The sequence below is a fragment of the Bacteroides faecichinchillae JCM 17102 genome (genome assembly GCF_000614145.1).
GTDB lineage: Bacteria > Bacteroidota > Bacteroidia > Bacteroidales > Bacteroidaceae > Bacteroides > Bacteroides faecichinchillae.
The window spans coordinates 1-115,343 of record NZ_BAKK01000007.1; the positions used below are offsets into that span (position 1 = coordinate 1).

At 38.3% G+C, this 115,343-nt stretch carries 90 protein-coding genes, 2 tRNA genes and 15 pseudogenes (1 of these 107 running past the window's edge); 31 read left to right on the forward strand and 76 right to left on the reverse strand.

From position 1 onward, the window contains the following. Positions 1-496 precede the first annotated feature (496 nt). Positions 497-1,108: an HU family DNA-binding protein gene (locus JCM17102_RS05085; RefSeq protein ID WP_025074251.1), complete on the reverse strand. Its 612-nt coding sequence runs from the start codon at positions 1,106-1,108 to the stop codon at positions 497-499. A 409-nt stretch (positions 1,109-1,517) separates the two neighbouring features. On the opposite strand from JCM17102_RS05085, the gene JCM17102_RS05090 reads away from it, so the two are divergent. Further along, positions 1,518-3,596: a BT4734/BF3469 family protein gene (locus JCM17102_RS05090; protein ID WP_025074252.1), complete on the forward strand. Its 2,079-nt coding sequence runs from the start codon at positions 1,518-1,520 to the stop codon at positions 3,594-3,596. 271 nt (positions 3,597-3,867) lie between these two features. Here JCM17102_RS05090 and JCM17102_RS05095 read toward each other — a convergent pair whose 3' ends face one another. Both JCM17102_RS05095 and JCM17102_RS05100 read right to left on the reverse strand, forming a co-directional pair. Further along, entirely contained in the window at positions 3,868-4,515 is a 648-nt protein-coding gene (locus tag JCM17102_RS05095; protein WP_025074253.1) for an HAD family hydrolase, read from the reverse strand. A 40-nt stretch (positions 4,516-4,555) separates the two neighbouring features. Further along, positions 4,556-5,776 (reverse strand): DUF4861 domain-containing protein, encoded by a 1,221-nt coding sequence (locus JCM17102_RS05100; RefSeq protein WP_025074254.1) that lies wholly within the window; start codon positions 5,774-5,776, stop codon positions 4,556-4,558. Positions 5,777-5,921: 145 nt separating this feature from the next. Here JCM17102_RS05100 and JCM17102_RS05105 point away from each other — a divergent pair, with 145 nt between their 5' ends. From JCM17102_RS05105 to JCM17102_RS05115, 3 genes are read left to right on the forward strand one after another with little or no spacing between them, the layout of a single operon-like run. Continuing rightward, on the forward strand, positions 5,922-6,779 hold the full coding sequence (locus JCM17102_RS05105) for an enoyl-ACP reductase FabI (protein ID WP_025074255.1): 858 nt from the start codon (positions 5,922-5,924) through the stop codon (positions 6,777-6,779). A 4-nt stretch (positions 6,780-6,783) separates the two neighbouring features. Next, positions 6,784-7,788, forward strand: a complete 1,005-nt coding sequence (locus tag JCM17102_RS05110) for a gliding motility protein GldB-related protein (RefSeq protein WP_025074256.1) — start codon at positions 6,784-6,786, stop codon at positions 7,786-7,788. Positions 7,789-7,831: 43 nt separating this feature from the next. Next, positions 7,832-8,536: an SAM-dependent methyltransferase gene (locus JCM17102_RS05115; RefSeq protein ID WP_025074257.1), complete on the forward strand. Its 705-nt coding sequence runs from the start codon at positions 7,832-7,834 to the stop codon at positions 8,534-8,536. Here JCM17102_RS05115 and JCM17102_RS05120 read toward each other — a convergent pair. From JCM17102_RS05120 to JCM17102_RS05130, 3 genes are all read right to left on the reverse strand, one after another. Beyond that, entirely contained in the window at positions 8,502-9,623 is a 1,122-nt protein-coding gene (locus JCM17102_RS05120) for a hypothetical protein (protein WP_025074258.1), read from the reverse strand. The two genes, JCM17102_RS05115 and JCM17102_RS05120, sit on opposite strands and share 35 nt — an antisense overlap. 64 nt (positions 9,624-9,687) lie before the next feature. Further along, a complete protein-coding gene (lipA, locus tag JCM17102_RS05125) occupies positions 9,688-10,536 on the reverse strand; it encodes a lipoyl synthase (RefSeq protein WP_025074259.1) in 849 nt (282 codons plus the stop codon). After that, on the reverse strand, positions 10,536-12,746 hold the full coding sequence (locus tag JCM17102_RS05130) for a S9 family peptidase (RefSeq protein ID WP_025074260.1): 2,211 nt from the start codon (positions 12,744-12,746) through the stop codon (positions 10,536-10,538). The genes lipA and JCM17102_RS05130 overlap by 1 nt, the downstream gene beginning before the upstream one ends. A 291-nt stretch (positions 12,747-13,037) precedes the next feature. On the opposite strand from JCM17102_RS05130, the gene JCM17102_RS05135 reads away from it, so the two are divergent. The 3 genes from JCM17102_RS05135 to JCM17102_RS05145 all read left to right on the forward strand — a co-directional run bounded on the left by JCM17102_RS05135 (position 13,038) and on the right by JCM17102_RS05145 (position 15,606). Next, on the forward strand, positions 13,038-13,343 hold the full coding sequence (locus JCM17102_RS05135) for a G protein-coupled receptor family protein (RefSeq protein WP_025074261.1): 306 nt from the start codon (positions 13,038-13,040) through the stop codon (positions 13,341-13,343). A 249-nt stretch (positions 13,344-13,592) separates the two neighbouring features. Further along, the gene (locus JCM17102_RS05140) at positions 13,593-13,961 is read left to right on the forward strand and encodes a BlaI/MecI/CopY family transcriptional regulator (protein WP_025074262.1); all 369 of its coding nucleotides are present in this window, start codon (positions 13,593-13,595) and stop codon (positions 13,959-13,961) included. Between the two features lie 28 nt (positions 13,962-13,989). Beyond that, positions 13,990-15,606, forward strand: coding sequence for a M56 family metallopeptidase (locus JCM17102_RS05145; protein WP_025074263.1), 1,617 nt, complete (start codon positions 13,990-13,992; stop codon positions 15,604-15,606). 56 nt (positions 15,607-15,662) lie between these two features. Here JCM17102_RS05145 and miaA (JCM17102_RS05150) read toward each other — a convergent pair whose 3' ends face one another. The 34 genes and pseudogenes from miaA (JCM17102_RS05150) to JCM17102_RS05315 all read right to left on the reverse strand — a co-directional run bounded on the left by miaA (JCM17102_RS05150) (position 15,663) and on the right by JCM17102_RS05315 (position 48,898). Then, complete coding sequence (gene miaA / locus JCM17102_RS05150; RefSeq protein WP_025074264.1) at positions 15,663-16,565, reverse strand: tRNA (adenosine(37)-N6)-dimethylallyltransferase MiaA; 903 nt, start codon at positions 16,563-16,565, stop codon at positions 15,663-15,665. Between the two features lie 157 nt (positions 16,566-16,722). Beyond that, a complete protein-coding gene (locus JCM17102_RS05155; protein ID WP_025074265.1) occupies positions 16,723-17,277 on the reverse strand; it encodes an IS1096 element passenger TnpR family protein in 555 nt (184 codons plus the stop codon). A 22-nt stretch (positions 17,278-17,299) separates the two neighbouring features. Next, on the reverse strand, positions 17,300-18,067 hold the full coding sequence (gene lpxA / locus JCM17102_RS05160) for an acyl-ACP--UDP-N-acetylglucosamine O-acyltransferase (RefSeq protein WP_025074266.1): 768 nt from the start codon (positions 18,065-18,067) through the stop codon (positions 17,300-17,302). Between the two features lie 20 nt (positions 18,068-18,087). Continuing rightward, positions 18,088-19,473: a bifunctional UDP-3-O-[3-hydroxymyristoyl] N-acetylglucosamine deacetylase/3-hydroxyacyl-ACP dehydratase gene (locus JCM17102_RS05165; RefSeq protein WP_025074267.1), complete on the reverse strand. Its 1,386-nt coding sequence runs from the start codon at positions 19,471-19,473 to the stop codon at positions 18,088-18,090. 3 nt (positions 19,474-19,476) lie between these two features. Continuing rightward, a complete protein-coding gene (gene lpxD / locus JCM17102_RS05170; RefSeq protein WP_025074268.1) occupies positions 19,477-20,517 on the reverse strand; it encodes a UDP-3-O-(3-hydroxymyristoyl)glucosamine N-acyltransferase in 1,041 nt (346 codons plus the stop codon). An 82-nt stretch (positions 20,518-20,599) separates the two neighbouring features. Further along, positions 20,600-21,829, reverse strand: a complete 1,230-nt coding sequence (locus JCM17102_RS05175; RefSeq protein ID WP_025074269.1) for an HD domain-containing protein — start codon at positions 21,827-21,829, stop codon at positions 20,600-20,602. Between the two features lie 7 nt (positions 21,830-21,836). Then, positions 21,837-22,661, reverse strand: a complete 825-nt coding sequence (pyrF, locus tag JCM17102_RS05180; protein WP_025074270.1) for an orotidine-5'-phosphate decarboxylase — start codon at positions 22,659-22,661, stop codon at positions 21,837-21,839. Between the two features lie 26 nt (positions 22,662-22,687). Beyond that, a complete protein-coding gene (prfA, locus tag JCM17102_RS05185) occupies positions 22,688-23,800 on the reverse strand; it encodes a peptide chain release factor 1 (protein WP_025074271.1) in 1,113 nt (370 codons plus the stop codon). A gap of 3 nt (positions 23,801-23,803) precedes the next feature. Continuing rightward, the gene (locus tag JCM17102_RS05190) at positions 23,804-24,970 is read right to left on the reverse strand and encodes an AIR synthase-related protein (RefSeq protein ID WP_025074272.1); all 1,167 of its coding nucleotides are present in this window, start codon (positions 24,968-24,970) and stop codon (positions 23,804-23,806) included. Between the two features lie 154 nt (positions 24,971-25,124). Beyond that, a pseudogene (locus JCM17102_RS26290) lies at positions 25,125-25,705 on the reverse strand (LemA family protein). A gap of 81 nt (positions 25,706-25,786) precedes the next feature. Then, positions 25,787-26,712: pseudogene (locus JCM17102_RS26295) on the reverse strand (TPM domain-containing protein). A gap of 72 nt (positions 26,713-26,784) precedes the next feature. Further along, positions 26,785-27,732, reverse strand: coding sequence for an alpha/beta hydrolase (locus JCM17102_RS05205; protein ID WP_025074273.1), 948 nt, complete (start codon positions 27,730-27,732; stop codon positions 26,785-26,787). 61 nt (positions 27,733-27,793) lie between these two features. Beyond that, positions 27,794-28,540: a shikimate dehydrogenase family protein gene (locus JCM17102_RS05210; RefSeq protein WP_025074274.1), complete on the reverse strand. Its 747-nt coding sequence runs from the start codon at positions 28,538-28,540 to the stop codon at positions 27,794-27,796. 38 nt (positions 28,541-28,578) lie between these two features. Beyond that, entirely contained in the window at positions 28,579-29,316 is a 738-nt protein-coding gene (gene ubiE / locus JCM17102_RS05215; protein ID WP_025074275.1) for a bifunctional demethylmenaquinone methyltransferase/2-methoxy-6-polyprenyl-1,4-benzoquinol methylase UbiE, read from the reverse strand. Positions 29,317-29,318: 2 nt separating this feature from the next. Beyond that, positions 29,319-30,263: a phosphoribosylaminoimidazolesuccinocarboxamide synthase gene (locus tag JCM17102_RS05220; protein ID WP_025074276.1), complete on the reverse strand. Its 945-nt coding sequence runs from the start codon at positions 30,261-30,263 to the stop codon at positions 29,319-29,321. 48 nt (positions 30,264-30,311) lie between these two features. After that, positions 30,312-31,328: a PhoH family protein gene (locus JCM17102_RS05225; protein WP_025074277.1), complete on the reverse strand. Its 1,017-nt coding sequence runs from the start codon at positions 31,326-31,328 to the stop codon at positions 30,312-30,314. Positions 31,329-31,426: 98 nt separating this feature from the next. Continuing rightward, positions 31,427-31,651: pseudogene (locus tag JCM17102_RS22180) on the reverse strand (PD-(D/E)XK nuclease domain-containing protein); the annotation flags it as partial. 85 nt (positions 31,652-31,736) lie between these two features. Further along, positions 31,737-32,327: a DUF5715 family protein gene (locus JCM17102_RS05235; protein WP_369898398.1), complete on the reverse strand. Its 591-nt coding sequence runs from the start codon at positions 32,325-32,327 to the stop codon at positions 31,737-31,739. Between the two features lie 241 nt (positions 32,328-32,568). Further along, positions 32,569-32,772, reverse strand: coding sequence for a hypothetical protein (locus JCM17102_RS05240; RefSeq protein WP_025074279.1), 204 nt, complete (start codon positions 32,770-32,772; stop codon positions 32,569-32,571). A 164-nt stretch (positions 32,773-32,936) separates the two neighbouring features. Then, entirely contained in the window at positions 32,937-34,583 is a 1,647-nt protein-coding gene (locus JCM17102_RS05245) for a flotillin family protein (RefSeq protein ID WP_025074280.1), read from the reverse strand. 26 nt (positions 34,584-34,609) lie between these two features. Beyond that, entirely contained in the window at positions 34,610-35,107 is a 498-nt protein-coding gene (locus JCM17102_RS05250) for a hypothetical protein (RefSeq protein ID WP_025074281.1), read from the reverse strand. A 270-nt stretch (positions 35,108-35,377) separates the two neighbouring features. After that, complete coding sequence (locus JCM17102_RS05255; RefSeq protein WP_025074282.1) at positions 35,378-35,650, reverse strand: hypothetical protein; 273 nt, start codon at positions 35,648-35,650, stop codon at positions 35,378-35,380. A 17-nt stretch (positions 35,651-35,667) separates the two neighbouring features. Further along, positions 35,668-36,630: a DUF4906 domain-containing protein gene (locus JCM17102_RS05260; RefSeq protein ID WP_025074283.1), complete on the reverse strand. Its 963-nt coding sequence runs from the start codon at positions 36,628-36,630 to the stop codon at positions 35,668-35,670. A 27-nt stretch (positions 36,631-36,657) separates the two neighbouring features. Further along, a complete protein-coding gene (locus tag JCM17102_RS05265) occupies positions 36,658-37,656 on the reverse strand; it encodes a BF2992 family fimbrillin-A clan protein (protein ID WP_159106307.1) in 999 nt (332 codons plus the stop codon). A gap of 23 nt (positions 37,657-37,679) precedes the next feature. Beyond that, positions 37,680-38,102, reverse strand: coding sequence for a hypothetical protein (locus tag JCM17102_RS05270; protein WP_025074285.1), 423 nt, complete (start codon positions 38,100-38,102; stop codon positions 37,680-37,682). Continuing rightward, positions 38,099-39,802, reverse strand: coding sequence for an FISUMP domain-containing protein (locus JCM17102_RS05275; RefSeq protein ID WP_025074286.1), 1,704 nt, complete (start codon positions 39,800-39,802; stop codon positions 38,099-38,101). The genes JCM17102_RS05270 and JCM17102_RS05275 overlap by 4 nt, the downstream gene beginning before the upstream one ends. Positions 39,803-39,842: 40 nt before the next feature. Further along, complete coding sequence (locus JCM17102_RS05280) at positions 39,843-40,856, reverse strand: hypothetical protein (RefSeq protein WP_025074287.1); 1,014 nt, start codon at positions 40,854-40,856, stop codon at positions 39,843-39,845. Further along, positions 40,831-42,171 carry an Mfa1 family fimbria major subunit gene (locus tag JCM17102_RS05285; RefSeq protein ID WP_033886560.1) on the reverse strand — a complete coding sequence of 447 codons (1,341 nt, stop codon included), beginning with the start codon at positions 42,169-42,171 and terminating at the stop codon, positions 40,831-40,833. Before JCM17102_RS05285 ends, JCM17102_RS05280 begins: the two co-directional genes overlap by 26 nt. An 11-nt stretch (positions 42,172-42,182) precedes the next feature. Next, the gene (locus JCM17102_RS05290) at positions 42,183-43,295 is read right to left on the reverse strand and encodes a FimB/Mfa2 family fimbrial subunit (RefSeq protein WP_025074289.1); all 1,113 of its coding nucleotides are present in this window, start codon (positions 43,293-43,295) and stop codon (positions 42,183-42,185) included. A 120-nt stretch (positions 43,296-43,415) separates the two neighbouring features. Next, positions 43,416-44,684 (reverse strand): Mfa1 family fimbria major subunit, encoded by a 1,269-nt coding sequence (locus JCM17102_RS05300; RefSeq protein ID WP_025074290.1) that lies wholly within the window; start codon positions 44,682-44,684, stop codon positions 43,416-43,418. Between the two features lie 1,147 nt (positions 44,685-45,831). Further along, positions 45,832-46,676 (reverse strand): annotated as a pseudogene (locus tag JCM17102_RS26300) (Rpn family recombination-promoting nuclease/putative transposase). A 191-nt stretch (positions 46,677-46,867) separates the two neighbouring features. Then, positions 46,868-47,938, reverse strand: a complete 1,071-nt coding sequence (locus JCM17102_RS26305) for a tetratricopeptide repeat protein (RefSeq protein WP_275564330.1) — start codon at positions 47,936-47,938, stop codon at positions 46,868-46,870. Next, positions 47,920-48,315, reverse strand: a complete 396-nt coding sequence (locus tag JCM17102_RS31310) for a DUF3868 domain-containing protein (RefSeq protein WP_275564331.1) — start codon at positions 48,313-48,315, stop codon at positions 47,920-47,922. The genes JCM17102_RS26305 and JCM17102_RS31310 overlap by 19 nt, the downstream gene beginning before the upstream one ends. Before the next feature lie 13 nt (positions 48,316-48,328). Then, positions 48,329-48,898 (reverse strand): DUF3575 domain-containing protein, encoded by a 570-nt coding sequence (locus tag JCM17102_RS05315; RefSeq protein WP_025074291.1) that lies wholly within the window; start codon positions 48,896-48,898, stop codon positions 48,329-48,331. A 602-nt stretch (positions 48,899-49,500) separates the two neighbouring features. Between JCM17102_RS05315 and JCM17102_RS26310 the strand changes: the two are divergent. The 5 genes and pseudogenes from JCM17102_RS26310 to JCM17102_RS05340 all read left to right on the forward strand — a co-directional run bounded on the left by JCM17102_RS26310 (position 49,501) and on the right by JCM17102_RS05340 (position 56,959). Continuing rightward, positions 49,501-50,027, forward strand: a pseudogene (locus tag JCM17102_RS26310) (DUF5033 domain-containing protein). A 334-nt stretch (positions 50,028-50,361) separates the two neighbouring features. Further along, complete coding sequence (locus JCM17102_RS05325) at positions 50,362-54,513, forward strand: hybrid sensor histidine kinase/response regulator transcription factor (RefSeq protein WP_025074292.1); 4,152 nt, start codon at positions 50,362-50,364, stop codon at positions 54,511-54,513. A gap of 48 nt (positions 54,514-54,561) precedes the next feature. Next, complete coding sequence (gene truA / locus JCM17102_RS05330; protein WP_025074293.1) at positions 54,562-55,317, forward strand: tRNA pseudouridine(38-40) synthase TruA; 756 nt, start codon at positions 54,562-54,564, stop codon at positions 55,315-55,317. 10 nt (positions 55,318-55,327) lie between these two features. Beyond that, entirely contained in the window at positions 55,328-56,230 is a 903-nt protein-coding gene (locus JCM17102_RS05335) for a DMT family transporter (protein WP_025074294.1), read from the forward strand. A 78-nt stretch (positions 56,231-56,308) separates the two neighbouring features. Then, entirely contained in the window at positions 56,309-56,959 is a 651-nt protein-coding gene (locus JCM17102_RS05340) for a DUF3256 family protein (protein ID WP_025074295.1), read from the forward strand. A gap of 34 nt (positions 56,960-56,993) precedes the next feature. Here JCM17102_RS05340 and JCM17102_RS05345 read toward each other — a convergent pair whose 3' ends face one another. The 7 genes and pseudogenes from JCM17102_RS05345 to JCM17102_RS05375 all read right to left on the reverse strand — a co-directional run bounded on the left by JCM17102_RS05345 (position 56,994) and on the right by JCM17102_RS05375 (position 62,304). After that, on the reverse strand, positions 56,994-58,082 hold the full coding sequence (locus tag JCM17102_RS05345) for a phosphotransferase enzyme family protein (protein ID WP_025074296.1): 1,089 nt from the start codon (positions 58,080-58,082) through the stop codon (positions 56,994-56,996). Between the two features lie 51 nt (positions 58,083-58,133). Then, the gene (locus JCM17102_RS05350) at positions 58,134-59,024 is read right to left on the reverse strand and encodes a YitT family protein (protein ID WP_025074297.1); all 891 of its coding nucleotides are present in this window, start codon (positions 59,022-59,024) and stop codon (positions 58,134-58,136) included. A gap of 187 nt (positions 59,025-59,211) precedes the next feature. After that, positions 59,212-60,620 (reverse strand): annotated as a pseudogene (locus JCM17102_RS26315) (Gfo/Idh/MocA family protein). 161 nt (positions 60,621-60,781) lie between these two features. Then, positions 60,782-60,854: transfer RNA gene (locus JCM17102_RS05360), tRNA-Gly, on the reverse strand. A gap of 8 nt (positions 60,855-60,862) precedes the next feature. Next, positions 60,863-60,945, reverse strand: a tRNA-Tyr gene (locus JCM17102_RS05365). A 50-nt stretch (positions 60,946-60,995) separates the two neighbouring features. Beyond that, positions 60,996-61,490 carry a 6,7-dimethyl-8-ribityllumazine synthase gene (gene ribH / locus JCM17102_RS05370; RefSeq protein ID WP_025074298.1) on the reverse strand — a complete coding sequence of 165 codons (495 nt, stop codon included), beginning with the start codon at positions 61,488-61,490 and terminating at the stop codon, positions 60,996-60,998. A 130-nt stretch (positions 61,491-61,620) separates the two neighbouring features. Beyond that, positions 61,621-62,304, reverse strand: a complete 684-nt coding sequence (locus JCM17102_RS05375) for a tetratricopeptide repeat protein (RefSeq protein WP_025074299.1) — start codon at positions 62,302-62,304, stop codon at positions 61,621-61,623. Positions 62,305-62,465: 161 nt separating this feature from the next. Between JCM17102_RS05375 and recF the strand changes: the two genes are divergently transcribed. Both recF and JCM17102_RS26320 read left to right on the forward strand, forming a co-directional pair. Then, positions 62,466-63,575 (forward strand): DNA replication/repair protein RecF, encoded by a 1,110-nt coding sequence (gene recF / locus JCM17102_RS05385; protein WP_025074301.1) that lies wholly within the window; start codon positions 62,466-62,468, stop codon positions 63,573-63,575. Continuing rightward, a pseudogene (locus tag JCM17102_RS26320) lies at positions 63,572-63,858 on the forward strand (DciA family protein). The gene recF and the pseudogene JCM17102_RS26320 overlap by 4 nt, the downstream one beginning before the upstream one ends. On the opposite strand, the pseudogene JCM17102_RS26325 reads toward JCM17102_RS26320, so the two are convergent. The 7 genes and pseudogenes from JCM17102_RS26325 to gap all read right to left on the reverse strand — a co-directional run bounded on the left by JCM17102_RS26325 (position 63,845) and on the right by gap (position 71,072). Next, a pseudogene (locus tag JCM17102_RS26325) lies at positions 63,845-64,635 on the reverse strand (histidinol-phosphatase). The pseudogenes JCM17102_RS26320 and JCM17102_RS26325 sit on opposite strands and share 14 nt — an antisense overlap. Continuing rightward, positions 64,580-65,131, reverse strand: a complete 552-nt coding sequence (locus tag JCM17102_RS05400; protein ID WP_025074302.1) for a 5-formyltetrahydrofolate cyclo-ligase — start codon at positions 65,129-65,131, stop codon at positions 64,580-64,582. Before JCM17102_RS05400 ends, JCM17102_RS26325 begins: the two are co-directional and overlap by 56 nt. Continuing rightward, positions 65,082-66,830 carry a S41 family peptidase gene (locus JCM17102_RS05405; protein WP_025074303.1) on the reverse strand — a complete coding sequence of 583 codons (1,749 nt, stop codon included), beginning with the start codon at positions 66,828-66,830 and terminating at the stop codon, positions 65,082-65,084. The genes JCM17102_RS05400 and JCM17102_RS05405 overlap by 50 nt, the downstream gene beginning before the upstream one ends. A gap of 30 nt (positions 66,831-66,860) precedes the next feature. Next, complete coding sequence (locus JCM17102_RS05410; protein WP_025074304.1) at positions 66,861-67,310, reverse strand: dCMP deaminase family protein; 450 nt, start codon at positions 67,308-67,310, stop codon at positions 66,861-66,863. 19 nt (positions 67,311-67,329) lie between these two features. Further along, positions 67,330-67,818, reverse strand: a complete 489-nt coding sequence (locus tag JCM17102_RS05415; protein WP_025074305.1) for a DUF4847 family protein — start codon at positions 67,816-67,818, stop codon at positions 67,330-67,332. Between the two features lie 15 nt (positions 67,819-67,833). Next, positions 67,834-69,891: a M3 family metallopeptidase gene (locus JCM17102_RS05420; RefSeq protein WP_025074306.1), complete on the reverse strand. Its 2,058-nt coding sequence runs from the start codon at positions 69,889-69,891 to the stop codon at positions 67,834-67,836. 171 nt (positions 69,892-70,062) lie between these two features. Beyond that, positions 70,063-71,072, reverse strand: a pseudogene (gene gap / locus JCM17102_RS26330) (type I glyceraldehyde-3-phosphate dehydrogenase). Positions 71,073-71,213: 141 nt separating this feature from the next. On the opposite strand from gap, the gene mscL reads away from it, so the two are divergent. Then, on the forward strand, positions 71,214-71,657 hold the full coding sequence (gene mscL, locus JCM17102_RS05430; protein WP_025074307.1) for a large-conductance mechanosensitive channel protein MscL: 444 nt from the start codon (positions 71,214-71,216) through the stop codon (positions 71,655-71,657). Positions 71,658-71,767: 110 nt separating this feature from the next. On the opposite strand, the gene JCM17102_RS05435 is transcribed toward mscL, so the two are convergent. Next, entirely contained in the window at positions 71,768-72,187 is a 420-nt protein-coding gene (locus JCM17102_RS05435; protein WP_025074308.1) for a hypothetical protein, read from the reverse strand. Positions 72,188-72,646: 459 nt separating this feature from the next. Between JCM17102_RS05435 and guaA the strand changes: the two are divergent. The 9 genes and pseudogenes from guaA (at position 72,647) to JCM17102_RS05475 (ending at position 81,498) form a co-directional block, all read left to right on the forward strand. After that, positions 72,647-74,167, forward strand: a pseudogene (guaA, locus tag JCM17102_RS26335) (glutamine-hydrolyzing GMP synthase). 198 nt (positions 74,168-74,365) lie between these two features. Next, positions 74,366-75,406, forward strand: coding sequence for a Gfo/Idh/MocA family protein (locus JCM17102_RS05445; RefSeq protein ID WP_025074309.1), 1,041 nt, complete (start codon positions 74,366-74,368; stop codon positions 75,404-75,406). Positions 75,407-75,682: 276 nt separating this feature from the next. Beyond that, positions 75,683-76,000, forward strand: a complete 318-nt coding sequence (locus tag JCM17102_RS05450) for a hypothetical protein (protein ID WP_025074310.1) — start codon at positions 75,683-75,685, stop codon at positions 75,998-76,000. Further along, positions 75,997-76,692 carry a hypothetical protein gene (locus JCM17102_RS05455; protein ID WP_025074311.1) on the forward strand — a complete coding sequence of 232 codons (696 nt, stop codon included), beginning with the start codon at positions 75,997-75,999 and terminating at the stop codon, positions 76,690-76,692. The genes JCM17102_RS05450 and JCM17102_RS05455 overlap by 4 nt, the downstream gene beginning before the upstream one ends. Positions 76,693-76,704: 12 nt before the next feature. Continuing rightward, positions 76,705-76,887 (forward strand): hypothetical protein, encoded by a 183-nt coding sequence (locus JCM17102_RS31315; RefSeq protein WP_245798472.1) that lies wholly within the window; start codon positions 76,705-76,707, stop codon positions 76,885-76,887. Beyond that, entirely contained in the window at positions 76,856-77,110 is a 255-nt protein-coding gene (locus JCM17102_RS31320) for a hypothetical protein (protein ID WP_245798471.1), read from the forward strand. Before JCM17102_RS31315 ends, JCM17102_RS31320 begins: the two co-directional genes overlap by 32 nt. 264 nt (positions 77,111-77,374) lie before the next feature. Then, positions 77,375-78,271, forward strand: a complete 897-nt coding sequence (locus JCM17102_RS30255; RefSeq protein ID WP_073349456.1) for a hypothetical protein — start codon at positions 77,375-77,377, stop codon at positions 78,269-78,271. Beyond that, complete coding sequence (locus JCM17102_RS05465; protein ID WP_033886563.1) at positions 78,225-78,650, forward strand: Ig-like domain-containing protein; 426 nt, start codon at positions 78,225-78,227, stop codon at positions 78,648-78,650. Before JCM17102_RS30255 ends, JCM17102_RS05465 begins: the two co-directional genes overlap by 47 nt. A gap of 754 nt (positions 78,651-79,404) precedes the next feature. Continuing rightward, the gene (locus tag JCM17102_RS05475; RefSeq protein ID WP_025074313.1) at positions 79,405-81,498 is read left to right on the forward strand and encodes a BT4734/BF3469 family protein; all 2,094 of its coding nucleotides are present in this window, start codon (positions 79,405-79,407) and stop codon (positions 81,496-81,498) included. A gap of 128 nt (positions 81,499-81,626) precedes the next feature. On the opposite strand, the gene JCM17102_RS05480 is transcribed toward JCM17102_RS05475, so the two are convergent. Next, on the reverse strand, positions 81,627-82,307 hold the full coding sequence (locus JCM17102_RS05480; protein ID WP_025074314.1) for a Crp/Fnr family transcriptional regulator: 681 nt from the start codon (positions 82,305-82,307) through the stop codon (positions 81,627-81,629). Between the two features lie 137 nt (positions 82,308-82,444). Between JCM17102_RS05480 and JCM17102_RS26345 the strand changes: the two are divergent. Beyond that, positions 82,445-83,042: pseudogene (locus JCM17102_RS26345) on the forward strand (MarC family protein). A gap of 50 nt (positions 83,043-83,092) precedes the next feature. On the opposite strand, the gene JCM17102_RS05490 reads toward JCM17102_RS26345, so the two are convergent. Beyond that, complete coding sequence (locus tag JCM17102_RS05490) at positions 83,093-83,770, reverse strand: rhomboid family intramembrane serine protease (RefSeq protein ID WP_025074315.1); 678 nt, start codon at positions 83,768-83,770, stop codon at positions 83,093-83,095. A 189-nt stretch (positions 83,771-83,959) separates the two neighbouring features. Between JCM17102_RS05490 and JCM17102_RS26350 the strand changes: the two are divergent. The 3 genes and pseudogenes from JCM17102_RS26350 (at position 83,960) to JCM17102_RS05505 (ending at position 88,602) form a co-directional block, all read left to right on the forward strand. Further along, positions 83,960-85,896 (forward strand): annotated as a pseudogene (locus tag JCM17102_RS26350) (glycogen debranching enzyme N-terminal domain-containing protein). A gap of 17 nt (positions 85,897-85,913) precedes the next feature. Next, positions 85,914-87,188 carry a glycosyltransferase family 4 protein gene (locus JCM17102_RS05500; RefSeq protein WP_025074316.1) on the forward strand — a complete coding sequence of 425 codons (1,275 nt, stop codon included), beginning with the start codon at positions 85,914-85,916 and terminating at the stop codon, positions 87,186-87,188. A 13-nt stretch (positions 87,189-87,201) separates the two neighbouring features. After that, positions 87,202-88,602 carry a glycoside hydrolase family 57 protein gene (locus JCM17102_RS05505; RefSeq protein WP_025074317.1) on the forward strand — a complete coding sequence of 467 codons (1,401 nt, stop codon included), beginning with the start codon at positions 87,202-87,204 and terminating at the stop codon, positions 88,600-88,602. Positions 88,603-88,843: 241 nt separating this feature from the next. Here JCM17102_RS05505 and bamH read toward each other — a convergent pair whose 3' ends face one another. Further along, positions 88,844-90,499, reverse strand: coding sequence for a BamH family beta-barrel-assembly machinery protein (gene bamH / locus JCM17102_RS05510; protein ID WP_025074318.1), 1,656 nt, complete (start codon positions 90,497-90,499; stop codon positions 88,844-88,846). Positions 90,500-90,519: 20 nt separating this feature from the next. Further along, positions 90,520-91,356, reverse strand: coding sequence for a glycogen/starch synthase (locus JCM17102_RS05515; protein ID WP_025074319.1), 837 nt, complete (start codon positions 91,354-91,356; stop codon positions 90,520-90,522). 142 nt (positions 91,357-91,498) lie between these two features. On the opposite strand from JCM17102_RS05515, the gene panC reads away from it, so the two are divergent. Next, positions 91,499-92,347, forward strand: a complete 849-nt coding sequence (gene panC, locus JCM17102_RS05520; RefSeq protein WP_025074320.1) for a pantoate--beta-alanine ligase — start codon at positions 91,499-91,501, stop codon at positions 92,345-92,347. 19 nt (positions 92,348-92,366) lie between these two features. Next, a complete protein-coding gene (panD, locus tag JCM17102_RS05525) occupies positions 92,367-92,720 on the forward strand; it encodes an aspartate 1-decarboxylase (RefSeq protein ID WP_025074321.1) in 354 nt (117 codons plus the stop codon). Positions 92,721-92,886: 166 nt separating this feature from the next. Here the strand turns inward: panD and JCM17102_RS26355 are convergent. Continuing rightward, positions 92,887-95,174, reverse strand: a pseudogene (locus tag JCM17102_RS26355) (bifunctional dihydroorotate dehydrogenase B NAD binding subunit/NADPH-dependent glutamate synthase). 144 nt (positions 95,175-95,318) lie between these two features. Next, positions 95,319-96,593 (reverse strand): serine--tRNA ligase, encoded by a 1,275-nt coding sequence (serS, locus tag JCM17102_RS05535; RefSeq protein WP_025074322.1) that lies wholly within the window; start codon positions 96,591-96,593, stop codon positions 95,319-95,321. Positions 96,594-96,896: 303 nt separating this feature from the next. On the opposite strand from serS, the gene JCM17102_RS05540 reads away from it, so the two are divergent. After that, positions 96,897-98,732: a glycoside hydrolase family 2 protein gene (locus tag JCM17102_RS05540; protein ID WP_025074323.1), complete on the forward strand. Its 1,836-nt coding sequence runs from the start codon at positions 96,897-96,899 to the stop codon at positions 98,730-98,732. A gap of 157 nt (positions 98,733-98,889) precedes the next feature. Here the strand turns inward: JCM17102_RS05540 and JCM17102_RS05545 are convergent, their stop codons facing one another. The 15 genes and pseudogenes from JCM17102_RS05545 to JCM17102_RS05625 all read right to left on the reverse strand — a co-directional run. Continuing rightward, positions 98,890-99,951 (reverse strand): BF3164 family lipoprotein, encoded by a 1,062-nt coding sequence (locus tag JCM17102_RS05545; protein WP_025074324.1) that lies wholly within the window; start codon positions 99,949-99,951, stop codon positions 98,890-98,892. Then, positions 99,945-100,199 carry an NVEALA domain-containing protein gene (locus JCM17102_RS05550; RefSeq protein ID WP_033886565.1) on the reverse strand — a complete coding sequence of 85 codons (255 nt, stop codon included), beginning with the start codon at positions 100,197-100,199 and terminating at the stop codon, positions 99,945-99,947. Before JCM17102_RS05550 ends, JCM17102_RS05545 begins: the two co-directional genes overlap by 7 nt. A gap of 433 nt (positions 100,200-100,632) precedes the next feature. Then, positions 100,633-100,896: a 50S ribosomal protein L27 gene (gene rpmA / locus JCM17102_RS05565; protein WP_025074326.1), complete on the reverse strand. Its 264-nt coding sequence runs from the start codon at positions 100,894-100,896 to the stop codon at positions 100,633-100,635. A gap of 21 nt (positions 100,897-100,917) precedes the next feature. Continuing rightward, positions 100,918-101,235 carry a 50S ribosomal protein L21 gene (gene rplU, locus JCM17102_RS05570; RefSeq protein ID WP_025074327.1) on the reverse strand — a complete coding sequence of 106 codons (318 nt, stop codon included), beginning with the start codon at positions 101,233-101,235 and terminating at the stop codon, positions 100,918-100,920. Positions 101,236-101,493: 258 nt separating this feature from the next. After that, entirely contained in the window at positions 101,494-102,132 is a 639-nt protein-coding gene (locus tag JCM17102_RS05575) for an HAD-IA family hydrolase (protein WP_025074328.1), read from the reverse strand. A gap of 37 nt (positions 102,133-102,169) precedes the next feature. Continuing rightward, positions 102,170-103,054, reverse strand: coding sequence for a TraB/GumN family protein (locus JCM17102_RS05580; RefSeq protein WP_025074329.1), 885 nt, complete (start codon positions 103,052-103,054; stop codon positions 102,170-102,172). A gap of 26 nt (positions 103,055-103,080) precedes the next feature. Then, positions 103,081-103,593, reverse strand: a complete 513-nt coding sequence (locus JCM17102_RS05585) for a C40 family peptidase (protein ID WP_025074330.1) — start codon at positions 103,591-103,593, stop codon at positions 103,081-103,083. A gap of 21 nt (positions 103,594-103,614) precedes the next feature. Then, the gene (locus JCM17102_RS05590) at positions 103,615-104,319 is read right to left on the reverse strand and encodes an ABC transporter ATP-binding protein (RefSeq protein WP_025074331.1); all 705 of its coding nucleotides are present in this window, start codon (positions 104,317-104,319) and stop codon (positions 103,615-103,617) included. Positions 104,320-104,357: 38 nt separating this feature from the next. Next, a pseudogene (locus JCM17102_RS26360) lies at positions 104,358-105,847 on the reverse strand (DUF5687 family protein). 21 nt (positions 105,848-105,868) lie between these two features. Then, positions 105,869-108,726, reverse strand: a pseudogene (locus tag JCM17102_RS26365) (M16 family metallopeptidase). A 258-nt stretch (positions 108,727-108,984) separates the two neighbouring features. Beyond that, complete coding sequence (gene kdsA, locus JCM17102_RS05605; RefSeq protein WP_025074332.1) at positions 108,985-109,785, reverse strand: 3-deoxy-8-phosphooctulonate synthase; 801 nt, start codon at positions 109,783-109,785, stop codon at positions 108,985-108,987. Between the two features lie 89 nt (positions 109,786-109,874). Further along, complete coding sequence (locus JCM17102_RS05610) at positions 109,875-110,801, reverse strand: diacylglycerol/lipid kinase family protein (RefSeq protein ID WP_025074333.1); 927 nt, start codon at positions 110,799-110,801, stop codon at positions 109,875-109,877. 29 nt (positions 110,802-110,830) lie between these two features. Then, a complete protein-coding gene (gene miaA / locus JCM17102_RS05615) occupies positions 110,831-111,751 on the reverse strand; it encodes a tRNA (adenosine(37)-N6)-dimethylallyltransferase MiaA (RefSeq protein WP_025074334.1) in 921 nt (306 codons plus the stop codon). A gap of 77 nt (positions 111,752-111,828) precedes the next feature. Continuing rightward, positions 111,829-114,477 carry a TonB-dependent receptor plug domain-containing protein gene (locus tag JCM17102_RS05620; RefSeq protein WP_025074335.1) on the reverse strand — a complete coding sequence of 883 codons (2,649 nt, stop codon included), beginning with the start codon at positions 114,475-114,477 and terminating at the stop codon, positions 111,829-111,831. 14 nt (positions 114,478-114,491) lie between these two features. Then, on the reverse strand, positions 114,492-115,343 hold the 3' portion of the coding sequence (locus JCM17102_RS05625; protein WP_025074336.1) for a transporter. 354 nt of this gene lie beyond the right edge of the window; the window shows 852 of its 1,206 coding nt (coding positions 355-1,206); its start codon lies beyond the right edge, outside the window — the gene reads right to left on this strand; its stop codon occupies positions 114,492-114,494.

Genomic DNA, 115,343 nt, shown 5'->3' on the forward strand with positions numbered 1-115,343 from the left:
GTATGTTTGCGTCTAGCAAACACCCCTTTCTTTTATTTATACTAAAAAAGTATTGAATGGTACAAATATACTAACTATATTCCGCGAAATAACAGGCGGGTTAGTATATTGACATCATTTAACTAATATGTGTATAACTGTTGATGTTTACTAGTAAGTGATAATAGATAAGAAAGGATAAGGGAGGTTGTTGCCATAGGAAGGGTAGGGGATATGTAAAAAGGTGAAAATGAGGATGGAACTAAACTTTGGGTGCTTGTGCTAAGTAAAAAGAAACTAATGCTAACATATTACTTTTGCGTAGCAGTTAGGTGTGGCTAGATTCATGTATGATCTAAGTTCTAGGGAATATAAAGCCACTATTTATTGTCATTTGTCACTTTTCGGAATTAAGTATCAGATAATCAATAGTAAATTGGTGATAATAGACAAGTGACAATAGAGTGACAATAGAGATTCATAACATTTCTATTGTCACTACTATTTAGCAAATTTGTTATTTAAATATTTGATTGTCAGCCATTAAATAGACAATTCTATTACCGCTTCCCCGAGTGGTAAGAATCCCTTTATCCACTAGATTATTGAGTTCCCGCAGTGCTTTCCCCTTCAATAAACCTGTTATTTGAGTATATTCTCTGCGGGTGATAAAATGATTCTTGGTTAAAAACGCTTTAAGTCGGGAATGTCTTGTTTCTTCCGGTATATCCGATGATTGTTGAAAACCGGACTTAGCACGGGATACCGTTCCCGAACTACGTCTGCGAAACCATCTTGTAGCTCTGAAATTCACATTATCGAAAGAAATCGATACTGAGCGAATCTCTTTTTTATCCATCACCGGACGTGCTTTCAGGCTTGCGGAGAAATATCCGAATTCCCCCAGTTTGACATGATAACCTTCACTTAAATAATAAGAAACTTTCTCTTGGAGAGATACCATGATACCAGCTAAATCCCCCTCCGTAAAAGAAGAAGCTTCTGCTATCTCACGAAACAGTTGTTTGCTATCTATCGTTCCTTTCGATACAATTCGGGGATATAAAGGTTGGATTTCCCCGTCTCCATTCTCATTTGGTTTTCTTCGAAAATCATAATCTGCTGCCATTGCATTACTTGTTTTTTGTTAGTTAATAGAATTGTTATTCAACTGATACTGCGTGTAGTAGAACAAATACTAGTAACCTTAATGTGCTGACAAGGCTCGACTAATGTTTTTTGTAAGGTGCACGTTCTCGTTTCATGTACGTGAACCATTCGGATGATGTACGTGAACTCAAAGGATCACGTACGTGGGCCGATGGGACTATGTACGTAAAACGATTTTTATCATTGCAAAGATACATTAATTGAAGCTTTAAAACAACTAAATAAATGGTTTATTTTCTTTTAAATAAAGGGAATTTCGCAATTTTATATGCTGAATTTATTCAACTAAAATAAAGAGGTGAAAAGATTGGTTTTGTGCTATTAATTTATCTATCTTTGAAGGATATATAAATATTCAATAAGAAAAAATGAAGATAACACAAATCAGGGAGAAAGAAGGCGTAGAAGCGTTGAGTATAATAGAGTTTGATTTGTTGAAGGAGAAAATAAAAACAGAGATAAAGACATGTCCGGTCACCGGATTACGCCAGGCCCTGCATTATGTTTTACCCGGAGATACTTGTATGTTAGCTCAAAAGCTTCCTAAAGTAATGCCTGCTGCCGTCTTCGGACGTATTAATGGCGTAAGGCGTATGAAAACATACAATGGAGTTGTTGAACTAAGTGTCGGTCCGTTGGCTGGAAAGGCAGAAGTCGAGTTGGTGAAGAGAAAAGCGGCGGAACTGCCGCAAACCATGTTTTCCTTCATGGGGTCGAGTGGAAAATCGGTTAAGATATGGACATGTTTCACTCGTCCGGATGGAACATTACCTCAGACTTTGGAGGAAGCGGAAATCTTTCAGGCTCATGCTTATCGGTTGGCTGTGAAGTGTTACCAACCCCAAATTCCTTTCGACATTCAGTTGAAAGAACCTACCTTGGAACAATATTCGCGATTGAGTTATGATCCCGAACCTTTTTATCGGGCGAATTCCGTCGCTTTCTATCTATCTCAACCTTTGGGGATGCCTAAGGAAACAACTTACCGCGAAAAAGCAGTTGCAGAGAAATCTCCTTGGCAACGTATTGTACCCGGGTATGATGCAAAAGACGCATTAGCATTACTTTACGAAGCAGCTTTGCGGAAAACGTTGGAAGAAATGAAGGATGGGTGGACACCGGAGACAGATTTACAATCTTTGGTGATACAGCTGGCTAGGAATTGTTTTCTTTCCGGTATTCCTGAAGAAGAGGTGACTCGAAGGACTATTCATCGGTATTATGTTGCCGCACAAGCAATGCTGGTCCGCGCGATGATAGGAAATGTATATAAGGAGTGCAAAGGTTTCGGTAAGAAGGATGGACTGACAAAAGAACAATACCTTGCTTTGCAAACGGAAGAATTTATGAATCGACGTTATGAATTCCGGTACAACACACAGATAGGAGAGGTTGAATATCGGGATCGTTGTTCGTTCTATTTTCGTTTCCGGCCGTTGGATAAGCGGATGCAGAATAGTATCCTATTGGATGCACAAAGTGAAGGTATTGCGGTATGGGATCGTGATGTGGATCGTTATTTGTATTCAAATCGTGTACCTGTTTATAATCCGTTAGAAGAATTTATCTTTCATCTTCCCAATTGGGATCGGAAAGATCGGATAACGGAATTGGCAGCCCGTGTTCCTTGTGATAATCCACATTGGAACATGCTTTTTCATCGTTGGTTTCTGAATATGGTGTTGCATTGGCGAGGGCTTGATAAACAGTATGCAAACAGTACTTCTCCCTTATTGGTGGGGGCACAGGGAACTCATAAATCTACCTTTTGCCGAGATTTGATACCACCCGAACTTCGTGGTTATTATACCGATAGCATTGATTTCAGCCGAAAGCGGGATGCGGAAATGTATCTGAATCGCTTTGCGTTGATTAATATTGATGAATTTGATCAGATAACTCTTACGCAACAAGGTTTCTTGAAACATATTTTGCAAAAGCCGGTAGTTAATCTTCGCAAACCTTACGGAAATTCGGTACAGGAACTGCAACGTTATGCTTCATTTATTGCCACTAGCAATCAAAAGGATTTGCTGACTGATCCTTCGGGTAGTCGTCGTTTTATCTGTATTGAGGTAAAAGATGCTATTGATACGACTCGCCCGATTGACTATCAGCAGTTGTATGCACAGGCGATGTATGAGATTTATCATGGGGAACGGTATTGGTTTGATGAGAAAGATGAGGATATTTTGAAGCAAAGTAACCGGGAGTTTGAGCAGACGCCTCCTGCTATTCAGTTGTTTTATCATTATTTCAAGGCTGCAGGAGATGATCGGGAAGGAGAGTTCCTTTCTCCGATGGAAATTCTGGATTATTTGCAAAAAAGGACGACTATTTCTTTGTCTTCCGGCAAAGCAAATCACTTTGGAAGATTGCTTCAAAAAGCCGGAATACCTTCAAGACACACCAACAAAGGGACTGTATATCGGGTAGTTAAGTTGTAAAATGAGTGAATGATAATATAAAAATTAGTGGCAATAAAGTGACAATAGAAACTGATATTTTTCTATTATCACTTTATTGTCACTGCCTGTTGTCACTAATTTTCTGTTGATTATTAGTGACTTAACTATAAAAAGTGACAAGTGACAATAAAAAGGACTTATAAATCATAGAGTGCCTTGAGTTCAAGTTGTAACTGTTGGTTTATAATCTAGTATAGAAAATTAATATTAGAGAGAAGCCATTGAAAAAGTGTATTTCCTTATTGAGTTATCAGATATATTCCTTAATCTTCTCGGCGGAATCTACAATATAAGAGGGATTGAACTTTTCCAGTTCAGTTCGTGGACGAAATCCCCATGTAACTCCACAGGCAGTAATTCCGGCATTAGCGGCTGTTTGCATATCTACTCCTGAATCTCCCACATAGAGCACTTCTTTTTTGTCTACGCTGGCTATTTTTAGTATGTCAAAAACGATGGTCGGATCAGGTTTCACATTCCTTCCTTCGCGTTGACCAAACACTGCTGTAAAATGGATTTCGGGGAAATAATGTTCAATCAGCTTTTGTGTTGCCGAATGATATTTATTAGAAGCAACGGCTAACTGAATACCGGCAGTTTGCAAATTGGATAATAATTCGGGAATACCGGGATAAGGGCAACTATCATCTGCATTATGTTGATCGTAGTAAGGGATAAATTGCTTGCGGACACGAAGTACATTCTCTTCACTTTTCTCTCCTTCGGGAAGTGCCCGTTCAAAGAGTTTATTGATTCCATTTCCTACCATGAAGTGATATTGGTCAATTTCATGAGTAGGATATCCTAATTTATTTAAAGCATAATTAGTACTATGTGCCAAGTCGGCAATTGTATTGAGTAAAGTACCGTCTAAGTCGAATATAACTAGTTTTTTCATTGTGATTTTGAATGTCAATTATGTGTAACTAAAGATTCATTTACTTAACTTTGATTTTTATCGGATGATCTAATTCTTCTTTCCATTGGAGAAGATAGGCGAACCACGCTTCAGGTGTTTTATATCCGAAAGTCTCTTTCATAGAGGTGAAAGTAGTGTAATAATCGAAATAATTGGCCTGCGGTGCACCAACCGTATACAGATAGTTATCTTTGTCTTTCTCTTCCGATTGAACGTAACGTTGAGGAATACATGTTCCCAGCCCAACCGTTTCTTTGGCATATTTGACAGTATCATTTACGGGCCAGTCCGTTCCCCAACTGCCCACTAATCCTTTGTGGTCTGAGTATGAAACAGATCCGATAATATCTTGTACGCCTGTACAGAAAGTTTCATTTTTTAATGGCTCGTCAAAAAAGGCTTCAATATGCAGGTCACGATGTCCGGCATAAAGGGGGTAACGTGTCATCATGTTCAGTTCAGCACCTTGATATTTCCATCCTGTAACTTCAATCTCTGCAATTACACGAACAGGTCCGTAAGATATAATACGTTCGGTACGGGTATCCACGGGAGTGATATGTGTTGCTTTCTTTCCATTCCAACCTTTGAAAGCTCCTGGTCCGCAACTATCAAATACGCGGAGTACGTCGTCACCGAATCCTTTTGCTAATTGCGCGTCTGTAGGATAGAACTGAGACTCTTTGATTTCAAGACCTTTGTTGAACTTACCGTAAATATCCGGTGTCTGTTTCTCGTTAAAGTAAAGACGATATCCCACCAATTCGGATTCCAGAACCGGACCATGCGGACGTATCATATTATAGATCTCACTTGAACCGGGCACTGTGATAGATTGTACCGATTGGTGTCTGTTTTTTCGTGGCTCTGCAATAAACATTTCCGAGTAAACACGTGCCGGATAAGTCTTGGAACTTTTTTCCGAAGAGAGCATAACTTTAAAAGTCTTTTTTCCTTGAGCCGGAAGATCGGTAACGAACACGAGCTCGTCCATCTTGTGATCTCTGTCCATGTCATCAAGTTGAGAAGGTATTTCTATATTCTCTTCCGTTACAACGGCTGATTTTATTTTAAATCCTACTTTTAGTTTCTGTAGATTGATAACAACGGCTGCATCTGTCTTTGCATGTTCCCAGTTATTGCTGACTTCTATGGTCAGTGACTTTTCTTGTTTTTGTGCATTCAGTGGCAGTGAACAACAGCCTATTAAAAGTGTGGTGATGATGAAATTATTTATCATGATTCGGAAGATGATTATAATACTTTTATGTTTTTATGATGCAAAAATAATTGAAAAACCGGCAGGGTGTTCACTTATTTACACACTTTGCGTGTTTTTATGCAGAAAGTTTCTATCTTTGCACAAAATTTAACTGTTATAAGATATGAGTTACAACTTGTTGAAAGGAAAAAGAGGTATAATCTTCGGTGCTCTTAACGACCAGTCAATTGCTTGGAAAGTAGCAGAGCGTGCTGTAGAAGAAGGTGCAACTATTACATTATCAAATACTCCAATGGCTATCCGTATGGGTGAAGTTAATGCATTGGCAGAGAAATTGAATTGTCAGGTCATTCCTGCAGATGCGACTAACGTGGAGGATTTGTCGAATGTATTCAAAACCTCTATGGACATATTGAATGGGCAAATAGACTTTGTTCTTCACTCTATCGGTATGTCTCCCAATGTGCGCAAGAAACGTACTTACGATGACCTTGATTATGGAATGTTGGATAAAACATTGGATATTTCAGCTGTTTCATTTCATAAAATGATTCAGGCTGCTAAGAAGTTGAATGCTATTGCTGATTATGGATCTATCGTGGCATTGAGTTATGTGGCTGCACAGCGTACATTCTATGGATACAATGATATGGCAGATGCAAAAGCATTGCTGGAGTCTATTGCACGTAGTTTTGGTTACATTTACGGACGTGAACATAGCGTACGTGTGAATACAATATCTCAGTCGCCTACTTTCACTACAGCCGGTTCGGGTGTAAAAGGTATGGATAAGTTGTATGACTTTGCAAATCGTATGTCTCCATTGGGAAATGCAACTGCTGACGAATGTGCTGATTATTGCATCGTTATGTTTTCTGATCTTACCCGTAAGGTTACAATGCAGAATCTTTTCCATGATGGCGGGTTCTCTAGTGTAGGTATGAGTCTTCGTGCAATGGCCACTTATGAGAAAGGTCTGGATGAATATATGGACGAAAACGGTAATATTATTTACGGATAAAAAGATGAAACTACGGATCTCTCTTCTGGTTGTATTAATATGTATCCTTTTTACCTCCTGTGGAATAAGCACATGGACGAACGGGCAGAAGGAAGAAGAGATTTCTGTTCTAAGATATGATAAGCTGTTGAGCGAATATGTTCGCTCTAACAGCTTTTCTGCTAAACAAAAATTGATAATGAACTATCAGCAACCTACCAAAATCTTGATAGAAGATGTGTTGTCGATAGGTCAAGTAAGAGATGATGCTATTTCTCAACGCTTACAGAGTTATTATTCGGATACTATTTTGATTCGTTTGCTGAACGATGTAGATAAGAAGTTTCCTAATCTGGATGCAGTGGAGAAAGATTTGAATAAAGGCTTTCGGAAACTAAAAAAGGAAGTTCCTGAGATGAAAGTGCCGTTTATTTATTCACAAGTGTCGGCATTTAACGAGTCCATCGTTGTAGTGGATACCTTGTTGGGAATCAGCCTTGATAAATATATGGGGGAAGATTATCCTCTTTATAAGCGTTTTTATTACGATTATCAGTGTCGTTCCATGCGTCCGGAACGAATTGCTCCGGATTGTTTTGTGTTTTATCTCTTGAGTCGTTATGGTTTGGATTATCATGAGGGCATATGTTTGATCGACAGGATGCTGCATTATGGAAAGATTCATTTTGTGATGCAGAGTCTGTTGGAGTATAATAATATCGGCCAGGCAATAGGATATTCTGAAGAAGAGCATAAATGGTGTAAGGAACATGAAAAGGATATTTGGAATTACATTCTGACAAATGATCACCTATATGCACGCGACCCGATGATTATCCGGTATTATATGCAACCGGCGGCAGCTATCGATATGTTGGGGGAACAAGCTCCGGCATCAATTGGCACTTGGATGGGAGCGCAGATTATTGCTTCTTATATGAAGAAACATAAAGAACTTAAACTGAAAGACTTGCTGGAAATAACCGATTATCATAAATTGTTCAAAGAATCCGGTTATCTGGCTTCTTAACTATATCCAGTTTCATTCTTCATTCTTAACTCTTTATTAAAAAATGGAAACTGCTCTTTATCTGTTACCTGTTACGTTGGGTGATACATCTATTGAGAAGGTGTTGCCTTCTTATAATGCAGAAATAATTCGTGGTATCCGGCATTTTATAGTCGAAGATATCCGTTCGGCTCGTCGTTTTCTGAAAAAGGTTGATCATGATATCGATATTGACTCATTGACATTCTATCCATTAAACAAACATACATCTCCTGAAGATATTTCCAGCTATTTGAAACCATTGATTGATGGCGCTTCTATGGGAGTAATCTCCGAAGCGGGCTGTCCGGCAGTGGCCGATCCGGGAGCAGATGTAGTTGCCATTGCACAGCGTAAAAAATTGAAAGTGGTCCCTTTAGTCGGACCTTCTTCTATCATTCTTTCTGTGATGGCTTCGGGATTTAATGGACAAAGCTTTGCGTTTCATGGATATCTGCCAATTGAACCGAGAGAGCGTTCGAAAAAACTGAAAGCTTTGGAACAACGGGCTTATACTGAAAACCAGACACAGTTATTTATTGAGACACCTTACCGTAACCATAAGATGATAGAAGATATCTTACAGAATTGTCGTCCTCAGACTAAACTCTGTATTGCTGCTAATATCACTTGTGACGATGAATATATACAAACCCGTGCAGTAAAGGATTGGAAGGGAAATCTTCCTGACTTATCTAAGATTCCTTGTATTTTTCTCTTATACAAATAACATCTTTAAGGTGCTCGTATTCTTCTTCGAAGCAGCTACTAAAGAAGCCTTTGTCCAAATTTTCCTCTATCTGTTTGAAACTCCATAATTTGCTGTTCTTAAAGCGTGGGCTGCAAAGTATGGAATCGTCTTCTATATCTACTATGAATAGGTAAATAAGGCGGTTGGTTACTTCATTCTCAAAGTGATAGACGATATTAAATTTAGGTTTGATTGATTGATCCACATGAGGAAAAGCGTTATTGAATAAACGGGCGACACCGTCTGATAGAGATTCACCAAAACGGAGATAACATTCCATGGGTATGTCAGTTTTTCCTTTATCCAATATGGCAGTCATCGATCGGTTACAGAGGAATAACATTCCGTGAGTGGTAACGGCTATTCTGATAACAGGGTTTATATACGCATTTTTATAATTGATTGCTTCGATGGCAAGGCTTTTTCCTATAACGTCTCCTTTGGTATTTACAATAGGAACATATTCGGTATGAGCCATTAAATGATTAAAATACCGGATGGCAATTTGATTACACAAAATGCTAATAATAAAGACACAGGGGGGAAGTATCTTATAAAGAATAAGCATACTTGTCCGAGTCTCAGTATCTTGGAAAACAACTACAATGCTGATAATTAAGAAATGTAATATTCCGAGTATTAAAGCAATACGAGCAGAGACTATGGATGATTCCGCCCCTTGGGCATATAAACGTTTGCTACAAGAACCTATTTGTCGCAAAAAATGATTGATAAATCTTTTTTTGTGCATATAGAGTATCAGTATGGGAATAAGAACGCTTACTTCCAATGTAAGTGGAAGAGCACCGTTAGGAACAAAGTCGCCTGGAATGAACGTGGCAAGCGTCAGCAAGCATAATATCCCAGTGGATATATACAGAATGAAATTAGGCATTAGTGTACCTTTGCGATGAAGCAATAGATAGATACCCACGATACCCAAACCTGTACCAATGTAAATTGCCGTGTCTTGCGTTATAAATTCACACAGTAAAATGGAAATAATAACGGGGATAAAACCCAATGACATGTTAAACGCTGAAGATAGTACTCCTTTATGCTTCATCTCTCTTGTATCATTATTTGCCGGTGTTATACATATAGAACAAATAGCGAATGTGTTTTGTTTTCTATCGTATATGTTTCTCTGCATGATAGGAAGAGCGAACAAGTGGAGCGCTCTCTACAATGTTAAATCCTTTTTCTAAACCGATTGTTTTATAAATAGCGAATTGTTGAGGGGTGACATACTCTGCAACGGGATAATGACGATGGCTAGGTTGTAAGTATTGTCCAATAGTAAGTATCTGGCAACCGACCTTTAATAAATCGTCCATCAACTCTTCTACTTCCTGGGGAGTTTCTCCTAAACCTACCATAATACCACTTTTCGATTTAGTGCCGCTTTGTGAAATATGCTCAATGACTTTTAAACTAGTGTCATAATTGGCTGCGCTACGTACTAATGGACTGATACGTCGTACCGTTTCCATGTTATGAGAGATGATGTCGGGGCAGGATTCAATGAGCAAATCTAGTAATTCCATCTTTCCTTGAAAATCAGGAATAAGCACTTCAATAGTCGTTTTAGGGTTCAGACGTTTAATTTCCCGGATTGTTTTTGCCCAGTGGTTAGCTCCTAAATCGGATAGGTCATCCCGATCGACAGAGGTAATGACTGCATGGTCGAGTTTCATCAAAGTGATAGATTCGGCAACATGAGTAGGTTCGCTACTGTCCAAAGGTTGAGGACGACCTGTTCGCGTGTTACAGAATTTGCAGCTACGGGTACAGATGTCACCTCCAATCATAAATGTTGCTGTTCCCTTTCCCCAACATTCACCCATATTAGGGCAACGCCCACTGCTACATATAGTATGCAGGCAGTGGGAGTCTACGATTCGTTTTGTTTCAGTATATCGTTCGTTAGCACCGATATTGATTTTCAGCCATTCAGGCTTACGTACTCTATCAGTCATTACAAGTTGTTCAGGAAGAAGTTAGTTATCCGGTTATATAAATGCTGGCGAGTGTTTCCACCATATATGCCATGGTTACGATTCGTATATATCTGCATGTCGAATTGTTTCCCGAGCTGTACTAATTGCTCCGCATATTCTGCACAGTTCTGGAAGTGAACGTTATCATCAGCCATACCATGTACGAGCAATAAGTTGCCATGTAGCTTGTCGGCCCGAGTGAATGCAGAAGATTCTTTATAACCTTCCGAATTTTCTTTCGGAGTACGCATAAAACGTTCGGTATATACTGTATCATAGAAACGCCAGTCGGTTGGAGCTGCAACAGCTACTCCTGCTTTAAATACCGGAGTTCCTTCACTCATACTCATGATAGTCATATAACCACCGTAACTCCAGCCCCAGATTCCAATACGATCTTTGTCTACATATGGTTGTTTGCCCAGATAAAGAGCTGTTTCCACCTGATCTTTCGCTTCTTTTACACCAATTTTTAGGTAAGTACATTTTTCGAATGCTTCTCCACGACCTCCGGTTCCACGACCATCTACGCATACTACGATATAACCGAGACTTGCCATGTAAGTTTCCCAACTGATCTCCCAAGTGTCGAGAACCTGTTGAGAACCAGGTCCGCTATATTGGTACATAAGCACTGGATATTTCTTTGAAGCACTGAAATCAACAGGTTTCATCATCCAGCCATTGAGTGATACACCATCTGTTGTTTGGAAAGAGAAGAATTCCTTTTTCGGTATGGCATATCCAGATAAAGCCTGTTTCAATGGATCATTGGTAATGAGTGTTTTTAATGTTTTACCAGTGTTATCATTGAGCGTGATAAGCAATGGAGTATCTAAGTTCGAAAACTTATTCATATAATACTTCATCGTTTTACTGAAAAGTGGAGTATTTGTTCCCACCTGTTGAGAAAGTTTTATCTTATTCCCTTTTTTATCTATTTTATAGACTGCTTTACGTAATGGGCTTTCTTCGTTACTAGTAAAATAGAAAGAACCATCTTCTTCACTATAGCCTAGGAAGTCCTTAACTTCGAATTTACCATTCGTTACTTTCTTTATCAGGTTTCCGCCCATACTATACCAATACAGATGACTGAATCCATCGCGTTCGCTAAGCAAACTGAAATTTTCCGGATAGAACTGAATATTATCTAATACATTCTCCTTTATATAATAAGGTGATTCATCGCGTAAAATTAACTTGCAGAGTGTTGAGCGTGGATCTGCAAAATAAAGATCGAAACGATCCTGATGACGGTTTAATGTCATAATAGCCAATTTGCTGGCATCCTTTGTAAAGCGTATACGGGGAATATATGCGTCTGGATCAATCGGGAGTTTCATAGTACGGGTAACGTGAGACTTAATGTCATAAGTACGCACTTCTACTTTAGAGTTGGGATATCCGGCTTTCGGATATTTATAACTGTATTGTCCCGGATAATCTTTTAATGCATCAATACGGGGAGCTTCTCCGGCGAAAAGGGGAAAAGAGTAGGAGGGAACTTCCGATTCATCGAAACGGATAAAAGCGATCATGGTATTATCCGCACTGAACTCTAAAGCACTGTTGAATCCGAACTCTTCTTCATATACCCAATCCGGTACACCGTTGATAACTGAGTTTACTTTCCCATCTTCAGTAACCTGACTTTCACTGTTGCCATAAAGCATTTTTACGAGGAAAATATTGTTGTCCCTGACAAATGCAATCATTGTTCCGTCCGGAGAAAAGACGGGGGCTTGTTGAGGCCCACCGTCCGACAGCCGTTCAATTATGTTGTTTGTCGTAACTCCTTTATCATTGCGTTTTAAAGGGTAAATATAATGCACAGCTGTATAAGAACGCCGATAAATCGGGGTTGTTTGGGTTGCAATCAATAATTGTTTTCCGTCCGGAGAGAATTGATAACTGTCGAAGCTCTTGAAATTACATTCACGAGCGGTATTTACATCAAAGATAACTTCTACTTTTTCTCCTGTACGGAAAGAGTACTTGATGATTTGTGTTCTGTTAGCATTCATTTGTGTGTAATGTTCACCATCAAGCATTGGGATTACTCCTTGGATGTTTTCCGTACGAAAACGTCCGGTGGTGATATCTTTAAGATCAAGTGCCTTTTGTCCTTGTGCCATTCCGGCGAGACTGAGCAGGCAAAAGAGCAGAGCCAAATTTATTTTTTTCATTTTATGAATCGTTTTATATTTTATTTATAGTAGTGGATATGGTATAATTCAATGTTGCAAATGTAACAATAAACTTAGATACCTCAAAATACAAGCTCTTTTTTAGTTTGTGATAACCTCTTGTTTTCTTTACTTTTATGTTTGTTTAGTATCCAATTGCGGCTGTTTAGTTAATTTGGCGGTGATGACTTTTGATTTTTTTTGTAATGTGACTGAATTTTATAAAAACTCAGTGTGGATTATAAAAGAGATTCAATATCTTTGTGAAAAGTACTTTAAATAATGACCGCTATGAATTCAAAAAGAAAAGATTTGCAGTATGCTTCCGTTTTTCTATTGGCAGTAGTATTGACTTTCTTGATGGGGAAAGGGGATAATTTGTGGCTAGTCTCATGGGGTGATTTGATTCCTAGTTTGTTTGTGTTATTTATTGCAGGTGATTGTTTGCATAGTTCTTTGCTTCGTATAAAAAGTGGGGAAGAAGGAGTGAAAGCTCGTTGGAGTACTTGTTTTACGTTTTTAGTATTTGGAGTAGTGTTTATTGGTGATCTGTTTTTTATTGGAGATTTTATTATAGATAAGATCCAGGGATGCTAATTGTACATTGTATTGCAATAAATATCAAATAAATTGAGCGTATTATTTTTTATGGTGTGTTCAATATTACTAAAATATAATCTTTGTTTGTCTCATTTTTAGGTATATACATATTTATATTTTATACCATAATCTTTTCAACTTGGATTAAACTAAATAGATAAACTAAAAGCTTTAGTTTACTTTAACTATAAAAAATAGTTTGTGAACTAAAAAATCTAGTTCTTTGCAAAAAACAAAGTAGAATATATGAAAGGACTAACAGCAAAAGAAGAAGAAATCATGGGTTTTTTCTGGGAAAAAGGCCCCCTGTTTGTGAAAGAAATGTTAGCGTTCTATGAAGAACCTAAACCGCATTTCAATACACTCTCTACCATTGTACGTGGACTGGAAGATAAAGGATTTCTAGCTCATTTTACTTTTGGTAATACTTATCAATATTATGCGATTGTTAGTGAAGAAGAGTTCCGGAAAGGAACATTACGAAATGTAGTTAGCAAATACTTTAATAACTCTTATTTGAGCGCTGTTTCTTCACTTGTGAAGGAAGAGAATATTTCATTGGAGGAATTGAAGCAGCTAATTGCTGAAGTAGAACAAGCACATCGTAAGAAATAAGGAATTTACTTAAGTATAAAGTAATGCTATGGAACTCTCATTTTATACATATATTCTGAAATCGGCAATCTGTTTGTCATTATTTTATTTGTTCTACCGCTTACTGTTAAGTCGGGAGACGTTTCATCGACTCAACCGGATGGCATTATTGGGAATATTGTTTTTATCATTATCCATTCCTATTATAGTACTAACAACAACTCAGGAGACGGAGGTTCATCAAGCTGTACAAACCGTTGAACAGTTATTGGTGATGGTGGATACTATACATTCTGTAGATGTTGTAACTACGCAATCGGAGGATATTACTATAGCTTGGACACAAATTTTATTAGTCATTTATTGGGTCGGGATTTTGTATTTCACATGCCGGAATTTATATTCTTTATCACGTTTATTGTTATTGATTAAATCAGGAAAACGGAAAGAATTAAAAGGAGGTATTACATTAATTGTACATGAGCGTGAGATTTCACCATTCAGTTGGATGAAGTATATTGTTATCTCTCGCAGAGATTTAGAAGAGGATGGTAAAGCTATTCTTCTTCATGAAATGGCGCATTTACATAATCGACATTCAATAGATTTACTTCTCGCTGATATTTGTATTTTTTTCCAATGGTTCAATCCTAGTGCGTGGTTGCTGAAACAGGAAATGCAGAATATTCATGAATATGAAGCAGACGAAACAGTAATCAAAAAAGGGATAGATATAAGAGAATATCAATTATTATTAATCAAAAAAGCTGTTGGCACAAGGCTCTACTCTATGGCCAACAGCTTTAATCACAGTAAACTTAAAAAACGTATCACTATGATGTTAAAAGAAAAATCAAGTCCATGGGCACGTTTGAAGTATATATATGTACTTCCATTAGCAGCCTTTGCAGTGACAGCTTTTGCCCGTTCCGAAATCTCAGAAAAAGCTGAAGAAATTTCTACCGTCAAAGTTAATGATTTGGCTGCAATTATCGAAGCAAAAGTGGAGAAAATAAGTAATGATAAGGATTCACTAAAGCAAAAAATTGCAGGTTTACCATCACATATGCCTTTGGCCTATTCTGCAGATTCGCTCGCAGTCAGTGAAGAGTCATGTGTATTATATGCTCCTACCATAAATAAGATGAAATCAGATGGTAAAAAGCCGTTGATTATCATTAATGGAAAAGAAGCAGTGGGAGATGAGCCATTGTCTGGAATTTCTCAGGATAGTATAGCGAGTTTGACCGTGTTACAGGATAAAGTTGCACTTGAAATGTATGGAGAGAAAGGGAAAGATGGTGTTTGGCTAATACAGACGATTGCTAATCAAAAGTCTATAAATGTTTTGAAAAAGGAACGTTCTATGGTAAGTGTAGCGAATGAAATGAATCTTTTTCAGAGTAATAATGGAAAAAATCTAGACCCAAAGAAAGTCGCTTCTTTAGCATCAAAAGACAAAGAACCTCTTTTTATAGTCGATGATAAAAAGGTTTCTCAAGTTGAATTGTCGAAGATAACCGTAGATAGAATCAACTCTATTTCTATTTTGAAAGATGAGGCTGCTATGTCTATTTATGGTGAAAAAGGAAAGGATGGAGTTGTTATTATCACATTGGTAACAGATGAGAAAAATACATTAAGTAAAAAGGCTTCTGATAAATAAAGGGAAAGTTTATGATTGGCTATTGAGAGTTTAATTGGAGTAGATCCATGGGAACATTAATTTCCGATTTCTAGACGGAGATACTCGAGTATCTCCGTTTCTTGATCCGGATGGAACCAACGTATTTCTTCATCTCTTTTAAACCAAGTTATTTGTTTACGAGAATAGATGCGGGAATTCTGTTTGATTTTTTCAATAGCAAAAGGTAACTCACATTCTCCATCCAGATATTTGAATATCTCTTTATAGCCTACGGTATTAAGTGAATTTAGATGACGGTAGGGGAGAACAGACTTTACTTCTTCCAATAGTCCTTCTTCCATCATCAGATCAACGCGTCGGTTGATACGGTCATAAAGTTCTTCACGATCACGAGTCAGGCCAATTTTCAAAATACGGAAAGGGCGTTGTTTTATCTTTTGAGTACGGAAAGATGTATAGGTTCTGCCAGTCATATAGCAAATTTCTAAAGCGTGGATCACTCGTTTGGGATTTTTTAAGTCTACGATACGGTAATATTCCGGATCTAACAAACGTAGTTCTGCGCAAAGCCTTTCAAGTCCTTCTTCTTCATATTTCTTCAATATTAACTGCCGGGTTTCCATATCAACTGTAGGAATATCATCGATACCCTTACATATAGCGTCTACATACATCATTGAACCTCCGGTAAGAATCACGACTTCGTGTTGAGTAAATAGACGAGTCAGAATTACCATCGCTTCTGCCTCATACTGAGCTGCACTATAATAATCGGTCAGATGAAGAGTACCTATCAAATGGTGAGGTACACGTTGGAGTTGGTCGATTGTGGGTGCAGCTGTTCCAATTTTAAGCTCTGCATATAATTGTCTTGAATCAGCAGAGATAATACTAGTATGGTAATATTCTGCCAGTTGTAGACTTAATTCTGTCTTTCCTACACCGGTTGGTCCGATTAATACAATGAGAGTGGGCATAAAATAAATGAAGAATGAGAGTTGAGGGTGAAACTGAGGAAAAGTAACTTAATATCTTTTAGTTACGAATTACACGAATAAATTTGAGACATTATTCGTGTAATTCGTAACTTATTTTGTGATTTTAGAAGTACCCAAATGGATTGGTACTTGCTTGTTAAAACTTTTCTTCGTCAAAAGAAGTGTTTGCATCACCACCTATGTCGAAACCTTCCTGATCAAAGTCTTCCATATCAAAATCTTGATCACCGTAGAAGTTTTCGTCAAGGTCGAGCGATCCACTGCTGGTAGCCATTTCCTCAAAATCTACAATTTGCTTGGGAGCATTACCAGCTTTCATGGTGCATTTGGCACCATTCATATCTTTTCCTGTGATGATTTCGGTCAATTCAATAAAGAAACAGCGTTCTGTCATGTAGTCGAATACATAAAGCAGTTTTTGTTTTTCATCTTCCACTAATTCACTAATAGCAGTTTCTTTCATTACCCAACTATCCATTTCAGGATTATCGTCCATCTCTTCCAAAGTCACTTCTTTTTCTTTTTCCCAATCTTCATCGCAGATAAAGAAAGAAGTCATCTGATCATTGGTATAACCTACTGATTTTAGTATTGCTTCATGGAAGTCATAAAATGTAGCTTCCGGATCAATTTGTATTTCTCTGACAAAATCGTCAATTTCATCAGATATAATGGTAAATCTGTATATCATAATATGACTATTTTGAACTATGTTATTTTATAATTCCACGCTCTGAGCTGCGTATAAAATTGACAATATAATCAATTTCCGGACTCTTTTCAAATTCATTTTCGATCTTCTTCAATGCATCAGTCGTATTCAGACCGCTTTGATAGATAATACGATAAGCATTGTGGATACTTTCAATCGTTTCATTAGAGAATCCCCGACGACGGAGACCGATAATGTTGATCCCGCAGAAAGCAATTGGTTCACGTCCCGCAATGATATACGGAGGAATATCTTTGCTAAAACGACATCCTCCCTGAATCATCACATGACCACCCACATGGCAGAACTGGTGCATCAGTACGTTAGCGCTAATAATAGCGTTATCATCAATTACAATTTCTCCTGCCATTTTGGTCGAATTACCAATGATGCAACCGTTACCGATTAATGCATCATGAGCAACATGCATACCTTCCATCAGCAAGTTATTGCTACCTACAATTGTACGCCCTTTAGCGGCTGTACCGCGGTTAATCGTTACATTCTCACGAATCAGGTTGTTATCTCCTATTTCCGCGGTGGTTTCTTCTCCCTGGAATTTCAGATCTTGAGGAATGGCTCCGATAACGGCTCCCGGAAAGATTGTATTTCCATTACCGATGCGTGAACCATATAAAATATTGGCATTAGCCATAATCTTATTATTATCGCCGATTACCACGTTTTTATCAATAAATACAAAAGGCGCAATTTCTACGTTTTCTCCGATCTTTGCTTCGGGATGAATATACGCTAAGGAACTTATCATCTTAAATACTTAATTATGAATTACTTGTTTTTTACTATCTGTGCCATAAATTCAGCTTCGCAAACTACTTTCTCGCCAACAAATGCATACCCTTTCATTGTAGAGATTCCTCGACGGATCGGAGCTAGTAATTCTACGCGGAAAACTAATGTGTCTCCGGGAACTACTTTCTGGCGGAATTTAACTCCATCTATTTTCATGAAATAGGTAGAATAACGTTCCGGTTCGTCTACAGAGTTCAGAACAAGTAGTCCACCAGTTTGTGCCATTGCTTCAACTTGAAGTACTCCCGGCATTACGGGCTCTTGCGGGAAATGTCCCTGGAAGAAGGGCTCATTACCTGTTACGTTCTTAACACCTATGATGTAGTTAGCACCGATTTCGATCACCTTATCCACTAATTGGAATGGATAACGATGGGGCAATAATTCACGAATGCGGTTTACATCCATCACTGGTTCACGATTGCAATCGTAAGTTGGTGCCTGAATTTCGTGCAGACGGATTTCTTTTCTCATCTGACGGGCAAACTTATTGTTGATTGTATGACCGGGACGAGTCGCGATAATACGGCCTTTGATTGGTTTACCAATCAATGCAAGGTCACCAATAACATCTAGCAGTTTATGACGGGCACATTCATTCGCCCAAACCAGTGGTTTGTGGTTGATGTATCCCAGTTGGCTAGCATCCATGTGAGGTACTCCCATGATATCTGCCAGCTTATCATAACTTTCCTGCGACATTTTGCGTTCGTAGATAACAATTGCATTGTCCAAGTCACCTCCTTTGATCAAGCCTGCAGCAAGAAGAGGTTCTATTTCGCGAACAAAGACGAATGTACGGCTGGCAGCCACTTCGTCTTTGAACTTGTTCATATCTTCAAGTGTAGCAAACTGATTCGGGATGATCATTGAATCATACGAAACCAGTACGTTCAAACTAAAATTCTCGTCAGGTAGTACAATGATCGAGGAACCGGTCTCTTCGTCACGAAATTCAATTTTCGATTTGATGATATAAAAGTCTTTAACAGCACTTTGTTCTACTGTTCCTACACGTTCAATTTCTTGAACATAATATTGTGCACTACCATCCAGAATGGGAAATTCCGGACCATTGACTTGGATAAGACAGTTATCAATGCCCAATGCATAAAGGGCTGCCATACCATGCTCTATAGTGCTTACTTTAACTCCATTTTTTGATAACACAGTACCACGAGTCGTTTCTGTTACGTTGTCGGCTACTGCATCAATAGTTGGTGCTCCCTCCAGATCAATACGTTGTATTTTATATCCATGATTATCCGGGGCAGGATTAAATGTAACAGTGAGATCAAGTCCAGTGTGAAGACCTTTCCCGCTCAGTGAAAAGCTATCTTTCAGCGTTTTTTGTTTCAGCATTGGTTACTTATTTAATTGTTGTTTTAATTCTTCCAATTCCTTGCGTAGATTATTCAGTTCTGTGTACATATCCGGCAATTTCTTTGCCATAACAGCAGCCTTGAAGTAGGGTTTGGGTTCCATAGGAGGTGTTCCGATAAGTACACTATCCGGTTTGATACTGCTTGGTACACCGGATTGTGCTCCTAAATTAACACGATCGCCTACTTTGATATGTCCGGCAATACCTACTTGTCCACCAAACATACACCATTCTCCAATTTTGGTTGAACCGGCAATACCTACCTGAGCAGCCATAACTGTGTGCGAACCGATTTCATCATTATGTGCAATCTGCACAAGATTATCTATTTTAGCACCACTATGTATCACTGTAGCTCCCATTGTTGCACGGTCTATACAAGTATTGGCGCCTATATCAACTTTATCTTCCAGAATGACAATACCAATCTGCGGAATCTTATCATAACCGTTTGATGTGGGAGCGAAACCAAACCCGTCAGCTCCTATTACAGCACCTGAATGTACAATACATTCATTACCGATGCGACAGTCATGATAAACATTTACATTAGAATAAAGCAGACAACTATTGCCTATTTTCACGCCATCTCCAATGAAAGTATGCGGGTAAATCTGGGTATTATCACCAATAATGGTATTTTCGCCGATGTATGCGAAAGCACCTATATATACGTTCTCACCAATTTTGGCACTAGGTGCAACAAAAGCTAATGAATCGATTCCTTGCTTTTTAGGCTTACTCATTTCGTAGAGATTAAGCAACTTTGCAAGGCTTTCATAAGCATTGTCTACTTTGATAAGAGTTGTTTTAATTTCTTGCTCGGGAACAAAGTCCTTATTTACCAATACAATACTGGATTGTGTATCGTATATGTAAGGTGTATATTTAGGGTTTGATAGGAAAGAAATAGCTCCGGGCATTCCCTCCTCAATCTTGGCGAATGTATGTACCGTTGCATTTTCATCTCCTACGATTTCCCCTTGGATAAATGCTGCAATTTGCTTAGCCGAGAACTCCATGTCTTTATTTTAAATTTAATTAGTTCACAAATAACGGACTTTTTTTTTCAGATTTCCGTACTATTGAATGAATATTTTATACTTATGTATGCAATCTATGATAGCAGAGATAGTATTTCTTTACCTTTTTAGATAGCAAAGAGATATTTAGCATATCCGATGCTTCGGCAATATTTTTGATAGTGCCGTCTTTATAGATAATGTCAATACTGTCATCGGCCGGGTCGTACATATTCTTTTCGATGCTGGGGGTAGAGACGAAATAATTCGCTTCGGAAAAGGGTATGTCTAGTTGTTGACTGATTTGCAAAGTCAACTCTTTTATTCTGTCCTCACCGATGGGTTCGGAAGAAATCTCCACTTTAAAGATGTTACGATTAATCATTCCCAAACTTAAAGTCGAAAGAACTTTATCCGGATGAGAACTCCATACTTTTAATGCCGTCCAAATATCATTGTCATCTAGTTTGATAAATTGTTCCAGACAGGCAGAATTGCTATAGAATTCTTTATGATTAATATCGTTATATAAGAAAAAATGTAATGCAGGTGAAGCAAATAATTCTATTCCTTGAGAGGCTAGTTCTTTGGCACGAAGCAATGTACTGATCAGCATTCGCTCATAGGCTACTGAAGTCTTATGCAGATATACTTGCCAGTACATTAAGCGGCGCGCTGTAAGAAAGTTCTCGATGGAATAAATTCCTTTAGATTCGATAACCAACCGGTCATCAGCTACATCGAGCATTTTGATAATACGCGCAGAACCGATGTTCCCTTCCGTAACACCTGTGTAAAAACTATCCCGACGAAGATAATCAAGTCTGTCCATATCCAATTGACCGCTAACAAGCTGGTGCAGAAAACGCTTCGGATATTCATCTTTGAAAATTTGAATGGCAAGGTTGAGTTGTCCATTCATATCTTTGTTCATTCGCTCCATAAGCATCAAGGAAATCTCTTCATGAGAAACCCCTTTGACGATGGTATCTTCAAGTACGTGTGAGAAAGGACCATGACCTATATCATGCAACAAGATAGCGGCTTGTACTGCTTCCGCTTCACTATCAAAGATAAAGTTTCCTTTGGATGCCAATTGTGTGATGGCTTCACTCATCAGGTAAAAAGCGCCTAAGGAATGTTGGAAACGGGTATGCTGTGCTCCAGGATACACCACTGAAGAGAGTCCTACTTGCTTGATACGGGTGAGACGCTGCAAAAGGGGGTGTCGTACAATATCGTATAACAACCCCTTTGGGATATTGATAAACCCAAATACCGGGTCATTGATTATCTTTCTTTCGTAAGGCATTCGTTTTTTAGAGAATCGCTTTTAGTTGTTCAGCCATTTGTGCCTGTACTTCTTGTGCAGCTTTGCGGGCAGCTTCTGCAAACTTTTCTGTTTTATCTACGTAGATAATACCCCGCGAAGAATTAACAATCAGTCCACAAGTACTGTTCATGCCGTATTTACATACTTCATCAAGTGAACCACCTTGAGCACCTACACCAGGAACCAATAAAAAATGATTAGGAACAATCTTACGAATATCTTCGAAAGCGCGCCCCTGAGTAGCACCTACCACATACATCATGCGGTCTTCGCTGGCCCATTCTTGTGATTTACGCAGTACTTTTTCAAACAAACGTTCACCGTTTACATCTTCTGTCAATTGGAAGTCGTGAGAACCTTTGTTTGAAGTCAGTGCTAACAGAATAACCCATTTTCCTTCGTAAGTAAGGAATGGAGTCACACTGTCTTCACCCATATAAGGGGCTACAGTTACTGAATCTATGTTTAATTCTTCAAAAAAGGTACGCGCATACATGGCTGAGGTATTCCCGATATCACCGCGCTTTGCATCAGCGATAATGAATTGATCAGGATAGTTCTTTTTAATATATTGCACTGTCTTTTCGAAAGCAATCCAACCTTTTACACCCATGCTCTCATAGAAAGCCAGATTAGGTTTGTAAGCGATACATAAATCGGCTGTAGCGTCGATAATAGCCTTGTTAAAAGCAAATATAGGCTCCTCTTCCTTCAATAGATGTTCAGGAATCTTTTTAATGTCCGTATCCAAACCTACGCAAAGGAATGATTTTTTGCGTTTTATGTTTTCAAATAGTTGTTGTTTATCCATATCTATTATTACAAATTACTAATCATTTAAAGCTCGCTCTCCTTCAATCGTTCTGCATTTTCAGCTACAATCAGATGGTCGATACAATCTTGGATATCTCCGTCCATAAAGGCTGCAAGGTTATAAATAGTATAGTTGATACGATGATCGGTGATACGTCCTTGCGGATAGTTGTAGGTACGGATCTTTGCTGAACGGTCACCGGTTGATACCATTGTCTTGCGTTTGGAAGCAATGTCATCAATATATTTTTGATGTTCTTTATCGTAGATGAATGTACGAAGTCGAGCTAAAGCACGTTCTTTATTTTTGGGTTGATCGCGAGTCTCGGTACATTCGATCAGGATTTCTTCTGCTATTCCTGTATTTGGATTTTTCCATATATATCGCAAACGTACACCGGACTCTACCTTATTTACGTTCTGTCCGCCGGCACCACCACTTCGGAAAGTATCCCATTTGATTTCTCCTTCGTTGATGATTACATCAAATTCTTCGGCTTCGGGAAGTACGGCAACAGAAGCTGCTGAAGTATGTACACGTCCTTGAGTTTCTGTTGCAGGTACGCGTTGTACGCGGTGAACACCTGATTCATATTTTAATGTTCCATAAACACTATCTCCTGTGACGCTACATATTATTTCCTTATATCCGCCTGCTGCTCCTTCATTGGCGCTGGAAACTTCCATTTTCCAACCTTTAGTTTCGAAATATTTGGCGTACATTCGGAAAAGGTCACCAGCAAAGATGGCAGCCTCATCGCCCCCTGTTCCACCACGAATTTCAAGAATCGCATTTCTGCCATCTTGTGGATCAGCGGGGACAAGCATTAGTTTGATTTCTTCCTCTAATTGTGGAAGACGATCCTGACTGTTGTCCATTTCTTCCTTTGCCATCTCACGCATTTCGGAGTCTGACTCGGTTGCCAGAATATTTTTAGCTTCTTCGATATTTCCTAATAATTGGATATATTCCTTGCGGGCTTTCATCAAATCATCCAGCTCTTTATATTCCTTCGTTAGTTTGACATAACGCTTTTGATCGGCAATGACTGCCGGGTCAGTAATAAGAGTAGATATTTCTTCAAAGCGGGCTACAAGTCCGTCCAGTTTCTCTAATATGGTATTGTTATCTGCCATTCTTTAATATCTAAATTCTCCGAATTCGCTCTTAATAATTAACTCTGTCTTATCACATGCCTCAATACGACCTACGATCTGTGCTGGAATCCCGAATGATTCAGAAATCTTAATGACTTCTTCTGCGTGTTCCGGTGACAAGTAAACTTCCATACGGTGTCCCATGTTAAATACCTTATACATTTCAGCCCAATCCGTACCACTTTGTTCCTGAATAGTCTTGAACAAAGGAGGAACCGGGAACAGGTTGTCTTTGATGACACGTACATTTTCTACGAAATGAAGTACTTTAGTTTGTGCACCACCGGAACAGTGGACCATGCCATGAATATTGGGCCGGAGAGCATCGAGTAATTTCTTCACTACCGGTGCATAAGTGCGGGTAGGAGAGAGAACTAGCTTTCCTGCATCAATCGGAGAATTTTCGACTTTATCAGTCAGTTTTAACTTACCGGAATATACCAATTCTTCGGGAACGGCAGCATCGTAACTTTCAGGATATTTATTGGCTAGGTATTTGCCGAAAACATCGTGACGGGCACTAGTCAAACCATTGCTACCCATTCCTCCGTTATATTCTTTTTCATAAGTTGCCTGTCCATAAGACGCTAAACCGACAATTACATCACCTGGCCGGATATTAGCATTGTTGATAACTTCCGAACGTTTCATGCGGCAAGTAACGGTTGAATCAACGATGATGGTGCGTACTAAATCGCCTACATCAGCAGTCTCGCCACCGGTAGCGTATACACCTACACCCATTTCACGGAGCTCGGCTAGTAATTCATCAGTTCCGTTGATAATGGCGGAAATCACTTCTCCGGGTATTAATAATTTGTTACGTCCAATGGTAGAGGAAACAAGGATATTGTCTACGGCTCCTACACAAAGCAAATCGTCGATGTTCATAATCAAAGCATCCTGTGCGATACCTTTCCAAACGGAAAGGTCACCTGTTTCTTTCCAATACATATACGCTAATGAGGATTTGGTTCCTGCACCGTCAGCATGCATGATATTGCAATATTCAGGATCACCGCCTAAAATATCAGGAATGATTTTACAAAAAGCCTGCGGGAAAATACCTTTGTCTATGTTTTTGATGGCGTTGTGCACATCTTCTTTTGATGCGCTTACGCCACGCATCATGTATCGTTGATTACTCATGAGTTATAGAATTTTGTATACGGCTGCAAAAGTACGGCTTTTTTTTTTGGACAGACAACTATCTTTATAGAAATGGCATTGCCTAAAAAAGTTTCGTATCTTACTGAATGCGAAAACTTTTTAGGCAATAAATATCTGTTAAGTAATGCTAGTTTTAGAACTCTACTTTCGGAGCTTTTTCACTTCCTTCTTCCGCCTGAAAATAGGCCTTTTTGTCAAAACCGAACATTCCTGCAAAAATGTTTTTCGGGAAACGACGGATATTAGTATTGTATGCCTGTGCAGCATCATTGAAGTTTTTACGAGCCACATTGATACGGTTTTCCGTGCCTTCTAACTGAGCTTGTAATTCCAGAAAGTTCTGATTAGCTTTCAAGTCCGGATAGTTTTCTGTGATTGCAAGTAATTTACCCAAAGCTGATGTAACAGCGCCTTGTGCTTTCTGATATTCCGCTAATTTTTCCGGAGTGAGATCGGCAGCATCCACTTTGATTTGCGTGGCTTTACTACGTGCTTCAACCACACCTTCCAGTGTCTCTTTTTCGTGAGTTGCATATCCTTTTACTGTATTTACCAGATTTGGAATCAAGTCTGCTCGACGTTGATATTGAGTTTCTACATTTGCCCATTGCCCGTTTACATTTTCTTCCATTGCCACCAGCCCATTATATACACTGACAGCCAGATAACAAGGATTACTACAATAGCTAAAATGATAATAATTGACTTTTTCATGTTTCTTGCTTTTATTAAGTTTGAAAATCAGATTTCTTATTAGTTGAGTTCAAATTAATTTCTCTATAATCATAATTAGAATCAGAACCGTGAACCGGCACCTCCTCCTCCTCCTGAACCACCTCCAAAGCTTCCTCCGCCGAAACCGCCTCCAAAGCCTCCGCCATGTCCTCTTCCTCCACCGAAGCCACCAATAAACGGACCACCTCCGCCACCTCCTCTGTGACGGTAGTCATCATCATAACTTTGCTGTTGTCTTTTGACTGTATGTCCACAATTTCTACATGTGTAAACAACCTCTTCTGTCTTGATTCCATTTACATTTGAAATAGGTCTGCTGCTACTCCTTTGCAATTTGTGCTTGCCACATTTGGGACAACGGCTCTGATTCCATGAAGCATAGAAGCTACTCCGATACCAAAGGCAATAAAACAAATGATAGCAATAATCATATCATTAGACCCACTTCCTTCTGGCTCGGAAACTGAATCATTTTCCATAGAACCGTCGAGACGCTGACAAGTGGCTTTTAACCCGGCCAACATTCCTGCATCCCAATTCCCATCTTTTAAATATGGAATCATATATCGGGTCTGGATTCTTTTACAGATTGCATCAGGAAGTACGCTTTCCAGTCCGTAGCCGGTATAAAATTGGATACAACGTTGATCTGTCACTAGTAAAATGGCTAATCCGTTGTCCTTATCTTTTTTCCCCACTCCCCATTTATTCAGTAGCTGATGGCAGAAATCAAAACAGGATTCTTCTCCAATTGAAGGAACGACAGCTACTACTGTTTCAATTCCAGTTTGTTGTTCCAAGGCGTAAAGCATAGCGTCAATAGAGTCGCAAACTGCTTGCGATAGTATACCTGTTGGATTACAAACATACTGCATTCTATTTTGCAGATGTACTTTCGGAAGATTGTCTACCGTATATACTTTTTCTTGAGCTTGCAGGGGTGTCAGCAGAAAAGTAATAAATAACAGTGTGAATATTGATTTCATAACAGTTGTTTTACTTTTGCAAATATATAGACTTTTTTTAGTACGAATTTCAAACTCTCTGTCGTAATTGTTTTAATGAATATACTGTCCGACGAATTCACGAACTTTCTCGGTATATTCCTTTTTATTCTCTTTGTATGAAACGGCATGAGTCGCTCCTGGGACAATCCACAGAAATTTGGGTTCTGGTTTGGCTTCATAGAGTGGGTAAACCATCCAGGTAGGTACATACGTATCCTTGTCTCCATGAATAAAGAACATAGGTAAGTCACATTTTGCAACTTGTTTTAGCGAAGAGGCTTCTTTAAAATTCCAACCGTATTTTTTCTCACACAGCCAACTAGTAGTGTATAACAGTGGGAAAGGAGGAAGATGGAAGGTTGATTTTAATTCGTGTGCAAACTCATCCCAAACGCTAGTATAACCACAATCTTCTATAAAACATTTTACAAAAGGTTGTTGTTTCTCACCAGATACCATCATGGTTGTGGCAGCTCCCATCGATATACCATGTATTACCATTTGTGTGCTGTCTCCGAAAATATGGTTCGCAATGTTCATCCATTGCAACACATCAAGTCGGTCTTTCCAACCCATCTGAATGGCAGGGCCTTCACTATCTCCTTGATGTTGTAGTTCGGGTAAGAGAATATTATATGCTAAATCCCGATTATAAAGATAACCGATCATAAACATACGAATAGCGTTATCCGTATATCCGTGCACAATGACGGCCGTTTTATTGGTAGGTTGTGGAGCGGCAACATAAAATGCATGCAGTTGTCTTCCTTCCGGATTAATAATAAAAGTATCTCTAAGTGCATCCACTTGCCTCAGGCTGTCTACCCATGAACGAAGGAATGGATAGTTTTTGTACATAAAAGGATAAGAGTCTGCATTTTTAGATAATATCTTAGCATTCGGAGTTAAAGAAAAGTTGAGCATATAAAAACTTCCTCCGATTGTGCAGCCGGTAAGAACCAGCAAAATGATAATCATGATATAAATATACTTCTTCATAAGCCAGAATCTCTTTTCACTTTTATTTCTTTCTCCTTAGAAAAGGAGTGGAGAAGAGGCTTTACTTATGCCAAATCTCCCAAGCTGCAAATGCCTGCAATAATAGCATTTCCAATCCATTTTTAGTAACGGCGCCCTGCTCTTCTCCTTTTTTCATGAAGAGAGTGATGTTTGGATTATATAACAAATCGTAAAGTAAATGGTTCGGAGTCAGTTGGTCATACGGAATGTTTGGGCAAAAGTCCACTTTTGGATACATACCTAATGGGGTACAATTGACTATTACAGTATATTCCGCCATGATTTCAGGAGTAAGCTCTTCATAGGTTAGCATACCGTCCGCTTTGTGAGTACGGGATACAAATACACTTTCGATTCCCAGATTTTGAAGTCCGCGATACACAGCTTTGGAGGCGCCTCCCGTGCCAAGAATCAAGGCTTTTTTGTGGTGAGGTTGCAGTAATGGTTGGATAGATTGGGTAAATCCGATAATGTCAGAATTATAACCGATTAGTTTAACTTTGCCTCTCTGCTGGCGGATAATTTTAATCACATTTACAGCACCGATTTTAGCAGTGTCAGGATCTAATTCGTCCAAAAAGGGAATAACTTGTTCTTTATAAGGGATGGTAACGTTGAGCCCATATAAATTCGGATTCTCTTCGATGACCTCCATAAAATCATTAATACTGGGAATCTCGAAGTTTACGTATTCCGCATTAATGCCTTCTGATTTAAACTTCTCGTTGAAGTAGCCGATAGAAAACGAATGTTTTAGGGGGTAGCCAATTAAACCATATTTTTCCATAATACGAAAGAGTTAAATTAATAAGTTTTGCTTGAACCTTATTTAGTAGCTGTATAAAGTGTGCAGATACCAAAAGTTAATCGTCGGAAATTCACTTCGCTGAAACCGGCTTTAGTGATAACTTCCTTCATGATTTCCCCTTGGGGAAATACTTTGATGGTGTCCGGTAGATAGTGATAGGCACTATTATCCTTAGAGAGTAGTTTACCAAGCAAAGGGATGACAACTTTGGAGTAAATAGAGAACAACTGCTTCATCGGAAACCGATCCGGAGTGGTCAGTTCGAGAATCACAAGATGACCGCCGGGGATTAGTACACGACACATTTCCGAGAGTCCTTTGTCGAGATCTTCAAAGTTACGTATGCCGAAAGCTACGGTGATAGCATCAAAACTGTTGTTGGCAAATGAGAGAGAAGTACAGTCCTCCCGGGCAAAAGATATTTTGTCCGAGAGTCCTTCCTTCTTAGCTTTTTCACGCCCCACATTCATCATACCTTCCGAAATGTCCGTACCTATCAATTCGGTAGGTTGTAATTCGCGACACGCAAGGATCGCAAAATCTCCTGTTCCCGTAGCGACGTCCATTATACGTTGCGGGCAGAAAGGACGGAGCCAGGCAATTGCTTTACGGCGCCAACTGCGGTCAATACCTAAAGATAAGGTATGATTCAGTTTGTCATAAGCGTGAGCGATGTTATCAAACATCTTCTCTACTTGTTCAGTCTTTTTGCCTTCTTCGTTGTAAGGTTTGATATGTTGTTGTGGGTAATCCATTCTTATTTAGTCAGGAAATTCATTACATTCTTTTCGATACGTTCAGCAATATTGCTGGTGTCCTCTTTCACAAATTTCTCACCGGTGATATTCTCGAACAATTCGATGTAGCGGTCGCTGATGCCCTGTACAATAGCCGGAGTCATTTCAGGAACTTTCTGTCCATCTTTGCCTTGGAAGCCATTCTCCATTAACCATTCACGAACGAATTCTTTAGAAAGTTGTTTTTGAGGTTCACCTTTTTCGAAACGCTCCTGATAACCTTCTGAATAGAAATAACGGCTGGAGTCCGGAGTATGAATCTCATCCATTAAATAAATCGTACCATTGTGCTTTCCGAATTCATATTTAGTATCAACGAGGATCAATCCACGTTCAGCAGCGATCTCAGTGCCACGTTTGAAAAGAGCCAATGTGTATTTTTCAAGAATAGCATATTCTTCCGGAGTAGCCAGACCTTGTTTCAGGATTTCTTCTTTAGAGATATCTTCGTCGTGAAGGCCCATTTCTGCTTTAGTAGTCGGAGTAACAATTGGTTCCGGGAATTTCTGGTTTTCACGCATTCCATCCGGCAGTTTCACACCGCAGATTTCACGTACACCACTTTTGTAAGTACGCCAAGCACTACCGCACAAATAACCGCGTACGATCATTTCTACCGGGAAACCTTCGCACAATACACCCACAGTAACCATTGGATCTGGAGTAGCCAGTTTCCAGTTCGGACAGATGTCAGTAGTGGCATCGAGGAATTTTGCTGCAATTTGGTTCAGCATTTGTCCTTTGTAAGGAATACCTTCAGGCAATACTACGTCAAAGGCCGAAATACGGTCAGTTGCTACCATAACAAGTTTTTCGCCATTGATGTTGTACACATCACGCACTTTTCCGTGGTACACACTTTTCTGTCCCGGAAAGTTGAAATCTGTTTTTGTTAATGCTTTCATCGTTTTTATATAATTATATATTACAAGTTCCCATTTACAACACACTAGTTATTCGCCAATTGGTTTTGACTGACGTTCACCATTGATGATCAGTTGCTCTTTCTTCCGGTTTTCCCGTTCAATCTTCACCTCTTTGTCAAATTTATCATAAGCGTCTACGATGCGTTCTACTAATTTGTGGCGTACGATATCTTTCTTGTTGAGTTCTATGAAACTGATACCTTTTACTCCTTTCAGGATGCGGAGTGCTTGGACCAGTCCTGATGTCTGTGAGGATGGTAAGTCAATCTGTGTCATATCACCTGTTACAATCATCTTGGTATTCATACCCATGCGGGTAAGGAACATTTTGATTTGTTGCGGAGTCGTATTCTGTGCTTCGTCTAGAATCACCACTGCATCATTCAGCGTACGTCCACGCATGAAAGCCAATGGAGCAATCTGAATAACATTCAAGTCCATGTATTCCTTTAATTTGGCAGCAGGAATCATATCTTGTAGGGCATCATATAATGGTTGCAGATATGGGTCTATCTTATCCTTCATGTCGCCGGGCAGGAATCCGAGCTTTTCTCCGGCTTCTACAGCGGGGCGGCTGAGAATAATCTTTTTGATTTCTTTATTTTTCAGAGCACGTACAGCAAGTGCAATAGCAGTATATGTTTTTCCTGATCCTGCCGGACCGATAGCGAATACCATATCATTCTTGGAAAACCCTTCTACCAGTTTCAATTGATTCTCACTTCTGGGAATAATTGGCTTACCTGTAACACTGAAAACGATTACATTTCCTGTTTGCTCTGCCTGTGGGGCATTGCCTTTGATAATGTCGATAATGACTTCCTCTTTCAGTGAATTATATTGAGCACAATATTTCTCCAGTTTGGTGATATTCTCTTCGAAGGCGCACATCTCTTCTTCATCGCCCAGCACTTTGATAACATTACCGCGTGCAACGATGCGTAGCTTCGGATATAAAGCTTTAATTAACTGTATGTTGGCGTTGTTTACACCGTAAAAAATAACTGGGTCAATATCCTCAAGAACAATCAGCTTCTCTATCATTGAATCGTATTAAAGAAAAATTTCTGCAAATTTAATGAAACGTTTTGGATTCTTAGATTGTTTAGGGATGAATTTTAGTTCTCTTTTTATTCTGTTACTCACTTCTTGATGTTTATTGTCTCATTGCTGAAGTTTACACCTATTTTAATGGGTTTTCGTTCATTAGCAGAGAAGGCTTGGGCGTAATGCTTCTCATTAATTTGCTTTAAAGCTTCTTCAGCCGTTCCTTCCAGTTTGAATTTTATTATATAAATGAAACGCTCTGTTTGTAGGACAAGTTCAATTTGTCCTTGTGAAGTATGATTCTCAGCTTTCACATAGTATTTTCTACAAAAAGTTTCTTTGCATAACACAAAATTAAAACGAATGGTTTAATCTCATCCTGTCAAATACATTAGAGAATTCTATTCATCGCGCTGTAATGTGGAAACACCCTTGTTTCAGTTCATACTTTATATAGCATTTTTCAGCTTGTCGTAAGTCTCTTAGCACTTCAGACAAAACGAGTTTTAGCGTATCTGAACTTACATCCTGTAAAGGACGTCCGTCTTCATCTTCCACTTTTTTGAAGCGTTTCCAACTGACGTCAAAAGTAGCGCCATAACAGTGTGCGGAGTTTGCAGAAGCATTGCCATTGCGGCGGCGAAGACGTTTTACATCTTTATTGGTGCGAAGTACAGAAGTAATAATTATCTGATTAGGATTTAAACCTTTGGAAGTTAATGAGTCGAGGAAGTTAGAACCGATTGTATCAAGCAGCTCGCTGGCACGGGGGATGAGATAGGGGATAGAGTACGTCAGTGAATCAACAGAATAGAACTTGTTGTCAGTGATATGTATCAATTGTCCCTTCATATTTTCGGCCTCTTCGCGATCTTCCAATGGTTTGATACCTATATTTTGAGCAATGGTCAAATGTTTTTCGTTTAAATCGGGGAAAGAACGTTTGTAACTAATTACACCGTGGATGTTGCGAGGCTCGTTTACTTTAAGTGACATATCCTTTTTCTTGCAACCGGCAGTAAGAGTAAGTAAAGCAATGATAAAAGTAATTGGTAATAAAATCGTTTTTTTACGGGCATTCATTGTTGTTATATAAATCTTTATGTTTTTACTATTTATACTTCCCACGTATTGCACACCTTTCTATAATACTACATAAGCACGTATCCGGTAAGTGGGGAACTGATTATTGATATCTGTAGCGTAATTCTTTGCTTGATTTACGTCTGCAGCATATTCATTTTTTTACTTCGGTAACTTCTTTGGATTTAAAGTATTTGAATTTTATGATATGGCAATCATTATGGAAATCCGTACCGGGAATGCCTGTCATCACTAGTGCATCAAGCAATTTCTTTAGCATTTTCCAGAGTGATGAATAGAATCCCCGTTCACGTAAGTCTGCGAAATCGGCTACAGCATAAGGTATTGTGATATTCATTGTCTATTGTTTATGTAATACCAAACAAAGGTAGTGAATTTCTCCTGAAAAACACAAATTAGCGCAGACTGATGCGAAAATAAAATTAGCATCCATCTGCGCTTAATTCATTATTTAGTTCCTGATATAGCCTCAATGTTATACCAGATACATGCTAAAAGCTATTATTTCTTCTTTTCTTCAGTTTTTACTTCCGGCTTCTCTTCGTTTTTGCTATCCGGATTAAGAATACCTTTCACAGTTTCTCCGATAGGCAATTTATCGAGTACTCCAAGACTCGGCGCAACAGTTTTCACTAACGTATTCAGGAAATTACTTGTGCTGCCGTTTCCTCCATCGAATACGGTGATATTTCCTAAATTCATGTGTTCGAAAGCTTTCACCTGTTCACCGGCAATTTCCTTCCACTGATCCACCATCTTGTACTGGATAGCGATAGACGGATTTGATTCGGCAGCTCTTACCATTGCTTCGAAACCTTCTGCTTCGGCAAGCAATGATTTTTTCTTACCTTCCGCTTCCGCTTCCAACTTCAGTTGGATAGCTTTAGCTTCTGCTTCCGCTTGTGCTAAAGTTGCTTTAGCACGTGCTTCCGCTTCACGAGTAATTTTTTCAGCAATAGCATTTGCCTGAAGAATCGCTTCCTGACGAGCTATTTCCGCCGGCACGATTTTCTCAGCTTTCAAAGACGATTCTACTTTACGGGCTTTTGCTTCCTCTACTTCCTTTTGTGCAATTTCTCGTGCAGTCTGTACGGCAGCTTCTGATTTAGCAGCAGCTTCACCTGCCTGTTTATCAGCATTAGCTTGAGTTACTGCTAACTCAGAGTTAGATAATGCGACTTCTTTTTGTGCTTCATTTCGTCCGATGGCAGCTTTTTTCCCAGCTTCTGCTTGCTTGATTTCCATGTCAGAGTTCAATTCGGCAATGCGACTTTCCTTTTCAGTGTTAGCTTGTTCGATACGGATATTTTTTTCTGCTTCAGCTTTTGCAACTTGTGACTCTTTTTCTGCATTTGCGATGGCCACTTGCGAGATTCTATCCTTGTCTGCATTGGCAACAGAAATTTCCTGTAACTTCTTTGTTTCAGCTATAGCAATGTCTTGATCTTTGCGGGTTTCGGCAACTTTCGTTTCACGTTCTTTAATTTGATTGGCAATTTTGATAGCACCTAGTTTTTCTTGTTCTTCAATATTGGCTTGTGCTTCGTTCAAGGCCTTACTTTCAGCTTCTTTACCCAAGTTCACGATATAATTGGCAGCATCACGGATATCACTGATATTAATATTCATCAGGTAAAGGCCGAATTTGCGGAGTTCAGTGTCAATGTTATCCTTTACTTTAGCCAAAAATTTATCACGATCGGAATTTAATTCCTCAATGGTCATGTCAGCAATTACCATACGCATTTGACCATAAACGACATCGGTAATTAAGTTTTGCTTGTCGTCCATGTTCAATCCCAACATACGTTCAGCAGCATTTTGCATCACTTCGGGATCGGTGCTGATAGCTACGGTAATAGTGGTAGGAACATCCACGCGTATATTTTGGGCGGAAAGAGCTCCAGTTAGTTTACATTCAATTTGCAGTGGCTTCATTGACAGGAATTCATATCCCTGTATAATAGGCCATACGAAAGCAGCACCTCCGTGGTATAATTTAGCAGATTTTTTATCTCCTCCCGTCTTACCGTATACAACGAGTACTTCGTCACTCTTACATTTACGGTAGCGTGACAGGATACCGATGAAGGTGAGCAGGATGACCGCTACTAAGATAGCAGCCATAATGAGCATTTCTTGTGTCATAAATAGTGTGTTTTAAAATGGTTATTTTATTGAATAAATAATATTCCGTTTTTATAATTACTGATAATAGTTTTGTCTCCCGTTTGATATGTTTTACCCGATTCGGAGATTACGTCTACTTCACGCATAGCGCCATCTCGGCTAGTTTGTACAGTATATTTGTTTCCACTTTGTTTGAAGTATATTGTACATTCTCGTCCCACTAGCTGTTCTATTTGTTCAGAAGAATTGACTTGCTGTAGTTGGTATGCCTTTTTGTAAAGGAACCAAACAGCAAATACGAAAAACAAACCAATAAGGATAGCAATAACGAAACTCTGTACTTCAGTGTTACCGGCAAGATACATATACCATCCGAAACCGATTCCGAAGTGGGTAAGTCCTTTGAAGGAAACAACGCTGCTGATATCTGCGTCCACATCTACATCCGCGTCCATATCTCCAAAGAAGATGGACAGAACGAATTGAATGGCAAATATACCAGTTGTTACAAGAGCGATGATGAGAAAAATTGTGTGGCTCATAATGTTTATTGTGTTAGTGAATCGTACTTATCGTACAAATATAGTCTTTCCATTCGAACAAACAAACGAAAAGTAAGAAAGTTATCACGTGTAAGTTATATGATCACGTTTTTTAGCTATATATGCAAAAAAATCCCCACCCACTCAGGACCACCTTCACAGGCAGTGTCTGAGTGGAATGAGGAACACAAACAAAACAAACAATTTTGTGTAAATCTAATATAATGTGGGAATGATCCGTACGCTTACGGAAAGTTACACACCATTTAATTATTTTTTAATTGTTGCCCTGGGGCAATCGAGCACAAGTAGTGAATCTTCACACAGCGTAATGGAGCATTGCTCCAAAATGCCAAGGTCAATTTCTACTTTCATTCGTCCGCAGACATCTTGCACTTTGTGTTTGAAATCTACAAAACCTTTCACAAATTTCTCAATACGGTTGGCAGAATGCTCGTAAGCATACCAGTGTCCGTCTTCTTCAAACAGATAGGCTTGTCGCATATCTGATGATTCCAGTTGCAGGATGTCATTTGGTTTCATAATATTTTAGTATTAAATTAGTTATTCAAAACTATATTGAATGTATAATTATTGTTGCGATATAATGAATAATTCCGATTGCTACTTTCAGGTTGGTCACAGCCTAATTCGACGGTATATGTTTTGTCTGCCGCCCAAGTCCAAGTAGAAGAATCCCCTTTAGTCCCTCGATGTGCTGTAATAATTACCTTAGTTCGATGAGCATCATTAGGCGATATGTTTTCTCCTACCTGATAGTAGAATGCATATTCAGGTTTACTATTACTAATTTGATAATCAGATACTGGAGTGAATAACTCCTTGATATTATTCCCAAAAAGCTCATTTGTTGAATTGTGAGGGAAAAGATAACTCTTTATGGCAGCATTTTGAATCTCAATACTCTTAATTTGATAATTAACTTTTTCTCCAACATCTTTTCCTGAGATTACAAATTTAACAGCTGCTGCCATACGTCCCAACATGATATTGATATACATGCCTGATTGAATAGTACCTTCATAATAACCGAACATATACATTTTTTTGTCGGCAATCAGACCATTGCTACCAAATTTTAAACCTACAGTCATTTCCTTTAATTCGGCCAATCGACTGGGCCAAGTAGGATAGTTGCCTTTCATGTTTGCTACCAAGCAAAGAGTTTCCGATCTATTCTGAACGTCAATTGTTAAAGTAGGATTCCACTGGCAACTAAGTTGAGGTGCATTAGTTCCAAAATCTAGATATTCTACTTTCTTAAGTTGTCCTTCAAAACTATAATGTAATAGACAAAGATCGTATATCGGGTTATCCGTCATAGGATCTTGTGGAGTGATAGAGCGAGTGTCTACACTTATTTCTGCACTCTGCAAGTTCAGGTGTACCACTCCTTCAGAAGCAGTTTCACCCTCTATATTCTCATCAATCCATTCGTTGTCCTGAGTACAGGCAGCCAACCATAAACAGCTTAACAGAAATATATATTTATACGCTTTCATAATTATTGGTTTTATTTGTTTAATTTGTTATTTTCCACTGACTTCTGTGGACCATGAAGTCTCTTGCCAGTTCGCTACCGAAATATTATCTTTAATTTTTACATTTACTATGTAGTCGTACGAGTATCCTGCATAGAGTACTTTATTGACGATTGAATAGGTAAATTGTGTTGGAACACCGTTTACCATTAAGTTCATGATAATAGTCATTGGAGTTGCTCGATTGTCTATTGGTAAAAGACATATTTCAGCTCTTAGACTTTTATCTTCTTGTATGGTGATATCTTGTTCTTTAATATAAATACGATTATAATTAGAAACGATTTCGGCTTTGATAGAATCTCCTACGTTCCCTAATTCTACCGTATTTTCTCTTATTCTATCTATCTCAATTCCATCTTGCATTACTGATAAAGACGACACTCCGTTTGCTATATCTCCTTTCAGTGTAAAAGTCATGCGTGCAGTAAGTTGCATTAATGGATTTAAAGGTATCACTTTACTTACATCATTGTCTGAAATTGTAATTTTAGTCGGTGCTGTTTGATTCCAATGGCTATTATTTGCAATAACAGACTCACCATTGTCTATTATGATTTTATTGTTATAATATTTGTGTGCCGGAGATATTGCGCTGAATGTATAATCTCCGGGAGCCAAATAAAGAGGGGTTTTGCCTTCGCTTATAATCTTTCCTGTATTATTATCTATTACGCAGGGGTAAAGGGATTGCGAACCTCCATCCGGTGTGCGAACTACATAATCTTGGGTTTTAGGTGTATTATTCCCTATTTTGGCAATCAATCTCAATGTCGTTCCTTCCGACAAGTTGATGATCTTATTTAAATCGGGATGAACAGCACGTGCATTGCTCCAGTTTCCTGGCGAAACTGCATACATGCCAGATAACTCGGGTATGATAGCAACCGTACCTTCATTTGATATTTGCTCTTCATTTTGATCGCATGCAGTAACAAATACGATTAACATCGTAAAAAGGATTATGGTTTTATGTATTGATTTCATAACTTTCATTTTTTTGTTTGTTTTTAGTTAGCTTTAGTGTCACGAACGCAACGAATTAAACAGCCGTTGTTGCGGATTTCAGATGAATACATCATGATCTGATTGGAGGCTGCATCGCCTGCAAATTTCATACGAACTGTATGTTTATCTTCACTTGTCCAGTAGACAGCTTCAGATCCACTATAGATCAAGGCAGGATAATTGGTATCACCTTGATTTGCATGCTCTGCTCCAATATGTATATATCCAGAAATAGGCAATTTAATCTGTTCTACCGGATTACTCCATTTGGCGGCGTCTTTTACATTTTCTTGAGATAATGTACTATTTCTTGTTGCTGGATATCGGGATATTACCAATACATTGCGGTAGGGATCTCCTTTATCTCCAGTACATTTATTATCTTCTATTTTATATATACCACTTCTTTCTATATGCCATCTCAAAAATATGCTTTGTTAGTATTTTTTCTTTTCAAAGCATAAATAGAATTGGTGATACCTACGGTTGTTTCCTTCCATATATCCTTCTTAACACCTACATAAACTGATTCCGAATTTTTTTCTGGATCATTGTTTTCATTCTCAAGATAAGTGTTGTCTGGATGTAATTTAGATGTATTGCCATTATATGTTTTCGTTAATAGAAATGGAATATCTCCCGCTTTTGCCGTTGCAGGAATAATAAGTTTAAATTCATCACTTGTTGGTACACGCCATCCTTTAGGACAAGGTTGCTCATTGTTATTATTCCAATTAGAAGTGCTATTCCAGTTAGAGGAGCCATAACAGAAATTGAAGTTTTCGTTATCTGTTGGCTTTTGAGCCATATCAGAGTTCTCGGTTGTCGGTTCATCATACATATGTCCTGGCACATGCGGATATGGCATTGATTCTTTCAAATGCCAATTACCATTTGAAAGTGCATATGTTATTCCGTATTTATCTGTTTTTGTATTTATATAATATGGTATATTTCTTCCGTACTGATAATAATATCCACGACTATTCTCCCATGCTTGGTCTCCTGCCAATGGGTTGCCACTTGTAGCTCCTAAGTTTCGGTCCATCCATGTGATACCACCGATAGTCATAGAACCATTTACTTCATCGTCTTCTTTCAACTCCTCTTCCGGGATCCAGTCATAAAGTCTTGGGACAATGGTTACAATTAATGAACTCTTTGTGATAGTGATAATCATATCATATTCGTGATTACTCTTGAATTCAAATGGGATTTCCTTTGTTGTTGGAGTACTACCTGCATCTCCTGCCAATGTAGAAGTAATTTCGATTTCTTTAGTCGTTTTTTGACCGCCAATAGTTACTTCTACATTCACCCACATCGAATGATTAGTTTTGTCGCTTTCCTTTAAGTTCTCTTTTCTTGTGGGGAATATCATCGGAGTTACAGCAATATTATCTTTTTTAACCACTTCTGCTGTAGGAGTAATATTCTGTGTCCCAGTATATACAGTGCATTCATGGTTTCTTGCATCGGAACTTTCCAGATTGTACTTACCGGTTTGCATATTCAAAGCACCATTTGGATAATCTTTTAAGGAGATACTGTTTAGGGTAACTGTTGTGCTCTTATAGTCAGAATGTTTCATTACATATAGGTTCAACTTTGCTAAAGTGTGCCCGAACAATAACTTAATGGACCCGGAGTTTAGATAGCTTTGGCTTTCTTTTTTAGCCCACATAACATCAGTCAAAGCACTACCGTCTGCTTTATATTGAATATTACATGTCGGAGCATTTTTACCATTGGATATAATGTTTACGGCTTCTTCTGTACTGTTTGTAACCGCATAGAAATTTAATGTCTTGCCATTAAATTTATTGATTTGGATACCTTGAATGCTTGCATGATCCTCAGATTCTGTACCTGTAACGGGACCAATACCGGCAGGATTTTTTAAATAGTTCTTGCTAAAATCATTGTCTGTAGCATCTACTGCATAAATCTGATAGATAGTTCCTCCAGAAAAAGTGGATTCGTTTGCTGCGCGAGTAAATGTTCCCTTATCAGAAGATAACCGGAATGTACCGTTACTTTCTACTTCGGTTGCCTCATCTATTGTACATGAAGTAAAAAAAAGTGCTACCGCTGAGATTATAGTATATATTAGGTTCTTTTTCATCTTACTATCGGTTATAATTTGTTGTTTTGATTGTTCTTTGTTATTTTCCAGGTTTTACCGGTACATAGATTAATCCTCCTTTTTCCCAATTGTCCAATTGACGGGCAATGAGCGTGAATGAGTTTTGTTGGAACTGGAAGCATACTTCGTATGCTTCTCCGGGTTTGGCATTTGAAATTGGACTTACATTATCTTGCTCATACAACTGTATATCTAATGGGCTATCAATCTTTCTTTCAATCTGAGTCTCATCGATAAGCAGGATCTCTGCAGTCAGATGTAAATTGTTTAGTTTGCCTTCATTGTCGGTAGGCAACATTAGATAAGCTGTTCCTAATTCCTCTGTACCAGTACTATGGATAATATCTGAATGTGTGAATTGCAAATTGTCAGTTGCTGTTTTTTTATAATTTATTTTGTACTTATTATCCTTAGTGTCATAGTTCCATTCTATAGGCAAATAACTCTTGGGGATGTTGATGGTGATATTTCTTACATCACGACTTCCTTCCATTGTCTTGTCACGTTGAACAGTGAAATAGACCTTAGTTAGTGTGTGCTCAAATTCCATTGTTTCGTGGAATAGAGAGGTCTGGCTACCACTGATAACTTTTTCTGCTACACAGACATCCGTAATTCCTGAACTTTTGTTAGGTAAAGATATTACTTGAAAATCACTGCTGTTCTGCATGTCTGCAGGCGAATATCCGGTGGCAAATACTGTAGAATAGTCATTTGGATAAGATTTCCCAGTATTGTATTTGCTGTTGCTATATTGGGCTAAATCGTCAATCTTAGACTGAAAGAAATCATCGAGTGTATTCTTCCAGAATATTAATACTCCAGATGCAGACGTAAATGAGCTACCATCCAGTGAGGATTTTGCAAATCTCACTTCTATCTGTTTCTGTTCGTTAGAGATAGTATATTCGTCCTCCAATACGCTATCACAACTGATGAAAATAGCTGTTGTCAGAAACAGTAAACTGAATATGGTATATTTTCTTTGTTTCATTTTCTTTCCTCCATTATTTATTGTTTCCTGTTTCAACATCAATAGTGGTTTTTCCTTTGATACTCCAAGGACATATTATGGTATTCACTTCTATCGTCTTCTCTAATAACGGAGCAGTGAATGACGTTATGTTGATGATGTAATAATTATTGCGTACTATATTGGCTCCATCACTGAAAACCGGTGAATTTACAAATGCTTCGTAATATTGCCATCCGCCTGCATGAGTAGTAAAATCTTCGTTATCAACAGTAATGTTATAGGTATTCTTTAAGTAGTTAATCCCATTCTGTATAGTACTGTAACACATTTCTTTTGCACTTTCCGGAGCTTTTTTGCAAGTATAGAAAGTTCCATTTGTTAGTTTGCTGTTTGCATCAGCTTCTGGTAAGTTTTTGCTTCCATCAATATTTTTGGGAGTGAATTTGGCTGCTATTTTCAAATAAGTGGTTATTTCTTTGGCACGCGTCAAATCTTCTTGATCCATGCTGAATGTATTTTCCAGGCAGTAGAGACCTTCTGTGTATTTATTTGCGCCTTCTTGCACTCTGCTTGCATTATATTTCACAGCAGTTGCTCCCTCTTCCGGTTTACTGGTTGCCGGAAAGAAATCGCTAGCATCTGTTTTACTCATATTGAAGTTTGGATCTTCATTATTTGATTTTGTAAAAGGGAAGAACTTTTTATTGGTTGTGTCCAAGACATAATGAACATTATCCAAACGTATATAACCATTATCTTGTATCAACTTTACATATTCGTCATTATCTTCTTTAGTTGAACAAGTCAGTAATACTTTAGACATGATGCGTGTCAGAGTGGCTTTAACTTTTGTTGTTTTCTCTGCCTCGATATTTATTATTATATTGCCATCTTCAGTTGCAGCTTGCCCTGTCATTAGGAAATTGTTATCTGTAGTGATATCTGTAATATTACTTATTGTTAGTACTGGATTATGATCTGTTGCTTCTTTTATCTTAGCGATCTGAGCATCAGGCATATTCACTGCGGCAAATATCTTTTTCTGACCTTGACTTGTTACTACATTAAAAAATAAATTCTTATTTTGTAAATTATCTCCAGTGACAGAGTAATCCTGAATACCACTTCCATCAGCATTCATTATAAACAATGTGAGCTTGCGACATTCATTCTCGACATCTTTTCCTGTGAGTGTCGTTTCTCCAGCACGTACACCTGTTTGAGGAGTACTAACAGATAATATTAGCTGAGCTTTTATTTGGGACTGTTTCACATCTTGCTCTTCCATATACTCATCCTGTGAGCATCCGAATAAGCTGATGGCTGATGCCAGCGCAAAAAAAAGATAATATGTTAGTTTTAAAAGTCTCATTGTTTTTTTATTTAGAGTTCGAAATCATTAATGTTTATCACCCAGTCGTTGATTTGAATGACAGTTTTGATTAGTGTCAGGTTCTCATCAACAAAGAAAACCATGCCATAATTATCTTCACGGTCGAAATATTCCTGTAGCGGCATATCTATACAGTTTTGTTCTTTTAGCAATCCGAGGTAGCGGATCAATGATCCGTCGGGTAACAATTCCGTTTCGTTCTCTTTATTGTAGATTTTCAATTTCGGGTTCTGGGTTTCTACCAGTCTGGCTATGCTGATTTCGGCCACTGCTGCCGGATAGGTGTTGGCTTCTTCATCGGCTGCGCTGAATGCGCGGGTGGTTACTTTGTCTGTTTCTGTCACAAACGGTTCGTAAGTTAGCAAAACATCTTCCATCAGTGAGTTGTCATAGTTCATTTTTCCATTATCGTCGTAGATGGCATAAGTGAACATATCATCTTTGATAGCCCTTGCAGTCGGAATTTCAGTGTCCGGGTGTTGGTTTACTTGCGCCACTACGATGCGTATATTGTTGGTGTTCTTCATCAGTCCGATGGTGGTCACTTCTTCACGAACACTATTGCCTGTAGCGGGCGTGGTGTAAAGTACGCTCTTCCCTTTGATGGCTTCGCCATGCCATAAGGGTGAGAGGTTTTTCTTTTTCACAATATATTTGCCTTCGTCCCCTTCGGCAGCGCGCGTCACTGCATCGCGTAGCGTGAGAACGGTGAGGTCTTCTATTTCTGATTGTTTGTTCATCACAGGAACAGCGAACGATTCATTGTCGAGTCCTGCCCAGGTGACAAGATGGTATTTTTGCGGGTCGATGTCTACGTCCATAGCATAGCTTCCGTCTGCCAACGGTTCGCCCTGATCGGTTTTCTGGTAGACGAAGTTGCCTTCATCATCAAAAGCATAAAGCGTGACTGACTTCACATTCTGTGCGAAAGCATCTACCTTCTCCATGTTGTAGTCATACTTGAACTTTACTCGGTATTTGATGTCACAATCGCCATCCTCGTAGTCGAGGACAGAATCACAAGATGCGATTGCACCAGCCAATACGGTGAGTAGCATAAGTTTGCTTACTTCTTTCTGTATGTTAGTGAATATCCGTTTCATGCTTTTAAGTTTTTCTATTGAATTTCTTGTTATGCTTTGTTTGCCAAAGTTGTTTTTTAGTAAGGAGGAGAGGGAAGTCCCTTCCCCTCCTTTATTAAGTTTGTCTGTGTGGGATGCAGATTAGAGAGAGAAACCGTTTTCGTTTATTGTCCAAGCCTCTTCTGTAATATCAAGTGCCAGCATTGTAATAGGGTCTCCTGGAGTTGGAGTATCGATTCCCGGTTCACCTATGCCTCTGATACTCATAACTTCCAGTTTGTATATGTTATTACGTACAATCTTAGCCTTATTATCACTAGTTGTTATAATATCTTGTGCATAGTAGCATATTCCATCTGTGTATTTTCGAATACCGTACTCATTGAAATCGGCGTAATCTGCCCCGTCATTCAAATTTCCATAAGCATCAGTCTCTAACTGACCACCATAAGCGGCATTTAAGTCATCAAAGCTTGCATATAATCCTGCTTTATCTCCATTTACAACTTCATACAGGTTCTTTACATTTTCGTTTTCAAAAACAACTTGTGCCTTGTACAATACCTGAGTAGTAGCACTGCTATTATCGTTTTCCAGACAGTAAGTAACATTGTCTATTTCCTCGTTCTCTCCTTTAATATCTTTTTTAGCCATGCCTACACTTTCGAATGTCTGAAAATTGTATTCTCTTACAAAGTTTTGGAAGTATCCGGTGCTTGCTACTTCTGGCTTGAAAATTGTACCAGGAAGCATATTGCTTTCTTTATTTAAATTAGTGAACGTGTAGCTTAGTAGGGTGATTTTCAATTTTGAGTTATCCGTTGCTGTAAAAGCTGTTTCTGGTGACTCTTCTATAATCTTAGCGGCTACACGAGAAACTTTTACGCCTGCTCTATTGTTTGAGTTACCAGCTTCTGCTTCGAAGACGTCATTTCCGGACATTACGAAATTGTTATCTTGTGCAATATTATTTGTTAAACCATCCAAAGTAGTAGTGTAAGCTGCTTTTACTGTTGCTGATGAATAGTTACTTGCATTAATTTCGATAGTTGGATTGATGTAGACATAAGCAACTCCCTTTCCTGCGTATACCTCTCTAGAAGCAGTTTTAATGCTTGTACCTTCTTGAGTTAAGTCGTTCTCATTCTCTGTGGAGAATTTTAAGACTTGAATAGGAGAACCATTGTTATATACCAATACAACTGTGACATTCTGAACAGTTTGTTCTTCTTTTGTACCCACGTCAATAGTGGCAGCTCTTGGTGCTGTTGGAAAGCCAATGCTAAAACTCATAGTTGCGTTTTTCTCTGTATTGCTGTTTCCGCCGTTATCAACGCCTTCCACTTCATTGCTGCAAGATGCCATAGCAAACGCAGCGATACCTGCTAAAAATAAATTTCTAAGTTTCATAATGATATGTTTTAATGATAATTGTTTGAACTTTTTTTATACTAAAATACTTTTGTTTTTTCTTTCTTTTATTGAGAAGAGAGTCATTATTACGAATTTGGAATTAATAATAATGTGAGAGCTTGTTTCATCTGCGAGTTCGAGTTCCGGGAGGAACTTTTGGAAGTCCTTATCTATATAAGAGGTTACTTCCATAGAGGGGGGATTGTTTTTTCTTTTTCGATAGGCGATGTTTGTTTATTTGTTTTTTACTACTTGTTATTTTATAAATTGTTTTGTTCTTAATCGTTTCGAGGAACTTGTCTGTCCCTTATCGACGTTGCAAAGATATGGGGGATTTGTAGTTTTGAAGATTGGCATTTTTTTCAATTTCCAGGGTGGTTTCTGCAAACTTTTGATTTTGTTGTTTGAGATGGGTGTTTTGTTCGTTTATTGAATAAAATAGCATGTACTGTGAATGAATAACCCTCTTTGTTTATGATTTAACACAGGTGTTTCTTCTTTGCTTTTTATTATTTTCTTGTTGAACTAGATGGATTTTGATCTTCTTTTGAGAGTAAGAGGTTCTTATGCTTCTTGAATGAATTACAGATGTTTCTCCTTGGGGTACATATCAGCTCTTATATATTGATGAAATACACTGGCTTCATGAAATCCATTTGTTATTAATAAATATTCTCTATTTCATTAATAACAAACTTTTTGTTCTTTAATACTTAACTTCTTTTCTTTTAATAGAGAAGTTATTCTTTGTTAGAAGTAGTCTATAAACGGAAGTTGCGTTTATACAAACAAAGATTGTGTTTATATAAATGCAACTTCTGTTTATGTAAACGCAACTTCGTTTATAGCTTGTAATTAATAAGAAGTAACTTTACTATTAAAGACAATAAAGTTTGTAATAGGAGGAGAAGAACTAATCTATTAATACTTATGCTTATGACTTATAGTATAGTCGGAAATATAGATATGGAGGAATTTAACGAGTGACAATAAAAATGTCCGGAACTCTTATTGTCACTCTATTATCACTGGCTATTGTCACTAACATAATATTGATTATCAGAAGTTTAATGTTAGAAAGTGACAAGTGACGATAAATAACCACTTTATTTTCTCCAAGAACGAAGACAAGATGAGAGAGATCTTATAATTTCCTTATTTCCTCTATAGATATTCCTGTTGCTTTAGCTATGAAGTCGTCGGACATTCCGGCAGACTTTAAATTACGGACAATTGTTAGACGCTTTTCCTCGCGACCTTTTTCAAGGCCCATTTTAAGTCCTTCTTCTTTTGCTGCATCCATTACGTATAGATGCGTACGATACACATTCACGTTATTTTGATAACGTTCGTGCTCCTCTTTGCTTAAAGAAGCTACATCGGCAATTTCTTCTAACTTCTCGAAGACTGCCTTGCGTGCCTTGAAAGGCATCCGTTTCAGTGTCTCCATATTTTTTAATGTATAAGTCCAACGTTCAAAATCTGTATCGCATTCATGCTCTTCTTTGCGGAAAAGTGGTAGAACGATGAATATTTGGCGCATTCTGTCGCTAAACAGTTCGCCTGTTTCACGGTCAGCAAGTATCACGTCCGTACGTAACTGAACATTGTCATTGAGCAAAAAGTTCATAAAGAACACTCCGTATACTGCCTTTAAATTAAACTTCCATTCTGTTCCGGCTTCGCCTTGTTGTGCTACTGCGTTGGACAGATAGAATAAAGCACGTTCTTTAAAATGCAACTGTGATTTGTTCTGCATTTCTACAATAATCTTTCCACCTGTATCAGTACAGCAATAGATGTCGTAAATAATTCCGCCTCCTTCATCATATTGCGGTAGTTGCTCGTTGTTCAGAAAAGTAAGTCTGTTATTACTCGCTTTCCTTTCAATAAATCATTTAAAAAGTCTATCAATAAATCTTTTGATATCTCTTGGCCGAATATTTTTTTTAATCCATAATCGGTAAATGGATTAATAAATCTTCCCATTTCTTATCGTCGTTGAAGTCGTTTGTGATACACAAGATAGCATAAATCATTTATTTTCAAACATTAGTGACTTGAATAATTTGACTTTTGATGAATAAAAACGCACTGCCTTCACAGGTAGTGCGCTTATTATCCCATCTTGGGTTATATGGGTTTAGGGGAATTTCTAAATAATATCGTATTTTGACTTTTTATTTTGTAGGATAACTTCGTTTCTTTGACAGTTCTTTCAAGTTGGCATTGGCTTGTTCTGTCAGTCCTGCTGCTTTTGCTGCATTGAAATATTTTTCTGCTGTTTCCAGATCTTCTTCCATCATCGCAACGATACCTAAATTATTAAGTGTTTCAGCAGCCTTTTGGTCAGCCTTTGCCAGATATTTCTTGGCAACAGTCAGATCTCCACCTTTCTGAATCTCCACTGCGGCAGCATTCAGGTTGGCAGTAGGATCGTTCGGGAACATTAGGGCAGCCACCTGGAAAGCATGGTTGAATTCTTCGCTTCCTGTCTTGTAGCTCTGGGCAATGAGATAAAGCTCTTTCAGACTTAATTGCTGTGGATGCTTGTCGATGATCTTCTTTGATTCTTCCAAGTCAAAACCGCGTACTGTGTAGCTTACTACATAGTCTGAATGACGTAATGCCGGATAGCATTCTTGCAGGAGATATTGATAAGCTTGTGGACCGACTAGTTTTGCTATGTTGTGTTCCTTCATATCTACATCCATAGTTGCATCATCCATCAAGCGAATTATCTCATCTTTCTTATCCATTGTAGAGGCAACGACAAATTTACGGAAACCTTCCCAATCTTCCGGAGTTGAATCTGAAGTGATGAGTTTGTGGTCAAAGTTGTAATAACTGGTCACATAATCCACAAGCGCCTGAGTACGATTCTTTGCTAAGTACGTGTTATGTGTATAACTTCCCTCAGGAGACGCATATCCGTGAATACTGATACCGGTAAGTTTAATATTATTGTCATTACGTACTGTATCGATGGTAGCGCGTACTTTGGCGAGCTCATCCGCATTCCGGCGATATTCCGGATAGATGATGAATTTATTAACCGGAAAATCCAAAAAGGCTCTGCCTTCCACTGCGCGATGTTTCACTGCTTCTTCTTGAGGCGTGATATATGCTACTGCAGGTTGAAGTTTCAAAGGAGCGATATTTAATTGGGCGATTTTCTCGCCACTATTCTCTTCTATGATGTCGCAACAACCGCATACATCTACATGCAACTTCATATTAGCCTGACGCATCCATCCCTCATAAGGATCTGCACCAGATAGTTTACGGTTTGTTCCATTTTACCTTTACGGCGTACAATCGTGTAAGCCGATTCAGGAGTCTGATGGTTTCGTTGATTGATGAGTTGGCGTTTGCGACCATAGATAACTACGGAAGGTAGTTCTTTCGTGTGTCCGTTAGCTTCGAGAAACGGAGTCAGGGTGGTGGCATTGTTGGAACCCATTTTTAGATTCGGTTGCAGAACGAAGTCCATACTTACTGTCAGACGGTTGTCGTCACTACGTGTAGCCGATTCGTTTTCTATGCGTATCTGATCTTTATAGATTGTCTGCGCTTTTCCGCCTAGTACAGGCAGCAGGCAGAAAAGGATATATAGAATCTTTTTCATATTTGTTTTGTTTTTAGAATAAATAAATTAAACTAATAGCAGCTTTGGTGGGCCCCACATAATTTTTGTGTCCTTCGCCTTTCTTCTCACCACAAGTCTTACATTCAAATTGTTCATACTTGACACGTGCATACCCGAAACCGATATTCCCTTCTAGATTCCAGTGCTTACCCAAAATCCATTGGTAACCGTAGGATACACCTGCGCCATAGAAATGCCCTTTGAAGCGGTGGTCTTGCAATTCCGGCCAAATGCCCCAAGGCATATCAATGGCGGCAGCCTGATAGACGCCTCCGTGAAGATGTGCTCCAACGAAGTGACCATTGAATTTGTCACAGAACCAGTAACGGAGTTCCGGTTGGAAAGCAAGCATCTTCATCATCTTCTGGTTTTTATAGCTCCAGGGATTGTAATTGGCATACAAATCTAGGGTTAACTTTTTACTCAGACCCACTTCGGCACCAAGATTAATGATTTTCAACGCGTCCATTACAACATTTGTCTTTACGCCAACAACCTGACTATATAATAAGGTGGAGGCAAACAAAGCAACACTTAAGATTATGATTCTTTTCTTTTTCATCGTATGATGGGTTTTGTTTGTTGATCGATACAAAAGTAGGGATATTCAAAATATCCGTTAAAGGGCAGATTCATCTTTCTTTTCTCCCATTTCAGTGGAAATTAATAAGGTGTGTGGTATATCTTTCATTTTGAGTGGCATATCATTCATGTATTTAATAGGTGCTATTTTTATCATCATATGTGAATTAATCACATATGATAGGTATTTAATACTTGCATATTCTGATCAAGTACTTGAATAGGTTGTGTTTCATTCGTTAAAGAGTGGTAAATCGTTCATTTTTCCTTTGAAAACGCTTTTTAATATGAATTAAATACCCTATGTTTGTGTCAGACAAACAAAATAAGGTGCTAAGAAACCAAATTAAATAATTATTTTTTTAAGATTCCCTCCTGAGGAACATGAACAAACAAACAATGAAGTGACCAATGAATTGAAAAACAATTCATAAATAAATTATTAAAATGAATTAAAATTTAGGAGGAAATATTATGAAGTCAATTAATCTCTTTTTAGCTTGTGTACTTGTGTTAGCTTTCACTGCATGTTCAAATGCTGAAAGTGATGGTTTTGAAGATAATTCTTCATCTTTTGAATCCATGAGATCTTTATATGGAATTGAGGTTGCTTCTCTTGAAATACAATCTGAAAATATCCCTTCTGTTACAGCAGAAGAAATGCGTGGCGTTTTAGAAGCTCTTCGTAAAAATAGTGATACTTCTTATGACTGTAAAGTGGAAGATGTGGAAGGATATTATGGAACCGGTAATGATAAGAAAACTGTGATGATGACTGCTGAGTATAAAGCTCGCACAAGGTCGGGTGCTTTTCTGGAAAACTTCGCACTTTGCGTATCATTGAAATTCAATATCGATAAAAACTCAGTATATTATGTGGGTACTTCTTACGACTGTGTGACTGACTTATTCGTTTGGAAGGGATACGGTGCTTCAATTTCTGCAACTCCTGAAGGTGGTACAGTGTTTACTTCTACTTCTTACATCTATTTCCGCGTAAGCACGAAGGTAACTGTTTAGTGAAAGTGCCGGTTAGCTTCAAAGGTAGCTATGATTTTGATGCTGCCCAGGGTACTTATAATTTTACACTTTCAAAAGCTGCGAATTGATGCTGTTCGATAAAAACAATAACAATAGGTATAGAAAAATATTAATGACTCTGGGATGTTCGTTATTCTCAAAGGAGTCTGAAAGAGGAACCAAACAACAAACAAAGACAATACAGGTAAGAGGTTGAAACGTAAAATGTTATGTTAAACAAAATGTGATGTAAGCTTATATTGCTGGGGATTTATTTTGAATAACTCTGTTGATTCTTATATAGGATTGACAGAGTTATTTTATTGTGAATTATTCCTAAAAAAAACATCTACATACTTTTGTTATAATTAGATATTTCTATATTTAACAAATAATTGCACATAAACAAACATTGAGCAAGTTATGAGGGGAGTAATTTTTACAATATTGGTCCTGTATGAAATATGCGGGGCATTTCCACAGGATATTCATTGGAATCCGGAACCGGTGATTATTAAGAACGGAATAAGTGACCGTACTGTTTATGATATTTCTTCTAGTAAAGAAGGTTTCTTATGGTTGGCAACGGATGAAGGAATTACCCGCTATGATGGCTTTCGTTTTCGTAATTATCCGCTGGTTACTAGTTTGGATTCAACCTCAATGCCTTTAAATCAGGTTGTAAAGTCTCTTGATGAATCTCATGATGGTTTACTGTATCTTCAACTCTACCAAGGTGGAATGGCTTGTTTTGATAAAAAAAAGGAGATCTATTTACCGCTTCATTTCAATAAGCCTTTCAATATTCGGGGAATTCAGGATTTTTGTTGGAATGGCGATACTATGTATTTAGCTACTACTCAAGGGTTATTCTCTTCGACTTCCCAACGTGCAAAAGATGATAAAAAAGAAATTGTGTCATGTACCATGGAAGTAGAACCGCTGGTGAAAGGCAATATAACTCATTTGTGTGCGGATGGTAAAACGAATCTTTATCTTGTCATTGACGGGGATAGAGTGGTACGATATGATCTTGCGACTGGGAAAACCTCCTTGCTACAACAAGGAAATATCGTGAATCGTTTATTTCTGATGAACGGTTATTTATGGATATGCAAGTCGTGGAGTGACTTGGTATGTTGTGATCTGAAAAGTGGAAAAGAACGGATGATTTCAATTGGAACAATTGATAAAGTTGATTATTCTACTTCGTTTATAACAGATTTAACATATAAGAATAAGAAGGTTTATTATTTGACTACTTTAGAAGGATTATTCAGATTGGAATTTGCTAATGAGAATCTTAGTGAAAGTCCTTATTCTTTAGAAGCGGTGGTGCAAAATGAGGGTCGTTTTGGACTTTGTATGGATACCAGAATGATGAGTGTATGCTGGGATAGTGACCAAAAGAACTTGTGGACAAGTGGGGCTGGCGGTGGAATTGTAAAATTCGACATTAGTAACAATATGTACAACCGGGTGAAACAAGAGTTTAAATCGCAGATACATGGAATGGTAGAAGATGCTAAAGGGTATGTCTGGTTGGTGATGAATGATGGTAAAATAATGAAGAGCACTACTCCGGAGTTTTCTATAAATACTTCTTTTGAAGTATGGACAAAGTCATCTGATTTCTTGGGGCATTATCATATTTATAAAGATAAAAATGAAAAGATCTGGTTGGGAAATAATCATGGGGAAGTTGTACAGATCGATCCTGCTACGGATACGAAAGAGTCTTTTCATCTTCAGACTAAAGAAGGGGAAAAACTGGATGTTGCCATTTATCAGTTTTGTATGGATTCGCGTAAACGTTTGTGGGTGGCTACTTCGCATGGATTGATGCAGGTGGATCCGATGACTCGTGTTTGTAGAAAGATGGAACCGGTGAATGAAAAAATTGACGATGTGTTGTCGGTCGCAGAAGATAAGGAAGGAAATATCTGGCTAGGAACCAATAAGGGGCTGAAAAGATTGGAATGGCAAGGTGAACAGCTATTATTGGCGGGGAATTATGAGCGCGAGAATAGGCTGGAAGAGTCTGCTGTACGGACTGTATTCGTGAATAATTATAATCAGATCTACGCAGTGTATCTGAATGCGATTGTTCGTATTGACGGTAGGGATAAGGAGAAGTTTGAGTCTATATATACACTGGGAAATGGCTTGACTTGCGGGCACGTGAGTTGTATGGTAGATGATCAGGTGGGTAATACATGGGGTGGAAATAATGTGGGAATCATTACGATCAGGAATGGAGGTGATTCTTTTTATAATTATCTGTCTGCAGGGGGGTGCATAGCTGTCTGCAGGTTACATGACGGGCAGTTGTTGTGGGCAGACTCCAAAGGATTGATCTATTTTGATCCGGAGGTGGTAAAAAGTAATACTGGTAGCCAGAAGTTGCTACTGACAGATATGGAGGTAAATGGAGAATCTATTATGGCAGGGGAGACAAGAAACGGACAAATGATTCTTTCATCTTCACCGGATGTACAGAAAGAATTGGTGTTTAATTCGGATAATAATGATTTCCGTTTGTACTTTTCTGATCTGTGCTTTGAAACCATGCAACGGAAGATAGCTTATCGCTTGCTACCGGAAGATAAAGATTGGCATGTGAAATCTTTATCCGAAGGATTGGGATATAATAGGCTTCCTGCGGGAAAATATATATTAGAGGCAAAATTGATTTTCCCCGATGCAAAAGAAAGTGGAACGATTGAAATTCCCATTGTGGTGAAGTCTAAGTGGTATTATACGATATGGGCATATGTAATTTATGGATTGCTGGTTACTGCTTTGGTTGTTTTTATATTTCGCCGTTTCAGGGTCAGAGATATTCGCAGGCAAGTGCATCGTGACCGGGAAATGATATTGAAAGAGAATTTGAATTTGGAAAAGATGAAACATGAACAGAAATTGGAAATAGATGCTATGAGGAATCGGTTGCTGACATTGTTTGTTCAGGAATTGAGGACTCCTCTCTCTTTGATAATTGCACCATTGAAAGATTTGCTGGAAGAACAGTCTCTTATTCCGCATTTTGCTTCCCGTGCGCAGATGGCTTACAGAAATTCACTTCGAATGCTCGATGTCTGCAATCAGTTGCTGGCTATTTACGAACAGGGAAACCAGAATGAAAAGCTGGAAGTTGCTTCTTATCAGATAGAAAAGTTAATTAATAGTAATTTGTTTGATTACAGGGAGTTATTAAAAGCACATCCGATTACATTTCAGTTTCAAAAACGGATTAAAAAGGATCTGAAATGTTATGTGGATAAAAAGAAGTTGGAAACAATTTTGCATAATTTGTTGTCGAATGCTTTTACGCATACAAACTATACCGGGACTGTGTCAATGACTGTTTGTGAGACAATGGAAAGACAGATGCATTATGTTACGATCATAGTTGAAGATGATGGGAAGGGTTTGGTCAAGACTACCGAGCAATTGATGGACGATAAGGTACTGGAGAATGACATACCTTCGGTACAGCTAGGCTTTACTTTCATGCAGCATATTGTGGAGATGCATCATGGTATTATTTCATTAGAAAGCATAGAAGGAAAAGGTACGAAGGTTGTTGTGAGTTTGCCATTGGGAAAGACGGTCTTTGAAAATGATCCGAATGTTGTCTTTGTTAATCCGGATACGCCTAAGAATGGCATGTTCGAATCACAACAGGAACAGCTGTTAGCAGATATGGCAACAGATGAAATTTTGAAACAGGGAGTCGTGGTGCCTGCTGAGATATCTATGCCCGAAGAAACGAAGACTTCTTCTGTGACAGGATCTAAGAAGACACTGTTGATTGTGGAAGATCATAAAGATATCCGTCTTTATCTGAAAGTATTATTAGGTAAGGAATACAATTTACTGATGGCAACGAATGGTCAGGAAGGGGTAGATATTGCTACAAAGGAGCTTCCGGATTTGATCATTTGTGATGTGATGATGCCAGTGAAAGATGGATTTGAATGTTGTCGGGAAGTGAAAGAGGGATTGGAAACATGTAATATTCCTTTTATTATGCTGACTGCGAAGGTGGAAGATGAAGATATTATTCATGGCTTGGAGATGGGAGCGGATGACTATATTTTGAAACCGTTTACTCCCGGTATATTGAAGGCGAAGATACATAATCTTATTAATGGGCGGATTACTTTGAAGCAGACATATACAAGATTATTTACTTTGCCGGGAACGGATAGTGTAACGGAAAAGAATGAAGTAGATACCGTCAAGGATGAGGTGGAAGTAGAAGATCCGTTTATCAGTTCAGTGATCAAGATTGTGGAAGATAATATCTGTGAAGCTGATTTCAGTGTGAAAAAGTTGGCTTCGGAGATGAACATGAGCCAGCCTACATTATATCGCAAGGTAAAACAAAGTACTGATTATACCATTATAGAACTTATCCGCGGAGTACGTATGCGCCGGGCAGCAGTCTTATTGAAAACGAAGAAACATGGAGTGCAGGACGTCGCTGAAATGGTGGGGTATAATGATATTCCGACCTTTAGAAAGCATTTTGTGGACGCATTTGGCACGACTCCTTCTACTTATGAATGAAAAAATGACTACTTTTGCACGCGAAAACTCTTAAAAGTAGGAACGAACGTGCAAAGGTATTTTATTTATTTGGCTTATGACGGGACCAATTATCACGGTTGGCAGATTCAACCTAATGGAATCAGTGTGCAGGAATGCCTGATGAAAGCATTGTCCACATTCCTACGTCATGATATTGAAGTGATAGGTGCGGGGCGTACGGATGCAGGTGTACATGCTTCTCTGATGGTGGCACATTTTGATTACGAAGAATGGCTTGATATTGATTCTGTTACTGACAAGTTAAATCGATTATTACCTCCGGACATTTCAGTTTATCGGGTATGTCGGGTTAAACCGGATGCTCACGCACGCTTTGATGCTGTGGCTCGGACTTATAAATACTACGTTACAACAGCTAAATATCCCTTCAATCGGCAATACCGTTGCAGGGTTTATAATTCGTTGGATTATGAACGTATGAATGAAGCGGCACTTTTACTTTTTGAATATAGTGATTTTACAAGTTTCAGTAAACTTCATACGGATGTAAAGACTAATATCTGTCATATCACTCATGCAGAATGGACACAAGAGGAAGATAATACCTGGGTGTTTACTATCCGCGCCGACCGTTTTTTGAGAAATATGGTGCGTGCCATTGTCGGTACATTACTCGAAGTTGGTCGCGGAAAATTGTCTTTAGAGGGCTTTCGACGAATCATAGAACAGAAAGATCGTTGCCAAGCCGGATCATCAGCTCCCGGACATGCTTTGTTTCTGGTAAATGTGGAATATCCCGAGGATATCTTTTTTAGTATATAGATGACGAATTATGTGGTTATTATTAGCTTTTCTATCAGCCACTTTGCTGGGCTTTTATGATGTATTCAAGAAACAATCATTGAAAGATAATGCGGTGTTACCGGTGTTGTTTCTAAATACACTTTTTTCCAGTCTTATTTTTCTGCCTTTTATTTTTATATCTGCCTGTGGACCCAATTTATTGGAAGGAACCATATTTAACGTACCGGTAGCCGGGTGGGAGCAACATAAATATATTATCATTAAGTCGTTTATTGTGTTATCCTCTTGGATATTCGGTTATTTTGGAATGAAGCATTTGCCGATTACTATTGTGGGACCAATCAATGCTACTCGTCCGGTGATGGTACTTGTCGGGGCAATGTTAGTATTTGGCGAACGATTGAATTATTATCAGTGGATAGGTGTATTGTTAGCTGTTGCTTCCTTCTTTATGTTAAGCCGTTCGGGAAAGAAAGAAGGAATTGACTTTAAACATAACAAATGGATCTATTTCATCGTTCTTGCTGCTATTATGGGGGCTATCAGTGGGCTTTATGATAAATATCTGATGAAACAATTGAATCCGATGCTGGTACAGTCTTGGTATAATGTTTATCAAGTGTTTATTATGTGTCCTATCTTATTATTGCTTTGGTGGCCTAAACGCAAATCTACAACTCCGTTCCATTGGGATTGGACCATCATTCTGATTTCCATTTTTCTTTCGGCAGCAGATTTTGTTTACTTCTATGCACTCAGTTATGATGACTCCATGATCTCTATTGTTTCTATGGTTCGTAGAGGGAGTGTCATTGTCTCCTTCATTTTCGGTGCTCTCTTCTTCCGTGAAAAGAATTTAAAAAGTAAAGCGATTGACCTTATACTAGTGTTAATCGGAATGATATTCTTATATTTGGGAACGAAATCGTGAAATGTTTAAAAATATAAGGTTATGGAGGGGAAACTCTGTTGTAACTTGTTGTTTTTTATAAAGTAATTTTGAAATAATATGAAAGTAAACAGATTGTTTTTTAACATATCTTTTTGGGTTATCGGAGTATTTTCATTTGCCTCATTGCAGGCTCAGGAAGCTAAAACTTTGTTTATAAATATGCCGGATTCTCTGAACCTTATTCTGACGAAGGTAAATCGGGAGGATTGTATTGATTTTCTGGAAAGTAAAATGAAAGCAGAAGTTGAGAATCGATTTGGTAAAAAATCAGAAATGACTGCTTTAAGCAAAGATTATATTCGCATGCAAATGTCTCCGCAAACTACTTGGCAGATGAAATTGTTGGCATTGAGTGATTCGACGAATGTTGTTTGTGTAATTAATACTGCTTGTGCACCTGCTTGTGATAGTAATATAAGCTTTTATACAACGGCTTGGGAACCTCTACCAGCCTCTCAGTTCATTTCTCTCCCAGTGATGGATGATTTTCTCGTAGCTTCCGATTCGGTAGAAATATATGATTATGACGAAGCTCGTCGTACAGCCGATATATTGTTGATGAAAGCTGACTTTAACAAAGAAAATACGGAATTGGTATTTATTTTAGCTACTCCGGACTATATGTCAAGAGAAACGGCGGAAAAATTGAAGCCGTTTCTCCGCCGTCCTATTGTTTATCAATGGAAGAACGGTAAATTCTCCAAATAATACCGTTCATTGTCCATTATTTATTCTCAATTAACTATTTGCTCAAACACTCCTCGATAAAGTGTATCATTTCTGGTGTATGTGCTTCTACACTTTGAAGTAATTTGAATTGTGCTTTGGTACGGACTAGATTATGTTCGGGATACTTGATCTTATAGTAAGTATCTCCATTGATATAGTCAGCAAGAAACCGTACACATTGCATGTATGGGAATAACGCTGCTGCATAAGGTAAGTTTTCGATTTCGATAGGAGTAAGGAAGGATTTGGCTCCTTTCAAATAGCCTTTAGTAAATGCTTTAAAGATATCCATGTTGAAATTTACCCGATCAAGATCTTTGTCGTCTTCATCTCCCGTGTTAGCGCCTGTGCGCAAAAAGTCACCATAGTCAGAGAAGATAAAACTAGGCATTACAGTATCCAGATCGATTACACATAATACTTTCCCATCTTCATCGAACATCATATTATTTACTTTAGTATCGCAGTGGCATACACGTTTGGGAAGTTTGCCTTCGCGATGCAAACGTTCAGCTTTGCACATTTCATCAGCACGTTTTTCTATTTCGTCCAAATAGTATTGCATCTCTGCTACTCGCCCGACTGCATCGGCAGCAACGGCATCGCGAAGTTGTTGAAGACGGAATTCCATATTGTGAAAGTCTGGGATAGTTTCACCTAATGTTTCCGGGATATCAGCCAACATTGCCTGGAAATTACCGAATGCATTTCCGGCATAGCAAGAGTATTCCGGATTGACAGTTTCAAATGTTTGGGCATGTGGTATGAATACCATAATACGCCAATAACTATCACCATCAAACCAATAAGTTTTTCCTTCATCTGTTTCCAGGAAATTCAGGACTTTACGCTCTATATCTGATTCACCAGCTTCCATTAGTTTCTTGCGAATATGCCTTGTGACAGCAGTAATATTGAGTTGCAGCATCTCTACATTCTGGAAAATAGCATGATTAATTCGTTGGAGAACATAATCGGGGGCATCTGTTTCTTTTGTATTTACTTTGTAAGTATCATTGATAAGTCCTGTCCCCAAAGGTTTAATATTTTCTACTGTACCTTGGATTTTGAACTTTGATACAATTTGCGATAAGTCTTTCATGAATCTTTTATTTAAATAGTTTATACTAAGGTTATTCTTAATCTTGGCTTTTTATTTTACTTTGATATGATCGAAGCCTTCTCCGTATACTCCAATGACCGCACTTTGTGAAACAAAAGCATTTGGGTCAATATCCTTTATGAGTCGGAAAATGATGGTTGATTCACGTTTCTTTGCCAATACAAACATCATTTTTACTTCTTTACCAGTATAAAAACCTGTGGCATTGATAATTGTTACTCCGCGATGAGGATATTCGTTGATATGCCGTCCTATTTCTTCATATTTGTTGGATATGATAAAGAACTGAACGGATTGGCGTGCACTATTCACCACCTGGTCGAGCACAAAACTACAAATGTAGAGTGTCACGAAACCATATACTACTTTTTCCCAATCCTTTAAGACAAAATAGCTGGAAGAGATGATGATAAGATCACAAATTAACATGACCCTTCCCAAAGTGATATCCCTGTATTTATTGATGATGGCTGCAATGATATCCGTACCGCCAGTACTTCCATTGGCCGAAAAGGCGACTCCGATACCGCTTCCACAGAATGATGCACCAATAACGCATGCCATGAAAGGTTGGTCTTGAAGAAGAGTGATACCTGATGATACTTTCTGAATCACTGATAGAAAGAAGGTTAGGGTAAATACTCCGAAGATTGTTTTAATGCAGAATTTTAATCCCAATAGTTTTAGAGCCAATAGTAGCAAAAAGAAGTTAATGCTGAAATAAGTAAATTGTACGGGGAATCCTGTAGCCCAGTATACGATAGATGCAATACCTGGCACTCCCCCGGTAGTAATATCATTGGGGAGGAGAAAAACAGTCCATCCGATACCGTAGAGAATCATACCGATAGCAATCATTACGTAGTCTTTTGCTTCCTGAAGGATAGTCTGTCTAGAGGGTTTTAAAGCTGCTGTTTTCATATAAAGATAATGTGTAATTATCGAGTGAGTGTCTTATTCAGAAGGTTGATTATCTGTCATTGTATAATTTACCAGACGCGAATTCAGCGAATACTACGGATCTAAAATAAACTCGTAGTATCTGCGTCGTCCGCGTCCCAAAATACAAAGTGTACACTTCTGACTTTGCTTTTAAGTATATCACTATTTATTTAGCAAAGGCGTATTGGAAACCTTTTACTTTGTTCCATCCACCACGAGTAAAGTCGGGGATTTCTACAGGAGCAGAATTGTTTTCGATAGAAAGTCTGGTGAGTTCAGCCATGCAGCACCATTCTGCGAGATCATATACATCCATATCTAATGGCAAACCGTTACGCAAGCAGTATATCAAGCGATAATCCATGATATAATCCATGCCACCGTGACCGCCTACTTTTTTTGCAGTCTCTTCCAGTTCTTGATCCAGAATAGGACTTCTATACTTAGCCATCAATGCCTGTTTTACATCTGCCGGAACAGAACCGTGTGCATTTAGATTTTCATGGTTGGGTATCTCGTCACCTTTCACTTGTGAAGGTCTCAGACAGTATTCCTCAATTGGATATTTACTGGCATAGCCATCGGTTCCGACTACTTGATACATACGACTATAAGGGCGTGGTGTCATTACATTGTGCTGGATAAGCATAGTACGTTCATTTTCTGTACGAATAATAGTTGTAGTCTGGTCACCGTTCTGGAAATCTTTCACATCTTCTCCAGTTTGTTTCTTAATAAATGCCGGACCATTTACTGCCTTCGTATCCATAGCAACTAAAGTTTTCATGCGATCACCACGATGGATATTAAGAATTTGGCAAGCAGGACCATGCCATGGGTAGCATAAACATCTCCACGATGTAAGCGGTTGTAGTCCATACGCCAATTATTCCAATAGTAAGGCCAGAAATCTTCCAGATTATGGATATATGAACCTTCCACATGGAGAACTTCACCGAATACTCCTTGTTGTGCCATGTTCAAAGTTGTCATTTCGAAGAAATCGTATACACAATTCTCCAGCTGCATACAATGTTTGCGAGTTTTCTCAGATGTGTTGATAAGCTTCCATATTTCTTCCAATGTCATAGCGGCAGGGACTTCGATAGCTACATGTTTACCATGTTCCATAGCGTATACGCCCATTTCAGCATGATGCTTCCAATCTGTAGCAATATACACAAGATCAATGTCATCGCGTTCACATAATTGTTTCCATGCATCTTCTGTGCCAGTATAAGAAGCTGCTTCTGGCAAACCGGCTTTCTTCAGGATGTTTTGTGATTTTTCTACGCATTCAGGACGGATGTCGCAAAGAGCGACCACTTTAGTGCCCGGAATATAGGCAAAACGTTCTACTGCTCCAGGACCTCTCATTCCTAAACCGATGAAACCGACCCGGACTGTTTCCAGTTTTGGGGTTACTAACTGAATAACGTCTTTTTGCCCGGAAGGACGATCAGGTGTTTCTACTTGAATAGGTTTGAATACTTCTTTTTCTTTTTGAGTGCAGCAACTAGTTTGACAGGTTAATAAGGTAAAACCAATAGCCAATGAAATTAGCAGTTCTTTCATGATTTTTTTAGAGGGTTAAAGGGTTAATTAGTGTGTTTTCTTACAAAAGCCAAAAATAGTAATTAATCATAAATTAATTGCTTTTATTTCGGAATATTTCAAATAAAAGGAAGAGAAGGAGGGAAATAAAAAAGAGAATCTGATATTCAGATTCTCTTGAGAGCGGAAGACGGGGCTCAAACCCGCGACCCTCAGCTTGGAAGGCTAATGCTCTATCAACTGAGCTACTTCCGCAATTTTAGTGGGCAAAGATGGATTCGAACCACCGAAGTCGAAAGACAGCAGATTTACAGTCTGCCCCATTTGGCCACTCTGGTATTTGCCCTTTTTTGCTTTTGAGGAGGTTTGTTTCTCAATTGCGGTGCAAAGATACAACTATTTATTTAAACTCCAAACAAAATCGATCATTTTTATTGCAGTAATTGCACATTCGTCTCCTTTGTTACCTAGTTTACCACCGGCTCTATCCTCTGCTTGCTCCATTGTATTGGTGGTAATTAATCCATAAATCACTGGTATATCGCCAGTTGCGTTTAATTCGGTAATTCCTTGAGTTGCTCCCATACAAACATAGTCAAAATGTGGAGTATCTCCTTTAATTACACAACCAATTGCAATGATAGCATCAATCTCACAATTTTCCATCATTTGGTTAGCACCAAAAGTCAGTTCGAAACTTCCCGGTACTGTTTTAACCAAAATGTTCTCTTCTTTGGCTCCATGTTTTTTCAGTGTATTGATTGCACCGTTTAATAGAGCACCGGTAATATTGAAATTCCATTCTGATACAACAATACCGAATTTCATGTTTTCAGCATTAGGAACAGAATTAAAATCGTATTCGGACAGGTTATGATATGCAGTTGCCATAATGTGTAAATTTAAAGGGAGTTAATAAATGATTTAAAAAAAACACAGATTATACGGATATCACGGTTCTGAATATAACCCGCTTAATCCGTGTAATCCGTGCTCAAGTTTCTCTATATAATAAAGTATGTTATTTCTTCATCAATTTAGCCTGTTCGATATATTTGTCGATATCGATAGCTTGGTAAGACTGGAAATATTTATCTTTGATTTTCGTATAAGCCTCTACAGCGTCGTCGAATTTTCCTTGTTTCACCAGGATCTCACCTGCTTGCATCAGGAAAATAGGGCTCAATGTGTTATTGTCAGCTTTGGCTGCTGCCGATAGCAAAGTAGAAGCAGCTTTATCCAACTGTCCGAGTTGTGCATAACAGTTTCCTGTAGCACCCAAAATAGCAGGAGCTACCATTTGGTCATTGCTGCTGAAGCTATCCAGCATTTTAACTGCATCTTCATATTTACCAAGTTGTGCATAACAAATACCTGCATAAGCTTTAGCCAGATTAGCAGCTTTTGTTCCGCTGTATTCATCTGCTACTTTCAGGAAACCTGTAAAACCGATGCTGTCACCGTTTAAAGCTTGTTCAAAAGCATCTTGTTCAAAGTATTCTTGTCCTTTGAAAAGTGCTGCTTGTGCTTTCTCTTCACGTGGCTCTGCATAGAGGTGCTTGTACATGATAAAACCTGCTACGATGATGACTACAGCCGCAACACCACCGATGATTGCATTTTTGTACTTGATAAGAAATGCTTCCGATTGTGTCAGTGCATCTTCTACGTTCAGATGTTCGTTCTGATTCTTTTGTTCTGCCATTTTTATATGATTCTTTTTGTTATTATTCGTTGTTTGATAATTCGACTCGCAAAATTAGTTTTTTTATATCTACCAACGAAATTTAGAGGCATCTTTTTTTATATTACACTCGAAAACCACGAAAATCTTGCTACTTTTGTGAACAAATTAACGTGTGTGCAATGATACTGAAACGGATATCCATATTAAATTATAAGAACCTGGAACAAGTAGAGTTGGATTTTTCTGCTAAACTGAATTGTTTTTTCGGGCAGAATGGAATGGGGAAGACGAATTTGCTGGATGCTGTCTACTTCTTGTCTTTCTGTAAAAGTTCGGGCAATCCGATTGATTCTCAGAATATTCGTCACGAACAAGATTTTTTTGTGATTCAGGGATTTTATGAGGCGGAGGATGGAACACCGGAAGAAATTTATTGCGGAATGAAACGTCGTTCGAAGAAACAGTTTAAACGTAATAAAAAAGAATATAGTCGTTTCTCCGATCACATTGGTTTTCTTCCATTGGTGATGGTTTCACCTGCTGACTCGGATTTAATCTCAGGAGGAAGTGACGAACGTCGCCGTTTTATGGATGTTGTGATTTCTCAGTATGATAAGGAATATTTGGATGCTTTAATTCGATACAATAAGGCATTGGCACAACGCAATATCTTGTTGAAAAGTGAGTTCCCGGTGGAGGAAGAATTGTTTCTGGTATGGGAAGAGATGATGGCGCAAGCTGGTGATATTGTATTTCATAAGCGTGAGGCTTTTATCAGCGAATTTATTCCTATTTTCCAGTCCTTTTATTCTTTTATTTCTCAAGATAAGGAGCAAGTCGGTCTGACTTATGAGTCGCATGCAAAGGATACCTCATTACTGGAAGTGTTGAAGCAGAGTCGGGAACGGGATAAGATTATGGGATTTTCATTGCGTGGCATTCATAAAGATGAATTAAATATGCTTCTGGGTGAGTTTCCTATTAAGAAAGAAGGATCGCAGGGACAGAATAAAACTTATCTGGTTGCTCTGAAACTGGCACAATTTGATTTCTTGAAACGTACGGGGAGGACCATACCTCTCTTGTTATTGGATGATATTTTTGATAAGTTGGATGCTTCGCGTGTAGAACAGATTGTGAAACTGGTAGCAGGGGATAATTTTGGTCAGATCTTTATTACGGATACTAACAGGGAACATCTGGATCGTATTTTATATAAAGTAGGAAGTGATTATAAAATGTTCATTGTAGAACAAGGCGTCATTCGTGAAATGGAGGTGGAACCATGAAAAGAAATAATGCGGAACAAATTGGGAAATTGATTCAACAGTTTCTTCGTCAGGAGAGCTTGAATCTCCGCTGAATGAACAACGATTGATGGACGCCTGGCCTCAAGTGTTGGGACCTGCAGCAAGTTATACCAGCAATCTTTATATCCGTAATCAAACGTTATACGTACATCTGACTTCTGCTGCTCTTCGCCAGGAGTTGTTGATGGGGCGCGAAGTTTTGATACGCACATTGAATAAGAAAGTCGGAGCAACAGTGATTACCAACATTATTTTTCGTTAAGGAAAGGGATTTTATCAATTACTTTCATTCCCAGATTTTGGAGCGTTTGACGGGCGCGGTCATAATAAACAGGAGTTTCTAAATATTGATAATGATGTGCGTCTACTCCGATAATGGCAGTGCAGCCTTCATGCGTTGCTACTTTCCAGAATTCAGGATGAGGGATATTTGTGATGCCGTTTGTCTCATTATAATCTGCGTACCAATGTTATATTCTAATGGCAGATTTAATTGTTTAGCCACCCGGCAAATATGTTTGCTAACTAATTTACAATGATGGTCGAATTCGGAATAAGAACGCATGAAAAGATCAGGATGAGCCAGATAGGCAAATAATCCGCTTTCCATTCCTTCAATAGCACTTTCTTCATAAAGTTCGAGCATCTCTATCGTATCGGTATGGCGACCAAAATAGGGGAATTTCTCGTCTGTATGAAAATGATGATTTCCAAAGATGATATAGTCTAATTGGTATTCCTTGATTATACCTTTTAACCAATGTAGGTAGTTAGGAAAGTATTCACATTCCAACCCGATTTTGATACTAATCTGATTTTTATATTTCTCTCGCAACAAGCGGAGACTTTCAATGTATTCCGGTAATTCTTCAGGAAGCATGCGGATATCGGATACATAATTTGTATCGTACTTCCAAGGGGTGTGATCAGAAAAACCAAGTTCCTTGTAACCACCTTTGATGGCACTTATAATAAAATCTTCATCACTTCCTGTTGCATGATGGCAGCGGATGGTGTGGGTGTGATAATTTGTTCTCATTGTTTGTTATAATAATATCCATTCGGATGTCATGTGGTTCTGCCGGAACTTCTTCTACTAATTGAAATGGAAAACAGATGCCGGCCTTGTAGGCTGACGGGATTTGCGGCAAAAGACGGTCATAATAACCTTTTCCCCGTCCTAACCGATTTCCTTTCTGATCAAAGGCTACACCGGGAACGACAATAAGGTCTATAGATTCATAGTCTGTGAATGCTTCACCCACTGGTTCTTTGATACCATAACTACTAATTTGCATATCTTCGGAGTTAGTATATAACCGCAGTTCCAGCTCATTACCTACAACTACCGGTAGCAGAATCTGTTTTTTATTACTCCACTTCCGGATAAAGTCATGTGTATCTACTTCATCATTCAATGAATGATAGAGCAATACGGTTTTTGCCGCTCTGAAAGTCGGATGAGCTTCAAGAGCGGCAAGTATTTTAGCAGAGTGTTGCTTCTGCATATCTGAAGATTTCAGTTGGATCTTCATGGATGATATATGCATTCGCAGTTCTTTTTTCCTTTCCATCGTTTTTATCCTTTGTTACTTCTTCCTCCGTTGTTTCGGGAGCTTTAGGAAAAGCTTCTCCTTTTTGAAGGATCTCTATTCCTTTATTGACAGTAGCATCTGTCTGATTGAAGTATTTGATATAGGATTCCAGACCTAACATATTATAAATAATGTTACCGTAAATATTTCTTTCGAGTAACTTATGTGATTTCTGGATTAAGATATTTCTTCTCTTTACTCCTTTGCTTTCTGCATAATGGATAAATTGTTCTATCAAACCTTGGCGGCGCAAGTAATCCAATAATTCTTCTTCAGTCTCATATTGACTGAGTTTCTGACGATTATTGTCTGTATATTGGAAAGTGAACTGATTAGTCAGTCCTCGGCTGATAACCGTAGACAGATAAGTCGTAACACCTGTTGTATCTTGAGGAACGAATATATCCGGCATGATACCGCCACCGCCATATACCGGACGTCCTAAACTGGTGTAATAGAGTTCATTTTCATTTTGCTTGATACTATCACGAGAGAAGAATTCACCATGTTCGTAACGGTTGTATATATCCAATTCATAGTTCCGGTCTTTGCCGCTTTCATAAGGGCGTTGAATACATCTTCCGGATGGCGTATAATATCGTGCAATAGTTAAGCGGATGGCAGAGCCGTCACTAAAGTCAATCGGTTGTTGTACAAGACCCTTTCCGAATGAACGACGTCCTACAACTGTTCCGCGGTCATTATCCTGTATAGCTCCGGTGAAAATTTCACTGGCAGATGCAGAACCTTCGTCAGTTAAAACGATCAGAGGTATCTTCTGGCAACTTCCTGTGCCATTGGCAAATTCTTCTGCACGAGGATATTTTCTACCCTGAGTATATACAATCAGTTTGCCTTCGGGTAAAAATTCATTCACCATGCGGATGGCAGCTTCCATATATCCTCCAGTATTGCCACGAAGGTCGATAATCAGACCTTTGCTGTTTTTGTGGTTCAGTTGAGCCAGTGCATTGAGTAATTCAACATGAGTAGTACGTCCGAATTTGCTGACTTTCACATAACCGATACTATCGTTTAGCATATAAGCTGCATCAACCGTATTTTGAGGAATATCCCCACGTGTGATGGAGAAATCCAATAAGTTTTTCTCACCCATACGTTTCACGCCCAATTTTACTTGAGAACCTTTCGGGCCTTTCAATGTACGCATGGCGCGTTCATTGGTCACCTGTTTACCAACAAATAAACTATCGTCTACCATGATGATACGGTCACCAGCCATCAGTCCTACTTTTTCGGATGGACCACCTTGGATCACAGCATTTACATGGATCGTGTCATTTTGTATGGTAAATTGAATACCGATTCCACTAAAACTTCCTTCAAGTTCTGAATTGACTTCTTCCAGATTTTGAGCAGGAATATAAGTTGAATGTGGATCGAGCTCTGCAAGGATTTGTGGCATCGCTTTTTCCACAAGATCAGCCATGTTTACGGTATCTACGTATTGATCATCTACAATCCGTAACAAGGCATTCAATTTGTTGGATGAGCCGTTGATAATACCCAGACGGTTGCCTGCAAAGTGTTTGGCATAAAAAGTACCGATAAGAATCCCGATAACCACGCTGATAGCTATGATGACAGGTGTAAAACGTGAAGAGTTTTTTGTACTCATGTCTATTCCTTTTTTTAACGTTCTTCTTTATTATTTGTTAGGTGAGGAATGATCGTCCGGTTCTGTATAGACAATTTCAATTCCTGCTCGTTTTAATAGTTCTATTCCATCTTCCAGACGGTAGTGCTCTGAGTAAACTACCCTTTTGATTCCTGCCTGAATGATGAGTTTCGCACATTCAATACATGGTGAGGCAGTTACATACATCGTAGCCCCGTTACTACTGTTGTTAGAGCGGGCTATCTTGGTGATGGCATTTGCTTCAGCGTGAAGAACATACGGTTTTGTGAGATTGTTTTCGTCTTCGCATACATTTTCGAATCCCGAAGGTGTTCCGTTATATCCATCGGAGATAATCATCTTATCTTTTACGATCAATGCTCCTACTTTACGACGCTGACAATATGAGTTTTCTGCCCATATACTGGCCATACGTATGTAACGTTTGTCAAGTTCTGATTGTTTCTTTTCTGTGTCCATCTTGTCGATTCCTTTCTGCTTACTTTAACACGCGGAAAAACATGCGGAATGTTCCTTTTGAATTTTTGTAAATAAGATATAGATTGTTCTCATCTCCTTGATAAGAAGCAGCAGCATTTATTCCTTCCAGAAAGTTCTCAGCAAGTTTATCATTGTCGCTTTGCCCTTTGATAGTAGCATTGAATCCGTTGTTTTTAGCATTGGCACTCCAGGTACCACTCAGATTGCTGGTGACTGTTGTTCCATTTATTTTTCCTTCAATGACGTCTCCTTCTACTATCCCTTCAAATTTGATTGTATAGGTATTGGCTAGATTCAGTTTTTTGATAGTCTCTTCTTTTGAGATTCCCCAAAATGGTTCGTACATTCTGGTTTCCCCTTCTCTGGCTATAAAGGACAGTTTCCAGGTTTTTCCTGTGAAGATAGCGGCTACGTCATCTGTGTCATTACAACCAGCAAACAGAGGTAAGAGCATAAACAGGCATACTATTTTATATATCACTTTCATATTTACTGTTTTTATTTATTTGATTCCATTTCTTTTTAATAAGGCATCTATGGTTGGTTCTTGTCCGCGAAAACGTTTGTAAAGTACCATCGGATGTTCGGTGCCTCCCTTAGAGAGGATGTTCTTGCGGAACGAGTCTGCTACTTCCTGGTTGAATATGCCTTTTTGTTTGAATAGTGAGAAGGCGTCTGCATCCAAGACTTCAGCCCATTTATAACTGTAGTATCCAGCTGAATATCCTCCGGCAAAGATATGAGAGAATTGAGTACTCATGCAGGCATCGCTCACAACCGGTAGTATCTGTGCTTTCTTCCAAGCTTCTTGTTCGTATACCCTGACGTCACCTTCGAAAGGGGTGTTGCGGGTATACCATGCCATATCGAGCAATCCGAAACTGACTTGTCTGAGACAAGCATACGCTGCATTAAAATTAGAGGAGTTTACGATACGTTGTATCAGTTCATCAGGAATTAACTCACCTGTCTGATAGTGCTTGGCAAATGTATGAAGAAACTCTTTTTCAATGGCAAAGTTTTCCATAATCTGGGAAGGAAGTTCCACAAAATCCCAATATACATTGGTGCCGCTCAGATTCTGGTAAGTAGAGTTGGCAAACATACCATGCAAACTATGGCCAAACTCATGCAAAAATGTTTCTACTTCATTAAAAGTAAGTAAAGCTGGTTTATTTGCTGTTGGTTTGGTAAAATTCATTACGACAGAGACGTGTGGACGGCTGTTTTCACCTGTTTTCCGGTCGATCCATTGTTCCTTGTAACTTGTCATCCAGGCTCCGGCACGTTTTCCAGTACGAGGATGAAAATCCGTGTAAAGAACTGCCAGGTATTTTCCATCTTTATCAAATACTTCGTAAGCTTCCACTTCTTCGTGATAAACCGGAATGTCCTGATTCTTTTTAAAGGTGATTCCATATAGCCTCTCAGCTAAACCGAATACTCCCTTTTTCACTTGTTCCAGTTCGAAATAGGGACGGAGCATCTCTTCATTAAGATTGAATTTCTTGTTTTTTAGTTTGTTTGAATAGTAACTCCAATCCCATGGCATTACAACAAAGTCGTCGCCTTGTTCCTGACGTGCCAGATCCTGTATCTCTTGGTATTCTTGTTGCGCAGTAGGAGTATAGGCTTCCAATAATTGATTCAATAATTTGTATACAGCATTACTGGTTTCTGCCATTCGCTTCTTTAACGTGTAATCTGCATAATTGTCATATCCCAGTAACTGGGCTATTTTCATACGGGTATTCGCTATCTTTCTTACGATATCGATATTGTTATATTCGTTATCGTGAGTACATTTGGTATTGTATGCTAAATAAAGTTTGTGACGTAATTCGCGATTGTCAGCATAAGTCATAAAAGGAACATAGCTCGGGGCATGAAGAGTAAATGCCCATCCTTCCTTTTCTTCACTTTTTGCAGTTTCAGCAGCTGTTTCCATAACAATCTCCGGTAATCCGGCAAGATCGGCTTTGTTCGTCAGTAACATTTGGTAATGATTGGTTTCTTTCAGGTTATTTTCGCTGAAAGAAAGTGTCAGCATACTCAATTCATTAGTTAATTGACGGTATTGTTCGCGGGCTTCACCTTCGAGGTTGGCACCGTGACGTACAAAACTATCGTATATATCATCCAATAAACGGTGTTGTTCCTGTGTCAGTTGCAAGTCTTCTTTTTGGTTATAGACTTCTTTCAGGCGATCGAATAGCTTTTCGTTTAGCGTGATATTATTGCTGTGCTCACTGAGTAACGGCATCACTTTTTGTGCCAACGCTTGCAGCTCATCATTCGTTTCTGCGCTGAGCATATTACTGAAAACGGTGGTAACTTTATCCAGCAACTTTCCGGATTGTTCGAAAGCTTCCACAGTGTTGGCAAAAGTTGCTTTCTCCGGATTCTGAATTATAGCTTCTATTTCCGCCTTTTGCTGATTGATCCCTTCAAGAATAGCAGGTTCGTAATGTTCCGTTTGGATACGATCGAACGGCACTGTTTCGTGCGGGGTCTGATATTGTTCGAAGAATGGATTTTGAGCGCTCAATATATTGTTCATGATGCAAACTAGTATCAATGTTATTAATATTCTCTCCATAAAAACACAAAAATACTAATTTTGTGGGTTATTCAACTGATAATCTCTTGCTTTTTAACAATATATAAAGTGAAAGATAAAAAAAACCGCTACGGTTTCCCGCAGCGGTTTCATATATGTTCAGGCTTCTAATTAAGCGTTTACTGATGCCATGTGAGCGATCAGGTCAAGAACTTTGTTAGAGTAACCGATTTCGTTGTCATACCAAGATACAACTTTAACGAAAGTATCAGTCAAAGCGATACCAGCTTTAGCATCAAAGATAGAAGTACGAGTGTCACCCAAGAAGTCAGAAGAAACGACTGCATCTTCAGTGTAACCCAGGATACCTTTCAATTCGCCTTCAGAAGCTTCTTTCATGCAGCGCAGATTTCAGCGTAAGTAGCCGGTTTAGCCAAGTTAACTGTCAAGTCTACTACAGAAACGTCCAAAGTAGGAACACGCATAGACATACCAGTCAATTTACCGTTCAAAGCAGGAATTACTTTACCTACAGCTTTAGCAGCACCAGTAGAAGAAGGGATAATGTTACCAGAAGCAGCACGACCACCTCTCCAGTCTTTCATAGAAGGACCGTCAACTGTTTTCTGAGTAGCAGTTGTAGAGTGAACTGTAGTCATCAAACCGTCAAGAATACCGAACTTGTCGTTCAATACTTTAGCGATAGGAGCCAAACAGTTAGTAGTACAAGAAGCGTTAGATACGAATTGAGTACCTTTAACGTATGTTTTTTCGTTTACACCGCAAACAAACATCGGAGTGTCATCTTTGGAAGGAGCTGACATTACAACATATTTTGCACCAGCTTCGATGTGAGCCTGAGCTTTGTCTTTGCTCAAGAACAAACCTGTAGATTCAACAACGTATTCAGCACCTACAGCGTCCCATTTCAAATCAGCCGGGTTTCTTTCTGCAGTAATGCGGATTGCTTGACCGTTTACGATCAGTTTGCTGTTTTCAACATCTGCTTCGATAGTACCGTCAAATTGACCGTGCATTGTATCATACTTCAACATGTAAGCCAAGTAATCAACTGGGCAAAGGTCATTGATACCTACGATTTGAATATCGTTTCTCTTCATTGCAGCGCGGAAAACGAAACGTCCGATACGTCCGAATCCATTAATACCTACTTTAATCATTTTGTTTAAACTTTTAAGGGTTTTATAATATTTGTTCAAATATCTCTCGGCCTCCGCATTTGTTTTATTCTCAAATGCGGTGCAAAATTACAAAAATGTTTTTATATTCGCATATTAAATTCACATTAAATATTGAAAAAGATGGGAAAGAGTAAATTTTTGCAAGACTTTAAAGCGTTTGCTATGAAAGGAAACGTGATTGACATGGCTGTCGGTATCATTATCGGTGGGGCTTTTGGGAAAATTGTATCGTCGTTGGTGGCTAATATTATCATGCCTCCAATTGGCTTACTAGTTGGTGGTGTGAACTTTACGGACCTGAAATGGGTATTGAAAGCGGCGAAAGTCGGAGCCGATGGGAAAGAGATTGCTCCTGCTGTAACTTTGGATTACGGGCAATTTTTACAGGCAACTTTTGATTTCCTGATTATCGCTTTCTCTATATTTTTATTTATACGTTTGATTACCAACTTGATGGCAAAGAAACGGGAGGAAACTCCGGCTGCTCCTCCGGTGCCGCCGGAACCCACTAAAGAAGAGGTATTGTTGACGGAGATTCGTGATTTGCTGAAAGAGAAACGATAAAAGACTAACAAAAAATAAGGTCGATTTTACTGTATGTTTTCAGTAAGTCTGACCTTATTTTGTTTATGTATTCTATTCAAGTTACTTTGGAGCTAAAAATAGGAAAAGGTCTATTCAGTTTGAGGACAAAACTCCTTTAGCTCTTTTAGATAGTTATCTTTATTTAATGTCCAATTGTCATTACGATATCTTATTGTTTTATAAAGTATATCTAGGTATTTCTTTTCGTTATTTTTCCCCTTCTCGTTGAAAAAGCATTTAATAAATATTATTAGGTGGTCTTTTTGCTTTGTAGATGTAAACTCCCGTATAATAAATGTATTTACCCAGATATGTATTTGATATTGGTGCAATAAAAACAATATCTGCATTGAACAGTTTTTTGCATCTTTATCAGTAAATGTTTTTATGCTCTTTTTGATATCAGTGTCCTGATTTTTAGAGATTATACCTCCTTTGTTAGTTAAACCTAGGGCAGTATTTATGTCATTTATCATTTGGTTTTGGGTTAATGTTTCATCTCTTCTCATTTTATGCCGATAGTAATAATGTAATGAGAGAAAGAATGAATAAATGTATACTTCTTCGTTTTTTCATATTATTGATGTTACAAATTATAATTAATGTCAGCATTAACTCCGCTTATGGTATATGAACTTCTGATCTCAGAAATCATACATGTATCCATACAGTTGTTTTGATCATCTCGGTAAAGTGCAAAGCCATTACTAATATTTATTATAGTGACAGCATGTCCTGTATTGGGACCTATTTTTAGAACAGCAAATAATCTTGTTTTTGTATCCCCACATTTATATAAGGTAGGTATGCTTATTATTTGCTGTTTTGTAAAAAAATGATCTAATACTAAAGAAAGTGCGCTTCCGGGTACTCCTTCCTCACCGAATACTTTTTCTTTTTATTATTCTGGCTGTTTGCGTACTTTTTTCTATTTTTGCAAATCATTTATTTAAAATCGATCCATTTATATGCAGGAAAAGATAATAATTCTTGATTTCGGTTCGCAGACAACACAGCTCATCGGACGTCGTGTACGCGAATTGGATACGTATTGTGAAATTATTCCCTACAACAAATTCCCTAAAGAAGATCCAACAATTAAAGGAGTTATCCTCTCCGGAAGTCCTTTTTCGGTGTACGATGAAAATGCCTTCAAGGTTGATCTGAGCGAGATTCGTGGCAAATATCCAATCTTAGGTATCTGCTACGGTGCGCAGTTTATGGCTTATATTAATAATGGGAAAGTAGAGCCGGCCGGTACACGTGAATATGGTCGTGCGCATCTGGCTTCTTTCTGCAAAGATAATGTACTTTTTAAAGGAGTACGTGAGAATACACAGGTATGGATGAGTCATGGAGATACGATTACTGCTATTCCTGAAAACTTCAAGAAGATAGCTTCTACTGATAAGGTGGACATTGCTGCTTATCAGGTTGAGGGAGAAAATGTATGGGGAGTACAATTCCACCCGGAAGTATTCCATAGTGAAGATGGCACTCAGATTTTGAAGAATTTCGTTGTAGACGTTTGCGGTTGTAAGCAAGATTGGTCTCCGGCTTCTTTTATTGAAAGTACCGTTGCCGAGTTGAAAGCCAGTTGGGGGATGATAAAGTAGTGCTTGGCTTGAGTGGCGGTTGATTCGTCGGTTGCTGCTGTTTTGCTAAATCGTGCGATTGGCAAAAATCTGACTTGTATCTTTGTTGATCATGGTATGCTGCGTAAGAATGAGTTCAAGAATGTGATGAATGACTATGAATGCTTGGGCTTGAATGTGATCGGTGTAGATGCTAGTGAAAAGTTCTTTACTGAATTGGCTGGCGTGACAGAACCTGAAAATAAGCGTAAGATTATCGGTAAGGGCTTTATTGATGTATTCGATGAAGAAGCTCACAAAATAAAAGATGTGAAATGGTTGGCTCAGGGTACTATCTATCCGGATTGTATTGAATCATTGTCTATCACAGGAACGGTTATTAAAAGTCATCACAATGTAGGTGGTCTACCGGAGAAGATGCACTTGAAGCTTTGTGAGCCACTTCGTTTATTGTTTAAAGATGAAGTTCGTCGTGTAGGTCGTGAATTGGGTATGCCGGAACATTTGATTACTCGTCATCCGTTCCCCGGACCGGGCTTGGCTGTTCGTATTTTGGGGGATATCACTCCTGAAAAAGTACGTATTCTGCAAGATGCTGATGATATCTATATTCAGGGATTGCGTGACTGGGGATTGTATGACCAGGTATGGCAAGCCGGTGTTATTCTGCTTCCGGTTCAATCTGTCGGTGTTATGGGAGATGAGCGTACTTACGAAAGAGCGGTAGCATTGCGTGCTGTTACTTCTACTGATGCGATGACTGCTGATTGGGCACATTTGCCTTACGAATTCCTTGGTAAAGTTTCGAATGATATCATCAATAAGGTAAAAGGGGTGAACCGCGTTACCTATGATATCAGTTCCAAACCACCGGCAACAATTGAGTGGGAGTAAAATCCGGATGTTTTTTTATTGTGCAATTACCGTAAATGCTCATTGACAATTTGATATAAAGTAGTTTATTGGTGTTGCAGAAGTTATATTAAATGTGTTGCGGATATTTTATCTACAACACATTTTTTTCAAGATCCATTTTATATCACTAAAATATACGATTAGCGTTACGGGCCTTAAACGGCAATCAATAAGGTTATGGAAAAGAAAGTACGTTTTGGAGTAGTCGGTACAAATACTATTACTGATAAGGTAATTGTCGGTGCCCGGCAAGATAGCCGGTTTGAGTTAGTGGCTGTATGTTCACGCACACAAGAAAGAGCGAATTTGTTTGCAGCAAAACACCATATCCCATACACTTTTACTTCATTGGAGGATATGGCAAGGAGTCCGCTGATCGATGCCGTATATATAGCGACTCCAACCTATTTGCACGCTTCTCAAAGCATGTTGTGCATGCGTCATGGAAAGCATGTGCTATGTGAAAAACCTCTTGCTTCGAATGCGGTGGAGGCTAAAGCTATGATTGAGACCTCGCATAAGTACGGTGTGGTTTTAATGGAAGCCATGATAGCAACCTTGAATCCGAATTTTCGTATCGTAAAAGAGTATTTGGAAAAAATAGGAACTATTCGCCGTTATTTTGCATGTTATTGCCAGTATTCTTCCCGCTATGATAAATTCAAAGAAGGAATTGTTCTGAATGCGTTCAAGCCTGAATTGTCAAATGGTGCAGTAATGGATATCGGGATTTATACTATTTATCCAATGGTAGCATTCTTCGGTCGTCCTCATAAGATTGATGCGAGTGGTATTCTACTTTCGACAGGGGTAGACGGACAGGGAGTTGTCAATTTTCAATATGAGGGCATGAATGCAACTGTGCTTTACTCAAAAATAGTAAACTCTTTCCTCCCTACGGAAATTGAAGGTGAAGAAGGTAATTTACTTCTAGATAAAATCCAGACCATACAAGAAGTTACATATTTTCCGCGCCAAACTGCTATATTGGACAGAGGAACAGCTATAGCCTCTGAATCGATCGGTGTTCAATTGGATAAAGATAAATATTTCTATGAAGTGGAAGAGTTTATAAATTTGATAGAGCAAGGCAAGCTTGAATCTGAAATAAACAGTCACAACCATTCACTTATCTCGATAGAGATCATCGATGAGATACGCAGACAAATAGGAGTAGTTTACCCGGCGGACAAAGAACCGAAATATGATATCGGGTGACTGCTTATTAAATTCAATGCAGTCCGAATTGTGTCTGAACAGATATATTTTTTCTTTATTCATTTTTTTCTTTTTCAATTTTAATCAATAGTAAAACTTGATTATTGTCTTCTTATTACAAATATTTTTCAAAATATTTTAATAGTCGATATTTTTATTTACTTTCATATTATATTTCAATTGATACCATTTTCTATATATCTAAAGGTGTTGATTAGATTTAGTTTCCGGTTACTAAATTAAAATATCGTTTAACCATATAAAATCAAATGCTTTATGAAAACAGAAACTAAATTAAAACTATTTCCTTCATTTCTTTTATTAATGCTATTTTCTTGCAAGGATTTAGATATCGTAGAAGAACAGCCTGTTGCTGAAACACCAACGACAACAATAAGGAATGTTAATACTATTTCAGATGAGTCCAAACATCAAGCACAGTCTGACTTTGGAAACATGCTAATGGATCAGGTTATTTACCGGGATTCTATGTACATATTAAATCTTAATGCGGAAGCAGCAGATCTGAATATTCCGGATAGCTTATATAATGTCTATACTCAATTAGTAAATGAATTAAATACACTACAATGAAAATCAAATATTCTATATTTATTCTGATTATCTTTTTTACTACGACGTTTAGCAAGTGTGAAAAAGAAGTCTATGATGCGGTGTTTAAAAATAAAAGTTTCGTGGAATGCTATATTAATGGTGAATTTGTTAGAAGTGAAGGATTGAGTAAAGCTTTTGAAGTTCCGCCGACATTTCACATGAATTATTCATATAGTTTTAAAGATGATATCTTTACTTTTAATATTAGTAAATATATGGATTCCAAAGATGGTAAACGATTTGATCTCAAAATATCTTTTGCTCAGAAAAAATTACCAATAATAGGAGAAAAGTATTACTTCAGAAAAGAAGTTGATAATACAAAGATCTATGGTTTTGAAGATGATTTTTACGTTGCAACAGTTGGAGTTGATCCTTATCTCTATCAATGTGCAGACACTTCTTTGATACCTAAAGAAATTAGAAAAAAAAGGATAACGCTAAGAACGAATACTACAACTAGTGGCTATATTGAATTTACTAAAATAGACGTCAAGAAAAACGAACTGGCGGGTTTGTTTGAGTTTGAGGCATCAGGTGTAAGCAAGGATGTACCCGAAGCTACATATAAGGCATCAGTAACTAATGGCAAATTTGAAGCTCTATTAGTAGAAAAAGATAGGACTTATTACGGAAAGGAATTCTTATTTGATACTGACATTATATATTAAATTACCACACTTATGAGAAATATTATATTTTTTATATGCTGCCTGGTATCTTTTCCGATATGGGCGCAATCGGTAGAGGATAATCCAGAAGTAAGAAGCTGGTTAGATAAAATGTTCCAACATCTTGATAAGACTAAAGTTCCCCATGGTTTATTACGTGATTATGCTTTCGAATTGGCTGATTTGGATATATAATGGTAAAGAACTTAATGATAGCAATTATGTAAATAAAGTCGGTTATGAGAATCTATTGAGAACTATCCGTTCTTCTGCTGTAGGAATAAAACCTTTTGATGCTGAAGAAGTATTAGCAGCGCAATATGCCTTTAATGAAAAAGGTAAAGGTGTTATGGGAATTGTTCTGTATCAATATTCATATATTAAGGAAGATGCTTTAACCAATAACCTTATTAGATAAGAAAATGAGCAGGTATTCGATAATGTAATCAATGGCGTTTGGCAAAATCCTTATGCTACAGGATATACATTAGGATTTTCTGTTCAAGATAGCACATTATATGGTAGTACCATTACCTATTCTTTCCCTGCTACTATTTGGAAGAGCAATATTACAGCAAGTAGTGTTGAGTTTGATGCAGATGACGGTAGAGGTTATATACTTATAACAAAGGGAGGAAGTCATTCTGTAACTTATAGTAATGATGGAGTCAAACATTTGAAAATGAGAGCAAAACTTTCGAATGGTTACTGTTTATATAGCCACAGCTTGGCGAAAATCATTTCTGATGCAGAAATTTCAACGAGAGCAATAAAAGATGGTGTGATAGAACCTGATGAAACGAAAGATTTTGAGGTAACCTTACCCTATAATGGTATAATAACCAAAGGACGAATCTCCTATTTATTTGCTGCAAACACTGAAAAAAAGATAAAGAAACCTTTTATTATTATGGAAGGATTTGACCCTATCGAACTTGTGAAAAAGGAAGAAGCATACCGCGGAGATATAAAATATGGGACTACCAATTTAAAAACATTTGTAACATATCTGCAAGATAGATATTCTGCATATTATAAACTTACAAGTGAATACGACATTATTTATATTGATTTATTTGACTGTAAATGTAGTATTCAGGCAAATGCAAGATTGTTTGAACGTGCTATGGAAATAATAAATGAGAGGAAAATTCAAGAAGGTTGTACGGAGAAGAACATTGTTTTTGCTCAAAGTATGGGAGGTCTAATTGCTAGATATGGATTAAAGGAGATGGAGAACCAAGGCAAAATTCACTATACCTCTCTCTTGTTTTTCCAGGATACTCCGCATCTTGGTGCTCATATTCCCATGGGTATATTGCAAGGAATGAATGGTCTTTTAAGTTTTTATTATGAGAATAAAATCTTTGGGAGATTGGATTTTGGTGATGTTAAGTCGAAGTTAGCTCCGATTCTTTATAGTGATGCCGCCAAACAAATGTTTATCAATTTTGTAAATAGCAATGGCGATGTTGATAATTCAGTCCACAATGCGTGGCAGCGCGAGCTATCTCAGATGGTTAATGGAACAAATGAAGGTGAAAATAGATGGTCCCAATGTAGCTACAAACGGAAGTAAATACGTGATCAGAAATAACACTCAAAATTATGCAATAAATTGGAATAGCTCTGATGAATCGGTGGCTACTATTGATAATACGGGTACACTGACAATGAAGAAGCATGGAATTATTACTATTACTGCAAATTGTGTAATTAATAACATAACGACTAAGTTCCATAAAGAAGTTATGGTCGGTTTCCCGCCATTTGTGCTTGAATGGTCTATTGATGGTCAATATGTAGTAACTGCTAGATGTATAGATCCGAACGATGAACCATTCATGAAATATCTTCTATATGAATGGAAGCTTAAAGGAGATAATGTGTCAAGTGTTAATATGGATTGGGTACAATCAACAGAACCTGAGAAGAAACTAGTGTTTGGTTATGGATAGGCCCTATATCAGTTGTGCTTCTCAGTTGCTGGTCGATTTGTGGACTTTGCGTACCCCCCCTGTTTGTATTCAAGGACTACTGAATTCAAATTTAAATTATATTACTTTTTGCCCTCATGCCCTCACTAACTGCTGCAACCTCTTTGTTCATCGGAGTTACAGCAGTTAGAGCAATGATGGTGGCAGAGTGGTGGCAACCTTTTGCCCTCACTCTATATTCTGATTTTAATCTTCTTGCAGATGTAAGTAGATAAATGTGCATTCAATTGTAATACAGGTAGTTAAATTGCGTGATTAATGTGGAGATGTACAGTGATTATAGTAAAAAGTATAATGCGTCTGCCCTGACTTTATTATAAGTAATGAGCAGAAGTATTAATAGATTAGTTCTCCTTCTCCTATTATAAACTTTATTCTTATTAATAGTAAAGTTATTCTTTATTAATTGAAATCTATAAATGCAAGTTTCGTTTATATAAATGCAACTTGCATTTATATAAACGAAAGCCCTGTTTTTATAAACGCAACTTGCATTTATAGTTTATATCTAATAAAGAATAATTTCTCTATTAGAGGAAAAGAAGTTAGGCATTAAATAACAGGAAGTTTGTTATTAATGAAGTGGAGAATATCTATTAATGAAGAATTTAAAAGTCATCCGTTATCTATAAAAGCTTGTATTCTGAGAATTAATAGTGTACCTTTACGGGTATTAAGTAATAAATTGTAATAGTAGAAAAATAGATAAAGTAAAATGAAGATTTCTTTAATCAGACGAGATGGATCGAATGGGAAAGAGGCTCTGAGTGTATGTGAAGCCAATGCCTTGTTCGACAAAATGAAGACAGAAACTAAACCGGGATATGTCACGGCTTTGCGCGAACTGATACCGATGTTGGAGGGGACGTATGCCCGGTACGAACATATAGATAAATTGCCGTACGTTTATCCTGCCATGGAATATGCCCGTATCAAAGGAGGTGGACGAAGAATGAAACAGTATAACGGACTGGTACAGTTGGAGGTAAACCGATTGGCCGGCTTGTCCGAAATGGAACTTGTAAAGCGTCAAGTAGCACTGTTACCCCAGACTTTTGCTGCATTTTGCGGTTCTAGTGGCCGTAGTGTGAAGATATGGGTACGTTTTGCATTGCCGGATGATCGAGGACTGCCTGTGAAAGAAGCAGAGGCAGCACTGTTTCATGCACATGCCTATTTGCTGGCTGTGAAATGTTATCAACCAATGCTTCCTTACGACATTGATCTAAAAGAACCGGTACTGACGCAAAAATGCCGTATGACATTGGACGAGAATCCTTATTATAATTCCGATGCAGCACCGTTCTGCCTGGAACAACCGCTGGCAATGCCGGGTGAAGAAACATTCCGGCAACGGAAACAGGGAGAGAAGAATCTTTTATTGCGGTTGAAACCGGGATTTGAGTCGGCTAAAACTTTCACGAAGATTTACGAGGCTGCATTAAACCGATCGCTTCAGGAAATGGAGAATTGGAAACGTGGTGATGACTTGCAACCTTTATTGGTACATCTTGCCGAACATTGTTTTAAAGCTGGTATACCCGAGGAGGAGGCTGTGCGTCAGACGCTTATCCATTATTATAGAGAGGAAGACATATTGCTGATACGCCCGGTATTTCATAATCTTTATCAGGAATGCAAGGGATTCGGGAGGAAAAGTAGCGTGGGCAGGGAACAGGAAACAGCTTTTTTGTTGGAGGAGTTTATGAACCGCCGTTATGAATTCCGTTATAACACAGTGCTGGATGATTTGGAATATCGCCAACGTGATTCCGTTCATTTCTATTTTAAAGTTGTAGATAAGCGGGTGCGTAACAGTATTTCTATCTGTGCTTTAAAAGAAGGTATCAATGCATGGGACCGTGATGTAGACCGCTTCCTGAATTCAGAATTTGTCCCTTTGTACAATCCTGTAGAAGAATATCTTTATGATGTAGGTCGTTGGGACGGTAAAGACCGTATTCGTGCATTGGCAGACTTGGTTTCCTGTACTAATCCATATTGGAGGGAGTTGTTCTATCGTTGGTTTCTTAGCATGGTGGCTCATTGGAGAGGAATGGACCGGCAACATGGCAACAGTACTTCGCCTCTGCTTGTCGGTGCGCAGGGTTATCGCAAATCGACGTTTTGCCGTATGATTTTGCCGCCAGAGTTACGTTTCGGATATACGGATAGCATTGATTTTAAGAGTAAGCAAGAAGCGGAACGTTATTTGGGACGTTTTTTCCTGATTAACATCGATGAGTTCGACCAGGTCAATGTTAGTCAGCAGGGTTTTCTGAAACATTTGTTGCAAAAGCCTGTCGCTAACTTGCGTAAGCCTCATGGTAACACGATCCGAGAGATACGTCGTTATGCTTCTTTTATTGGTACCAGTAATCAGAAAGATTTGCTTACCGACCCCAGTGGTAGCCGTCGTTTCATTTGTATTGAGGTGATAGCTCCTATCAAAACTAATGCTACCATCAACTATAGACAGCTTTATGCCCAAGCAATGGAGGCTGTTTCCAAAGGTGAGCGTTACTGGCTGGATGACGAAGATGAGAATATCTTGAAGCAGACGAACCGAGAGTTTGAACAGATGAGTCCTTTAGAACAGCTGTTTCATTGCTTTCTCCGTCCGGCGGAAGAGGAGGAGGATGGCGAATGGATGACATCCATGCAAATTTTGAATTATTTGCAGACGAGGACGCGCGATAAGTTGGCTATCAATAAGGTGGCAGTATTTGGCCGGACACTTCAGAAGTTAAATATCCCTTGCCGGAAATCTAGCAAGGGGACACTTTATCATTTGATGAAAATGGAGTAAATGAGGCATAGAGTGAGGGCAAACAGTTGTTCTCACTCTACTACCATCGGATCTCTCATAGCTGAAATCACGATGAATAGGGGATTTGGTGAGGATAGTGAGAGCATGAGGGCAATGATGTATACTATTTATAGGAGGCTATTACTATTTTGTAACTTTTGTGCATCCGGGATAACAATCTCTTTTCTATGCAACTCAATTAAACCGCAATCCTGCAATTCATTCAGTGTTTTGGAAATATTGAGCCGCGTATCATCCAAGCAGCGTGCCAAATCGTCCATCTTCACTTTAAAGATCTTTTCACCCTGTGGCTTTTCACAGTGCGACAGGAAGAAACGATTGATTTTACTTTTTAAATCCGGTGTAGGTTCTTCCCATAGACGAGCATAAAGATTTTGAGCACGATTACTGATAATGTTCATATAGTTGAGACGAAAAATCTCATACTTGAATAAGTCATTTAGCACAAAGGATTTGCTGATATTAACAGAATGTGCTTCGGTTTTAGCTACATAAGAAGATTTATAAGTCGTACTCATACCAAACAAAGACTGTGCCTCGATCAGATAAGGAGCTTCCACTTGTTCTATTACTGTATATATATCTTCTTTTGCCCTTGTTATTATAGAAATCTCACCCTTTAGCAGAAAACTGAGTTGTTTGCATGGACTACCGCTCTCTATAATTGTTTCCCCTGCTTTATGTTTGATAAAAAGCAATTTGACCTTATCCAATATACTGGTAAAATCTTCATGGCAAAGACCTTGAAATAAAGGTAATTGGAGTAAAGTGTCGAACATTGTTTCCATGAGCTAAAATCTTTTGTTAATTTCACAAATTTACTCATAATACGATATTACTAATCCCATCTGACCTTACTTTTTGTTTTTTTTATTGTTTGAAAGCCTAAAAATAGAGTATATTTGCAATAAAAAAGGAGGATATTATGTTTGCAGGCTTTAATTGGCAGCAAATGTTCAGTGCATTTATTGCACTTTTTGCTGTAATAGATATTATTGGTTCTATACCTATTATCATAAACTTGAAAGAGAAAGGTAAGGGAGTGAATGCAATGAAGGCTACTATAATCTCTTTTGTATTATTGATAGGGTTCTTTTATGCAGGAGATATGTTATTGAAGCTCTTTCGGGTAGATATTGAATCATTTGCGGTTGCGGGTGCGTTTGTTATATTTCTTTTATCTTTGGAGATGATTCTGGATATTGAAATTTTTAAGAATCAAGGTCCTATTAAAGAGGCTACTTTAGTACCTCTTGTTTTTCCCTTATTGGCAGGTGCCGGAGCTTTTACTATGTTACTTTCCTTCGGGCAGAATATGCTGATATCAACATAATTATAGCTTGATACTAAATATGATCTGGGTTTATTTTGTGGTAAGTATGACCGGACGGGTAGAACGCTTTTTGGGTAAGGGTGGTATTTATATTATTCGTAAGTTTTTCGGGATTATTCTTTTAGCTATTGCTGTAAGGCTATTTACTGCAAATATTACCTTGTTAATAGAAGCGTTGCAAAAACATTGATTGAAATATTGAATATCAGGTAAGTCTATAGTGCATAAGACGATATCTAACTATAGACTTTCCGTATCTTCTTTGTCATTTTTTTCTGTATCTTCCTCAAAGTTTTCTTTTTCAATATTCTCTTCCTCTATTTCATTTTCATCTGCAAAAGGATCCGGACGTTGGGGGCCATAGTTTACAAAAGCAAATGCACAGAGGACTCCCATAATACCACCACTGAGATGTCCTTCCCACGACATATTGGCAGGAGAAAAATAAGGAAACATATGCCATACAATTCCCCCGTATAGAAATGTGACTAATAAAGATATGGCAATTAGTGGAACATATTTGCGAAGAATACCACTGAAAAAGAGAAAGAAAGCAAGGCCGTAAACCAGTCCACTTGCACCAATATGCCATCCCGGTTTGCCAATGAAGAATGTGAGTATTCCGCAACCAAGCCAGATAAGTATGAAAATTCTACCGGATATTCCCCGATAAAAGTAAAATAAACACCATGATAAAAAGAATAAGGGGAGGGTATTTGCAAATAAATGACTGAAACCACTGTGTATCAATGGATGAGTCAGAATACCTATTATCCCCCTTTTCTCCATAGGATAAACTCCCAGATGAGAGAAGTCCCAGTCCATTCCTACTTCAATCGTTTTAAGTAAGTAAAGGATAAAAATAAGGAACAAAGATCTGGCTGCAGCTAGCATGATACGCTGAATGTCCTGCTTCATTACATTCTTTTCTTTAGATATTTTACACAATACTACGAATATTTACACAAAATCTGAAAATAAAAAGCCTTTTTATTTTTGTTTTTATCTATAATTTGTACATTTGGGCATTATACCTATGTAGACAGTGCTCTGAGCGGTGTTTATATGCTATGGACCAAATAATTAACCTTTAAATAATGCACAACTATGAGTTATTTACGATTTGACAAGACCCTCATGACGAATCTGGAAGAATCCCTGCAACGGGAAATTCTCCGGACGAACAAAGCAGGAGCTTATCATTGTACAACGATTGTTGATTGTAACACACGCAAATATCACGGGCTGTTGGTAATTCCTGTGCCAAATCTCGACGATGAAAATCATGTGCTGCTATCTTCTCTTGATGAAACGGTAATTCAACACGGTGCGGAGTTTAACTTGGGTTTACATAAATATCAAGGAAACCACTTTAGTCCGAATGGACATAAGTATATTCGTGAGTTTGATTGTGAACATATCCCGGCGACAACTTACCGTGTTGGAGGTGTGGTTCTACGAAAAGAAAAAATCTTTGTACACCATGAGAATAGAATTCTGATTCGTTATACATTACTTGACGCGCATTCGGCTACCACCTTGCGTTTCAGACCTTTTCTAGCTTTCCGCAGTGTGCGTGAATATACGCATGAGAACTCGCAGGCGAGCCGCGATTATCAGATTGTGGAGAATGGTATCAAGACTTGTATGTATCCCGGTTATCCGGAGCTGTTTATGCAGTTGAATAAGAAATGTGAATTTGTTTTTCAGCCTGACTGGTATCGGGGAATCGAGTATCCTAAAGAGCAGGAACGTGGATACGATTTTAATGAAGATCTCTACGTGCCTGGGTATTTTGAGGTAGATATCAAGAAAGGTGAAAGTATTGTCTTTTCTGCCGGAACATCTGAGATCACTCCCCGTAAGTTGAAACAAACATTTGATGCGGAAGTTGCCGACCGTACTCCACGAGATAGTTTCTATCATTGCTTGAAGAATTCGGCTCACCAATTCCACAATCAACAGGGAGATGAACATTATATTCTTGCCGGTTATCCTTGGTTTAAGTGTCGTGCTCGCGATATGTTTATTTCTCTGCCGGGATTGACCCTTGCTATCGACGAGGTTGATCAATTTGAAGATGTGATGAAAACTGCGGAAAAGGTAATTCGTAATTTTATCAATGATGAACCGGTAGGATATAAGATATATGAAATGGATCATCCGGATGTATTATTGTGGGTTGTTTGGGCTTTGCAGCAATATGCTAAGGAAACTTCCCGCGAACAATGCCGCCGGAAATATGGCAAATTGTTGGTTGATATCATGGAATTTATCCGTCAGCGGAAACATGAGAATCTATTCTTACATGAGAATGGCTTGCTTTTTGCTAACGGCGTGGATAAGGCAATTACGTGATGAACTCTACAGTAAACGGTCGCCCGGTAATTCCCCGTACAGGATATATTGTTGAGTTTAATGCATTGTGGTATAATGCGTTGCGTTTCACTGCTGATCTGGTTCGCGAAGGAGGCGATGCTCATCTTGCCGATTCGCTCGATGCACAAGCAGAAGTAACAGCTCAATCATTTATAGAAGTATTCCGTAACGAATACGGTTACTTACTTGATTATGTAGACGGAAATATGATGGATTGGAGTGTACGTCCCAATATGATCTTTGCCGTCGCATTTGATTATTCACCTCTAGATAGGGTACAAAAGAAACAAGTGCTTGATATTGTAACTAAAGAGTTGCTGACTCCGAAAGGGCTTCGTACATTGAGTCCGAAGAGTGGGGGATATAACCCGAATTATGTTGGTCCTCAGATACAGCGTGATTATGCTTACCATCAGGGTACAGCTTGGCCGTGGTTGATGGGATTCTATATGGAAGCCTATCTTCGTATTTATAAAATGAGTGGTTTATCGTTCGTAGAGCGTCAGCTCATCGGACTGGAAGATGAACTAACCATTCATTGTATTAGTTCGTTACCCGAATTGTTTGATGGTAACCCGCCTTTCAAAGGTCGTGGAGCTGTTTCGTTTGCTATGAATGTTGCCGAAGTGCTGCGTATTCTAAAGCTGTTGTCTAAGTATTATTAAAAGGAGGAGGAACGAAGATGAAAGTTTTAATGTTTGGATGGGAGTTCCCCCCGCATATCTTAGGAGGTTTAGGAACTGCCAGTTATGGTCTGACGAAAGGAATGTCTCAGCAAAGTGATCTGGAAATCACTTTTTGCATCCCCAAACCATGGGGAGACGAAGACCAGAGTTTTTTGAGAATTATCGGTATGAACAGTACGCCTGTAGTCTGGAGAAATGTCGATTGGGATTATGTGAAAAGCCGTGTGGGTGGTTATATGGATCCGCAATTATATTATGATTTGCGTGATCATATTTATGCCGACTTCAATTATCTTCATACTAATGACTTGGGTTGTATCGAGTTCTCCGGACGCTATCCGGACAATCTGCATGAGGAGATTAATAATTACTCTATTGTGGCAGGTGTAGTAGCCCGTCAACAAGAGTTTGACATTATTCACTCCCATGACTGGCTGACTTATCCGGCAGGTATTCATGCCAAACAAGTGTCCGGTAAGCCTTTAGTGATTCATGTGCATGCAACCGACTTTGACCGTAGTCGTGGCAATGTAAATCCGACAGTGTACGCCATTGAGAAGAATGGAATGGATCATGCCGACCATATTATGTGTGTGAGTGAACTAACCCGTCAAACGGTGATTCATAAGTATTCTCAAGATCCTAGGAAGGTGTCTACTGTACACAATGCTGTTTCTCCGCTATCGCAGGAGATTCAGGATATTGTTCCGTTAAAGAAACCGAATGAAAAAGTGGTGACTTTCTTGGGCCGTATCACGATGCAGAAAGGACCGGAATATTTTGTAGAAGCTGCTGCTATGGTATTACATCGTACACGTAACGTCCGTTTTGTAATGGCCGGTAGCGGTGATATGATGGATCAGATGATTCGTCTGGTTGCTGAACGTGGTATTGCCGACCGTTTCCATTTCCCCGGATTCATGAAAGGAAATCAGGTATATGAAGTGCTGAAAGCCAGTGACGTATATATTATGCCTTCTGTTTCCGAACCGTTTGGTATTTCTCCGTTGGAAGCTATGCAGTGTAGTGTACCTACTATTATTTCCAAACAATCCGGTTGTGCTGAGATTCTGGAAAACTGTATCAAAACGGATTATTGGGATATTCATGCGATGGCAGATGCCATTTACTCTATTTGTACTTATCCGGCAATGTACAATTACCTGAAAGAAGAGGGTAAGCGTGAAGTGGACGAGATTAAATGGGAGAATGTCGGATACAAGGTACGCGGTATCTATGACGAGGTTATAAAAAATTATGGTAAACAATAAAAGATTATAGACTATGAGAACTATCTGTCTTTATTTCGAAATACATCAGATCATACATTTGAAACGTTATCGTTTCTTCGATATTGGTACTGATCATTATTATTATGATGACTATGCGAATGAAACCGGCATGAATGAAGTTGCCGAACGTTCATACATACCTGCGCTCAATACGTTGATTGAGATGGCAAAGAAATCGGAAGGTGCTTTTAAAGTCGCATTGTCCATTTCGGGAGTCGCTTTGGAACAGCTTGAAATCCATGCTCCGGCTGTGATCGACTTGCTTCATCAATTGAATGATACAGGCTGTTGTGAATTCCTTTGCGAACCTTACTCGCATGGTTTGTCATCATTGGCTAATGAAGATTGCTTCCGCGAAGAGGTACTTCGCCAGCGTGATAAGATGAAACAAATGTTCGGCAAAGAACCGAAGGTGTTCCGTAACTCTAGTTTGATTTACTCGGATGAGATTGGTGGTATGGTAGCTTCCATGGGCTTTAAAGGAATGCTGACAGAGGGTGCTAAACCTGTTTTGGGATGGAAGAGTCCTCACTATGTATATCATTGTAATCAGGCTCCCAGCTTAAAATTGTTATTGAGGGATTTCAAATTATCTGATGATATTAGTTTGCGTTTCTCTAACTCGGAATGGGCGGAATATCCATTGTTTGCTGATAAATATATTAGTTGGATTGATGCATTGCCGCAAGAAGAACAAGTGATTAATATCTTTATGGAATTGGCCGCATTGGGTATGGCTCAGCCTTTGTCTTCTAATATTCTTGAATTCCTGAAGGCTTTGCCGGAATGTGCAAAAGCTAAAGGTATTACCTTCTCTACTCCGACTGAGATTGTAACGAAATTAAAGTCTGTTTCACAATTGGATGTTCCTTATCCGATGTCATGGGTAGATGAGGAGAGAGATACTAGCTCTTGGCTGGGTAACATTTTGCAACGTGAGGCTTTCAATAAGTTGTATAGTGTGGCAGAACGTGTCCATCTTTGTGATGATCGTCGTATCAAACAGGACTGGGATTATTTGCAAGCCAGCAATAATTTCCGTTTCATGACGACTAAGAATACGGGGATCTGGTTAAATCGGGGTATTTATGATTCTCCTTACGATGCTTTTACTAACTACATGAATATCTTGGGTGACTTTATTAAACGAGTAGATTCATTGTATCCCATTGATGTGGATAATGAAGAGCTTAATTCTCTACTGACTACTATTAAGAATCAGGGAGAAGAAATTGCTGATTTGCAAAAAGAAGTTGCTAAATGGCATAATAAAGCAGAGAAAGAAGCTGTGAAGACCTCTAAAAAGGTTGTTGCGAAAAAAGAGTCGGCAACAAAGAAAGCGGTTAAGAAGGCTATTACGCGTCCACAGAAAACTGCGAAAAAAGAAGAATAAATATATAATAATAGAATTTAGAGAAAGGTTGCTTCTGTATAGAAAAAGAGGCAACCTTTTTATTGTATAGGTAAATTAAATAATTATATAGATAAGTAAAGTTTATAATTGATTCTTCTTCACTGTTAATATATCAATTGCTTAATTTGCAGGATGAGTCAATAAAAATCCCTATAAAGAATAGCTCGCTTTGGGATTTTGAGCTGTTCTTTATAGGGAAATGATAGGTTTCTTTTATATATTAGTTTCCAAAGTTAGTGGAAACGACTTCAAGTTTTATTCTATAGTTTGGATCATCAATACCTTTGCTGCCACCTTTCAGACGTACATAACTGGGCTTTAAGTCATGCTGTACACTGATAATTTGTCTGTTTTGTGAGGTAGCATCATCATAAGTAATAAGAACAGGAATGAGTAACACCTTATTCCAGTCGCTATATTTCTCCCAATCGGTTATGTTATTAACGGTTACAGTTTCTGTCTCACCTTTAGAATTAGTGAAATTGAGTGTTATTGTTTCATGATTCTTAAACTTCTTTTCTGCTTCTTCTCTCTCTCCATCGTCCAAACAATCATTTATTAAATTAGTAATATTATTAAAAACGTATTGATTGCTTGTACTGGAATGGGTAGTTAAGTAAGATGATTTATTATCTGTCAGCTGATTTTTTTCGAAGAATGAGTCTTTATATTTCTTACGTATCAGCATTACGGTAGACGGATAAGTCATTCCAAACTTATTTTCACTTGATTGATTGTAATTAGAGAACGTTAGTTTTACAGCATTTAAAGTATCTAATTGCAGTTTCTCATTAATCTCATTAATAGGAAGTGTAGCTTGAGTAAAGATACCGGCCGGAGATTTAATATAGGTATTATTATCCTGATCAATTAATTCTTGTATCTTTACAGGATCATTGCTTAATTGATTTGCTTGGATTACCTCACGAGTAGATATAAAACTGCGTTTATAATAATAGGTAGAGTCTGCTGTACTACCCGATTTTTTAAGCTTTATACCAGTTGTTTCGTCTACTGCATAACATTTGTAAACCACATTCATTTCAACTTGGAATACATAGAGTATTGTTCCGTCCCCATAGTCACTTTTTATATAGACGCCTTTGAAAACATCGCTGAATTTATTGTAATCAAAAATTGCACCTGCTTTATCTGCTTGTCTTGAGGCTCTTAAGATTTCTCCACCGACTTTATAAGAAATGTCTTTGTCGAAATTGAGGTATACGTAGGGTGTATAACCATCTAGGTTACGAATAGAATCCTTTACAGACAGATCAACAGCCGAATAAGCTTTGCTTCCTAATAGATCTGCTTTATCATAGTAATTATTCGGATCAATATCAGTATAATAGGGCTTGTCTTTGAGTTCCAATTTTTTGTTTAATTCATAAACACTTAAACGGCAGGCCGTCAATGAATCTCCAAAATAGCTGTTATACCATAAATAAAGTTCAACAGTATGGATATTACCAATGGGTTCTCCGATTGGCTCGTTTTTATCATTGTCGTAAATTAATTGGATATCGTCGCTCGGTTCTATTACCATATAATTGTATGGTTCACCTTTATCATTTAAAGCATTATTTTTATAAACTCCCGGAAAAGTTAATTTCTCCGGACAGTTTATGGACGCTAGAAAACCAGCCTGATAAGCTCCAAAATAATCATCAGTAAATTTCCCTACATAACCGATATTGGTTTTTGCATAGATCTGACCAGTGGGAACGGAGTTTGTTGTTACATCAAAGGCTGTTAATCTTCCGCTAATATTTTGATCGCTTTCTGGAAACATTCCTAATCCCAGTCCGGCAGTGCTATCATCACATCCCCAAAATGTGATTGCTAATAAGGTTATCAAGGCATATTTTGCTTTCATGATCATCGTTTCTTGATTTTTTATTCTTCTATTTGGTTTGCTGTAGCTTCCCATACCTGATCATAGAATTCGTTACAAGCATCTGCATAGTTATCCGGATTCTGGTAATCGAGTACCAATTTGCCTGATTGACGGGCATATTCGATAATGGATTGATCTACTTTCTCGCTGTTCTGGATTACTCCGTCAGAATAATCGACTGCTAGTTTGCAAAGAGTAGCATAGTCTATTGGTTCTTTTAAAGAAGCCAAATCTTTCTTTGTGATACCTTTTAACATTAGTTTGTTAGCAAAGTCCTCACTAAATGTATTCTTGAAATCATCTTCGTATACAGAGAATACTATTTTTGCATCGCGGAAAGAAGGTTCGTCTTTATAAGCTCTCTTTATATAAAGAGGTGCTAATGCTGTCATCCAACCGTGACAATGAATAACGTCTGGACACCAACGAAGTTTCTTCACTGTTTCCAACACTCCTCGTGCATAGAAAATAGCACGACTGTCGTTATCATCATATTCTACGCCGTTTTCATCCGCTGTTTGCAGACGATTTTGGAAATAATCATCATTATCGATGAAATACACCTGCATACGAGCAGATTGGATAGAAGCAACTTTTATGATAAGTGGATGGTCAGTATCATCAATAATCAGATTCATCCCCGAGAGTCTAATCACTTCATGCAGTTGGTTTCTGCGTTCATTGATATTTCCCCATTTAGGCATAAAGGTTCTGATTTCACGGCCTTTTTCCTGGATTGCCTGTGGCAGGTTCCTACCTATGTTGGCCATTTCGGATGCTGAAATGTAAGGTGTAATCTCTTGTGTAATAAATAAAACTTTATTCGCCTTTGTCATAATAACAATAGTTCACTATAATATTCTGCAAAGATAGCAAAAAAAAGGAACTTTAAATAGCATATTCTTTCTTTATGTGGCAAATATTAGTTTATTTTGCAGAGTTTTTGCAAAAGACCCAAACATAAACCAATTAAAGAAAATGAAAGTAATACACACTATCAAGGACTTACAGACTGAATTGACAGCTCTGAAAGCCCAGGGTAAGAAGGTAGGACTGGTACCCACAATGGGCGCTTTACACGCAGGACACGCGTCGCTGGTAAAGCGTAGTGCAAATGAGAATGATATAACAGTAGTGAGTGTTTTTGTAAATCCCACTCAGTTTAATGATAAAAATGATTTAGCAAAATATCCACGTACGTTGGATGCTGATTGCTGCCTGTTGGATGATTGCGGAGCGACATTTGTTTTTGCTCCGTCTGTAGAAGAAATGTATCCGCAACCGGATACTCGTCAATTTAGTTATGCTCCATTGGATACGGTAATGGAGGGAGCTTTCCGTCCGGGACATTTTAATGGCGTTTGCCAGATTGTTAGCAAGTTGTTTGATGCGGTAACCCCGGATCGTGCATACTTTGGCGAGAAAGATTTTCAGCAGTTGGCGATTATTCGTGAGATGGTTCGTCAGATGAAATATAAATTGGAAATTGTAGGCTGTCCGATTGTTCGCGAAGAAGATGGACTGGCTTTAAGTAGCCGGAATAAACGTTTGTCTGCTGAAGAACGTGAAAATGCCTTAAAAATTTCTCAGGCAATCTTTAAAAGTCGTACCTTTGCAGTCTCTCATACGGTAAGTGAGACGCAAAAAATGGTGGAAGATGCGATAGAGGATGCTCCGGGTTTACGTTTGGAGTATTTCGAGATTGTAGATGGAAACACTTTGCAGAAGATAAGCAATTGGGAGGATACTTCATATGCAGTTGGCTGTATTACAGTGTTCTGTGGTGAAGTTCGTCTGATTGATAATATTAAATATAACGAACTTTAAACTTAAAAGACGAAACCTTATGATGATTGAAGTGTTGAAGTCGAAAATTCATTGTGCACGTGTCACAGAGGCCAATCTGAACTATATGGGTAGTATCACGATTGATGAAGACCTACTGGATGCAGCGAACATGATTCCGGGAGAAAAGGTGTATATCGCTGATAACAATAACGGCGAACGCTTTGAAACCTACATTATCAAAGGTGAGCGCGGTTCCGGTAAGATTTGTCTGAATGGTGCTGCTGCCCGTAAGGTGCAACCAGATGATATTGTGATTATTATGTCATATGCACTAATGGATTTTGAGGAAGCGAAGTCGTTTAAACCGACTGTGATTTTCCCGGATCCGGCAACGAACAAGGTAGTGAAGTAAGAGAGAACAATTCTTTTATATGAAAAAGAAAATCCTTGATTGCATAAGCAGTCAAGGATTTTTTATGAGTATATATTGGATATGCTATATTTAAATATAGCATATCACTCTATCATTAATATTAATATTAATATTAGCGATTATCAATTTTGATAATGCCTAGCTTTTATTTTTGTAATTGCTCATTCATAGCGGCAGCAGCTTTGCGGCCATCACCCATTGCTAGAATTACTGTTGCACCACCACGTACGATGTCACCACCTGCAAAAATCATCGGAATGGAAGACTCCATATTATCATTGACAGTAATAGTACCTTTACGGCCAACTTCCAGACCTTTAATAGAACTTGGAACAATTGGGTTTGGCGATACGCCGACACTAACGATAGCCAGATCGATATCAATTGTTTCTGTTGCTCCCGGAATAGCTATAGGCTACGGCGTCCCGAAGCATCCGGTTCTCCTAACTCCATCTTTTGAAGAACAACTTGTTTTACCCGGCCTTGTTCATCCGGAATATATTCGATCGGATTATGTAAGGTGAGGAATTCAATACCTTCTTCTTTGGCATGTTTTACTTCTTCAATACGTGCCGGCATTTCTTCTTCCGAACGACGATAAATGATCATGGCACGTTCAGCACCTAGGCGTTTGGCAGTACGTACAGAATCCATTGCTGTATTTCCACCACCAATAACTGCTACGTTTTTACCAAAAGCTACCGGAGTATCAGAATCTTCACTGGCTGCATCCATCAGATTAACACGAGTCAGGTATTCGTTAGAAGACATGATATTAATGGAATTTTCTCCCGGTATATTCATAAAGTTAGGTAACCCGGCTCCGGAAGCCACAAATATTCCTTTGAATCCTTCTTCTTGCAAATTTTCTACACTGATTGTCTTTCCTACAATACAGTCCTTGATAAATTTGACTCCCATCTTAGAGAGATTCTCAATTTCAACATCAACGATCTTATTGGGCAAGCGGAATTCTGGAATACCATATTTCAATACACCACCGATTTCATGCAGTGCTTCGAATACGGTTACATCATAACCGTATTTAGCCATATCTCCTGCAAATGACAGTCCGGCAGGTCCAGAACCTATCACAGCTATTTTGATACCATTCTTGTCTGCAATGACGGGAACGGAGATTTGACCGCTTTCGCGTTCATAATCTGCAGCAAAACGTTCCAGATAACCGACTGCTACCGGTTTTTCGTTCATTTTCAAATGAATACATTTGGATTCACATTGTTTTTCCTGTGGACAAACACGACCACAAACAGCCGGAAGTGCACTTGTTTCTTTCAATGTCTTTGCTGCTTCGAGGAATTCACCACGCTCGATATTCTTGATGAAACGAGGAATGTCAATGCCTACAGGACATCCTTCCATACATCCCGGATTGGCACAGTCAAGGCAACGTTTAGCTTCGGTGACTGCTTGCTCAGCAGTTAATCCTTGATTCACCTCTTCTTTACGACTATGTGAACGATATTCGGGATCAAGCTCATTCATTTCAACGCGAGGAATAGCAGTGCGTTCTTTCGCTTTCATTGATTTACGCAATTCCTGTCTCCATGCAGCGTTACGGCTTTTTTCGTCTATTTCTTTGGTGGCTTCACATTCGGGCTCCAGTTTATGCATTTCTTCACGTTCAATGTTTTTGAACGCGCCCATACGTTTCAGCATTTCATCAAAGTTAACTTGGTGACCGTCGAACTCAGGGCCATCTACACAAACAAACTTAGTTTTTCCTCCAACAGTGATACGGCAAGCACCACACATTCCCGTACCGTCTACCATGATTGTATTCAATGATACTTCAGTTGGGATTTCATATTTCTTAGTAAGTAAACAAACGAATTTCATCATGATGGCGGGACCGATAGCGAAACATTTATCTACTTTTTCGCGTTTGATCACTTCTTCCACGCCTTCTGTAACCAGACCTTTACGACCGTAAGAACCGTCATCAGTCATGATAATAACTTCGTCTGAACTTTCGCGCATTTCTTTTTCCAAGATGATGAGGTCTTTATTGCGACCTGCCAATACAGTAATTACCCTATTTCCGGCAGCTTTCAAGGCTTGTACGATAGGAAGCATAGGAGCAACACCTACACCACCACCGGCACAAACTACAGTTCCGAAGTTTTCAATATGGGTAGCTTGCCCTAGCGGACCTACTACATCTGTTATATAATCACCTTCGTTTAATTCACAAAGACGGGTAGAGGAGAGGCCGACTTCCTGTACTACCAAAGTGATAGTACCCTTTTTTATATCAGAACCGGCAATAGTTAAAGGCATACGTTCTCCTTTTTCACCCACACGCACAATCACGAAGTGCCCGGCCTTGCGGGATTTAGCAATTAAAGGAGCTTCAATTACAAGTTTAAAAACTTTTTCTGAAAAACGTTCTTTGCTAATGATTTTGTTCATTATCTAATATTTTTGTTGGAATTATTACGTAACTGCTATCAGAATGATGTAAATTTCGACAAAGATACATCTTATTTCTGAAATATAAAAAAGAAAAGCCACTCTTTTGATGAGTGGCTTTTTGATATTGAATATGAAAAGATATTAGTCAATTATATCGAAACCACAGTACGGAACCAATGCTTTCGGAATCTTGATGCCTTCCGGTGTCTGATTATTTTCTAGTAAAGCAGCAACGATGCGGGGTAATGCTAGTGCTGAGCCGTTCAATGTATGACAAAGTTCTGTTTTCTTTTCTGCACTACGGTAACGGCATTTTAGGCGGTTAGCCTGATACGTATCAAAGTTGGATACGGAACTAACTTCCAGCCAACGTTTTTGTGCTTCAGAATATACTTCGAAGTCAAAACAGAGAGCAGCTGTAAAACTCATATCACCACCGCAAAGACGAAGGATACGGTAGGGAAGTTCTAGTTTCTGCAATAAACCTTCTACATGGTCCAGCATCTCTTGATGAGATTGTTTGGAGTGTTCCGGTTTGTCAATGCGGACCAGTTCCACTTTAGAGAATTCGTGCAGACGGTTTAAGCCGCGTACATCCTTGCCATAAGACCCGGCTTCGCGACGGAAACATTGAGTATAGGCACAGTTCATGATTGGCAATTGTTTCTCTTCCAAAATTACATCACGGTAAATGTTGGTAACAGGAACTTCTGCTGTAGGAATCAGATATAAATCATCTACTTCGCAATGATACATTTGTCCTTCTTTGTCAGGAAGCTGTCCTGTACCATAACCGGAAGCTGCATTAACCACAGTCGGCGGCATAATTTCAGTATATCCTGATTTACGAGCTTCATCCAAAAAGAAATTAATAAGTGCACGTTGAAGTTGGGCACCTTTACCTTTATATACAGGAAAACCGGCACCAGTGATTTTAACACCCAAATCAAAATCAATCAAATCATATTTTTTTGCTAATTCCCAATGAGGAAGTGCGTCTTTAGGAAGTTCAGTTTCCATTCCACCCATTTTCTCCACAACGTTATCTTCGGCACCTACACCTTCAGGTACACTATCATAAGGTATGTTAGGAATGGTATAAAGTAAGTTCTGCATATCAGTGGCAGCTTCTGTCATTGTAGCATCCAGCTCTTTATTGATGTCTTTCAATTCGGCAACACGAGCACGGGCTGTTTCGGCTTCTTCTTTCCTACCTTCTTTCATTAGTTGTCCGATAGTACGTGAAAGGGAATTAACCTCTGCCAGATTCTTATCTAATTGATTTTGTGTGTTACGTCTCTTGTCATTGAAAGCGATAACCTGATCGATCGTTTCTTTTGCATTCTTGAAATGCTTTTTTCCCAGTCCGCGGAGTACCGCCTCTGTGTTTTCTGTAATTTGTTTAATAGTAAGCATATCTATATACTTTTTTTGAACTTTCTTTGTTTCGAGTTACAAAGATAGAGCAAAAAGATATGTAGGCATAGTTATTATACATTTTACGTATAATAATTGCCGTAAAATCTAAGAATATATGCTTTTTTATCCATAAAGTGAATATTTGTCTTCATCTGTCATCTAAATATATCTTTTGATAAAAGTGATATATTACTTACAAAATATTATCTTTGAGACTTGATTAATGAAAATGCTATGACGTTCTTTGGGGAATGATCTTGTTATCAACGTATTCATCAAATACATTATAAAACTATTATTATGAGAAAAAATGTCATTACTTGGTTTATCTTTTGCCTCTTGCTTTTATCTGGAGGCGTTTTTAATGTAAAGGCACAAAACTTGGAAAAGTTTACATTGCCTACACCTTGGACAGCGGAAGCATTAGCTACTAAAGTTCCTTTTCCAGAATATCCTCGTCCACAGATGGTGCGTTACAAGTGGTTGAATTTGAATGGAATGTGGGACTATATGGGTGGTAAAAAATTATCTGATCCCGTTACTGCTACTACCCCTCCTGTCTTTCCTGCTAACACAGAAAAAATACGTGTACCATTTCCTCCTGAAGCAGAACTATCTGGTATAGCTCGTAAAGGGGATACTTGCTTGTGGTATAGACGTAGTTTTGTTGTTCCGAAAGAATGGAAAGGCAAGAATGTGCTACTGAATTTTGGTGCGGTGGATCGTATTTCGTCAGTGTTTGTAAATGGTAAGAAAGTTGGAACTCATACGGGAGGTTATGATGCTTTTAGCTTTGATATCACTGATTACTTGAAATCGGGCGAAAACGTTCTCGTGGTAGGTGCCTACGACCCGAATGATGGTCGGGCTGCTTCGGGAAAGAACGGACCTCGTGGTGATTATGTTTATACTTCTGGTATTTGGCAGACAGTTTGGCTTGAACCGGTAGAGAAACAATATATTTCTCATATAAAGCTTGTGCCTGATGTGAAGAATAACCGTCTGGAAGTAGTAGCCTATAGTGATAATCCGGGATTGACAGTGACTGCAATTGCCAGTAACGGTAATTCGGAAGTTGCAAAATCAAATGGAAGTTCCAATACCAGTTTTTATCTGCCTATTCAGAATCCTCGTTTGTGGAGTCCGGATGATCCTTTTTTATACGAATTGAAATTGCAGTTGAAAGACCGGAAAGGAAAGATAATAGACGAAATATCTTCTTATTTTGGTATGCGGTCGGTTACTATGGGTAAGGTAGATGGGGTGCTTCGTCCTTTGTTGAATGGAGAATTTGTTTTCCACATCGGTCTTTTGGATCAAGGTTATTGGCCTGATGGTGCATTTACTGCTCCTACAGAACAGGCTTTGTTGTATGATATTGAGCTAGCTAAACGTGCAGGATTTAATGTGATTCGTAAACATATTAAAGTTGAGCCTCAACGCTGGTATTATCATTGTGACCGACTTGGTTTGATGGTTTGGCAAGATATGCCTAACCTTTGGGAGCCTGATGATGCAGATTCTGTGGCTGTTCGCAAACAGTTTCGTGATGAATTGAAAGTGATGATTGACCAACATGTTAGTTCACCATCTATTGTAATGTGGGTTCCGTTTAATGAGAATTGGGGAGCTTTTGAAGCAACCGACATTACTGATTGGGTGAAGAAATATGATTCCAGCCGTCTGGTAAATGGAATGTCCGGATACAACTATGCTCCCGGATATCGTAAAGCATACGGAGATCCCGGTAATGGTGATTTTGTAGACATGCACCATTATGGTAAGATAGAACCTCAGGCAATGCCTCGGCCAACTGATAAGAGAGGGGCTTCCCTTGGAGAATTCGGAGGAAAAGGTTTATTTGTGCGTGGACATATGTGGCCTGTACGTAATGATGCTTATGAGATGATGTTGAATAAGGACCAATTAACGGATACTTATGTATTGATGGCTACTGAATTAGAGCAGATGATTAAATATTTTGGATTGAGTACAGCTATCTACACACAAACTACGGATGTGGAACATGAGATAAACGGTCTGGTTACTTATGATCGAAAAGTGGAAAAGATGGATCTTGATAAGGTGAAACAGATAAATCAAGATGTAATAAAGAGTACGCGGAAAAAGAAATAGAAATGTGCCTTGTTGCTCAAGAGTCTTGTATGGGAATTTCTTTTGCTATTATATAGGATAAAATGAGATGTAATAGCCTGAATTACATCTCATTTTTTGTTCGATAATCAATGTGCTAGTTCTAAAATTCAGATATTTTCATTCCACTAAATGGTTATTAAGATGGAAGAAGTTGGTAGTAATATAGATAATCATCTTCTATATTTTTATCGCAAGCATATACAATATTGCTTGTTTCGTCAATGACGATGTCGCTGATGTATCTTCCTAAATTGATTGTATTTAGATTTTCACCTTCTAAATTGTAGATTTCTAATGAACTCCGAACATTTGATAAATTTTGTACTTGTGTTCCTTGATAGATTGCATATATCGTATTTTTTCCACAAATCACATCTGAATAATAGTAAATCATTTCATCATCCCGATCTTTATTGTATAAATCGTTTTGGAGTTTGTCGTCTCCAATAATTAATTTTAGATTAAAACCAAGAGAGGAAATTTGATAAACTTCCAAACGATTAATATATCTATAAGCGATAGCCATATAGTTATCACTTACTGAGATCTTGCATTCATAAGGACCAGAATAATCATTTTCAGAAGGTTTTAATGAGAAATCTATTGCATCTACTACTTTTTCTGTTTTCAAGTTTAATAGTTCTACTGCAATTTCCTTAGGCATAAAACTTGTTCCTATAAACAAGCTGTCATCATATTGTTGCATTCGGGTATATGCTTTGGGAATTCCATGTTCTTTACTCCAAATAGGGAAGTGGAATGTATGTGTGTGAATGAGTGAATCTGCCTTTGTTTGGTATATGTTCATTATATTCAGAGCATTTGAATAAATGCCTACATTTCCATTTTTTTTCATACGGCATAAAGATGGGATAATATACTCATTTGGTCCATTACCGATTTTTCCCCATTGTATGAGCTTCTGTGTATATAGGTCGAAGATGGAAAGAAAGGAAGAATCTTTATTGTTAAGTACATAAAGCTGATTATTGTTTAAAAACCATCTTTCTGGATAGAATATAAATGGTAATTTTAAGGAATCAACTTCGATTGATAATTTATCTTTTAGGTTTTTCGCAATTACGGGAATTTTTTCTTTTGATTTTTGTGATTGCGTACAACTAGAAAAGAAAACTATCATCAAGGCAAGTGTATACACTAGCCTTGATGTTTTTAGGTGGAATGCTTTATTTACCATCTTTTACAATCTTCTTTTCCTTTTCCAGTTTGTTCTTTGTAGCAACAATCATAGATTCTTTCTTCTCCACTCAATATTCTGCGGTATCCGTTTGAATTGTCGCATTTGAAGTGTTCTTCTTGGGCTAATGATTCTATATTCGCTAATATTAGCTTTGATATTGGTTTTACCAGTTGTGTGCGATAAACATTATATCCCACTATTAACGTAATTACTGATAAAAATGTTACTTTGATAATCTTTTTCATGATTTTGAGTTATAAAATGGTTACTTTCATACAATATTTTTTGTTATCCTCCTTTCTATTATAGCTATAATATTGATGAATGATGCATGTTTTCTGAACTATTTAAAATATGTTGTTAGACAAAAATGGGAAATAAAAGTGGGAAAATCTACTATTTTTGCTGACCATTTCTGACCTATTGTAATTTTGGTTCTATTTTTTCATTTTTATTGTATAAAATTCTATCAGAGTTTCTTTTTTGGGGGAAAGAATTCTTATAGTAATTTGAAACGTGCTGAATTGAAAATAAGTATTGAAGAAGCTGAACAATGGATAAGATTTAAAAAAGAGATTCTGGTTTAGGATAGCATCATGCTTCTCGGATGAGAAAAAGAAAGGAGACGTAATCCGAACGATTACATCTCCTTTCTTAAAACTATTTTCAGTTGTACGATTATGCCTCAGATACAGGAACGATAGAAACATATCTTCTATCTTCCTTACCTACTTTGAAACTTACTGTACCATCTACTAAAGCGAAAAGAGTGTGGTCTTTACCCATACCGATGTTTTCACCCGGATGGAATTCAGTACCTCTTTGACGAACGATGATGTTACCTGCTTTGCAAGCTTCGCCACCAAATATCTTAACGCCTAATCTTTTGCTGTGTGATTCGCGGCCGTTCTTAGAACTACCGACACCTTTTTTATGTGCCATTTCTTCTTACTTTTAAATTGATTAAGCTACTACTTCTGTGATTGTTAACTCTGTGAACTGCTGACGGTGACCGTTCAGTTTTCTATAACCTTTTCTTCTTTTCTTGTGGAAAACAAGAACTTTGTCACCTTTAACCAAGTTGGAAATAACTTGGCAAACAACTTTAGCACCTTCTACTACAGGGGCACCTACAGTAACATTTCCGTCTTTGTCTACCAAAAGAACTTTTTCAAACTCTACAGTTGAACCGTTTTCTGCACCTTCGATGTGGTGAACGAACAACTTCTGACCAGCTTCTGCTTTAAATTGCTGACCGTTAATTTCTACAATTGCGTACATCTTATAATAAATGTATAAGTTAGCTCCGGCGGGTGGTCTTTAATCTCTTAAAGAACTCTTGGTTAAACCCGTTGCGGAATAATCGGGCACAAAAGTACTATTTTTATTTGTTTGTGACAAATATTTCGTCGTTTTTTTCTTTGTAATCTTTCTAACCTTTGTACACTCTTTACCAATTTATTGGCACAGTTGTGCCAAAGGCTTGGCACTGTTGTGCCATTCCATTGACAAGGTTCTGCCACCGTAGTGGCAGAAATATTAGTCTAGTAACTCTGCCAAAGAGTTCATAATGATTCGATGAGGGTATGCTTTAAGTTCGTTGGCGGTAGTCATTCCATTGAGAACTCCGGCAAAATCTACTCCGGCATTTTGGGCAGTTTCGGCATCTACAGTGCTGTCTCCCACATATAAAGTCTCTTTTTGAGTACTTTTTAGATGTTTTAATGCAAACTGTACTCCTTCGGCTGATGGTTTTGCCGTTTTTACATCTTCTCCACCGACAACAATATCAAAAAAATCTTCCGGAAGGTAATTATTCAGATAGTCCAGTATTCGGAAACGATATTTAGTAGAAATGATCCCGATACGTGCTCCCCGTTTTTTAAGTTCTTTCAGCGTAGGCAATGTCTCGGGAAAAAGAATAGTATTGGCATTCATATGTATATCCGCTTCTTTTCTATATTCCAGTCGAAAAGCAGTTAGTTGTTCGGGATCTGTAATGCCAGTGAGGATATTAAAAGACTCTTCCAACGTTTTACCGATTGTCCGTTTGATGGCTTTGTCAGTTACATCAGTGTACTGATGACGGGTAAGTACTATTCTGAAACAGGTAACAATGCCGCGTGACGAATCGGCTAATGTATAGTCAAAGTCGAATAAATAGGTTTTATAGTCCATAGGAAAACTTTTCTGCAAAAGTACTAAAATCCCATTTCTATTTTACAGGTTCAACTGTATATCCTTGTTTTTTCAGTAAGTTTAGTATTCCTTTTTCACCCGGAAGATGCAAAGCACCGACAGCTACGAAAGTTGGAGTTGTTTTCATAATATTGGGTAATTTCTCTGCCCATGCCTGATTGCGGTTGTAAATCATGGCATCATCTTCACCGGGGAGTGGATCACATTGATCTCCTTTACGCTCTTCGCTGAGGCTGAGCATAGAAGCCAGATCTTGTTTTGAATAGGCATCTGTCACCTTTTTCAAGATATCTATTGATTCATCCATATTATTAAGTACACACATTAATAACTGTGCCTGGCGTTTTAATGAAGTACCATTAAATAGCAAGTTAAATTGGAAGTCTACTGTTTCTAAGCCTTCTACCTTTTTACCTTTTTGAATAGCCAGGTTCTGAAAATAGGTATCGAGTTGTTCTTGTGGCTTAAAGTTCTGAATGTGTTTTATATAGGCTATTACTATTATATTATTTTGTATAGCGGATGGCTTTAATTTAGGTACCAGTGTTAGGTCCATCCTTAGGTATTCCTTACAAATTTTGTTAGCAGTTTCGAAGTCAGCAGCTGAAAGAAGCGACATTAATGTCGTATCGCTTTCGGTCATCATCATCTTTTGCATTCTTTGCATAGCTGCAGGTGTTTGTGTGTCTGATATTTTCAATTCTCCGTATACTTGTAACGTTTCGTCTAATGCTTTTTGTAGACCATCAATGCTATCTTTGATGCTGAGTGGAGCTAAATGGTGTGTACCTATTATATAGGAAGGTTTTTCAAGGTCGTTTCCTGATATTTTCCATAACAGTTGTGCATTTGCGCTAAGCGATATGCCTATCAAAATAACTGCTACAATGAATGATTTCATGACTCTTACTGTTTATAAGCTGATGATTATTGTATCCTTCCACCAGATATCCAATGTTTGGTATAGTAATCTTCATTTAGATTACTGACAATAACTCCTTTACTGGTACTGGCGTGGATGAATTTGCCGTTTTTTAGATAAATTCCCACGTGAGCTACTTTTTTCCCGGAGTTTCTGCTGGTAAAGAATACGAGATCACCTTCTCTGAGATTCCGTTTGCTGACTTTATAACTTTTCTTTTTCAGATCTTCCGTATTTCGTGGAAGTTGGGTGCGGTAGACTTTCCGGTAGACTTGATAAGTAAGCCCTGAACAGTCTGTCCCTCTTTTTGAATCTCCACCGCCACGATAAGGAACACCTATCCAATCGGCCGATTCCATATAAAGTTTATGATTATCTTCAAGATTAATATCAACTCCTAAACGGATAGAAGCCTTTGCTAATGCTTTATAATCCAGATGAGGGGCGGAAGTACGGCAAGAACTTAAACTTATGATCAGTCCTAGTAGTAAAATTGATTGTAAAAAGAGTCTTTTCATGGTCTTTCGCTGTTATTGGGGTTATTCTTTTATGTTGAAATAATCTTCTAACTCTTTTTCGGCAGAATTATTTTCATTAATGATATCTTTTATAATAATACCATTTTCCTGTAAAGCAATGCGTGGACATATGTCTATAATATGATTTAGATTATGGCTGGAGATAATGACAGTAGCTTGATGTTCCTCATTATATTTTTTGAGTAAATGCTTGATGACAGATTGCGAACTAGGATCGAGGAAATTGAATGGTTCGTCCAAAATCAACAATTGCGGATGATGAAGCATGGCAGCGATAATACCGATTTTTTGTTTATTACCGGCCGAATAGTTACGAATATACTTTTTTTGCCCGATTATTTCACCGCTCATGAAACGCTCGAAGGGGAGGAGTCGCTCATTTACTTCTTCTTTGTTTAATCCATATACCTTACCGATGAAGTAAAAATATTCTTCCGGAGTAAGATAATCAATTAAAAAACTATAATCGATAAAAGCTCCGGTGAAGTTTTTCCAGTCTTCGCTTTGACTGACTTCAATACCATTGATGATTACTTTTCCTTTGTCTGCTTTCAATAAATCCAGCATTAACCGGAAAAGAGTTGTTTTACCAGCACCATTATTTCCTACCAGACCAAGCATATCACCTTGATTAAGCTCGTAATGTTCTATATCAATAGCTACCTTTGAACCAAAGTTCTTTTTAAGATTATCAATGTTAATCACGGTTTTCAGTATTTTAGTGGTTATTGTTTCATGTATATTTATTGGCGGCTGTTTCTGAAACCTTCCATATTTTCATAACGGCGTTTCATAAAGCGCTGATATATGTTTTTTATCCAGTATGGTGAAGCCAGAATGAATCCCAGTCCAATTATTAAAAGTGTGATATAAGCTATTGTTTCTCCAAACAATGCATTCAATGCACTATATAAAAGTAAGGGGACTCCAAAAGCACATAAACTTATGATTATCTGAATTCCGCCGTTGCTTTGGCGAGTTGTCACTTTTTCGTTCAGTGGAATTGTTTGTTTGTTGTAAACAACTAACTGTAAATTACAAAAATAGATGAATCCTATTGTGTAGAAAAACCAAGAGAAAGCTCCCAGTAAAGTCAGTTTGTTCATTATGATGGCCGGAATCATCAATGTAAATGGTATGATTTCTCCTATGCTATACACATAATATTTAGCTCTTAGCAAACTCAGGATGGACCCTTTACGAGACATCATTCCATCCAGATAGTTGCCTTCAAACGACATTGTTCGTATGAGAATTATCATTCCAAATACACTGAAATTGTATATGGCAATGATGGTGGGCATAAAACCTCCATCGTAAAGATTTGAAAAGCTTAGTACACAGCTAAACATTAGAATTAAAACGAAAGTATTGCGTAGCAAACCTTTGCAACTGCGATTGCGTAAAAGCATTTTTAATTCCAGTCGCATATATTCTCCTACTTCCCCATAGCGTTCGAAGACTTATAGTCGGAGACGTGTTTGATTTTTGAATCGTTTGTTTTTGCCAGTTCAACATAGATTAGACAGGAAATGACTCTGCGGTTAATCCACCATAAAATAGCTATAATAAATATCGTGCCCATAAAATAAAGGATATTCCCTTCCATATATCTGTCTCCCAAATCTATTAGGAAAGAAGATACAGGACTATCGGGAATAATAAGTAGAAAAGTGATTCCGCCATAAAAAGCGACAGGAAGCAATATCCACCAAATACGTTCATTGATAAGTGTGCGGCAAAGCAGATACCAGTAGTTGTTAATAAGAATAATGAGCCAGATACCTATAAGATAGCTGATAACGCCTAAAACACCAAAGAATTTTGTAATTGTGAGGAAGGAAAAAGGGACAAAAAGAAACAACCAGAATAGATTGAATAAGCTTAGTCCGGAACGTAAAAGTAAAAAATCGATGATACGTTTTTTTTTAACCGGCAACAGGAGGTAAGGCTTTACCTCCTGAGTCGGTGTCTTTTGAAACGGAATACGCAACAGGAAATCCAGTGCCAGAATAAAAATCAGGGCGATGCCGTTCATTACATGATATGGTTCCCAATTGGGAACCATATTTGTAAACGAAGAGGCAAGTATTGTACCGAAGAGTATCAAGTAACCAGCCCAACCGGCCGCCATTACATAGCTGATAATTTTACCCGCTAAATTCTCCTCATACATTGGATGTCGCTTGGCAGCAAGCCGTCCATGCCTGCGTAATTCGTTAAATATCATCATACAGTTGATTGTTGAAGAATATTATTTATCTGTTTTCTTAATATCTTCTTCAGGTACAGTCATTGTAACTTGAATTTCATTTTTCTGTTTCAGCAATTTAGCAAGGAATTCTTTTACGTCTTTTGCTGTCATGTTGTTAATCAATTCTTCATACCCTTTTGTTGAATCAATACCACTATAGAAATATGCATTCAAGTTACTTAGCCAATAGCTGTTTTCTTTTTGTGCATCTTTGTAATTCTTCAGCATATATTCTTTGATCTTCTGCATGTGTTCTTCAGACGGGCCTTCTTTAGCCATTTTTTGAAGCTGCTCGGTTACGATATTTGCTAATTTGGCTTTCTTAACCGGATCAGGATCAGTCTGGAATACGATTTGCAGAGTAAGTTCTTCTTTCGGATACTGGCTAAGACTACCGTTACAACTTACACCGTATGTACCACCCTCTTTTTCACGGATTTCGGCTGTATAAACCATATCCAATGCTTGTTCAAGGAAGCTGAGAGTTATGTTGTTACGCAGGTCATATTTGCATTTTCCGCTGAATAGGAACATAATAGTTGCCATTGGAGTTTCCTGTTTCTTAGCAAACTCTTTCTTGTATCCACCTTTACGGATATTCATTTTCGTATCTTTGAAAGTCTCTTTACGATTGATAGCAGGCAGACCTCCCAGATATTTAGCAATTAAAGGTTTAACTTCTTCGATATTGATATTACCTACAAAATAGAATTTGAAGTCGCTCGCATCTTTGAAGCGATCCATATACATTTCGATGATACGATCGTAATTGATATTATCAACCATTTCTTCTTTCAGATCCAACATACGAGGATGGTTGCCATATAGAATGTGAGATACAGTATCCTGGAATGCTTTCATCGGATTAGCATCTTTATTTTGTAAAGCAGCTTTCAGACGATTCTTGTATGATTCGAATGCTTCGTTATCCTTGCGTGGAGCAGTGAAAGACAGATAAGTCAGTTGCATCATTGTTTCAAAGTCTCTTGGAGGGCAGCTTCCTGAAACAGATTCTGTCAATGAACTTATCGATGTGCCTACAGAAGCGCGTTTACCTGCAAGAGCTTTGCTCAATTCCACTTTATTGAAGTTGCCGAGACCACCTACTGTTGCTACGCTGTTAATCTGAGAGATATCCAGAATTTCATTGTCCGGGAATAAGCTGGTACCACCGAAGCTAATACCTTGCATTAAGATTTGATCAGCTTTAAAATCTGTCGGTTTGATATATACAGTCACACCATTAGAAAGTACTAATTTTGTTGATCCATAGATTTCTCCACTATTTTCAGAAACAATTGTTCCACCTTTTGGCTCTTCTGAAAGCAAAGGCTCAGTAGAAACTTTATCTTCATACGCTTTAACGTCGAGTGTTTTAGTTTCTTTCAACCATGAAGCAATTTCTTCTTTAGTTGGATATTTCATACCTTCTTTTTCAGGACCTGCCATCATAACTACCTGATTGTTGTCAGTGAGCAGTTGTCCCATGATTTGGTTGATATATTCAACTGTAATTTGCGGAGCTAATTGTTTGATGATCGCACATTCAGCTTCAAGACCCGGAATTGGTTCATTGTCGAGGAAGCTGTTGACATATTCGTCTACAAAACCGCCGTTCTTTCTCTTATCACGTTCATTATAAGCTGTTTCGATAGCTTGCAGGTAATTGGCACGTGCACGTTCGTACTCTGTTGCAGTGAATCCGAATCGACGTGCGCGTTCAGCTTCTTGTAGTACAGTCTTCATAGCCAGCTCAATACCGTCTAATTTGCTGCTACCACTCAAAGTAAAGGCTTCTTTGGTTTTGGCAAGGAAGAAGTTACCATAACCGGCATTTGCGCTTGTGAAAGGAGGTTCAGCTGTCTGGATCAGTTCTGCTAGACGATTGTTCAACATGGTGATTGCCATATTTAACATATACTGAGTTGCATAATAATTGACCGTATTCTTTATTGAATCCGGAGTGGCTTCATGTTTGTAGAAGATGTTGAAAGAAGGAGTTTTTACTTCTTTATCCGTACCAATATAGATCAGAGGTTCTTGGTTGTCAGGTACCGGATAGTAGATGCGTTCTGCCGGGCTTGTCGGAGCTTTTACATCAGCGAACACCTTCTTCAATTTGGCTTCGATATCGTCTACATTAATATCACCGACAATTACAATACCTTGCAAATCCGGACGATACCATTTTGCGTAATATTCGCGGATGTCCTGATAAGGGAAGTTATTGATAACATCAATGCTTCCGATAGGCATACAATCTGAATATTTAGAATCCGGGAACAAGGTAGGCAGAGCATCAGTCATGATACGTTGCATTCCACTGTTACGGCTTCTCCATTCTTCACGAATCACACCACGTTCTTTGTCGATTTCTTTGTCGAGCAATTTGATAGCGCTTGACCAGTCGTGCAGAATAAGCAGACAAGAGTCTACTACATTTATATTTTCAGTAGGAACATTGCTGATGTTGTAAACTGTTTGATCAACGCTGGTGTATGCATTCAGGTTAGTGCCGAATTTAATACCTTTGGTTTCACACCAAGGATGATACCTAATCCATTTTCATCACCCGGGAAATTTTTAGTTCCGTTAAAAGCCATATGTTCCAGAAAGTGTGCCAAACCACGTTGCTGTGGTTCTTCGAGAATAGAACCTACTTTTTGTGCAATGTAGAATTCCGCACGTTTTTCCGGAAGTGCGTTGTGACGAATGTAATAAGTAAGCCCATTGTCCAGTTTACCTATGCGGACATCTTTGTCCACAGGTAGCGTTTGCATGGGCTGTGCAAACACGAATTGGAAATTGCAGCATATCGTTAAAACTGCAATAAATAATCCACGTAATAAATGTTTCATGTTTTATATTTAGTTAAAAAAAATATTCTTGTTCTATTAGTTTCGCTAATCATAAATGTTAAATCACCAATAATGTATTATTCTTTGTGATAACTTATTTTATTCCGATTTTTCTTATTCCGGGCTGATCATTAAAAACTCTAATTGCTTTCCTTCATCGATCAAACTTTTAACAAAGTCTGCAGCATCTTTGCCATTATATTTTCAACAGGTTATTAATTGCTGAGACTGATTGTAAATGTTTCATCGCTTGATATATTATTTGACAGCTTCCCGTATTCTTACTAATTTAGTCAATAATCCTTCTAATAAGTCCAGTTTCAGCATATTAGCCCCATCACTTTTGGCTACTGCCGGGTTTTCGTGAGTTTCAATAAATAGTCCGTCGGCGCCTACGGCGATACCAGCTTTTGCAACAGTTTCAATCAGTTGTGGCATTCCACCTGTCACGCCACTGGTCTGATTCGGTTGTTGCAATGAGTGAGTAACGTCCAATATCACAGGATAACCGAATGATTGCATTTCAGGAATACCACGATAATCAATTACTAAATCCTGATAACCGAAAGTCGTACCACGTTCAGTCAGCATCACATTTTTGTTTCCAGCTTCCACCACTTTATCTGCTGCAAATTGCATAGCGATAGGAGAGAGAAATTGTCCTTTTTTGATATTTATGATTTTCCCAGTTTTTGCAGCTGCAATCAGAAGATCAGTTTGACGGCAAAGAAATGCTGGAATCTGGAGTATATCTACATATTCTGCGGCCATTTCTGCTTCGTCGGCTGCATGAATGTCTGTTACGGTAGGAACACCGAAAGTATCATGCACTTTTTTCAGAATTTTGAGTGCTTTCTCATCACCGATGCCCATAAAAGAATCCATACGTGAACGGTTTGCTTTGCGGTAAGAACCTTTGAATACATAAGGAATCTTCAGAGATTCAGTGATTTTGACTACACGTTCTGCAATACGCATTGCCATATCTTCGCCTTCTATCACACATGGACCTGCCAGCAAAAAGAAATTATTAGCAGGATTGTTTTTAAGTTCTATCATTTTAGTATTTACAAATTACGAGTTACAAAATTACAGTCTTTCTAATTAATAGGATTAAACAGATAGGTTCATTTTACTCTATTTATCGCTTATTTAGGAATAATCAGTGTTGTCTTCTCTAAAAGTACACCTATTTCTAACGGGAAATGTTTTGGTAAAAGACGACCATCTAAATCTACGGAAGCATTTTGTGCACGTAGGACTTTAACTTTTCGTGTCCGGTAACTTTTCACCGTCTTATGATTCAAAATTCTTCCTTGAATCAACATCCATAGTCCAGAAATGATTTGCAAAAATTCCGGCCGATAGATAACAGATACATCCAACCAGCCGTTATAAGGTACAGCACTCGGTGTTTGTCCCCATCCCCATGCACTACCTACACAGACAGTCATGATACGTCCGCGGATATGTTCGTCATTGATCCGAAGATGCATGCGATAGAGTTTCCGTTCAAATATCAACGAAAATAGTGCAGCTAAGTATGATAAAAATTTAACTCCCCAAAAACGTTTGGTCTGATCAGTGATTTTTACGATTCGTGCACCTAGACCAATATTGACAGCATTGAGGAAATAGCGACGTTGATGATCTTGCCCATCATAATAAGAGCAGTAACCTACATCTATTTTTTTGAGACGATGATTGATAATACAATCTACAGCTGTTTTATATTCGGTAGTAAGTCCCCAGTATTTAGCAAAGTCATTTCCAATTCCATTCGGAATGATACCAAGAGCGATATTATCTTTATCTTCAGCATCAGAGAGCATAATTCCATTGATAGCATCATTCAGCGCACCATCACCACCTACAATAACAATTGTACGATAACCATTATTAGCAAGAATTTTGGATAGGCGTTCCACTGAACCGAAACCCTCGGATTGTACATAGTCATAATTGACACCTTTACCGTCCATATACTCCTTGATCTCTTTCCATCGTTTCTGTACCTTGCGGGTACCGGCTTTAGGGTTGTAAATAACTCCCCATTTTCCTGGTTCTACACTCATATAAAACTAATAAATATGCGACAAAGATACTAAAACTCTTGCAGTTTATCTAATACAAATGCTATCTTTTCTTCCATAGGTAACTCTGCACTAATCCAATGGATGGTAAATCCTCTCCGTTCCATGCCACGAAACCAGGTCATCTGACGCTTGGCAAACTGATGAATAGCTGTTTCCAAACCTGTGAACATCTCTTCATAAGTTAGTTTTCCTATGACATGTAATGTCAGGTATTTATATTCCAAACCGTAATAAATCAGATCATCCGGAGCGATTCCCTGCGCGATTAGATGCCGTACTTCATCCACCATTCCTTCAGCCAATCGTTGCTTTAAACGGCGGGTAATTTTTTCACGTCTTAATTCCCGATCGATGTTTACACCAATAATAAGACTGTTCAGCTTTGGAAATTCCTGTTCAGGGACTGGATGAGCCATATAATACTCTTCAATTTCTATGGCGCGTATTGCACGTTTTACGGTATCTACATCCGTAGAGTTGTGCAGAGTCTTATATTGGCTTAACATACTGGTTAATTCTTTAAGGGAATAATTAGCTAGGCGGGCACGTAATTTCGGGTCCTCAGGTACAGGCAGTAGCTTATAACCTTTCAGTACAGCTTCAAGATACATTCCTGTTCCTCCACATAAAACGGGGAGACAGCGTTTTTGTTTGATAGAATCGTAAGAAATAAGGAAATCCCGTTGATATTCGAATACATTGTATTTATATCCGGGATTGGCAATGTCGATCAGGTGATACGGAATAGTATGTCCGTTAATTGTGTAATCGGCCAAGTCCTTTCCGGTACCTAGGTCCATACCCCGATAAATCTGACGGGAGTCGGCACTGATAATTTCTGTATTTAATTTGTGAGCCAGAGCGGTGGCAAATGGTGTTTTGCCCGAAGCGGTGGGCCCGAGTATGGCAATTAAATCATAGTCCGGCATAGTTTCATTCTTTAAAATGTCGGGCAAAATTACGAAATTATCTGATATAAAGGCGTTCCTGTATCTATGTTTTTAGGTTATTTATTGATCGTTTGTTGAACATGATAAACTTTTCCATTTTTATCCACTCCTTCAATGATGATAGTCTGAGGAGCCTTGCTATCTGCTGTATAGTATTCTATCGTGGCTTTCCCTTCGTTATCGAATTGTAAAGATGGATTCCAGTAAATAGTAGTTCGTAGATCTGATTTCGCGAGGTCCGTTTTTTCAGGAAAAGCGTAAGTCGGATGGTAGAATTCTACAGTATCACAATATCCTAATGGGGTATAGGTTGCAATGCCTGGTACTGGTTTCCTTGGAATGTTTTTCGGGTCTTTTAAAGTGATGACGATAGCACCTGCTGCAGCACGAGGACCCAAAATCATTGTATCTGTTTCACGAAGAAGGCTTATGCTTGATATATTATCTGCAAAAATATCTTTTAATATATAATCATCATTGTCATAAATGATATCATTAATAACGATTGCCGGTTGATCGGCATTATTTCGGATATGTAATTCACTTCCATTTGAAACGGTAACTCCCGGAAGATTGATGGCAATATCGTAAGCTGTTCGTCCTGCATATTGTTTTAGTCTGTCTCCTTCAAGAGTATAGGTATTGATACCGCCTGTATAAATACTTTTGGAACTGGCTTTTTCGCGCTTGGCAGTTACAAGAACTTCTTTGAGGTTATAAACGCGCATACCTCCCTCCATGTAATATTGGTCACGAGTGTTGAGCAGATAATCCTGCATTAAAGTAGGCATTCCGTTGTAGAACGGACTCTTATGATATATCTTTGGATATTGGAGTGTATCCATTTCGATTTCAACTCCGGGAAATCCTTTTTGGGTACGTGCTTGGACAACAAACGTAGTACTATCTTTGAATGAAGTGTTGATAACAAATTCTCCCTTTTCGTCAGTAATGGTCGTTTCAAATATGTTTTCTTTGGGTGCTAAAGCGTAAATAGGTCCCTTTTTTACATTATTGCCAAAGAAACCCCTGATTCGGCCACTAATTGTTTGTCCCTGTTCTATATAATTCTTGAAATTTAATGAAGGAGGGATAACGAGATTTTTGAGAATATGTCTTCTCCATCCATGTGTCATCATCAAGAAGTCCAATGCACGAAGTGTTTTAAAATCTTGGTTAAGGAAATAATATCCAGGATTTTCTATGTATCCTTTCAAGTCAGAAGTTAGCAGGAGATTTGATGAAATATTATCGGCAAGAGAATCGGGTTGAACTTTTTGTCGGTCTGTAATGCTAATAGAAAAACTACCAGCAATAGGATTGTTATTATAGTCTTTTCCTGAAATTTGTAGAGATACTTTTTCTTTTTTGCCATAAGAAGGTTTGTCAGTAACAATCTGCCATTGACCGGATTTTCTGTCGGGGACGAATATTAACCGTTCACTAAGAGTATTTCCTCTTCCGTCGATTAATAAAAAATGAGTAATTCCTTCCTGAAACAAACTATCATTCATTCTTCCGAAAGTACTGGGTGGATTGATCGGTTGTAAGATCGTAAGTTTCTCCCGGGTATGGGCAACTAAAAATAGTTTTTGAGGCCATTCAGTGGTTTCTGTTTTTTGAATTTCAAAACGTATGTCATCGCGACGATGTGTCATAGAAAGAGCAATACCTTTTTCTTCTACAGTGGGGAGATTAAAACGTTTCGTGATTCCGTCACTGCTCTTGATCATGGCATAATAAGCGTCCGGAACAATCGTACTCAATGTGAAAACTCCCATTCCATCATGTTCTGAACGAAAAGAACTTAAGGTGTCTCCTTTGGAATTAAAGAGAGTACCCTCCACTTCTTTGGAGAAACCATCTGATCCTTGTGCTTTAAAAGCTACATTTTGATGAGAAATGGCAAGCAAAGCACCACCCTCCGGGAAGAATGTAACATCGAAATCCTTCCCAAAAACAGGTAGATAGAAAACTTTCTTATAAATGTATTCCGGATCATCAAACACTACTTCAATACTACGGTTAGCAGTTGGTTTCAAGTCGGGAAGAGAAATAGATATCAGACCTTTTGAGTCTGTTTGTCTTTTCCCTTTATCTTTTACTTTTCCGTTTTCAATGTAACGATAACGAATATTGGTGTTAATGAAAGGTTCTTGCGTATTACTGCTGAATTTTATTTTTGCAGTATAATGCGTTTCATCCTCCTTTTGGTATTCTATGGTTGAAATAATCGTATTGTCGATGGAATTTCCGATTTTCAGATTACATGAATAGATGAAGTCAGGATCCTCATTCAACATCCAACTGCTATATCCTCTCAGATAATAATCTCCGGCTGGGAGAGTAGCGGGTAACGTAAAAGCATTATGAAATCCCAAGGAGTCACGTCGAACCTTCCTGCGTTCCAGAACTGAGTCAGAACGATTGATTAGTTCAGTAATGATGAAGTTGCTTTGAGAGTTATCTTGATGAGTAGTGGCATTTACAAGATATCCTTTAAACCATATCTTTTCACCTGCTCCATAATAAGGTTTGTCCAAATGCAGATATAACTTTTCATTGGGTATTTTTTCCCGGATATTGAAGTTAGCGATAATCGTATCTTGCATTTCTTGTGCTGATAACGATGAGAAGCATAGCAACATTCCAAGAGCTATCTTTATACTGCTTCTTTTGGGCAAAGAGATGATTTTGCTTGTCATAGTGTATTTGTATTTTAATTTTTATGCATCCAGATTGAGATAACTTTTCGTCTGACTGCTAATATATTAATCATGGAGACGATAAGAAATAAGAAAATTCCCATGCTGATTGCTACCCATAATGAACCTGTTTCCAATTGAGGAAAGAGCAAACGGATACTGTTTATATAATAGGTACGTATCCAGGATACAATGCCAATAGATAATAAGAGTACAATGACGTTTAGCCCTACTGTCAATATCTGGTATGGTAAAGCAACCCTGACAGGACTGTATCCGATTAACAACAAACTTTCCAGTTTGGTGGTGTTCTTTTGAAGTAATAGGAAGATGCTTAACATTAGAATATAGAATGACAGAACACTGATAAATAATCCTACTCCTAGTACAATACCAACGACCAAGCGAAGGAAATAAGTTGTTTTTCCTGCATCCAGTTTTCCGTCTTCTGTCTCATAGCCTTTTTGTTGGAAATAGTTGGCGATGGCCGAGTCGGCAGGATTATTTACTTCGATAATCAAACGTGCCGGTTGTGCTTCTATGTTCGGTGCAAATTTTTTATTTGCCCAATCCATAAATGATTGAGGAACTAAAATGGTATTTAAGCGGTTTGAGAAACCGACAATATTTCCTTTGAATTGTTCTACTTGCCCGTTGCCACGTAAAATGATGTTCATTTGGATGAGGCTTATTAATCCTTCCGAAATTTTGGGTAAGCTACGACTTTGGGCAAATCCGAAATTATATAGATTCAGATAATTGCGGGGAATAATAATCGGTATTTCTTGTACTTCTTTGTCGAAGTGCCATTTGTCGAGATTGATGTCTACAAATTCATCGGGTACTGATTCAAAGAACATCTCAGT

Coding starts and splice junctions, on each gene's coding strand:
- JCM17102_RS05610 (WP_025074333.1), bottom strand. CDS start 110,801: ATGAGTGTAGAACCAGGAAAATGGGGAGTTATTTACAACCCTAAAGCC.
- JCM17102_RS05120 (WP_025074258.1), bottom strand. CDS start 9,623: ATGAAGCATAAAGGAGTACTATCTTCAGCGTTTAACATGTCATTGGGT.
- ubiE (WP_025074275.1), bottom strand. CDS start 29,316: ATGGATTACCCACAACAACATATCAAACCTTACAACGAAGAAGGCAAA.
- JCM17102_RS05315 (WP_025074291.1), bottom strand. CDS start 48,898: ATGAAAAAGAAAAGAATCATAATCTTAAGTGTTGCTTTGTTTGCCTCC.
- JCM17102_RS05095 (WP_025074253.1), bottom strand. CDS start 4,515: ATGAAAAAACTAGTTATATTCGACTTAGACGGTACTTTACTCAATACA.
- serS (WP_025074322.1), bottom strand. CDS start 96,593: ATGCTTACTATTAAACAAATTACAGAAAACACAGAGGCGGTACTCCGC.
- rpmA (WP_025074326.1), bottom strand. CDS start 100,896: ATGGCACATAAAAAAGGTGTCGGTAGTTCTAAGAACGGCCGCGAATCA.
- JCM17102_RS05155 (WP_025074265.1), bottom strand. CDS start 17,277: ATGATATACAGATTTACCATTATATCTGATGAAATTGACGATTTTGTC.
- JCM17102_RS05515 (WP_025074319.1), bottom strand. CDS start 91,356: ATGACAAAGGCGAATAAAGTTTTATTTATTACACAAGAGATTACACCT.
- JCM17102_RS05345 (WP_025074296.1), bottom strand. CDS start 58,082: ATGAAAGACTTATCGCAAATTGTATCAAAGTTCAAAATCCAAGGTACA.
- JCM17102_RS05090 (WP_025074252.1), top strand. CDS start 1,518: ATGAAGATAACACAAATCAGGGAGAAAGAAGGCGTAGAAGCGTTGAGT.
- JCM17102_RS05100 (WP_025074254.1), bottom strand. CDS start 5,776: ATGATAAATAATTTCATCATCACCACACTTTTAATAGGCTGTTGTTCA.
- panC (WP_025074320.1), top strand. CDS start 91,499: ATGAAAGTAATACACACTATCAAGGACTTACAGACTGAATTGACAGCT.
- JCM17102_RS05115 (WP_025074257.1), top strand. CDS start 7,832: ATGGAAACTGCTCTTTATCTGTTACCTGTTACGTTGGGTGATACATCT.
- JCM17102_RS05400 (WP_025074302.1), bottom strand. CDS start 65,131: ATGAAGATCCAACTGAAATCTTCAGATATGCAGAAGCAACACTCTGCT.
- prfA (WP_025074271.1), bottom strand. CDS start 23,800: ATGGCAGATAACAATACCATATTAGAGAAACTGGACGGACTTGTAGCC.
- JCM17102_RS05210 (WP_025074274.1), bottom strand. CDS start 28,540: ATGGAAAAATATGGTTTAATTGGCTACCCCCTAAAACATTCGTTTTCT.
- JCM17102_RS05110 (WP_025074256.1), top strand. CDS start 6,784: ATGAAACTACGGATCTCTCTTCTGGTTGTATTAATATGTATCCTTTTT.
- JCM17102_RS31310 (WP_275564331.1), bottom strand. CDS start 48,315: ATGAAAAAGATTCTATATATCCTTTTCTGCCTGCTGCCTGTACTAGGC.
- JCM17102_RS05445 (WP_025074309.1), top strand. CDS start 74,366: ATGGAAAAGAAAGTACGTTTTGGAGTAGTCGGTACAAATACTATTACT.
- JCM17102_RS05415 (WP_025074305.1), bottom strand. CDS start 67,818: ATGAAAGTGATATATAAAATAGTATGCCTGTTTATGCTCTTACCTCTG.
- JCM17102_RS05325 (WP_025074292.1), top strand. CDS start 50,362: ATGAGGGGAGTAATTTTTACAATATTGGTCCTGTATGAAATATGCGGG.
- JCM17102_RS05130 (WP_025074260.1), bottom strand. CDS start 12,746: ATGAAAAAAATAAATTTGGCTCTGCTCTTTTGCCTGCTCAGTCTCGCC.
- miaA (WP_025074264.1), bottom strand. CDS start 16,565: ATGCCCACTCTCATTGTATTAATCGGACCAACCGGTGTAGGAAAGACA.
- JCM17102_RS05505 (WP_025074317.1), top strand. CDS start 87,202: ATGAGAACTATCTGTCTTTATTTCGAAATACATCAGATCATACATTTG.
- lpxA (WP_025074266.1), bottom strand. CDS start 18,067: ATGATAAGTTCCTTAGCGTATATTCATCCCGAAGCAAAGATCGGAGAA.
- JCM17102_RS05085 (WP_025074251.1), bottom strand. CDS start 1,108: ATGGCAGCAGATTATGATTTTCGAAGAAAACCAAATGAGAATGGAGAC.
- recF (WP_025074301.1), top strand. CDS start 62,466: ATGATACTGAAACGGATATCCATATTAAATTATAAGAACCTGGAACAA.
- JCM17102_RS05145 (WP_025074263.1), top strand. CDS start 13,990: ATGGAACTCTCATTTTATACATATATTCTGAAATCGGCAATCTGTTTG.
- JCM17102_RS05540 (WP_025074323.1), top strand. CDS start 96,897: ATGAGAAAAAATGTCATTACTTGGTTTATCTTTTGCCTCTTGCTTTTA.
- JCM17102_RS31315 (WP_245798472.1), top strand. CDS start 76,705: ATGAGAAATATTATATTTTTTATATGCTGCCTGGTATCTTTTCCGATA.
- JCM17102_RS05420 (WP_025074306.1), bottom strand. CDS start 69,891: ATGAACAATATATTGAGCGCTCAAAATCCATTCTTCGAACAATATCAG.
- lipA (WP_025074259.1), bottom strand. CDS start 10,536: ATGACTGATAGAGTACGTAAGCCTGAATGGCTGAAAATCAATATCGGT.
- JCM17102_RS05190 (WP_025074272.1), bottom strand. CDS start 24,970: ATGAGTAATCAACGATACATGATGCGTGGCGTAAGCGCATCAAAAGAA.
- JCM17102_RS05405 (WP_025074303.1), bottom strand. CDS start 66,830: ATGAGTACAAAAAACTCTTCACGTTTTACACCTGTCATCATAGCTATC.
- JCM17102_RS05255 (WP_025074282.1), bottom strand. CDS start 35,650: ATGAAACCAAATGACATCCTGCAACTGGAATCATCAGATATGCGACAA.
- JCM17102_RS05500 (WP_025074316.1), top strand. CDS start 85,914: ATGAAAGTTTTAATGTTTGGATGGGAGTTCCCCCCGCATATCTTAGGA.
- JCM17102_RS05280 (WP_025074287.1), bottom strand. CDS start 40,856: ATGTTGAAACAGGAAACAATAAATAATGGAGGAAAGAAAATGAAACAA.
- JCM17102_RS05135 (WP_025074261.1), top strand. CDS start 13,038: ATGAATTCAAAAAGAAAAGATTTGCAGTATGCTTCCGTTTTTCTATTG.
- ribH (WP_025074298.1), bottom strand. CDS start 61,490: ATGGCAACTGCATATCATAACCTGTCCGAATACGATTTTAATTCTGTT.
- JCM17102_RS05550 (WP_033886565.1), bottom strand. CDS start 100,199: ATGAAAAAGATTATCAAAGTAACATTTTTATCAGTAATTACGTTAATA.
- JCM17102_RS26305 (WP_275564330.1), bottom strand. CDS start 47,938: ATGCGTCAGGCTAATATGAAGTTGCATGTAGATGTATGCGGTTGTTGC.
- JCM17102_RS05220 (WP_025074276.1), bottom strand. CDS start 30,263: ATGAAAGCATTAACAAAAACAGATTTCAACTTTCCGGGACAGAAAAGT.
- JCM17102_RS05245 (WP_025074280.1), bottom strand. CDS start 34,583: ATGACACAAGAAATGCTCATTATGGCTGCTATCTTAGTAGCGGTCATC.
- JCM17102_RS05250 (WP_025074281.1), bottom strand. CDS start 35,107: ATGAGCCACACAATTTTTCTCATCATCGCTCTTGTAACAACTGGTATA.
- JCM17102_RS05260 (WP_025074283.1), bottom strand. CDS start 36,630: ATGAAAGCGTATAAATATATATTTCTGTTAAGCTGTTTATGGTTGGCT.
- JCM17102_RS05350 (WP_025074297.1), bottom strand. CDS start 59,024: ATGAAAACAGCAGCTTTAAAACCCTCTAGACAGACTATCCTTCAGGAA.
- JCM17102_RS05465 (WP_033886563.1), top strand. CDS start 78,225: ATGAAGGTGAAAATAGATGGTCCCAATGTAGCTACAAACGGAAGTAAA.
- JCM17102_RS05140 (WP_025074262.1), top strand. CDS start 13,593: ATGAAAGGACTAACAGCAAAAGAAGAAGAAATCATGGGTTTTTTCTGG.
- JCM17102_RS05265 (WP_159106307.1), bottom strand. CDS start 37,656: ATGAAATCAATACATAAAACCATAATCCTTTTTACGATGTTAATCGTA.
- JCM17102_RS05335 (WP_025074294.1), top strand. CDS start 55,328: ATGTGGTTATTATTAGCTTTTCTATCAGCCACTTTGCTGGGCTTTTAT.
- JCM17102_RS05205 (WP_025074273.1), bottom strand. CDS start 27,732: ATGAAGAAGTATATTTATATCATGATTATCATTTTGCTGGTTCTTACC.
- JCM17102_RS30255 (WP_073349456.1), top strand. CDS start 77,375: ATGAGAGCAAAACTTTCGAATGGTTACTGTTTATATAGCCACAGCTTG.
- miaA (WP_025074334.1), bottom strand. CDS start 111,751: ATGCCGGACTATGATTTAATTGCCATACTCGGGCCCACCGCTTCGGGC.
- JCM17102_RS05285 (WP_033886560.1), bottom strand. CDS start 42,171: ATGAGACTTTTAAAACTAACATATTATCTTTTTTTTGCGCTGGCATCA.
- mscL (WP_025074307.1), top strand. CDS start 71,214: ATGGGAAAGAGTAAATTTTTGCAAGACTTTAAAGCGTTTGCTATGAAA.
- JCM17102_RS05300 (WP_025074290.1), bottom strand. CDS start 44,684: ATGAAACTTAGAAATTTATTTTTAGCAGGTATCGCTGCGTTTGCTATG.
- JCM17102_RS31320 (WP_245798471.1), top strand. CDS start 76,856: ATGCTTTCGAATTGGCTGATTTGGATATATAATGGTAAAGAACTTAAT.
- JCM17102_RS05480 (WP_025074314.1), bottom strand. CDS start 82,307: ATGGAAACAATGTTCGACACTTTACTCCAATTACCTTTATTTCAAGGT.
- panD (WP_025074321.1), top strand. CDS start 92,367: ATGATGATTGAAGTGTTGAAGTCGAAAATTCATTGTGCACGTGTCACA.
- JCM17102_RS05435 (WP_025074308.1), bottom strand. CDS start 72,187: ATGAGAAGAGATGAAACATTAACCCAAAACCAAATGATAAATGACATA.
- JCM17102_RS05410 (WP_025074304.1), bottom strand. CDS start 67,310: ATGGACACAGAAAAGAAACAATCAGAACTTGACAAACGTTACATACGT.
- JCM17102_RS05575 (WP_025074328.1), bottom strand. CDS start 102,132: ATGGACTATAAAACCTATTTATTCGACTTTGACTATACATTAGCCGAT.
- JCM17102_RS05225 (WP_025074277.1), bottom strand. CDS start 31,328: ATGATAGAGAAGCTGATTGTTCTTGAGGATATTGACCCAGTTATTTTT.
- JCM17102_RS05165 (WP_025074267.1), bottom strand. CDS start 19,473: ATGCTGAAACAAAAAACGCTGAAAGATAGCTTTTCACTGAGCGGGAAA.
- bamH (WP_025074318.1), bottom strand. CDS start 90,499: ATGAAAGCAAAATATGCCTTGATAACCTTATTAGCAATCACATTTTGG.
- JCM17102_RS05450 (WP_025074310.1), top strand. CDS start 75,683: ATGAAAACAGAAACTAAATTAAAACTATTTCCTTCATTTCTTTTATTA.
- JCM17102_RS05490 (WP_025074315.1), bottom strand. CDS start 83,770: ATGAAGCAGGACATTCAGCGTATCATGCTAGCTGCAGCCAGATCTTTG.
- JCM17102_RS05105 (WP_025074255.1), top strand. CDS start 5,922: ATGAGTTACAACTTGTTGAAAGGAAAAAGAGGTATAATCTTCGGTGCT.
- JCM17102_RS05455 (WP_025074311.1), top strand. CDS start 75,997: ATGAAAATCAAATATTCTATATTTATTCTGATTATCTTTTTTACTACG.
- JCM17102_RS05240 (WP_025074279.1), bottom strand. CDS start 32,772: ATGAATATCACAATACCTTATGCTGTAGCCGATTTCGCAGACTTACGT.
- JCM17102_RS05235 (WP_369898398.1), bottom strand. CDS start 32,327: ATGTCACTTAAAGTAAACGAGCCTCGCAACATCCACGGTGTAATTAGT.
- JCM17102_RS05580 (WP_025074329.1), bottom strand. CDS start 103,054: ATGAAATCATTCATTGTAGCAGTTATTTTGATAGGCATATCGCTTAGC.
- JCM17102_RS05475 (WP_025074313.1), top strand. CDS start 79,405: ATGAAGATTTCTTTAATCAGACGAGATGGATCGAATGGGAAAGAGGCT.
- JCM17102_RS05375 (WP_025074299.1), bottom strand. CDS start 62,304: ATGGCAGAACAAAAGAATCAGAACGAACATCTGAACGTAGAAGATGCA.
- JCM17102_RS05620 (WP_025074335.1), bottom strand. CDS start 114,477: ATGACAAGCAAAATCATCTCTTTGCCCAAAAGAAGCAGTATAAAGATA.
- JCM17102_RS05545 (WP_025074324.1), bottom strand. CDS start 99,951: ATGGTAAATAAAGCATTCCACCTAAAAACATCAAGGCTAGTGTATACA.
- JCM17102_RS05585 (WP_025074330.1), bottom strand. CDS start 103,593: ATGAAAAGACTCTTTTTACAATCAATTTTACTACTAGGACTGATCATA.
- JCM17102_RS05340 (WP_025074295.1), top strand. CDS start 56,309: ATGAAAGTAAACAGATTGTTTTTTAACATATCTTTTTGGGTTATCGGA.
- JCM17102_RS05275 (WP_025074286.1), bottom strand. CDS start 39,802: ATGAAAAAGAACCTAATATATACTATAATCTCAGCGGTAGCACTTTTT.
- JCM17102_RS05175 (WP_025074269.1), bottom strand. CDS start 21,829: ATGCCTTACGAAAGAAAGATAATCAATGACCCGGTATTTGGGTTTATC.
- lpxD (WP_025074268.1), bottom strand. CDS start 20,517: ATGGAGTTCTCGGCTAAGCAAATTGCAGCATTTATCCAAGGGGAAATC.
- rplU (WP_025074327.1), bottom strand. CDS start 101,235: ATGTACGCAATTGTAGAAATTAACGGTCAGCAATTTAAAGCAGAAGCT.
- JCM17102_RS05290 (WP_025074289.1), bottom strand. CDS start 43,295: ATGAAACGGATATTCACTAACATACAGAAAGAAGTAAGCAAACTTATG.
- pyrF (WP_025074270.1), bottom strand. CDS start 22,661: ATGGATAAACAACAACTATTTGAAAACATAAAACGCAAAAAATCATTC.
- kdsA (WP_025074332.1), bottom strand. CDS start 109,785: ATGATAGAACTTAAAAACAATCCTGCTAATAATTTCTTTTTGCTGGCA.